The sequence below is a fragment of the Lysinibacillus sp. RC46 genome (assembly GCF_041262385.1).
Lineage (GTDB): Bacteria > Bacillota > Bacilli > Bacillales_A > Planococcaceae > Lysinibacillus.
Genome location: NZ_JBGCCF010000021.1, coordinates 1 through 90,865 on the forward strand (window position 1 = coordinate 1; position 90,865 = coordinate 90,865).

At 36.9% G+C, this 90,865-nt stretch carries 86 protein-coding genes, 16 tRNA genes, 3 riboswitches and 1 other annotated feature; of the genes, 70 read left to right on the top strand and 32 right to left on the bottom strand.

What is annotated here, in order from left to right; translation table 11 throughout:
* Positions 1-13 precede the first annotated feature (13 nt).
* The 17 genes from ABH966_RS17905 (at position 14) to ABH966_RS17985 (ending at position 2,879) form a co-directional block, all read left to right on the top strand.
* Positions 14-89: transfer RNA gene (locus ABH966_RS17905), tRNA-Asp, on the top strand.
* An 11-nt stretch (positions 90-100) separates the two neighbouring features.
* A tRNA-Thr gene (locus ABH966_RS17910) sits at positions 101-176 on the top strand.
* Between the two features lie 6 nt (positions 177-182).
* Positions 183-266: transfer RNA gene (locus ABH966_RS17915), tRNA-Tyr, on the top strand.
* Positions 267-271: 5 nt separating this feature from the next.
* Positions 272-345: transfer RNA gene (locus ABH966_RS17920), tRNA-Trp, on the top strand.
* A gap of 47 nt (positions 346-392) precedes the next feature.
* Positions 393-468 (top strand) — tRNA-His (locus ABH966_RS17925).
* Positions 469-476: 8 nt separating this feature from the next.
* Positions 477-551, top strand: a tRNA-Gln gene (locus tag ABH966_RS17930).
* 15 nt (positions 552-566) lie between these two features.
* Positions 567-639, top strand: a tRNA-Lys gene (locus ABH966_RS17935).
* Positions 640-654: 15 nt separating this feature from the next.
* Positions 655-731: transfer RNA gene (locus ABH966_RS17940), tRNA-Arg, on the top strand.
* A 17-nt stretch (positions 732-748) separates the two neighbouring features.
* Positions 749-825: transfer RNA gene (locus tag ABH966_RS17945), tRNA-Pro, on the top strand.
* Between the two features lie 13 nt (positions 826-838).
* Positions 839-914 (top strand) — tRNA-Ala (locus ABH966_RS17950).
* A 12-nt stretch (positions 915-926) separates the two neighbouring features.
* A tRNA-Ser gene (locus ABH966_RS17955) sits at positions 927-1,019 on the top strand.
* A 9-nt stretch (positions 1,020-1,028) separates the two neighbouring features.
* A tRNA-Phe gene (locus ABH966_RS17960) sits at positions 1,029-1,104 on the top strand.
* Positions 1,105-1,107: 3 nt separating this feature from the next.
* Positions 1,108-1,181, top strand: a tRNA-Gly gene (locus ABH966_RS17965).
* A gap of 7 nt (positions 1,182-1,188) precedes the next feature.
* Positions 1,189-1,265 (top strand) — tRNA-Ile (locus ABH966_RS17970).
* Positions 1,266-1,269: 4 nt separating this feature from the next.
* Positions 1,270-1,346 (top strand) — tRNA-Asn (locus ABH966_RS17975).
* 1 nt (position 1,347) lies between these two features.
* Positions 1,348-1,419 (top strand) — tRNA-Glu (locus ABH966_RS17980).
* Between the two features lie 413 nt (positions 1,420-1,832).
* Positions 1,833-2,879, top strand: a complete 1,047-nt coding sequence (locus tag ABH966_RS17985) for a nitric oxide synthase oxygenase (RefSeq protein ID WP_370080729.1) — start codon at positions 1,833-1,835, stop codon at positions 2,877-2,879.
* A 92-nt stretch (positions 2,880-2,971) separates the two neighbouring features.
* Here the strand turns inward: ABH966_RS17985 and ABH966_RS17990 are convergent, their stop codons facing one another.
* Positions 2,972-4,180 carry a CynX/NimT family MFS transporter gene (locus ABH966_RS17990; RefSeq protein WP_370080885.1) on the bottom strand — a complete coding sequence of 403 codons (1,209 nt, stop codon included), beginning with the start codon at positions 4,178-4,180 and terminating at the stop codon, positions 2,972-2,974.
* Positions 4,181-4,355: 175 nt separating this feature from the next.
* A riboswitch (Lysine riboswitch) is annotated at positions 4,356-4,532 on the top strand.
* Positions 4,533-4,619: 87 nt separating this feature from the next.
* Between ABH966_RS17990 and ABH966_RS17995 the strand changes: the two genes are divergently transcribed.
* Positions 4,620-6,083 carry an amino acid permease gene (locus tag ABH966_RS17995; RefSeq protein ID WP_370080731.1) on the top strand — a complete coding sequence of 488 codons (1,464 nt, stop codon included), beginning with the start codon at positions 4,620-4,622 and terminating at the stop codon, positions 6,081-6,083.
* Positions 6,084-6,636: 553 nt separating this feature from the next.
* Here ABH966_RS17995 and ABH966_RS18000 read toward each other — a convergent pair.
* The gene (locus ABH966_RS18000) at positions 6,637-6,858 is read right to left on the bottom strand and encodes a hypothetical protein (protein WP_370080733.1); all 222 of its coding nucleotides are present in this window, start codon (positions 6,856-6,858) and stop codon (positions 6,637-6,639) included.
* Between the two features lie 403 nt (positions 6,859-7,261).
* On the opposite strand from ABH966_RS18000, the gene ABH966_RS18005 reads away from it, so the two are divergent.
* The 4 genes from ABH966_RS18005 (at position 7,262) to ABH966_RS18020 (ending at position 10,636) form a co-directional block, all read left to right on the top strand.
* Positions 7,262-7,954: a response regulator transcription factor gene (locus ABH966_RS18005; protein WP_370080735.1), complete on the top strand. Its 693-nt coding sequence runs from the start codon at positions 7,262-7,264 to the stop codon at positions 7,952-7,954.
* 4 nt (positions 7,955-7,958) lie between these two features.
* Complete coding sequence (locus ABH966_RS18010; protein WP_370080737.1) at positions 7,959-8,894, top strand: sensor histidine kinase; 936 nt, start codon at positions 7,959-7,961, stop codon at positions 8,892-8,894.
* A 136-nt stretch (positions 8,895-9,030) separates the two neighbouring features.
* The gene (locus ABH966_RS18015; RefSeq protein ID WP_370080739.1) at positions 9,031-9,954 is read left to right on the top strand and encodes an ABC transporter ATP-binding protein; all 924 of its coding nucleotides are present in this window, start codon (positions 9,031-9,033) and stop codon (positions 9,952-9,954) included.
* Entirely contained in the window at positions 9,947-10,636 is a 690-nt protein-coding gene (locus ABH966_RS18020) for an ABC transporter permease (protein ID WP_370080741.1), read from the top strand. The genes ABH966_RS18015 and ABH966_RS18020 overlap by 8 nt, the downstream gene beginning before the upstream one ends.
* A 126-nt stretch (positions 10,637-10,762) precedes the next feature.
* Here ABH966_RS18020 and ABH966_RS18025 read toward each other — a convergent pair whose 3' ends face one another.
* On the bottom strand, positions 10,763-12,028 hold the full coding sequence (locus tag ABH966_RS18025) for an Nramp family divalent metal transporter (protein ID WP_370080743.1): 1,266 nt from the start codon (positions 12,026-12,028) through the stop codon (positions 10,763-10,765).
* A 616-nt stretch (positions 12,029-12,644) separates the two neighbouring features.
* Positions 12,645-12,796, top strand: a riboswitch (cyclic di-AMP (ydaO/yuaA leader).
* 176 nt (positions 12,797-12,972) lie between these two features.
* Here ABH966_RS18025 and ABH966_RS18030 point away from each other — a divergent pair.
* From ABH966_RS18030 to ABH966_RS18040, 3 genes are all read left to right on the top strand, one after another.
* Complete coding sequence (locus ABH966_RS18030; protein ID WP_370080744.1) at positions 12,973-14,796, top strand: APC family permease; 1,824 nt, start codon at positions 12,973-12,975, stop codon at positions 14,794-14,796.
* A 196-nt stretch (positions 14,797-14,992) separates the two neighbouring features.
* A riboswitch (purine riboswitch) is annotated at positions 14,993-15,094 on the top strand.
* Positions 15,095-15,283: 189 nt separating this feature from the next.
* Positions 15,284-15,868 carry a xanthine phosphoribosyltransferase gene (locus ABH966_RS18035; RefSeq protein WP_370080746.1) on the top strand — a complete coding sequence of 195 codons (585 nt, stop codon included), beginning with the start codon at positions 15,284-15,286 and terminating at the stop codon, positions 15,866-15,868.
* A complete protein-coding gene (locus ABH966_RS18040) occupies positions 15,868-17,166 on the top strand; it encodes a nucleobase:cation symporter-2 family protein (protein ID WP_370080748.1) in 1,299 nt (432 codons plus the stop codon). The genes ABH966_RS18035 and ABH966_RS18040 overlap by 1 nt, the downstream gene beginning before the upstream one ends.
* Before the next feature lie 156 nt (positions 17,167-17,322).
* Here ABH966_RS18040 and ABH966_RS18045 read toward each other — a convergent pair whose 3' ends face one another.
* On the bottom strand, positions 17,323-17,718 hold the full coding sequence (locus ABH966_RS18045) for a hypothetical protein (RefSeq protein ID WP_370080750.1): 396 nt from the start codon (positions 17,716-17,718) through the stop codon (positions 17,323-17,325).
* A 213-nt stretch (positions 17,719-17,931) separates the two neighbouring features.
* Between ABH966_RS18045 and ABH966_RS18050 the strand changes: the two genes are divergently transcribed.
* From ABH966_RS18050 to ABH966_RS18060, 3 genes are all read left to right on the top strand, one after another.
* Positions 17,932-18,090, top strand: a complete 159-nt coding sequence (locus ABH966_RS18050; protein WP_370080752.1) for a hypothetical protein — start codon at positions 17,932-17,934, stop codon at positions 18,088-18,090.
* Positions 18,091-18,394: 304 nt separating this feature from the next.
* The gene (locus ABH966_RS18055) at positions 18,395-18,916 is read left to right on the top strand and encodes a DUF2179 domain-containing protein (RefSeq protein ID WP_370080754.1); all 522 of its coding nucleotides are present in this window, start codon (positions 18,395-18,397) and stop codon (positions 18,914-18,916) included.
* Positions 18,917-19,319: 403 nt separating this feature from the next.
* The gene (locus tag ABH966_RS18060; RefSeq protein ID WP_370080756.1) at positions 19,320-19,889 is read left to right on the top strand and encodes a YitT family protein; all 570 of its coding nucleotides are present in this window, start codon (positions 19,320-19,322) and stop codon (positions 19,887-19,889) included.
* Between the two features lie 42 nt (positions 19,890-19,931).
* Here the strand turns inward: ABH966_RS18060 and ABH966_RS18065 are convergent, their stop codons facing one another.
* The 4 genes from ABH966_RS18065 to ABH966_RS18080 form a co-directional block, all read right to left on the bottom strand.
* Positions 19,932-20,813 carry a DMT family transporter gene (locus ABH966_RS18065; protein ID WP_370080758.1) on the bottom strand — a complete coding sequence of 294 codons (882 nt, stop codon included), beginning with the start codon at positions 20,811-20,813 and terminating at the stop codon, positions 19,932-19,934.
* Between the two features lie 102 nt (positions 20,814-20,915).
* Positions 20,916-22,076, bottom strand: coding sequence for a PucR family transcriptional regulator (locus tag ABH966_RS18070; RefSeq protein WP_370080760.1), 1,161 nt, complete (start codon positions 22,074-22,076; stop codon positions 20,916-20,918).
* A gap of 179 nt (positions 22,077-22,255) precedes the next feature.
* Positions 22,256-23,674 (bottom strand): amidase, encoded by a 1,419-nt coding sequence (locus ABH966_RS18075; RefSeq protein WP_370080761.1) that lies wholly within the window; start codon positions 23,672-23,674, stop codon positions 22,256-22,258.
* Entirely contained in the window at positions 23,664-23,849 is a 186-nt protein-coding gene (locus ABH966_RS18080) for a hypothetical protein (protein WP_249075639.1), read from the bottom strand. The genes ABH966_RS18075 and ABH966_RS18080 overlap by 11 nt, the downstream gene beginning before the upstream one ends.
* A gap of 490 nt (positions 23,850-24,339) precedes the next feature.
* Between ABH966_RS18080 and ABH966_RS18085 the strand changes: the two genes are divergently transcribed.
* From ABH966_RS18085 to ABH966_RS18095, 3 genes are all read left to right on the top strand, one after another.
* Positions 24,340-25,239 (top strand): EAL domain-containing protein, encoded by a 900-nt coding sequence (locus ABH966_RS18085; RefSeq protein WP_370080763.1) that lies wholly within the window; start codon positions 24,340-24,342, stop codon positions 25,237-25,239.
* Positions 25,199-26,155: a GGDEF domain-containing protein gene (locus ABH966_RS18090; RefSeq protein WP_370080765.1), complete on the top strand. Its 957-nt coding sequence runs from the start codon at positions 25,199-25,201 to the stop codon at positions 26,153-26,155. The genes ABH966_RS18085 and ABH966_RS18090 overlap by 41 nt, the downstream gene beginning before the upstream one ends.
* A gap of 311 nt (positions 26,156-26,466) precedes the next feature.
* Complete coding sequence (locus ABH966_RS18095; protein ID WP_370080887.1) at positions 26,467-27,795, top strand: L-cystine transporter; 1,329 nt, start codon at positions 26,467-26,469, stop codon at positions 27,793-27,795.
* A gap of 98 nt (positions 27,796-27,893) precedes the next feature.
* Here ABH966_RS18095 and ABH966_RS18100 read toward each other — a convergent pair whose 3' ends face one another.
* The 3 genes from ABH966_RS18100 to ABH966_RS18110 form a co-directional block, all read right to left on the bottom strand.
* On the bottom strand, positions 27,894-28,208 hold the full coding sequence (locus ABH966_RS18100) for a hypothetical protein (RefSeq protein WP_370080767.1): 315 nt from the start codon (positions 28,206-28,208) through the stop codon (positions 27,894-27,896).
* 322 nt (positions 28,209-28,530) lie between these two features.
* Complete coding sequence (locus tag ABH966_RS18105) at positions 28,531-29,085, bottom strand: SLOG family protein (protein WP_370080769.1); 555 nt, start codon at positions 29,083-29,085, stop codon at positions 28,531-28,533.
* Between the two features lie 204 nt (positions 29,086-29,289).
* Positions 29,290-30,465, bottom strand: a complete 1,176-nt coding sequence (locus ABH966_RS18110) for a DUF418 domain-containing protein (RefSeq protein WP_370080771.1) — start codon at positions 30,463-30,465, stop codon at positions 29,290-29,292.
* Between the two features lie 103 nt (positions 30,466-30,568).
* On the opposite strand from ABH966_RS18110, the gene ABH966_RS18115 reads away from it, so the two are divergent.
* The 12 genes from ABH966_RS18115 to cydS all read left to right on the top strand — a co-directional run bounded on the left by ABH966_RS18115 (position 30,569) and on the right by cydS (position 42,829).
* On the top strand, positions 30,569-31,270 hold the full coding sequence (locus ABH966_RS18115; protein WP_370080773.1) for a response regulator transcription factor: 702 nt from the start codon (positions 30,569-30,571) through the stop codon (positions 31,268-31,270).
* Entirely contained in the window at positions 31,267-32,910 is a 1,644-nt protein-coding gene (locus ABH966_RS18120) for a sensor histidine kinase (protein WP_370080775.1), read from the top strand. Before ABH966_RS18115 ends, ABH966_RS18120 begins: the two co-directional genes overlap by 4 nt.
* A gap of 559 nt (positions 32,911-33,469) precedes the next feature.
* The gene (locus tag ABH966_RS18125; protein ID WP_370080777.1) at positions 33,470-34,663 is read left to right on the top strand and encodes an NAD(P)/FAD-dependent oxidoreductase; all 1,194 of its coding nucleotides are present in this window, start codon (positions 33,470-33,472) and stop codon (positions 34,661-34,663) included.
* A gap of 25 nt (positions 34,664-34,688) precedes the next feature.
* Positions 34,689-35,252: a helical membrane plugin domain-containing protein gene (locus ABH966_RS18130; RefSeq protein WP_370080779.1), complete on the top strand. Its 564-nt coding sequence runs from the start codon at positions 34,689-34,691 to the stop codon at positions 35,250-35,252.
* Between the two features lie 21 nt (positions 35,253-35,273).
* Positions 35,274-36,680 (top strand): MBL fold metallo-hydrolase, encoded by a 1,407-nt coding sequence (locus ABH966_RS18135; protein WP_370080780.1) that lies wholly within the window; start codon positions 35,274-35,276, stop codon positions 36,678-36,680.
* Positions 36,681-36,890: 210 nt separating this feature from the next.
* Positions 36,891-37,229 carry a rhodanese-like domain-containing protein gene (locus ABH966_RS18140; RefSeq protein ID WP_370080782.1) on the top strand — a complete coding sequence of 113 codons (339 nt, stop codon included), beginning with the start codon at positions 36,891-36,893 and terminating at the stop codon, positions 37,227-37,229.
* Positions 37,230-37,318: 89 nt separating this feature from the next.
* Positions 37,319-38,356 (top strand): PAS domain-containing sensor histidine kinase, encoded by a 1,038-nt coding sequence (locus tag ABH966_RS18145; protein WP_370080784.1) that lies wholly within the window; start codon positions 37,319-37,321, stop codon positions 38,354-38,356.
* On the top strand, positions 38,353-38,985 hold the full coding sequence (locus ABH966_RS18150) for a response regulator (protein ID WP_370080786.1): 633 nt from the start codon (positions 38,353-38,355) through the stop codon (positions 38,983-38,985). The genes ABH966_RS18145 and ABH966_RS18150 overlap by 4 nt, the downstream gene beginning before the upstream one ends.
* Positions 38,986-39,444: 459 nt before the next feature.
* Complete coding sequence (locus ABH966_RS18155) at positions 39,445-40,221, top strand: sulfite exporter TauE/SafE family protein (RefSeq protein ID WP_370080788.1); 777 nt, start codon at positions 39,445-39,447, stop codon at positions 40,219-40,221.
* Positions 40,222-40,350: 129 nt separating this feature from the next.
* Entirely contained in the window at positions 40,351-41,694 is a 1,344-nt protein-coding gene (locus ABH966_RS18160) for a cytochrome ubiquinol oxidase subunit I (protein WP_370080790.1), read from the top strand.
* On the top strand, positions 41,691-42,719 hold the full coding sequence (locus ABH966_RS18165; protein ID WP_370080792.1) for a cytochrome d ubiquinol oxidase subunit II: 1,029 nt from the start codon (positions 41,691-41,693) through the stop codon (positions 42,717-42,719). The genes ABH966_RS18160 and ABH966_RS18165 overlap by 4 nt, the downstream gene beginning before the upstream one ends.
* Before the next feature lie 11 nt (positions 42,720-42,730).
* Positions 42,731-42,829: a cytochrome bd oxidase small subunit CydS family protein gene (cydS, locus tag ABH966_RS27080; protein ID WP_386846937.1), complete on the top strand. Its 99-nt coding sequence runs from the start codon at positions 42,731-42,733 to the stop codon at positions 42,827-42,829.
* 132 nt (positions 42,830-42,961) lie between these two features.
* Here cydS and ABH966_RS18170 read toward each other — a convergent pair whose 3' ends face one another.
* On the bottom strand, positions 42,962-43,867 hold the full coding sequence (locus tag ABH966_RS18170) for a TetR/AcrR family transcriptional regulator (protein WP_370080794.1): 906 nt from the start codon (positions 43,865-43,867) through the stop codon (positions 42,962-42,964).
* A 157-nt stretch (positions 43,868-44,024) separates the two neighbouring features.
* On the opposite strand from ABH966_RS18170, the gene ABH966_RS18175 reads away from it, so the two are divergent.
* The 3 genes from ABH966_RS18175 to ABH966_RS18185 all read left to right on the top strand — a co-directional run bounded on the left by ABH966_RS18175 (position 44,025) and on the right by ABH966_RS18185 (position 48,115).
* On the top strand, positions 44,025-45,539 hold the full coding sequence (locus ABH966_RS18175) for a DHA2 family efflux MFS transporter permease subunit (protein WP_370080796.1): 1,515 nt from the start codon (positions 44,025-44,027) through the stop codon (positions 45,537-45,539).
* Between the two features lie 912 nt (positions 45,540-46,451).
* Entirely contained in the window at positions 46,452-46,880 is a 429-nt protein-coding gene (locus ABH966_RS18180) for a helical membrane plugin domain-containing protein (RefSeq protein WP_079563022.1), read from the top strand.
* Between the two features lie 50 nt (positions 46,881-46,930).
* Positions 46,931-48,115, top strand: coding sequence for an NAD(P)/FAD-dependent oxidoreductase (locus ABH966_RS18185; protein WP_370080798.1), 1,185 nt, complete (start codon positions 46,931-46,933; stop codon positions 48,113-48,115).
* Between the two features lie 4 nt (positions 48,116-48,119).
* Here the strand turns inward: ABH966_RS18185 and ABH966_RS18190 are convergent, their stop codons facing one another.
* From ABH966_RS18190 to ABH966_RS18215, 6 genes are all read right to left on the bottom strand, one after another.
* Positions 48,120-48,350, bottom strand: a complete 231-nt coding sequence (locus tag ABH966_RS18190; RefSeq protein ID WP_370080800.1) for a hypothetical protein — start codon at positions 48,348-48,350, stop codon at positions 48,120-48,122.
* Positions 48,351-48,367: 17 nt separating this feature from the next.
* Complete coding sequence (locus ABH966_RS18195; protein ID WP_370080801.1) at positions 48,368-48,766, bottom strand: hypothetical protein; 399 nt, start codon at positions 48,764-48,766, stop codon at positions 48,368-48,370.
* A 17-nt stretch (positions 48,767-48,783) separates the two neighbouring features.
* Positions 48,784-49,143 (bottom strand): hypothetical protein, encoded by a 360-nt coding sequence (locus ABH966_RS18200; RefSeq protein WP_370080803.1) that lies wholly within the window; start codon positions 49,141-49,143, stop codon positions 48,784-48,786.
* Positions 49,144-49,263: 120 nt separating this feature from the next.
* On the bottom strand, positions 49,264-50,511 hold the full coding sequence (locus ABH966_RS18205) for an MFS transporter (protein WP_370080805.1): 1,248 nt from the start codon (positions 50,509-50,511) through the stop codon (positions 49,264-49,266).
* A 67-nt stretch (positions 50,512-50,578) separates the two neighbouring features.
* Positions 50,579-50,842: a binding site (T-box leader), on the bottom strand.
* Positions 50,843-50,925: 83 nt separating this feature from the next.
* On the bottom strand, positions 50,926-51,543 hold the full coding sequence (locus ABH966_RS18210; protein WP_370080807.1) for a hypothetical protein: 618 nt from the start codon (positions 51,541-51,543) through the stop codon (positions 50,926-50,928).
* A complete protein-coding gene (locus tag ABH966_RS18215; RefSeq protein WP_370080809.1) occupies positions 51,543-53,177 on the bottom strand; it encodes an ABC transporter substrate-binding protein in 1,635 nt (544 codons plus the stop codon). The genes ABH966_RS18210 and ABH966_RS18215 overlap by 1 nt, the downstream gene beginning before the upstream one ends.
* A 76-nt stretch (positions 53,178-53,253) precedes the next feature.
* Here ABH966_RS18215 and ABH966_RS18220 point away from each other — a divergent pair, with 76 nt between their 5' ends.
* From ABH966_RS18220 to ABH966_RS18230, 3 genes are all read left to right on the top strand, one after another.
* Complete coding sequence (locus ABH966_RS18220) at positions 53,254-54,222, top strand: quinone oxidoreductase family protein (RefSeq protein ID WP_370080811.1); 969 nt, start codon at positions 53,254-53,256, stop codon at positions 54,220-54,222.
* Positions 54,223-54,895: 673 nt separating this feature from the next.
* Positions 54,896-56,353 (top strand): MBOAT family O-acyltransferase, encoded by a 1,458-nt coding sequence (locus tag ABH966_RS18225; protein WP_370080813.1) that lies wholly within the window; start codon positions 54,896-54,898, stop codon positions 56,351-56,353.
* A gap of 18 nt (positions 56,354-56,371) precedes the next feature.
* A complete protein-coding gene (locus ABH966_RS18230) occupies positions 56,372-57,409 on the top strand; it encodes a hypothetical protein (RefSeq protein ID WP_370080815.1) in 1,038 nt (345 codons plus the stop codon).
* 113 nt (positions 57,410-57,522) lie between these two features.
* Here ABH966_RS18230 and pdxR read toward each other — a convergent pair whose 3' ends face one another.
* Entirely contained in the window at positions 57,523-58,899 is a 1,377-nt protein-coding gene (gene pdxR, locus ABH966_RS18235; protein WP_370080817.1) for a MocR-like pyridoxine biosynthesis transcription factor PdxR, read from the bottom strand.
* A 96-nt stretch (positions 58,900-58,995) separates the two neighbouring features.
* On the opposite strand from pdxR, the gene ABH966_RS18240 reads away from it, so the two are divergent.
* Complete coding sequence (locus ABH966_RS18240) at positions 58,996-59,592, top strand: GNAT family N-acetyltransferase (RefSeq protein ID WP_370080819.1); 597 nt, start codon at positions 58,996-58,998, stop codon at positions 59,590-59,592.
* A gap of 30 nt (positions 59,593-59,622) precedes the next feature.
* Here ABH966_RS18240 and ABH966_RS18245 read toward each other — a convergent pair whose 3' ends face one another.
* From ABH966_RS18245 to ABH966_RS18260, 4 genes are all read right to left on the bottom strand, one after another.
* On the bottom strand, positions 59,623-60,330 hold the full coding sequence (locus ABH966_RS18245; RefSeq protein ID WP_370080821.1) for an ABC transporter permease: 708 nt from the start codon (positions 60,328-60,330) through the stop codon (positions 59,623-59,625).
* Positions 60,327-61,175, bottom strand: coding sequence for an ABC transporter ATP-binding protein (locus ABH966_RS18250; RefSeq protein WP_370080823.1), 849 nt, complete (start codon positions 61,173-61,175; stop codon positions 60,327-60,329). Before ABH966_RS18250 ends, ABH966_RS18245 begins: the two co-directional genes overlap by 4 nt.
* A 148-nt stretch (positions 61,176-61,323) precedes the next feature.
* Complete coding sequence (locus ABH966_RS18255; protein ID WP_370080825.1) at positions 61,324-62,280, bottom strand: LytTR family transcriptional regulator DNA-binding domain-containing protein; 957 nt, start codon at positions 62,278-62,280, stop codon at positions 61,324-61,326.
* Positions 62,281-62,283: 3 nt separating this feature from the next.
* Complete coding sequence (locus tag ABH966_RS18260) at positions 62,284-62,871, bottom strand: dienelactone hydrolase family protein (RefSeq protein ID WP_370080827.1); 588 nt, start codon at positions 62,869-62,871, stop codon at positions 62,284-62,286.
* 229 nt (positions 62,872-63,100) lie between these two features.
* On the opposite strand from ABH966_RS18260, the gene ABH966_RS18265 reads away from it, so the two are divergent.
* The 5 genes from ABH966_RS18265 (at position 63,101) to ABH966_RS18285 (ending at position 67,385) form a co-directional block, all read left to right on the top strand.
* Positions 63,101-63,934 carry an alpha/beta fold hydrolase gene (locus ABH966_RS18265; protein WP_370080829.1) on the top strand — a complete coding sequence of 278 codons (834 nt, stop codon included), beginning with the start codon at positions 63,101-63,103 and terminating at the stop codon, positions 63,932-63,934.
* Between the two features lie 201 nt (positions 63,935-64,135).
* Positions 64,136-64,852, top strand: coding sequence for a carboxymuconolactone decarboxylase family protein (locus ABH966_RS18270; protein WP_370080831.1), 717 nt, complete (start codon positions 64,136-64,138; stop codon positions 64,850-64,852).
* 13 nt (positions 64,853-64,865) lie between these two features.
* Entirely contained in the window at positions 64,866-65,552 is a 687-nt protein-coding gene (locus ABH966_RS18275; protein ID WP_370080833.1) for a CoA transferase subunit A, read from the top strand.
* Positions 65,545-66,180, top strand: a complete 636-nt coding sequence (locus tag ABH966_RS18280; protein WP_370080835.1) for a 3-oxoacid CoA-transferase subunit B — start codon at positions 65,545-65,547, stop codon at positions 66,178-66,180. The genes ABH966_RS18275 and ABH966_RS18280 overlap by 8 nt, the downstream gene beginning before the upstream one ends.
* A gap of 11 nt (positions 66,181-66,191) precedes the next feature.
* The gene (locus ABH966_RS18285) at positions 66,192-67,385 is read left to right on the top strand and encodes a thiolase family protein (RefSeq protein ID WP_370080837.1); all 1,194 of its coding nucleotides are present in this window, start codon (positions 66,192-66,194) and stop codon (positions 67,383-67,385) included.
* Positions 67,386-67,433: 48 nt separating this feature from the next.
* Here ABH966_RS18285 and ABH966_RS18290 read toward each other — a convergent pair whose 3' ends face one another.
* Positions 67,434-67,748 carry a DUF3870 domain-containing protein gene (locus tag ABH966_RS18290; protein ID WP_370080839.1) on the bottom strand — a complete coding sequence of 105 codons (315 nt, stop codon included), beginning with the start codon at positions 67,746-67,748 and terminating at the stop codon, positions 67,434-67,436.
* Between the two features lie 106 nt (positions 67,749-67,854).
* Here ABH966_RS18290 and ABH966_RS18295 point away from each other — a divergent pair, with 106 nt between their 5' ends.
* The 5 genes from ABH966_RS18295 to ABH966_RS18315 all read left to right on the top strand — a co-directional run bounded on the left by ABH966_RS18295 (position 67,855) and on the right by ABH966_RS18315 (position 72,619).
* On the top strand, positions 67,855-69,186 hold the full coding sequence (locus ABH966_RS18295) for a short-chain fatty acid transporter (RefSeq protein WP_370080841.1): 1,332 nt from the start codon (positions 67,855-67,857) through the stop codon (positions 69,184-69,186).
* A 125-nt stretch (positions 69,187-69,311) separates the two neighbouring features.
* On the top strand, positions 69,312-69,944 hold the full coding sequence (locus tag ABH966_RS18300) for a carboxymuconolactone decarboxylase family protein (RefSeq protein WP_370080842.1): 633 nt from the start codon (positions 69,312-69,314) through the stop codon (positions 69,942-69,944).
* A gap of 15 nt (positions 69,945-69,959) precedes the next feature.
* The gene (locus ABH966_RS18305; protein ID WP_370080844.1) at positions 69,960-70,823 is read left to right on the top strand and encodes a 3-hydroxyacyl-CoA dehydrogenase NAD-binding domain-containing protein; all 864 of its coding nucleotides are present in this window, start codon (positions 69,960-69,962) and stop codon (positions 70,821-70,823) included.
* Positions 70,824-70,873: 50 nt separating this feature from the next.
* Positions 70,874-71,938, top strand: a complete 1,065-nt coding sequence (locus ABH966_RS18310; RefSeq protein WP_370080846.1) for a zinc-dependent alcohol dehydrogenase — start codon at positions 70,874-70,876, stop codon at positions 71,936-71,938.
* Positions 71,939-72,619, top strand: coding sequence for a cyclase family protein (locus ABH966_RS18315; RefSeq protein ID WP_370080848.1), 681 nt, complete (start codon positions 71,939-71,941; stop codon positions 72,617-72,619). It abuts the gene before it with no gap.
* Between the two features lie 105 nt (positions 72,620-72,724).
* Here the strand turns inward: ABH966_RS18315 and ABH966_RS18320 are convergent, their stop codons facing one another.
* Positions 72,725-73,549 (bottom strand): methyl-accepting chemotaxis protein, encoded by an 825-nt coding sequence (locus ABH966_RS18320; RefSeq protein ID WP_370080850.1) that lies wholly within the window; start codon positions 73,547-73,549, stop codon positions 72,725-72,727.
* A 332-nt stretch (positions 73,550-73,881) separates the two neighbouring features.
* A complete protein-coding gene (locus tag ABH966_RS18325) occupies positions 73,882-74,544 on the bottom strand; it encodes a hypothetical protein (protein ID WP_370080852.1) in 663 nt (220 codons plus the stop codon).
* Positions 74,545-75,255: 711 nt separating this feature from the next.
* Between ABH966_RS18325 and ABH966_RS18330 the strand changes: the two genes are divergently transcribed.
* On the top strand, positions 75,256-76,770 hold the full coding sequence (locus ABH966_RS18330; protein WP_370080854.1) for a DEAD/DEAH box helicase: 1,515 nt from the start codon (positions 75,256-75,258) through the stop codon (positions 76,768-76,770).
* A gap of 17 nt (positions 76,771-76,787) precedes the next feature.
* Positions 76,788-77,567 (top strand): YqhG family protein, encoded by a 780-nt coding sequence (locus ABH966_RS18335; protein ID WP_370080856.1) that lies wholly within the window; start codon positions 76,788-76,790, stop codon positions 77,565-77,567.
* 40 nt (positions 77,568-77,607) lie between these two features.
* Here ABH966_RS18335 and ABH966_RS18340 read toward each other — a convergent pair whose 3' ends face one another.
* On the bottom strand, positions 77,608-77,928 hold the full coding sequence (locus ABH966_RS18340) for an ArsR/SmtB family transcription factor (RefSeq protein WP_370080858.1): 321 nt from the start codon (positions 77,926-77,928) through the stop codon (positions 77,608-77,610).
* A complete protein-coding gene (locus tag ABH966_RS18345) occupies positions 77,925-78,350 on the bottom strand; it encodes an SRPBCC family protein (protein WP_370080860.1) in 426 nt (141 codons plus the stop codon). The genes ABH966_RS18340 and ABH966_RS18345 overlap by 4 nt, the downstream gene beginning before the upstream one ends.
* A 174-nt stretch (positions 78,351-78,524) precedes the next feature.
* Between ABH966_RS18345 and ABH966_RS18350 the strand changes: the two genes are divergently transcribed.
* Positions 78,525-79,163: a LysE family translocator gene (locus tag ABH966_RS18350; protein ID WP_370080862.1), complete on the top strand. Its 639-nt coding sequence runs from the start codon at positions 78,525-78,527 to the stop codon at positions 79,161-79,163.
* Between the two features lie 185 nt (positions 79,164-79,348).
* On the opposite strand, the gene ABH966_RS18355 is transcribed toward ABH966_RS18350, so the two are convergent.
* Positions 79,349-81,526, bottom strand: a complete 2,178-nt coding sequence (locus ABH966_RS18355) for an MMPL family transporter (protein WP_370080864.1) — start codon at positions 81,524-81,526, stop codon at positions 79,349-79,351.
* Positions 81,527-81,748: 222 nt separating this feature from the next.
* Here ABH966_RS18355 and ABH966_RS18360 point away from each other — a divergent pair, with 222 nt between their 5' ends.
* Complete coding sequence (locus tag ABH966_RS18360) at positions 81,749-82,285, top strand: TetR/AcrR family transcriptional regulator (protein ID WP_370080866.1); 537 nt, start codon at positions 81,749-81,751, stop codon at positions 82,283-82,285.
* A 113-nt stretch (positions 82,286-82,398) separates the two neighbouring features.
* On the opposite strand, the gene ABH966_RS18365 is transcribed toward ABH966_RS18360, so the two are convergent.
* Positions 82,399-83,712, bottom strand: a complete 1,314-nt coding sequence (locus tag ABH966_RS18365; protein ID WP_370080868.1) for a short-chain fatty acid transporter — start codon at positions 83,710-83,712, stop codon at positions 82,399-82,401.
* 297 nt (positions 83,713-84,009) lie between these two features.
* On the opposite strand from ABH966_RS18365, the gene ABH966_RS18370 reads away from it, so the two are divergent.
* From ABH966_RS18370 to ABH966_RS18385, 4 genes are all read left to right on the top strand, one after another.
* Positions 84,010-84,888 (top strand): LysR family transcriptional regulator, encoded by an 879-nt coding sequence (locus tag ABH966_RS18370; RefSeq protein ID WP_370080870.1) that lies wholly within the window; start codon positions 84,010-84,012, stop codon positions 84,886-84,888.
* A 107-nt stretch (positions 84,889-84,995) separates the two neighbouring features.
* On the top strand, positions 84,996-85,703 hold the full coding sequence (locus tag ABH966_RS18375; protein WP_370080872.1) for a CoA transferase subunit A: 708 nt from the start codon (positions 84,996-84,998) through the stop codon (positions 85,701-85,703).
* Entirely contained in the window at positions 85,703-86,344 is a 642-nt protein-coding gene (locus tag ABH966_RS18380) for a 3-oxoacid CoA-transferase subunit B (protein ID WP_370080874.1), read from the top strand. The genes ABH966_RS18375 and ABH966_RS18380 overlap by 1 nt, the downstream gene beginning before the upstream one ends.
* A 375-nt stretch (positions 86,345-86,719) precedes the next feature.
* Complete coding sequence (locus tag ABH966_RS18385) at positions 86,720-87,133, top strand: VOC family protein (protein ID WP_370080876.1); 414 nt, start codon at positions 86,720-86,722, stop codon at positions 87,131-87,133.
* A 167-nt stretch (positions 87,134-87,300) separates the two neighbouring features.
* Here ABH966_RS18385 and ABH966_RS18390 read toward each other — a convergent pair whose 3' ends face one another.
* Together ABH966_RS18390 and ABH966_RS18395 are read right to left on the bottom strand one after the other, a co-directional pair.
* On the bottom strand, positions 87,301-87,756 hold the full coding sequence (locus ABH966_RS18390; RefSeq protein ID WP_370080878.1) for a hypothetical protein: 456 nt from the start codon (positions 87,754-87,756) through the stop codon (positions 87,301-87,303).
* A gap of 149 nt (positions 87,757-87,905) precedes the next feature.
* On the bottom strand, positions 87,906-89,036 hold the full coding sequence (locus ABH966_RS18395) for a CamS family sex pheromone protein (protein ID WP_370080880.1): 1,131 nt from the start codon (positions 89,034-89,036) through the stop codon (positions 87,906-87,908).
* A gap of 433 nt (positions 89,037-89,469) precedes the next feature.
* On the opposite strand from ABH966_RS18395, the gene ABH966_RS18400 reads away from it, so the two are divergent.
* Positions 89,470-89,856 (top strand): hypothetical protein, encoded by a 387-nt coding sequence (locus ABH966_RS18400; protein ID WP_370080882.1) that lies wholly within the window; start codon positions 89,470-89,472, stop codon positions 89,854-89,856.
* A gap of 181 nt (positions 89,857-90,037) precedes the next feature.
* Positions 90,038-90,610: a tetratricopeptide repeat protein gene (locus ABH966_RS18405; protein ID WP_370080883.1), complete on the top strand. Its 573-nt coding sequence runs from the start codon at positions 90,038-90,040 to the stop codon at positions 90,608-90,610.
* Positions 90,611-90,865: the final 255 nt, after the last annotated feature.

Sequence of the window (90,865 nt, forward strand, 5' to 3'; positions counted from 1 at the left end):
CCGCAACCAAAATGGTCCCGTGGTGTAGCGGTTAACATGCCTGCCTGTCACGCAGGAGATCGCCGGTTCGATCCCGGTCGGGACCGCCATTTTTTTTTTTGCCGGTGTAGCTCAGTTGGTAGAGCAACTGACTTGTAATCAGTAGGTCGTGGGTTCGACTCCTATCGCCGGCACCATCCCTTGGAGGGGTAGCGAAGAGGCTAAACGCGGCGGACTGTAAATCCGCTCCTTAGGGTTCGGCGGTTCGAATCCGTCCCCCTCCACCATTTTTAGGGGCATAGTTCAACGGTAGAATAGAGGTCTCCAAAACCTTTGGTGTGGGTTCGATTCCTACTGCCCCTGCCAGGTTTCAAGGTACTCGTTATCAAAAACTACTGTGATTACATATAGTGGCGATTGTGGCGAAGTGGTTAACGCACCGGATTGTGGTTCCGGCATTCGTGGGTTCGATTCCCATCAGTCGCCCCATTTATAATTGGGGTATAGCCAAGCGGTAAGGCAACGGATTTTGATTCCGTCATGCCTAGGTTCGAATCCTAGTACCCCAGCCATTCATTTTTTAATATGAGCCATTAGCTCAGTTGGTAGAGCATCTGACTTTTAATCAGAGGGTCGAAGGTTCGAGTCCTTCATGGCTCATCAGTTTTTATAAATGCGCCCGTAGCTCAATTGGATAGAGCGTCTGACTACGGATCAGAAGGTTATGGGTTCGACTCCTGTCGGGCGCGCCAAAAAAGCCTAATAGTATCGGAATGTAGCTCAGCTTGGTAGAGCACTTGGTTTGGGACCAAGGGGTCGTAGGTTCGAATCCTGTCATTCCGACCATCTTTCCTAACATGGGGCCTTAGCTCAGCTGGGAGAGCGCCTGCCTTGCACGCAGGAGGTCAGCGGTTCGATCCCGCTAGGCTCCACCATTTATATATTTCGGAGGTATACCCAAGTCTGGCTGAAGGGATCGGTCTTGAAAACCGACAGGCGGGTAACACCGCGCGGGGGTTCGAATCCCTCTACCTCCTCCATATTTTTTCGGGTCAGTAGCTCAGTTGGTAGAGCATTAGATTGAAGCTCTAAGTGTCGGCGGTTCGATTCCGTCCTGACCCACCATCTGCGGGTGTAGTTTAATGGTAAAACCTCAGCCTTCCAAGCTGATGTCGTGAGTTCGATTCTCATCACCCGCTCCAAAATAATGGGCCTATAGCTCAGCTGGTTAGAGCGCACGCCTGATAAGCGTGAGGTCGATGGTTCGAGTCCATTTAGGCCCACCATTATTCCGAAGTAGCTCAGTTGGTAGTAGCACCTGACTGTTAATCAGGTTGTCGCAGGTTCGAGTCCTGCCTTCGGAGCCACGGCCCGTTGGTCAAGTGGTTAAGACACCGCCCTTTCACGGCGGTAACACGGGTTCGAATCCCGTACGGGTCATCAAGCATGTTGCACATTAGTGCGACATGCTTTTTTTTTGTATCTTTTGAAAACCCCTTGCTATGCGAGGGGTTCTAAAGAGCTTCTAGCTATGGACAAGAAAAAAACCCAGCCGTACAATGAAATCAGGTCTGGTCAACCGTGACTTCGTACGAAAGGGGATCAGCGTAAAAAAGCGGCAAATCCATGCTCAACAGTTATTCCCTCTGTAATTTCCCCTAATTTTAATAATGTCTACTCAAAATGGGCATCATAATCCATAAATAACTTTAGTTTTAGAAAAATAAAAGAGAGATGCTATAAAATATTGAACAAAGTATTTCATATATAAAATATGTATGTTTTCTGGCAGATTTTATCGTGGTGATTATAGTTCCATTCCTCTAATATGAGGGGAGATGGAGGAATTCAATATGAATTTACATGAAGTACAGCGGTTTTTAGAACTTTATCAAGTAGAACAAAATGAATCAAAAACATGGCTAGACAATAAATTACAGCAAATTAAAATAGCAGGCGAATATATACCGACAACGGAAGAATTAATCTTTGGTGCGCGAGTAGCATGGCGCAATAGTAATAAGTGTATTGGTCGATTGTTTTGGCAATCGCTGAATGTTGTTGATGCCCGTGATATTTCAAAAGAAGAGGATATTTTCAACGCATTGCTTGAACATATTCAATATGCAACAAATGATGGAAAGATTCGTCCAACAATAACGATTTTTGCACCGGGGCGTGTACGTATATGGAATCATCAGCTAATCCGTTATGCTGGCTATGAAACGGAATCTGGAATCGTTGGTGATCTGCATTCTGTTGAGTTTACAAAAGTATGTGAGTCACTCGGCTGGCAAGGTAAGAGAACAGCATTTGACGTGCTTCCACTCGTTGTACAGGTGGATGGAAGGGAACCACAAGTGGTTACTATCCCTGACGAATATGTACTAGAGGTACCTATTCGTCATCCGGAATCTGCTCAAGTAGAGAAGCTAGGATTAAAATGGTATGCAGTGCCGATTATTTCAAGCATGCGCTTTCAAATGGCAGGTATTGATTTTGAGGCGGCCCCATTCAATGGTTGGTATATGGGTACAGAAATTGGAGCACGTAATTTAGCAGATCATGAGCGTTACAATATGTTGCCCGCTATAGCAGAAATTTTCAATCTTGATACAACTAAACAGGCTTCTCTATGGCGTGATCGCGCATTAGTTGAGCTGAATATTGCCGTTCTGCATTCCTTTAAAGAAGACGGTGTCAGCATAGTAGATCATCATACAGCTGCACAGCAATTTAAATTGTTTGAGGAAACAGAAGCAGCAGCGGATCGAAAGGTTACTGGCAATTGGACGTGGTTGATTCCACCTCTCTCACCAGCTACGACTCATATTTTCCATAAACCTTATGTTAATGTTTACAATACACCAAATTACTTTTATCAGAAACCACCTTATTAGTAGAGAAAGGCAGCACACTTTAAGATTGTGCAAATACAAAGCGACCCATGATCAATTATGCCGAGGCATAATTTAATCATGAGCCGCCCTTTTTAATTCACATATTCATTTTTAGAAGCCCTAAATGAACATATAAAGAGAATAAATGTTACGACAACAAATAACCAGCCGGTGATATTCCAACCACCGAATAAATCATGTAAATAACCAAATAAGATTGGACCGATTGCGGCTAATAAATATCCTAGTGATTGCGCAAATCCTGATAAATCAGCTGCCTCAAAAGCTGTACGGGTACGTAGTGTAAAGAACATCATCGCTAATGCGAATGAAGCGCCTCCGGCTAAGCCTAGTAGCACCATCCACAGTACAGCGAGGGTCGTCCATTCCATGACTACTCCGATAAAGCCAACTAAGTAAAATACTGTAAACATTAATACGAGAGGACGTTGAGATGTCATTTTACTAGCGATAATAGGAACAGCTAAAGCCATTGGAACTTGTGAAAATTGCATGATGGAAAACATCCAGCCTGCGCGATCTGCAGCTAATCCTTGTGATATATATATTTCAGGAATCCAAGCGGCGGTTGTGTAGAATAATAATGACTGAAATCCCATAGCCCCTGCTACTGCCCAAGTAACAGGTGATTTCCATAATGGTGTACGTTCTTTCGTAGTCTTATTAGTCGGTTCAGGCTTATTAAATTTCAACTGTGGAATCCAAATTACAATAGTTAACACCACAAGAACAAGTGAAATGGCCAGTGCACCTTGCCAACCAAGTGATGAATTGGCAACAGGATAGCTAATGCCAGCACCGAGTCCAGCCGTCAAATTCATCGACATTGTGAAAAATGCCATAAGTAAACCTACGTGAAAGGGAAATTTCAATTTAAGTAATCCTGGAATTAGTACATTACCAAATGAAATGGCTATACCAATTAGCATCGTACCAAATACGAGTAAACTAGTTGTGCCAAGGGAGCGTAGTACAATCCCTCCCCCTAAAAGAATAGTTGATAAAAATAATGTTAATTCTAGTCCAAATTTACGTGCGACAATTGGAGCGAATGGTGAAATGATTGCAAATGCTAGCAATGGGATCGTTGTTAGAAAGCCTGCTAGTATATTGGATATGCCGAGGTCTTCACGGATAAAGGAAATGATAGGTCCAACAACTGTTAGCGGCATCCGTAATGTCGAGGCAATACAAATTATTCCGATAACGAGCAATAAGGTTGTACCTTTCCAGTTAATTTTCCTGCTAGGATAAGTATCGGTATGTTCATGAGTAGTCAGATAAATCCCCCCTTGTTAGAACAAACTTGATTGAATCACTATACCACTTTATCACAATAATAAAAATAGTGGAAAATTCACAAAATATAGAATATTAATCGAGTTATTGAAATGCCATAGGTCGTATGTTAAACTAATACCCATCATAAATTTAATATTTAATGCCTCATGTTTGTAGTGAGGTAGAGGTCGCGGTATTTAAGAGTATGTTAATGGAAATGACAAGCATTAGAGAAATTAGCTGAAAGGAAATACTGCCGAAGTGTGAGGGGACTTGAAAACCTCATGCTGGGGCTGTCTCCGAAAGGAACAGAACTGTCACGTTTGAACAACGTGTTGAGCTATCATTTTGAAGGAACAGAGGATTTACTTAGCCATCACAGCAACGTTCATGTGATGGCATTTTTTTCGCCTCTTAAAAAAGGAAGGAAGCTATATCGTGAGTGAAATAAAAGTCAATCAGCTCGGTCATAAAGCACCGAAGCTGAAAAAAGAATTAAAAAGCCGTCATATTACAATGATTTCATTAGGCGGTACAATCGGTACTGGATTGTTTTTAGCTAGTGGAGGTGCCATTGCGCAAGCAGGCCCTGGCGGTGCACTACTCGCCTATGCATTAATCGGTATCATGGTGTATTTTTTAATGACGAGCTTAGGGGAAATGGCAGCTTATATGCCATCATCGGGCTCATTTAGTACGTATGCTACAAAATTTGTAGACCCAGCTCTAGGCTTTGCGCTTGGCTGGAACTACTGGTACAACTGGGCAATTACAATTGCGGCAGAAATTTCTGCTGTCTCATTAATTATGAAATATTGGTTCCCAGATAGCTCATCAGCACTTTGGACTGTTTTATTTATTGCTGTCGTTTTAACGTTTAATCTATTATCTGTAAAAAGCTATGGTGAAAGTGAATATTGGTTTGCCATGATAAAGGTTGTAACTGTCATCATTTTTATTATTATCAGTTTCCTAATGATTTTTGGTATTTTAGGAGGAAACGCTCCGGTAGGCTTTACGAATTTCTTTATCAGTGATGGACCATTCCACGGTGGATTTCTTGCTACATTTGGTATTTTCTTAGCTGCTGGATTCTCGTTCCAAGGGACAGAGCTACTTGGAATAACAGCAGGTGAAACAGATGATCCTGGTAAAAATATTCCGAAAGCTGTTAAGTCTGTTTTCTGGAGAATTCTTTTATTCTATATTTTAGCGATCGGTGCAATTGGGCTGCTGATTCCATTTACAGACTCACGTTTGCTATCTGAAGATATCGCTGTTTCACCATTTACACTGGTGTTCGACCGTTTAGGAATTGCCTTTGCTGCTTCATTGATGAATGCTATCATTTTAACGGCAATGCTGTCAGCAGGGAATTCAGGGCTGTACGCATCTTCTCGTATGCTTTGGCAATTGGCAGTAGATGGACATGCACCGAAATTTTTCGCTAAACTAAGCCGTCGAGGTATTCCGATTTACGCATTACTGGCGACTTTAGCTGTAGGCTCCCTAGCATTTTTAGCTTCATTCTTTGGTGATGGTGTAGTCTATATGTGGCTTCTAAATGCCTCTGGGATGTCTGGCTTCATTGCTTGGCTAGGAATTGCATTTAGCCATTACCGTTTCCGTCGAGCATTCGAGGTACAGGGCTTAGATCCGAAATTGTTACCGTATAAAGCAAGGCTATTCCCATTCGGCCCGCTATTTGCCTTTACGGTTTGTATGATTGTTGTTATTGGACAAAACTACAATGCCTTTATGGGTAATACAATAGACTGGTATGGAGTCCTTGTCTCCTATATCGGTATTCCACTGTTCTTATTCTTATGGCTTGGCTATAAAATCAAGCATAAAACTAAAATGCTTCCATTAGAGCAATGTGATTTAAAAGTCGAACAATAAAAAATAAAACTGTCCTGTAAGTCATAGAAATTGACTTGCAGGGCAGTTTTTTTAGTTTAATAATAAATTTGTAATTCTAGACGTACAATCAAAATACTTCAAGTGAACGATTAATCTTTAAGGTTCAAAACCTCGTATCACCATAATTGCAATCATCGATCCGTAGATGACAAGAATAAGCAAAATGATGAGTAATCCTAAATATTTAGAAATACCTGTTTGTTTTGATCGAATTCCGGATATCCCAAAATAAACACTCATTATCCACAGTAGAGCACCTAAATAAAAGTAAATACCAAAAATGCTGTTTTCACTTAATGAACTAGCATAAAACAATAACAACCCAATAATACAAAATATAATAGAAAAAAACCGTAATTCCTTCTAAAAGTCATTTTTCCAGCCCTTTCTAAATTATTTTGATTATTGCTAACAATATACCAATCAATACAGTATGTTACAAATCTGCATTTTAGGCTTCAGATAAAATTACTGGAGAGAATAAAAAGGGGACTTTAGTTTCTCGAATCGTCCCCACTTTTGGTGCGCAACCTTAATATGGTAAAATGATAGATAAATAACACATCATCAAATTTTGGGTAGGACATTTGTTGAAACGTATACCATGCATATAAGTTGATTGGAGTGGAGGCTGGGCGACTCCTTGGGGATTAGCAATAGAGGAACGAAGGCTAAGAACATCACGTCCTGTGATAACGCCTTCGTGACCAACATCCTGCTGCTGACGCTTCGTTAGCACTACGCTTTCGCGCAAAAAACATCTGTTGCCCCAAGCGGCTCATCGGACGCCCCCAGGAAGCTCTGCTCTGCGCGAAAGCGAAGCGTCAGCGGCAAATGTTTTATCTGTGCGAAAGCGAAGCGACAGCAACAAATGTTTTATCTGTGCGAAAGCGAAGCGACAGCAACAAATGTTTTATCTGTGCGAAAGCGAAGCGACAGCAACAAATGTTTTATCTGTGCGAAAGCGAAGCGACAGCAACAAATGTTTTATCTGTGCGAAAGCGAAGCGACAGCAACAAATGTTTTATCTGTGCGAAAGCGAAGCGACAGCAACAAAGCGCCCAGCTGGAACGGAAATCAACCCCTCTTTGTGGTGATGATCATAGTAATGACAAGTCATATATATACTGCTTTATATTAGAAAGAGGTGCATGAAAGTGCAAAAGCATATTTTACTAGTAGAAGATGACGAAGCCATTCGTGAAATGGTAGAAAACTATTTAACGATGGAGGGGTTTCTTGTTACCTCTGCAGTAAATGGAGAAGAAGCATTACAAAACTGTTTAAACAACCCCTTTGATTTAGTGATCTTGGATATTATGATACCGAAACTTAATGGATTAGAAGTTTTAAAGATTATACGAGAGCAAGCATCACTTCCAATTATCATTATGTCAGCCAAAGATAGTGATGTTGATAAAGCATTAGGATTAGGGTTAGGGGCAGATGATTATATTGCCAAGCCATTTTCGATGCTGGAATTTTCGGCACGTGTTAAAGCCGTAATTCGTAGAGCTACAAAATACTCCAGTCAAGTAGAGGAGAAGAAAAATATTGTAGAGATAGACAAATTATCGATCGACCTTGTTAATTTTTCAGTTGAGAAGAATGGACAGCAAATAAAGCTCACATCAAAGGAATTTGGCATCTTAAAATTATTCGTGACAAATCGTAATCGAGTTTTTACAAAGCAGCAAATTTATCAATTGATTTGGAATGATGCTTACTATGGGGATGAAAATATTATTAATGTACATATAAGAAGATTACGCGAAAAAATTGAAGACGATCCATCCAATCCTCTATATATTAAAACACTTTGGGGAATCGGCTATAAATTTGAAGGATAAACTGATGATTATATTACTATTACTAATGATTGTGTTACTTTTAGGTATTATTATTTTTCAGGTGAGAGCAAAAAAACAACAAAACGCTATGATTCAATACATGCATCAAAAACTGCAAGCAATCATTAACGAACAATCGAGCGAAAAGATTTTAGTGTCGACGGCTAATCAAGAATTACAGCAGCTACTAATTGCGATGAATGCGTTGCTAGACCACAACCAAAAAGTACTGGCGACACATCGAAAAATGGAAAGCTCTATGAAAAAGATGTTGGCCAATATTTCTCATGATCTTAAAACGCCTTTAACAGTTGTACTAGGTTATACGGAAATGCTGAAGCTTCATCACTCACTTAGTGAAGAGGAGCAGAGACGATTGCTCACTGGCGTCCATTCGAAAACATTGGAAGTATTGAAAATAATCCATACATTTTTTGACCTGGCAAAATTGGAGGCAGGAGATACAGACTATCCAATGACGAAAATTAATGTAAGTGAAATTTGCCGAAAAAATATTTTATCATTTTACGATATGATCACATCTATGGGCCTAGAGATCGATATAGCAATACCAGAGATATCCGCATATGCACGTGGCAATGAAGAAGCGTTAGATAGGGTTTTGAATAATTTACTGTCCAATGCAGTTGCCTATGGAGCGGCAGGGAACATCATTGGGCTCACAGTAAGAAATGATGATACGAATATTTTTATTGATGTATGGGATCGTGGTAAGGGGATCGACGAATATCATATTGATAATGTTTTTGAAAGAATGTATACACTTGAGGATTCCAGAAATAAATCCTTCCAAGGGAGTGGCCTTGGCTTAACTATTACAAAACGCCTTGTAGAATTAATGGAGGGTTCCATCCAGCTTTCTAGTATCCCATATGAGAAGACCATTTTTACAGTTTCTTTAAAACGAATGACATACTGAGCAGCCATGCTTGTAGAGCTTTTTAAGTGCTTTACAAGCTTTTCTTCTGCGCTTAAGAAATTTGTAAGAATCAAGTAATAAATTAGAGAGTTTCATTTTTTATAATAAGGATAGCAAATTTAAAGGAGAGATCTACATGACATATATTGTGAAAACAAATCAGCTTACGAAGGTGTTTGAGGGGAAAGAAGTCGTTTCTGCTGTGACTATGCATGTGAAAAAGGGAGAGATATACGGTTTTTTAGGTCCTAATGGTGCCGGAAAAACGACAGTCATGAAAATGCTAACAAACCTTACAAAGCCAACGAGTGGAGATATTGAAATCTTTGGTGAAAAATTAATGGACCGCTCATTCGACGTGCTGAAAAGGATGGGAACGATTATTGAATACCCAATTTTTTATGAAGATTTAACTGCACAGGAGACGTTAGAGCTACATTGTGAATATATGGGCTATTATGACAAGAAAGAAATTTCCCATGTCCTAGATCTAGTGAAACTAACAAACACGGAGAAGAAACGTGTAAAAGACTTTTCTCTTGGGATGAAACAACGGTTGGGTATTGCGCGTGCAATTATTACTAAGCCGGAATTACTTATTTTAGACGAGCCGATTAATGGACTAGATCCAGTTGGCATTAAAGAGCTTCGAGAACTATTTAGGATGCTTTGTAAAGAGTATGGAATTACGATTATTATCTCTAGTCATATTTTGGGTGAAATTGAACAATTGGCAGATACAGTTGGGGTTATTAAAGATGGAAGATTAATTAAGGAAGTATCAATGGACGCTGTCAATCGTAGTCAAACAGATTATATTGAAGTGATTGTCAATGATGGGAAAAAAGCTGCCTTTATTATAGAAAGTAAATTAAATATTACTAATTTCAAACTAATGGATGACAATTGTATTCGAATTTATGATTCGACAGCTTCACAAAAGATGCTATCTAAAACATTGATTGAGCATGATATTGAAATTGAGGGCATCAGCAAAAAAACAAGCTCATTAGAGGATTATTTCTTGAAGTTAATCAATGGAGGTGTGGCTAGTGCTTAATTTAATGCGTCTAGAAATGAAAAAGTATCATATTGGTTCATATATAAAAAAAGCTGTTTTTGCAAATTTCATAATACTAGGTGTTATATTTATGCTTATATTTATTACTAAAATAGAAGGGGATCAAGATTTTAGAACTTATCAGACGGCATTTGGCCTTATAGATTCAGGCGTAAGGGCAGTATTTATTATTTTTGCTAGCGTGTTAATCGCCAAATTCATTATTGGAGAATTCAAATATAAGACCATCACAGTAGCATTTATGTATCCAATAAGTAGAAAAAAATTAATTGCTTCAAAGCTAGCCATTGTTGTTCTTTTTACCTTTAGTGCAATTATTTTATCGACTATTTTTGTAACAGCGATTTTTTGTGCTGTTAGCGAGAGTTTTCAGCTACTTCCAGAAACATTATCGTTCTCTTTCATAATACAACGAATTCCTGCCGTGATCATAAATGCAGTTTCAGCATCATGCATTGCATTAATACCATTGTATTTTGGCATGAGAAAATACTCCATTCCGGCAACTATTATATCATCTATAATAATTGTATCGGCCGTATCATCGAATTCAGGTAACTTCACCTTGTATGATATTATTTTCATACCCATCACTTTAGCTATTATCGGTATAAGCGTGGCCTATTTATCATTCCGAAACATTGAGAAGATAGATATTTAAGGGTAAATAAATAGCCAATCATAAAAAGTAGGGGATGATATTTGTTAAACCACGTTATGAAAAACCCCTTACATGTAAAAATGCCAGATACAAAGCCAAATAATGGTCTTTGTGTCTGGCATTTTATTAACCAAATACCGTTTGCCATAATAAATAAAGATTTAGAGCAACTACAATCACTACGACAATCCATCCTAATACAGTTGTAATACGATGATTGACGAGGCTTCCCATGATGTCACGTTTACTTGTAAACATAACAAGCGGTACAAGAGCAAATGCAATACCAAAGGATAAAATAACCTGACTTAGGACAAGCGCATATGTCGCATTAACGCCGGATGCAATGATCACCAGAGGAGGTATCATTGTAATAGCACGGCGTAAATAGAGCGGAATTTTCTTTTTAATAAAGCCCTGCATCACAATGTCACCTGCGAGTGTACCAACTGAAGAGCTAGCAAGACCTGCAATAAGAAGTCCAAGACCAAAGGACACTGCCGCCATCGGACCAAGCGCTTCTTTTAATCCGTTATAAGCGATATCTAAGTCTTCAACTACTACGCCCTGAGTATGGAATACTGCTGCAGCAATAACAAGCATACTCATATTGATAGCACCAGCGACAATCATCGCGATGATAATATCAATAAATTCAAAACGGAATATACGTTTTTTTTCAGCATCATTTCGGCCAACGATACGACTTTGAGTTAGTGAAGAATGTAAGTAAATAGCGTGTGGCATAACAGTTGCTCCTAAAATACCTGTTGCCAGTAGAATAGAATCTACACCATCAAAGCGTGGTGTTAACATGCCTATTGTTACCTCGCCCCAATTTGGCTGTGCTAAAAACGTCTGGAATGCAAATGCTAATACGACAATAACCACCATACCAGAAATGCCCGCTTCAAATGCTCTAAAGCCTCTGCGCTGTAATTCTAAAATAGCAAATGAGCCGACTGCTGTAATAAGCGCTGCAGGCAACATTGGAATGTTGAATAACAAGTACAGCCCTAGTGCAGCACCAATAAATTCTGCCAGGTCTGTTGCAATAATGACCAATTCAGCCTGTATCCATAAAAATATAGAAGTTTTTTTAGAAAAATTTTCACGTGCTATTTCGGGTAAATTTTTGCCTGTCGCAATACCAAGCTTTGCCGATAAGGATTGGATTAACACTGCCATTAAATTGGAAAAGGCGATTACCCACAGCAGTAAATATCCATATTGTGAACCTGCTGTAATATTTGTTGCGAAGTTGCCTGGATCAATATAGGCAACTGCTGCGATGAAGGCTGGGCCAAGAAACGGTAAGATTCGTCGCCAACCTTTTATATCTCCATCTAAAACCGCCTCCGCGGACGATTTATTCACTCGTTTGTAAACCATGTTGTTCCCTCATTTCAAAGAGTATCGCAAGTGAAATAAAGTTTCCTAGGGGAAAATGATATATTCTTATTTTATAGCTAGAAGAAGAAAATGTGAAGGAGTTTGCTCAATTTTTTTCTTAATACGAAATGTTTTTGATTTCGTAAATCAATTGCCATTAAAAGACTTTGATTTGGTTTGTGTATCATAATGTATTGAAGCATCATAGCAAAATATTCGATTCATTTTAAAATGATCCAAGGATTAATGTACTTAGCCATTTTAAAAGAGGGAATATACTTATAAGGTGGCCTTCTTAAATGATTTCTAATTTCGGTTATTCACATATTTTCTACCAATATTAAAGCGTTATTCTTCAAATAATAAAGAATTCTCGCCAAAGTTGAGGAATGATTAGAGTGAGGCTGGGCGACTCGGTGAGAGGTGACCTTAAACGCAAGCGAAGCGGCTTCCTAAGAAAGCGCCCAGTTGGAACGGAAATCAACCACACGTTATGGTAGTGGGACGTAATAAAAATATTCGAAATATCAAGTGAAAATTTTTTTTTGTAACCGTTCTTTTCATCTTTACTTTTTTTAAATACAGGCGTAATATGACATCATTATAAAAGTTTCAAATTTCTAAATCGCTGAAGCAATTAGACGCGGGGGACCCAATTTTTACGGATTACATAGGTATTCCTTGGGGTGAATCTCTTCATTTATTGAGGGGTAGGGCTACTCAGGCCCGAATCCGACAGCTAACCTCGTAAGCGTTAAGAGCAGAAAAGTGGAGCTTGGCAGACGAATGAACGTCTACAAGTCTTATTTAGTGATGACTTGTAGATTTTTTTATCTTCATTTTATAAAACAAGGCCCCGGTGAATGGCAAAAAAAACGATTATGCTAAAGTGTAATCGATTTAGAAATGCGAAACACATTCTATGAAACTAGAAGGTGTTGAATATGAGATCCTCATTAAAACGTTTTATTATCGGTAAACCATTAAGATCGGATGCGTTAGGGGAACAAAAGCTTAGTAAAACAAAAGCACTTGCCATACTATCGTCTGATGCGTTGTCATCAGTAGCGTATGGACCTGAGCAAATTTTAATTGTACTCATGACGGTAAGTACGGTTGCCTTTTGGTATTCTCTACCGATTGCTGCTGGGGTAGTTGTGTTACTGACAGCACTTATTTTCTCGTATCGCCAAGTTATTTATGCGTATCCACATGGTGGCGGAGCATATGTAGTTTCCCGAGAAAATTTAGGTGTCAATGCTGGTCTAGTCGCAGGTGGATCATTGCTTGTCGATTATATTTTAACAGTTGCGGTAAGTGTATCGGCTGGAACAGATGCCATTACTTCGGCATTTCCAAGTCTGCATCCTTATAACGTGGTAATCGCTGTGTTTTTTGTTATATGTTTAACGATTTTAAACCTACGTGGTGTCACAGAATCCGCATCCATTTTAGCGTATCCAGTTTATTTGTTTGTAATTGTGATGCTGATGTTAATCGGGGTAGGGGTTTATAACGTAGTAACAGGGCAAGTTCCTGCAGCGTTACATCCAAAGGTAGGTACACCTGTTGCAGGTATTAGTTTATTTATATTATTAAAAGCATTTGCATCAGGAAGCTCAGCTTTGACTGGTGTGGAAGCAATTTCAAATGCTATTCCTAATTTTAGAGATCCAGCACCAAAAAATGCGTCTAAAACATTATTGGCTATGGGCGGTATTTTAGCAGTGCTATTTATCGGTATTGTGAGTCTAGCATATTTTTATGGAGTTGCTCCAAATGCGAAAGAAACGGTTGTCTCACAAATTGCGGAGGTAAGTGTAGGTCGTAATATTTTTTACTATATAGTACAAGGAACAACAGCGATGATATTAGTACTTGCTGCGAATACAGGTTATTCGGCCTTTCCTTTACTGGCTGTCAATTTATCGAAAGACGGTTTTATCCCAAGAATATTCCAAATTCGTGGGGATCGACTTGGGTATTCAAATGGCATTATGATGCTTGGTTTAGCTGCCATTGTTTTAATCTTTTTATTTGATGGAACAACTGAGCATTTGATTCCACTTTATGCGGTAGGGGTGTTTATTCCGTTTACTTTAGCGCAGGCTGGAATGATGCGAAAATGGTGGCGAGAAAAGCCAAAAAGTTGGTTTGCTAAATTTACGATCAATACGGTTGGAGCGGTCATTTCCTTTGTTGTAGCCATGATGTTTTTCGTGACAAAATTGCCTCAAGTATGGCCAGTGTTTATCTTTTTACCAATTATTATTTGGACGTTCCATCGTATTAAACAGCATTATAAAACAGTTGGTGAACAGCTAAGATTAGATAATGTGGAATTACCGAATGTGGAGGGTAATGTTTTCATTGTCCCTGTTGCTGGTATTACGAAAGTAGTCGAAAACACTTTGCATTACGCGCAGACATTAAACGTTGATAAAATTATTGCCTTTTATGTGGCCTTCGATCAAGCGGACGCAAAAGCGTTTGAGGAGAAATGGAAAGCTTGGCAGCCGGATATACGGCTTGTAACATACTATTCACCATATCGAAGTATTACACAACCGTTGATGAAGTTTATTGATAAAGTTGAACATCAATGTACGAAATTGGGCTATCAAGTAACAGTTATCATCCCACAGTTTTTACCGAAAAAAGGATGGCACCATATGTTACACAATCAATCGAGTCTATTAATTCGCGCTTCGCTGTTATTTCACAGAAATATCGTCATTATGACAGTGCCCTTCCATTTATCAAAATAATGACTAGCAAGCTCGAAAATAGTCTGATATAATCATTACGTTGATTGTAAAACACGAACGTTTGCAATTGAAAGTTAGTAAAATAATAGTAAATTCCGAAAAAACAGACTTTATTCAGTGTGAGAAACAAGTACATACCGAATAAAGTGCCATTTTTGGAAATAACGCCAAGGTGTATTAATAAAAGGAAGTTCTTACAGCTTAATACTATTTCACTCATATAATAGCGAGAATATGGCTCGCAAGTTTCTACCGATTTACCGTAAATAAATCGACTATGGGTAGCAATGCTTTAGAAGACTTCATAAAAGATGTTTTCTATTCGTTTCGACGTTTTTACGCTGAATGCTTTGCTCCACTCGTAGATGATTGGAATCAAAGTATTCAGCGTTTTTTTATTACTTGCATTGCTTCTGGCGCTTGCCTGTAACGGAATGTAAGTTGCTCATTAAGAGTTATTACTATAAGAAAGAAGGCTATCAAGGAAATGAAGTTATTACACGACAAAATTACACAAGAGGGTAAAGTTTTATCTTCATCTGTATTAAAAGTAGATTCATTTTTAAATCATCAAATTGACCCAATGCTTATGAAAGAAATTGGTCATGAGTTTGCGACTCGATTCTCAGATCAAGTCATTACAAAAATATTAACGATCGAATCTTCAGGTATCGCACCATCTGTGATGCTAGGGCTTGAAATCGGTGCTCCTGTAGTGTTTGCACGTAAACGTAAATCATTAACACTATCAGATAATCTTTATAATTCAAAAGTACATTCTTTCACAAAAAATGAAACGAACGATATTTCAGTTTCACGTAGTTTCTTAAATGAAGATGATAACATTCTAATTGTTGACGATTTCTTAGCTAATGGGGAAGCTGTCAAAGGTTTGCTTGATATCGCAGCACAAGCTGGTGCAAATGTTGTAGGTGTAGGCATTGTTATTGAAAAAGGCTTCCAAGACGGTGGGAAATTATTACGCCAGCAAGGGGTTCGCGTAGAATCATTAGCAATTGTAGATTCTCTTGAGGATGGCAAAGTAACATTTGCTACGGAGGCTAATGCGTAATGAATACCGTTAAATCGACGACGCTAGCTATTCAACATTTACTTGCGATGTATGCAGGAGCCATTTTAGTACCACTGATTATCGGTGGGGCAATCGGCTTTGATTCAACACAAATGACGTATTTAGTAGCGATTGACATTATGATGTGTGGGATCGCAACGCTTTTACAAGTGTATTCAGGTAAAATGATCGGTATTGGTTTGCCAGTAGTACTAGGCTGTACATTTACAGCAGTTAGTCCAATTATTGCAATCGGTACAAATCCTGAACAAGGAATTACTGATATTTATGGATCTATTATTGCATCAGGTATAATCGTTATGATTATTGCAGGTTTTTTCGGTAAGTTAGTAAAATTCTTCCCACCAGTTGTTACAGGCTCGGTTGTGTCGATTATCGGTATCTCTTTACTACCAGTAGCTTTAAACAATATGGCAGGTGGACAAGATGCGGCAGATTTTGCATCTGGTTCTAATGTAACTTTAGCGTTTATTACATTGGTTATTATTTTAGTCGTTTATCGTTTTTCTACAGGTTTCATTCGTGCTATTTCCATTTTAATCGGATTAGTCGCAGGGTCAATCCTAGGAGTATTTATGGGGAAGGTTGATTTTAGCCCAGTATCAGATGCTGCCGTATTACACATGGTTCAGCCATTCTATTTTGGGGTCCCAACATTTAATTTATCTGCAATCATTACAATGACGCTTGTAGCAATGGTTTCTTTAGTAGAATCATCAGGGGTTTATTTTGCACTAAGTGATATTTGTAATAAAAAATTAGATTCAAAAGATTTATCACGTGGGTACCGTTCAGAAGGTCTAGCCTCTGTTATCGGCGGTATTTTCAACGCTTTCCCATATACAACATTCTCACAAAACGTGGGACTTACACGTATGTCAGGCGTAAAAAACCGTAAAGTCATTTACATCACAGGTGGTTTACTAGTAGCACTTGGCTTCTTACCAAAAATCGCGGCATTAACAACGATTATTCCAACACCAGTACTTGGTGCTGCAATGTTAGCGATGTTCGGTATGGTTATTACGCAAGGTATGGGCATGCTAGTACCTGTTATGAATGAATCAGCGGAAAACGCCATGATTGCAGCAATTGCAGTCAGCCTTGGTGTCGGTGTATCAGTTGTACCTGGAATTTTTGATGCACTGCCAGAGAGTGTATCTCTTCTAACATCTAACGGTATCGTCTGTGGTTCTGTCACTGCGATTATCCTTAATATTTTATTCAACATGATTGGGCCGCAACGTAAGGAAGACCCTATGCATGGAGAAGCTTAAAGGAAATCTATACAAAATGTCATCTACTTCCATAGTAGGTGACATTTTTTTATGCGGAAAGAGGGCTACCTAATAATTTTTCATCAATAAAGTTAAAAAGAATATTGCTATTTTTATTTGGGTTGCTTTGGGTAGGTTTATTCTTTTTTATCTTTATTACTGGGGAATATTAGCTTCTTTAAATGGAAGTCGTGGATTTTCGTCTTTATATATAGAATAAGTCCATCCGTAGTTTTCCATCTTCATACATTGCTTATTATTACAAGAAAACAAGTAGGTCTGTTCATCTGTACGAACACTGACATGAAAATAGTAGGGGAAGGCACCACCTTTATTTTTATTAATACTTGTATCAATAGCAATGACCTTCTCTTGTTCGGCCAACTTTTTATAATCTTCACTATCCACTGTTTTTTGAACCATTTCACTTAAAATAATCTTTTCTTCTGAAGTAGCTTCATACCATTGATCAATCAGAAACCACTTCCCAAATATATATAAATTTACGCTTAAGCTAACTATCAGTAGAATGAACACCATCGTATTTTTCAATATAATCACTCCCTTTAATCTCCCGTCATTGGAAAAGTCTATCAATACGGCAAAATCAGTATTAAACCTACAAATAATACCATCTTTCACTTTGTGTGTAATTTTACACTATTTTTGTTTTTGATGTCCATATATTTTTAAAAGGAGAAAATTAGGTATTGTAATCCAAATGGGTATGGAATATCATGAATCTTATGGAAAGGTTGGGTATAAATGAGTTTGAAAACTGCTAAAGAAGTTATTGAAGAGCTACAAGTAACTATGAATTCACATATGTGTCAAGAAGAAAGAATGAAATTAGAAGTTTGGTTAAAAGAGTATTACATAGACGAACTAATAAAAAATAAAGTACCGATGAATTCGGATTGCTAGTCATTTAAAAAAGTAGTTATGGGGCACTTCTTTTTGGAGGTGTCCTTTAAATACCCACCACTGCAAAGTACCCCACCCAATTAGTATTTGGCCAAAGCATCGGGAAGACTGAGACTTAAAGGATTTCTATAATATACACAATGTCATCTACTTCTATAGTAGGTGACATTTTTTTATGAAAAGTAGATGTTTAAATTTAAATTGTTAGGGAATCTAGAAAATAAATACATCTTAATAGAATGCAAGTCGATGTCTCAACATACATTTAAAATATATAAAACTACTTTTGAAAGGTCTCTTACAAATGCAAAGTATATTTCTGATTTTAATACTTCAATTAATTTATGTGCCTTTTTTAACGTTACGTACAATACTTTTAGTGAAGAATGTTACTTTCCTTGCCGCCATATTCGGTATGCTGGAGATGTTAGTGTATGTATTTGGCCTTTCACTCGTTTTTAGTGGGAAGCAAAGTATGTTAGCTATGGTTTTTTATGCAGTTGGCTTTGGGTTAGGTATATTTTTAGGGGCCAAAATTGAACGTAAATTAGCGATTGGCTATGTTTATACGACCATTAATACGCAAAATAAGAATGAGGAACTTGTGAAATTTCTTCGGAATGAAGGGTTTGCGGTCACGATTTACATTGGTGAGGGGCGAGATAGTAACCGCTATAAATATGAAATATTAACAAAGAGAAACCGTGAGCCGGAATTGTTCCAAATTGTTGAGCATTATGAACCGAATGCTTTTATTATTTCGTACGAGCCTAAATCATTTAAAGGTGGATTTTTGCTGGATCGAATGAAGGCCAAAAACAAATAGTTTTCCCCTAATATTGCCCTTCCGTTTATATACAGAAGGGCATTTTGGGGTTCTCACCAAAAGTTGTGGATGACTTTGTTAAAACGTCTATTATGTAAATAAGTTGATTGGAGTGGAGGCTGGGCGACTCCTTGGGGATTAGCGTCACAGATGAGACCCTGGAGCGAGCATCGCGAGTGAAGCGGCTCAACGGACGCCCCCAGGAAAGCGCCCAGTCGGAACGGAAATCAACCACACGTTTTGGTGATGATCCATTTTTTGTATTCACACAATTTATAGAGAAATTTAGCGACCAAGCTCGATAAAAAATATTACTACTATTATACCGACAGACGTGAACAATAACATGTTCAAATCGATTTTTTCATACTATAAAAACATGCAAGTCTCGGAGGGGTGTTGTATGTATTTTTTTACGAAAGGCTTGGTCATTCTTATAGGAAGTACCGCGTTAGCATTAGGGATAAACTTATTCTTAACACCCTATCAAATTTTAGATGGGGGCGTTGTAGGAATAGCGCTTATTTTACACTATATATATAAGCTTAAAATAGGTTTAATGATCATCATTATTAGTATTCCAATTTTCGTTATTTCTTGGTATAAATACAGAGCGTATTTTTACAATAGTATCCATGGATTATTCGCATATTCTCTTAGTATCGATTTACTAAAGCCCGTCCGGAATCTTATTCATGTAGATGCCATCTATAGCGCCATATTTGGAGGGGCACTTATGGGTTTTGGTGTTGGTTTGATGCTTAGATTTCAGACAAGCACTGGCGGTACAGATTTGATTGCCCAATTTTTAAGTGATAAAACCGGAATTAATGTCGGGATACTTATTTTTATGATAGATTCAATCGTCATTGTCATAGGGGGGCTGCTATTATCTTCTAGTACATTATTGCTTTCTATTATTACAATTTTGGTAGCAGGGATTACTACAAGTATCATGACTAGCCGTGTTTAATAAAAAATAGCTTCAGTAGGACTGAAACTATTTCGAAAATCGTTATCGAGAGCTCTTCATCATTCGCTTTTTAGGATGTGCAGGCTTCACTTCTGCAATTAATATGGCGAGTAAAATCAGTATTGCCCCTACAACCATACGACTTGTTAATACCTCATGTAAGAATATAACGGATAATACCATGCCGAAGAAGGATTCTGTAGACAGGATAATCGCAGCCTTTGTAGCAGACGTATATTGATTCGCAATATTTTGAAAAAGGTAGGCAAGGGTAGTTGAAAAAATGGCTAAATAAACGATTGAATAGATTGCTTCTTTTTCAAGAGTGGACGGGATATCGCCTTGACTGACTAAGACCAAGACACCTAAAAAAGATGCTGTGATAAATTGAATAATCGTCAGAGCAATGGCATCTTCCTTTTGGACAAAAAGGTTCGTACAAAAAATATCAAAAGCGAAGGCGACAGCGCATGCTAAGGAAAGCGTATCTCCGATGTTCATTGTTAGCGAGCCCTGCAAAGATAGAAAACCAATACCAACAATAGCTATAATCGAACCAATCATCTCATAGCCATCTATACGACGCTTGTAAACCGCAAAGGCAATTAGTGGAACAATAATGACATTTACAGCGGTTAAAAATGCATTTTTAGATGGTGTTGTATATTGTAGTCCTACTGTTTGAAGGGCAAAGGCGATATACAAAATGGTCCCTAACAAAATACCTTTCCAGATAACTGATTTTGAAGCTTTTTTTAATTTATATCCAAATAAGACTGTCAGTATAATTGAAGCTAATAAGAACCTACCTGCCATTACTTGATAGGCTGTTAAATATTCTAATGCAATAGCCGTTATGACAAAACCGCTACCCCAAACGATTGCAGTGACTAATAGCATACCATCAGCTATGTATTGTTTCATCATTCCTCCTCCTAACTTCAATAGAATAGCATGAGATGGGAGAAAATAGTTTGATTTTAATTCTAAAAATTCAGGCGTTTTTTTGTACTTATTCCAAAGCTGTCATTCAACATTCGTTTTGCTATGTAATAAGTACAATTTAACGGCTGCAGCTATACGCTCATAAAAAACATAATCATTTTCTAAAGGTGCTACTAGCTGACGTATTTTTGACATACGATAACGGATTGTGTTTGGATGGCAGAAATGAGCAACGGCTACTTCTTTAATATTTCCTTGTTTTACGACATAGGTGATGGCTGTTTGCATTAAGTCCGGATCAATCTTTTCCTCAAATAAGGGACCGAGATAGCTATTTACATAGTCCATAGCGAATGTAGCGTCCTTACGATGCAATTCAATTAATAACGAATCGGAAGCAAGGTTCTCATAATGGCATATAGGAGCCGTTTCAATTTCAGCCATGATGCGTGCGTAAAAGGCTTCACGAACAGCAATAGGGAGTTCGGTTAGTGTTACATGACAACGACTATAGCCAAAGGTCATTGATTCTGTTGAGATTGCATACATCGTCAACCATTCATTTAGAAGTTTTTCGAATTGTAATTGCTGTGATGGATGGGTCATTACAATAAAGAGGCTCTTTTTATAGCTACAAATCATACCAGATTTCAATAGAGGCTCTAATTGGAAAAGGGATTGCATCCATTGACTATTTGCATGATCTTGCATTTGAATATTAGCAACAAATACATATTTTTCAAAGGGCTTATTGATTTGTTGTAAAATAAACTTTATTTGTTCATCAGTTACTTCTTCCTCCATGATACGTCGCATAATCGTATCTAAAAAGAATGAATAATCCTGCGTTTTTGCATAGGCCATCGTTTCTAAAATAATCTTTTCAAAAAATTCATCTCCGCCAAATCGCAATATCGGGAAATTTTGTTCATCTGCATAGACGATCACTTCCTCAGGCAACTCCTCATAGATAACAGGTTTATAAGCTAGAGCACTTGCTCCTAGCTCAATAAGGCTTTTCACGGCATTCCATAAATATTCTGGTTTTTGCTTTGCGAATAATAAGCTGCTTAAAACAACACTATTCGGTGTGAAAATCGTTTCTCTCACAGTCTGAATATCGGGTGAAAATTCAAAGTCTAGAATTTCCACATTTTGAACGGGCTTATGTAAACCATTGCGACCAGCAACGACTGTAAAATCTTTTGTAATTGGCAGTTGTAAAAAGTTCTCTACGTTCATTAGGCTATCAAACAACCTTTCTTGTGATTGAGCTTCTATTACTTATTATAACTGATAAGCCCAGTGAAAAAGCTGATAAGGCAATTCGAATCGCTGATAAACCAACCAATTAAAAAGAATCTGCTGATGTTCTACAGACTAAGTCCGTAAAGCAAGCAGATTCTTCCACATTATTAAGTTTAGATATTAGCGAAAATATTAGGTTTTCTATTTTTCATTGGATTCGTTTGTTCAATGGCGTAACCAACGTTAAGAATACGACCTTCCTTAAAGGCTGGACCAATAATTTGGAGGCCAACTGGTAAATTACCTTTAAAGCCACAAGGAACGGAAAGGGCAGGTAACCCTGTTAGGTTACTTGGGCCTGTAAAACGAATGATATTATCAATTAAATCAACTTTTTCACCATTTAAATATGCAAAGTCATCACCAATAGTACTTGCCACTACAGGTAATGTAGGCGTAATAAGCACATCAACCTGATTAAAAATCTGTGTAAATTCTTGCTTGATTTGTCGTCGCACCTGTTGAGCCTGTAGGTAATCAACGGCAGATGGTATTTCACCTAGTTCAAATAACAGACGAATATCATCTCCGAAATCCTGTGGTCTTTTCTGTAAATCGGAATGATGGATTGCAGCTGCCTCCGAAAGGGAAGTAACGAGCTCTGCCCACTCTGCATATTGCAAGGATGGAATTCGAACGATTTCAACTTTTGCTCCTTGATCCACTAAGCTTTGAATACTTGCCCGAACAGCCTTCTCCACATCGGAATCTACTCTGTTAAAGAAATACTCTTCGTTGATGCCGATGACTAAATCCTTCACATTACCCGAAATTTGCTGTACATAATTCTCTGTTGGAACGTCTGTACAGGTAGGGTCTCTATGGTCAAATCCAGAAATAATCTCAAGTAAGCCGGCTGCGTCTTTTACTGTCTTTGTCATTGGACCAATATGGTCTAAGCTCCAAGCAAGAGGGTAGCAGCCATATTTACTTACGCGCCCATGAGTAGGCTTTAAGCCGACAATCCCACAGGCTGATGAAGGGATTCGAATAGAGCCAGCAGTATCTGTACCTAATGATGCGACGCTTGCCCCTGCTGCAACTGCTGCGCCAGAGCCTCCACTAGAACCACCAGGGATTTTATCTAAATCCCATGGATTTCGAACGGGTCCGTAATGAGGGTTATTATTCGTGATGCCCCATGCGTACTCATGCATGCTTAATTTACCTGTGAAAATAACACCGGCATTACGAAGCTTTTCTACAACCGTCGCATCATAATTTGAAACGAAGTCCTTATGAATCTTTGATGACATCGTTGTTATCTTATCTTTAAAGTACAAATTATCTTTTAATGCCATAGGAATCCCGTGATATATTCCTCGATACTGTCCATTCAAAATTTCTTTTTCTACCACTTGTGCTTGTGCTAGGGCTTCTTCACGATAAAAAGCCATGTATGAATTAATTTTAGGCTGACTTTCTTCAGCAAAATCTAAAATTGCTTTCGTCAACTCGACAGGAGAGAGTTTTTTAGTTTCAAGTAATGGTGCTAATTCTTCAACAGATTTTAAGTGTAAATCAGTTGTCAATGTGGTCACCTCCAGGGATGCTACGGATAGCGATATCAGCATCATCAATAGCGATGCCTTCTAAATTACCACGAAGGGATTGCATACCTTCCCACCGTGCTTTTAGAAGTTCAAGGTGTTCAGATTTTGGTGTAATTCCTTTATTCTCCAATAATTGTTGAATTGACAAACTCATTAACAGGATCCTCCCTTGAAAATAGTTTTTATCTAAATAGGCTTCCCTATAAAGAACAGATCTTCAATTATAAAAAATCATCGCCATAACATGAGGTATTTTTTGTTCCGACTAGGCACTTCGTTGGAGATGAGATTTGCGCATCGGGTTATCTGTGACGCTATGAGTGTTTTTACAATTAGCATCCTTAGTTTAAGGAGATGGGTTATTATTTTACTATAAAAATAATAAATTTCTATAAAAGGTAATAAAATACTATTATTACAAGCATACACTATTCACGATATATATCAATCAATTGATTGAATATATCATATATTATGAAAAATATACTACTCTATCAAGTTATTAAGATTACTTTGAATAGAGCAATGTCAACTATTGAAAAGGATTTCTAGTGCTAGAGACACTTGTTTTTACATAAAATTCACAGTGCTTTTACAATGAAAGCGTACAATAAATCTTAATAACCAATTTAAGAGGTGCGAGAATGGAGTCTATTGTGAGACAAAGCATAAAAACAAGTAATTTATTTTCTTATTTAAAGTATTTATACGGGCAGCATCAAAACAATACTCTCTATATAAAACGTTTAAAAGCATTGAAGCAAATTATTCAGGACAAGAGTTTACATACTTATTTTCAACCTATCGTCGATTTACAGACGAGGCAGACAGTTGGTTTTGAGGCACTGAATCGTCCAGAGCCTTCAGAATTGTTTCATAGTGTCGATCAGTTTTATGAATTTGTTGGGCAAATGGACTGCGTATTTTTATTTGAATGCTTTTGTCGTAATCTTTCATTACAGCGTTTCAAAGAACGACTACACGGGGAATGGATGGACAGAAATTTTTTAGTATTTGTCAATATACATCCTAATGTTTTACTAGATAAGAGTTACCATAGTGGTGAAACCTTGCAGCTATTAAAGGACCTTGGCATAAAACCACAGCAGGTAGTGTTTGAGCTAACCGAACGTAGTGCAGTGGTAGATTTTGTGGAGTTTGAACGTGTATTATCGCATTATCGATCACAGGGCTATCGAATTGCAGTGGATGATGTGGGTTCAGGCTATAATAGTTTGAAAACTCTTATTTACTTAAAGCCAGAGTTTATTAAACTAGACCGTTCTTTAATACAATTTATTGATAAAAACAGCGAGCAGCAGCAGCTCGTTACATTGCTGATGAGATACGCAGAGCAAGCTGAAACGAAAATTATTGCAGAAGGTATTGAACGCCAGGAAGAACTTGATTATTTACATACTATTGGAATCCACTACGCACAAGGCTATGCGGTAGGGAAACCCGCAAAGGAATTACATTTGGGGAAAATAAGGATGGGTGACCATGAAGATAGGGGAAGTCATAGAAAATGTTCCTTGTATTGATGAATTTGTGAAAAATATAGAGGTGGATTCACTTTTTACAAGTAATCCGTCTTTACGTAGTGTTGTCGTTGTTCGAGATGACAAACCAATTGGGCATATTACACGTACGCATTTCTATCAAAAAATTGGCACACGCTATGGCTATAATTTGTTTATGGGGCGACATAATCAGCTGATTATAAAAGAGAATCCTTTAATTGTAGATCGCAATATACCTATAACAGAGGTCAGTACATTAGCGATGTCTAGACCTTCAGAGGATCTATATGATGATGTGATTGTAACAAGGAATGACTTGTATTACGGTGTAGTAAGTATTCGGGAGCTACTGTTAAAGCTCGTAGACACACAAGTAGCTATTGCTAGCTTTTTAAATCCTTTAAGTAGTCTTCCTGGCAATAAATTAATAGATGAAAAACTAGAAGAGGCACTAAAGCTACCGCAATATAGTTTAATATATTTTGATTTAGACCATTTTAAATCTTACAATGATACGTATGGTTTTAATAAAGGGGATAAAATTTTACTGTATTTAACTGATATTTTGAAAAGAAATATAGTAGGTACAGAAGATTTTTTAGGACATATTGGTGGAGACGATTTCGTTGCGATTCTTCCGCATTATGAGGCTGCCATGATCTGTCAAAGAATTATTGATGAATTTGATGCATTTATTTTAAGCTTTTATGATGTAGAGGATTTAACATACTTACAAGTACAAAATAGAGCTGGTAAATTAGAGCCTCTATCTTGTACTACGCTATCCATTGCGGTTATTACTAATCAATATCAGCAATTTGAATCTGTTGACCGATTGTCAGATGCGGTGACACGTGTAAAAAAACAATGTAAAAAAATTTCGGGAAGTTGTTATCTCGTTAATGACAATGGGAAAGAAACCTACCTCGTTCATTAGACGAAGTAGGTCAGACTGTGGGCAAGCTCGCCCACAGTCTTTTTTTCATAACGGACGCTTTCCGCGAAGAAGCTCACATGTTCCGTAAGCATTTCTTATTAAATTTGGTTTTTAGGGCATAATCAAAAGAAATAAGCCGCTTTACTTTAGGAAATTATTAATCTAAATAAAACATACTTGAATTATAGGGATTATAGGTATATAATTCGATTACATTATAATTAAACTTCTTAGGAGGCTTTTCATTGTCTACATTACAAATTATTCTTAACGTTGCTGTCTTGCTCGTATTCGTTGGAATTTTATATTTTATGAATAAAAAGCACGTTAAGTTTTCAAATCGTGTATTTACGGCTCTAGGCTTAGGTATTGTACTTGGTCTTGGACTGCATTTAATTTATGGTATTGATTCAGATGTGTTAACTAAAACAACAAGTTGGTACAATATTATTGGTACTGGCTATGTTAAATTACTACAAATGGTTGCGATGCCATTAATTTTTATTTCTATCTTAATTGCCTTTACGAAAATGAAGGTTGGTAAAAACTTCGGAAGAATGGCAGCTCTTATTTTAGCCATTTTAATCGGTACAACTGCTGTATCAGCTGCTGTTGGTATTTTTTCAGCAACAGTATTCGATTTAGATGCTTCTCATATTATGCAAGGTGCTGCAGAAACTGAGCGTGGGGCGTATTTAGAGGAAAAAACTTCTGGATTAACTGCGCCGGATTTACCAACTCAAATTATTGAGTTATTCCCAGCAAATCCATTCTTAGATTTAACAGGTGCTCGTTCTACATCAACAATTGCTGTTGTAATTTTTTCAGCATTCTTAGGTTTTGCTTATTTACGTGTAGCACGTAAGGATGGAGATACTGCAGCTACTATTAAAAAGGGCTTGGATGCCATCTATGCATTAGTAATGGGCGTTGTAACGATTGTCTTACGTTTAACACCGTATGGTATTTTAGCAATTATGGCACGTACAGTTGCGACATCTGATTTCGGGGCAATCTATAACCTAGGTAAGTTTGTTGTAGCGTCTTATGTAGCGCTAATGATCGTGTTTATAGTACACTTACTAATTCTTACTTTAAGTGGTTTAAATCCATTTACGTACTTAAAGAAATCTGCGGAAACATTATTATTTGCCTTCACTTCACGTTCAAGTGCAGGTGCTTTACCAATGAACATTAAAACACAAACAGGTCGTCTTGGTGTACCTGAGGGTATTGCAAACTTCTCGGGCTCATTTGGTCTATCTATTGGTCAAAATGGCTGTGCTGGTGTTTATCCTGCAATGCTAGCGATTATGATTGCACCGACAGTTGGGATTAATCCACTTGATCCAGTGTTTATCATTACAGTTATTGCAGTTGTAGCAGTCAGCTCATTTGGTGTAGCTGGTGTCGGTGGTGGTGCGACATTCGCAGCAATTCTTGTATTATCAGCACTTGATTTACCGATTGCGCTTGCAGGTATATTAATCTCTGTTGAGCCGTTAATTGACATGGGCCGTACTGCACTTAATGTAAGTGGTTCAATGACTGCTGGTGTGACAACAGCACGTATTACAAAAGAATTGGACACTGAAATGTACAATAATAAAGAATTAGGTGCTCAAGTATCTGATTTATAAAAAGACAGAGCTACTCTCATATAGAGGGTAGCTCTTTTTTACGGACATAAAAGTGGGTTGTTATGTAAGAAACAACCCACTTTAATAATATGAAATTTTTATATTATTTTTACATAAAAATCTTTACCGTTTATAATCTCGGGCAGTTCAATGTTGTGATTTGTTTTATAGTAATTATAAATATTATGCGCTAACCCAGAGTGCCCATTTAAATATGTTCCTTTTTTAATCTCCCTACGTGGATTATGGAAATCAAAATACAAGCGAGAATCGTAGCACATTGCATCCAAAATTGCTTTAAACTCTTGTTCTTCAATATGAATCCCACGTGTATATCTGCACTCTCTGCGGTACGTATCATGAGAAACATTCACCGGCGACGACTCAAGAACCATTTCGATTTTTTTACTCAAATGTTAGCAGCTCCTTTTTTAAAATTAGCACCAAAGGGTAGAAAAAAGACTTGAATACTTTTAAAAGCATTGACCTAATTCTTAATATTTATCACCTAAAGTTAGGGATGATATATGATAAAAGGAATACCATTTTAATTTAAGTTGATTAGAGTGGAGACTGGTCGCCCCCAGGAAGCTTTGCTCTGTGCGAAAGCGAAGCGTCAGCAACAAAGCGCCCAGTCGGAACAGAGATCAACCACACGCTATTGTGATGAGCCATGAGTCTATGACTAATATAGTTCAAGTATATAATTATCAGAAAATTATATCAATATTTTCCCTACCAATCTTGTTGCTGTATTTCTTCTGCCACTACTTGTAAATCATAAGCGGTAATCATCAAAAGTGTATATTCGTGTGTTTCCATATATTTTTCTGCTAGACGTTTCATATATTTCGGGGAGCCTTCATTTTCTTCATCATAAATAAGCAGCAGACCATCTGTATTTTGAATTATGAATTTGTCTTTTTCGATAAATTGCCACGGAGCCTCGTATGGTTTTTTCGTTACACTCGTTACGAAGTCCGCTTGAGCTACTAATGCCTGATATTTTTCTTTTTTATGTTCCTGCCAATTTTTCTCCTGCTCTAAAAAAGGAGTGATAACAGAATATTTTAAATGAGGGAATTCCTTTCTTAACATAAGAATAACCTCAGCACCCCATGTTTCTACACCTTGCTGGCCACTAATAATGACCCATTCTAAACCTTCATCGATCAATATACGCAGACGGTTTTCGAGTGCTTTTTTTATGATGGCAATGCCCGGGTGCTTGTCATTAAAAATGCCTAATTCGTGTGGTCTATAGCCAGTAATAATAATTCGCTGTAGCAAAAAAACGCCCCCTAAGCTGTATAGTATGTGTAGTCATAGTATACAGTAGGGGGCGAATGAAAACGAATTCCGAGATATTGTTGTATAGTTGTTCCCAAGTAAAGTTGATTGTTATATTAAAAAGCAAATAGTGTTAAAACGGCAGCTACGGCAGTGCAGATTCCTAAAAACCACCATGTATCTGTAAAGTCCTCTTTGGCGTCACTATTCATGTAAAGTACTTCCTTTCTGTTTTATTTTGATCTGTCCATTCCAAGACCAATTCGTCCATACACGCAGTACAGATTCAAATGGTCCGCGTTTAAATTTCTTGAAGTAGGCAAGGCTGAAAACACATTGCAAGCTATACACGACGATTCCAAATAAAATACCGCCAAACACGCCTAACTTGCCGTATAAGCCTAGACCGTATCCATAAAATACTGTTGTACAAATAATGGTTTGCATTAGATAATTAGTTAATGATAGTTTACCGACACTCTCAAAGGCAGGAGCGAGACGTTGTACAGGGCGGGTTTTATATATTAAAGCTGCAAGGCAGACATAGCCAACTGCTAATAATTCAGACCCACCTGTTAACAGCATTCCGGAAAAATTGCTTTCTATAATAAAACTCAGACTCTTACAAGCTAGTCCTATTGGAACAAGCAGAGCGCCGAGCTTATACCATTTTTTTTCATCTTCCATATTCACAAAAGCTTGCTTTTTAGCAAGCCCCATGCCGAAAAGGGTCAATGCAGAGGTATACATTGGTGCAAGGAAAACTAATAAGAAAAAGACTAATCCTGCATCATCCATGCCCGGAGGTAGATCATTTGCACGGAATTTATAAATGTCTAAGTAGCTCCCGTTAGCGTATACATTGTCGGCTTTTTCTACATAGGTTGCTAACTCTTGCTGTTCTTTTTTAGTTTTTTCTGTGGAACTAAATGATAAGCTAGTAATAAGTAATAAGAAGATACCAGCCCAAATGAATAAAGTTTTCGGTTTACGATTAATAAATGGGATTAAAAACAATATCATAATGCCGTAGGCAAATAAAATATCGCCTTCCCATAAAAACATTGAATGTAGTAAACCTAAAGCAATTAGCCCTGTTGCGCGGCGAAAAATGGACCATCGACTCTTATCTTTTTTTCTACGAATAGATTCTATAAGTTTAATAAGAGAGAAGCCGAATAAAATGGTGAAAATCGGCATAAATGATCCTTCTATAAAGATTTTCACAAAATACCAGGCTCCATTATCGAGGGCGGATAGATCTTTTAGTTCATCTTTGCCATACATGCCAAATTGGAAAATCAACAGATTTGCCATTAAGATGCCAAATAAACTAAATCCACGGATTGTATCTATGAAAGTAACGCGGTTAGTCGTCATTGCAATTCATCTCCTCAATTGGTTATCTTATACATAGTGTAGTTGGTAAAGCTTATGATGAAATGATGACTACCTTAAAGAAATCTTAAAAGAAGGTGATAGCATGCAAGATGCGTCAATTTTAGTATTAGAGGATGAACGTGCAATTGCAGAAATGATAGAAATTATTTTAAGAAAAGAAGGGTTTTTAAACATTACACTTTGCGACACTGTTCAAGAAGCAAAAAAGAAAATAGAAATGAAGGTTTTTGATTTTTATCTATTAGATATTATGCTCCCAGATGGTAGCGGACTTGATATGGCGAATATGATTCGAGAGCAAAGTGAAGCACCTATATTCTTTTTAACTGCAAAAGCTAGTGATGCAGATAAGCTTCGTGGTTTTATGAACGGAGCAGACGATTATATTACGAAGCCGTTTAATCCACTTGAGCTTGTTGCGAGGGTGAAGGTCCAGCTTACAAGATATATAAAGAGAAAAGATGTACCCGAAAGTCATTTATTTTCATGCAGTCGATTTACATTCGATATCGATGCGGCAGAGGTGACTGTAAATGGCACAAAGGAAATTATTAGCGGTAGGCTATTTTATTTATTGAAATATTTATGTGAAAATGCAGGGCAAGTGTTATCGAAGGAGCAAATTTACGAGCGCGTATGGGGTGACTGTTTGTTTGATGATAATACTGTGATGGTGCATATTCGAAAACTGCGAGAAAAAATAGAAAAGAATCCAGGTAAGCCAACCTGCATTATTACTGTGAGGGGTATTGGTTATAAACTTGCTGGAGATGTTTCTTCATGAAGCCAGCTAGAAGATTAACGCTTCGTTTTGTATCTTATTTCATCATTTTTTATTTACTAATCATTACAGGCTTTATTATAAGTTTGGTGTTTTTTGCAATCTTTATCAATCGTCATGTTGGTGACGATATTCATATAATGAGTTCCTCTGAAATTAAAGATGATGCTGTCGTAGAAAAAGGGGAATCTATTAAGATTGCTGATTATTTAGTAAAGCGAGCAGGGGAGAACTTAGGGCAATTATATTTGTTCAATCAATCGATGGACATTGTTGATTACACGGGAGACACATGTGAACTATGTAGTATGACAGATAACGAAAAAATGGCTCTTAAACGGCCAGGAATGCACACGTGGGAGATTCCTAAATATCATTTGTTATTCCTCCCGGCTTTACCTGTTCAGCCGCTTTTTGAGGAAGTAGTTCGGGATTGGAAGGATAAAGGAGAGGTTTCTTTAGAACTGCTCCAGCGTTTACAGGATAAGAAGGCCTCGGTTGAAATCTATAATGAGCAGTGGGATCGTGTAGAAGTCATTGGTGAGCGCTATAAAAAGCTCCATAAGCCTCAATTGCTGGAAGAGAATTACGATATTTTTGAGTATAAAGAGCTTTCGCAAAATGCTTCTTTAGAGGATGGCTCGACACTAGTTGTACGGATGCCCAACCCATCATATAAGCCGTTTGACGAGCCGTTTAATAAAGCGATGGTTTTATTTGTTTCCGTCTTCTTTGGTGGACATATTATATTGTTAATAGGGATTATCTTTTTATCGGTTAGCATTTCCCGTCAATTTGTTCGCCCGCTTGTTTATGTAATATCTCGTATCGAGCTACTAGCTCAGTTCGACTACAGGAAAGTAAGAGATAAAAGTATCCATCATCGGAAGACAGGGAAGTTAAAGAGGAAATTTAAATTATTTCAGCCAGTCGATGAATCGATAAATAATTTATCAAAACGCCTTTCCTCCAATGAAAGGCAAATTAAGCATGCAGAGCAATTACGGGAGGAATGGATAACTGGCTTATCCCATGATTTAAAGACACCGCTAAGCTCTATTTATGGTTATTCCACAATGCTAGCTTCCGAGGACTATGAGTGGACAAAGGAAGAAATGCGCGTCTTTGCAACTACGATGCAGGAGAAGGCGACGTATATGGATGCTCTTATACAAGACTTAACATATACGTATCAATTAAAAAATAAAGCGATACAGCTTGAAAAAGTGCTGTTACCACTCAACGTATGGTTACCTCAATTTGCAGATGAGCAAGTGTCTGTAAAAGTTTATGGGGATGTCATGCTTGAAGCGGACGAGCTTTTATTAAAGCGTATTTTAGATAATCTAATAACCAATGCTAAAAAATATACTCCTGAAGGTACAAAGGTAAACGTAGAAGCGCAAAATATAGGCCAGGAGATTATGCTGACAATCGCCGACCAAGGTCCAGGAATTCCTCAAGAGGAGCTCGATAACCTCTTCGAGCGATATTATCGAGGTACTAATACTACGGACGATGCAACGGGTACAGGTCTGGGATTGGCTATTACTAAGCAGTTAATAGATTTACATGATGGTACCATTAGTGTCCAATCAGGAGCGGAAGGTACAGTCTTTGTAATAAAGTTTAAATGTAAGTAGTAGGTTTTTGCATATCATCAAAAATTGGGGGGCATTTGTGAAAATGAATGCCATGTATATAAGTTGATTGGAGTGGAGACTGGACGACTCCTTGGGGATCAGCGATAGAGGAACGAAGGCTAAAACCATCACATCCTGTGATAACGCCTTCGTGACCAGCATCGTGTTGGCCCGAGACCCTGGAGCGAAGCGGATGTTTTCTGTGCGAAAGCGTAGCGACAGCAACAACAAATGTTTTCTGTAGCGAAAGCAAAGCGTCAGCTACAATTGTTTTATCTGCGCGAAAGCGAAGCGTCAGCGGCAAAACGCCCAGTCGGAACGGAAATCAACTCCACGTTATGGCAATGGCTAGTTTTTTATTGAAGAAGTAAAGTAAAACACTGTTAATTTGGGCAGTACAAGTGATGAAACATTCACCTTGTACTGCCCTTTTTGTAATGTTGACCATTGAAGTGTAAGTTTTTAGGGGATTACCCCTATATGAACGGCTCTCTCTTAAAACTATTATTAAGGTGTAAAAGGTGTATACGAAAGACAGCATGATAAGGAGGATATACACATGAAGACTTCTTTTAAAGTAGTCATCGTTGGAGGAGGAACTGCTGGTATTTCAGTAGCGGCACGCTTACTTCGTCAATCTCATTCGCTTCAAGGGGAGATTGCCATCATAGATCCTGCAGAAAAACATTATTATCAACCACTCTGGACATTGGTGGGAGGTGGTGCAGCAAATAAATGGGACTCTGAACGTGAGATGCTTTCTGTTATCCCTGAAGGAGCTGTTTGGTTAAAAGAGGCTGTTAGTAGTTTTTACCCCAATCAAAACCAGGTAATAACACTAGATGGTACAACATACACGTATGATTTTTTAGTAGTCGCTGGTGGGATAGAAATAAACTGGGGAGCTATTAAAGGGCTGAAAGAGGCACTAGGAACTAAAAGTGTATGCAGTAATTATTCTTTTAAGCATGTGGATTATACGTGGGAAACGATCCGCAATTTTAAAGAGGGAACAGCGTTATTTACACATCCGAATTCGCCAGTAAAATGTGGTGGTGCTCCACAAAAAATTATGCATTTAGCAGAAGACCATTTTAATAGAGTCAATGTTCGCGACAATATTAACGTTATTTTTGGTTCGGCCAATCCAGCTATTTTCGATGTTTTGAAATATCGTGAAGCACTTGAAAAGGTAATAGAGCGGAAAAATATTGATACTCGATTCCGTCGTAATTTGATTGAAATTAAGGCTGATGAAAAAATAGCTATTTTTGAAAATTTAGATACTGGCACAGTAGAAGAAATTAAATACGACATGATTCATGTGACACCTTATATGTGTTCACCTGAGTTTATACGAACAAGTGCATTAGCAGACGAATGTGGCTGGGTAGATGTTGATAAATTTACTTTGCAGCATAAAAAGTTTGGCAATGTGTTTGGGATAGGTGACAATGCCAATCTACCAACATCAAAAACGGGTGCAGCTATTCGCAAGCAAGCTCCTATCGTTGCACAAAATCTTATTGCTTTAATGAGACAACAACCAATGGCGCAAATGTATGATGGCTACTCTTCTTGCCCAATTGTAACAGGCTACAACAAACTAATATTGGCGGAGTTTGATTACAATAAAGAGCCTGTCGAATCTATGCCTTTCAACCAGGCAGTGGAAAGATCCAGTATGTATTTCATGAAAAAGGATTTACTACCTGTTATGTACTGGGATGGGATGCTGAAAGGCACTATGTAATTACGAATGAAGGGAGGCGACAGGCGTGGCTAATGCAACGGTAAGTATGAGCGAGGAATTATATCAATTACTCGAAACGCTTGAAAAACCAGAAGTTCGACACTCTTTACAACGATTGTTGGAAAAATTACCGAATGTAGAGCAAACGATAGACTCAGCAGAAAATGTTGTGGATTTTGGGAAAGCAGTACTAACAGATGAAAAGACATTAAATCGATACGAGCAATTTGTCTCTACTTATAATGTAGGCTCAGAAACGATAACGGCTATTGTGCAGCTAATGGAAAAATTGCCAAAGCTTGTTCAAATCATTCATCAGTTAGAAAACATCGTTGATTTTGTTACAGCAGTACTTCAGGATAAACAAACGACAGACTATACAATGAATAATTTAAAGAGCTATGCCGATCCATATGTTGAAAAAGGAAAGACAGGTTTGGATTTCTTAAAAATGGTACAGCAAAGAGCAGAAGAAAAGCCTCAGCATATTAATGTTTTTTCAATTGTTAAATGGATGAAAGATCCTTCTGTTCAAAAATCACTTAATTATGTCCAATCTGCATTAGATATTTTAAAAGAAAAAAACTAAGTATAAAGGGGAGTTTTACACATGTTATTACGATATTTTTACGATGAAAAATTAGCGCACGCTTCTTATGTTGTGGGATGTCAGGCGAAGGGAGAAATGGTTATCGTTGATCCGATGCGTAACATTGAACCCTATCTTGCATTAGCAGAAAAAGAGAAGATGCAAATTGTTGGAGCGTTAGAAACGCATATCCATGCGGATTTTGTAGCAGGGTCTCGTGAGTTAGCAGACCGTGTTGGAACAAAGATGTATATTTCCGACGAAGGGGATGCTGATTGGAAGTATCAAAATCTAGAAGGTATTCCTCATCAATTATTAAAAGACGGTGATGAATTTACTATAGGTAATCTTATTTTTAAAGTCATGCATACACCAGGACATACGCCAGAAAGTATCTCCTTCTTATTAACGGATCGTGGCGGTGTAGCAGATAAGCCAATGGGGATTTTTACAGGTGACTTTGTCTTTGTAGGTGATATCGGACGCCCTGATTTGTTAGAAAAGGCTGCTGGTATTCAGGGTACATCACTATCTGGTGCAAAAGCGATGTTTTTATCATTAGAACGTTTTAAGGCTTTACCAGATTACATGCAAATATGGCCGGCTCATGGAGCAGGTAGTGCTTGTGGTAAAGCATTAGGAGCTGTACCATCTTCGACAGTTGGGTATGAGAAGCAATTCAGCTGGGCTATGCAATTTGATGATGAACAAAAATTTATTGACGCGTTACTAGATGGTCAACCGGAACCTCCTTATTATTTCGCTGTTATGAAGCGTGTCAATAAAGTAGGAATAGAGCTTATTAAGAACTTACCACCGGTGAAGCTCGTGTCAAGCTATGAAGAGATTACTCAACTTCTTGCAGATGGGAAGCAAGTGATTGATACTAGATCGGCGGAAGATTTCTCGCAAGGATTTATCGCAGGTACACTAAACATCCCTTACAATAATTCAATGACAAATTGGGCTGGTTGGCTAGTAGATTATACAAAGCCATTATATTTACTAATTAATCCTTCCCAACTAGATGATATTTTAATAGCATTACGTTCTATCGGTATCGACAATGTTGTTGGCTATGGAGATGTGACGAAAGTATTGGAAGAGGCTACTTCTCTAGATAGTTATGAAAATATAACTCCTTTAGAAGCAAAGCAGTTAATTGAAAGTGAAAAAGTCCATGTGCTTGATGTGCGTAATCAAACAGAATATGATGCAGGGCATATTGAAAATGCTCAACATATTATGGTTGGTACACTAGCTAGACGTTTAGATGAATTGCAAACAACTAAAAAAATTGTTGTTCAATGCCAAGGTGGTGCTCGTTCTGCAATTGCTGTAAGTGTACTAAAAGCAAATGGCATTCATGACATTGTAAATTTAACGGGTGGCTATATGGCTTGGCAACAAGAGGTAGTGACTAAATAAATGAGGTTGTTCTAAAAGAAAAATAGCATACTAGTAAGTCTAGTCTGCTATTTTTTTTCTTTGCTTAGTACTTCCGAGAGGCATCTTTTGAAGATGATGAGTGGAAATCGTCATTTTAAATCAAAGATTTTAGTAAGGCGTTGTGAGATTCGTCAATGGAAAGTTAAACGGATTTAGACAACCTTTTTTCTCGGTAAAAGGGGTTAAAAAATGATTATTGTAAGTTTGAGTATATTCCTTCTTTTTATTGGTAGAATTATTTATAAACGGCATATCCCGGTGCGGCAAATACAGGAGTGTTTACTACAAGAGTTGAAAGTGGGAATGGTGATAGTAGATGTACGTGATTATAATGATTCTTACAAATCACCTACACCAAATGCATTAAATTTACCAATTGCCTATTTAGTACGTCACATGCATGAACTACCCAAAAAGCCCCTTCATATTATTGCGTCAACACAGCTAGAAAAAAATATGAGTGTTCGTATCATTCGTAAAGCGGGGCATGAAGTGAAGAGTTATAGCATGATGGAAGAAAAAGTATAGGGCAAAGTATGCGGATTAGTAACAAGTAAACCTAAAGCCTCCGGACGTAATTATGCCGAGGTATAATTAATACTAGGAGTGTGTTTAGATTGGAGAAAGAACAGCTGAAAAATAAATATTTACAGCAAATATTTCAATATATTCAAGATGGTATCATCATAATGAATCACAACCGTGAAATTTTAATGATGAATCCCTCAGCGAAGCGGTTATCGGGATGGGAAATAGGAGATCGAGTGCCCTTTTGTTCATTTTGTGAAAATCGTCAAAAATCTCCAAAAGAACATACATGTTATTTAATAGAGCATAATGAGGTTCCCTATTTTTTATCGAAAATGCCGACGTATCATGGGAGTAAGATAGACGTTGAAATGAGCACGGCGCTGATGTATACAGATAGTAAAACAAACGAGCAAGAATTTCTTCTTGTATTGCGCGATCAGACCCTTCAGTTAAAGGAAGAAGAGGCTCGCATTTCAAAGCTAATTATAAAAAAGCTAATTGAGGCAAAAGAGGAAGAACATAAAAGGCTTGCGCAAGAATTACATGATGGCGTTGGTCAGTCATTGTATACAATATCTGTTGCATTGCAAGCGATAGAATCTTATGTCAAAGACAATGAAAAACTAAATACGTATATCGAAGAAGTACGCAATGAGCTAGAGCAAGTAATGAATGATATTAAATTGTATTCCTATCAGCTTCGCCCCCATAGCATAGATCAGTTAGGGATTTCACCTACATTAGACACCCTTGTCGATTCAGTGCAAAAGGTACATCCTGATATTGCTATATCGTTAGAAACAGATTTTGAAGAACGTTGTCATCCATCTGTAGAAATCAATATTTATCGCGTCGTGCAGGAGGCTTTACACAATATTATTAAATATGCAAAAGCTTCTAAAGTCGTCATTCGACTCGAAAAGAAAGCTACAAATTTATCACTCTATATAGAAGATAATGGCGTAGGGTTTGATCTGCAGTACTTGAAAAAAGAAGGGCTCGGTTTAAAGCATATGGAGGAGCGAATTACACTGTTAGGCGGATTTTTTAATATTACTTCGGCTCACAATAAAGGTACACAAATTAGCATTCAAGTACCTAATTGGAAGGATGACTTTAGATGATTCGTGTTTTAGTAGTAGATGATCATGTGCTAATCCGTAAAGGGATTGTTCTTTTATTGGAAAATTATATAGATATAGAGGTTGTAGGTGAAGCGAGTGATGGAGCGGAGGCAATCACTCAGGCAATTTCATTAAACCCAGATGTCATTTTAATGGACGTATCCATTCCGAATGGGTTAGATGGATTTACGGCTACTCAAGAAATTCATAAGCAAATGCCTAACGTGAAAATTATTATGTTAACAATGCACAATGAAGTTGCTTATATTCAAAAAGCGATTGCTGTTGAAGCCCATGGCTATATTTTAAAAAATAGTCAAGGTGGAATTCTCTACGAGGCTATCCATGCCGTATATAGTGGTCGCATATATTACAACGTTGGTATTCCTCAAGAGCAGATGGATAAATTATTTGAACATAAGGGGCATGAAGATCAATGCATTTTAACTGTGCGTGAGCAGGAGATAATGAGGTTAACAGTTCTAGGGTATACGAATATCCAAATTGCTGGGCAGCTATATATTAGTAGTAAAACGGTTGAAAATCATAAATCAAATATTATGCAAAAGCTCAATTTAAGTAATAAAGCTGAGCTTATTCAGTATGGGCTTGCAAATAACTATATGTAACAACTTGTTGCTGTGCAATATGTAATTGAAATATGGCTCTTCGGCAAAATGAAGGGTTGATTTATGTTCCGGCTAGGCGCTTTGTCGCTGCCGCTTTGCTTTCGCTACAAAAAACATTTGTCGCTGCCGCTTCGCTTTCGCGCAGATAAAACATTTGTCGCTGCCGCTTCGCTTTCGCACAGAGCAAAGCTTCCTGGGGGCGTCCGATGAGACCTTGGAGTGCAAGCAAAGCGACGACTAGAATTACGCCAAGGTGAAATTGATGGATACACATTTTTTATAATTATTCCTTTGCCGACAAGCTAAGATCACTTGAAATATGAGTGATCTTTTTTTATTTTTTAGAGATAATTTTTAATATTGTCACAGTGAGTAAGCTAATAGTGGAAAACCCCTATATGTCTGAAATTGCAGCAGGACTATACTGAAAGCACATGAATAAAAGGAGATGCAAGAACGATGGATATTACATTTATAATTGTGATTTTCCTGATTGGATTCGTTGGCTCATTTGTGTCCGGTATGTTGGGCATCGGCGGTTCAATCATTAAATACCCAATGCTACTATATATACCGCCACTTTTTGGTTTAGCAGCATTTTCAGCACATGAAGTTTCAGGAATCAGTGCAGTACAAGTGTTTTTTGCGTCGATTGCAGGCGTTTGGGCATATCGAAAAGGTGGTTACCTTAACAAGCCCCTCATTATTTATATGGGAGGAGCAATTTTAGCCGGTAGCTTTGTTGGGAGCTACGGATCACAGTTTTTATCTGAAAACGGTGTGAATGTCGTATACGGTATTTTAGCCTTGATTGCAGCTGTGATGATGTTTATTCCTAAGAAACAAATTGATGATAAGTCAATGAATGAAGTAACTTTCAACAAGCCTTTAGCTGCAATTTTAGCATTTATTGTTGGGATTGGTTCAGGGATCGTTGGTGCTGCAGGTGGTTTCTTGCTTGTACCGATAATGCTTGTAGTACTTGGGATTCCAACGCGCATGACGATTGCCACTAGCTTAGCTATTACGTTTATCTCATCGATTGGTGGAACAATCGGTAAGTTAATGACAGGACAAGTCGAGTACTATTCCGCAGGTATTATGATAGTGGCAAGTTTACTGGCGGCTCCTCTTGGGGCAAAAGTAGGTAAAAAAATGAATACGAAAATTTTGCAAAGTATTTTGGCCGTACTCATCTTAGCGACAGCGATTAAAATTTGGGTTGATCTATTATGATGAAAAAACAAAAAGTGGTTGCCTATAAGTCACATGAAAAAAAGCTAATAATTATAAGTTTTTTAGTAGCGGGGATAATGTTTCTTTCAATCATTGGAAGAATTTTTGGTACCTAGGAGATGAAATAAAATGAATGATTCAGCTGTAATGTGGAGTCGTGCCTTAACAGAGTTAACATTGTCATTCCATATCGTTTACGCAACAATTGGCGTCGGTATACCTTTAATGATCATGATTGCTCAATGGGTTGGATTAAAAAATAATGACGAGCACTATTTATTACTAGCAAGAAGATGGGCAAGAGGGTTTGTGATTACTGTGGCAATCGGGGTTGTCACTGGTACTGCGATAGGATTGCAGCTATCACTACTATGGCCAAGCTTTATGGAGTTGGCTGGACAGGTGATCGCATTACCATTGTTTATGGAAACATTTGCGTTCTTTGTTGAAGCGATTTTCTTAGGGCTTTATTTATATACATGGGACCGATTCAAAAATCCAAAGAGACATCTATTATTATTGGTCCCAGTAGCTATTGGTGCTTCTATGTCGGCCGTTTTTATTACGATTGTGAATGCCTTTATGAATGCACCGCAGGGCTTTGATCTTGTAGATGGAGAGCTTGTAAATATTCAACCAGTATTAGCAATGCTAAATCCTGCAATGCCAACGAAGGTAGCGCATGTATTAGTAACATCTTATATGACGTCAGCATTTTTATTAGCTTCTATTGCTGCTTATCGTATGCTACGAGGATCGAAGCATGTGTATCATAAAAAAGCATTACATCTTTTATTGAAACTTGGACTAGTATTTTCGCTAGCAGCACTGATTGTAGGTGACTTTTCTGGGAAGTATTTAGCGGAATATCAACCAGAAAAATTAGCTGCTGCTGAATGGCATTTTGAAACAAAAGAGGATGCTTCGCTTATGTTATTTGGAGTATTAGATGGAGAAGAGGTAAAATATGCTATCAAAATACCGTACGCATTGAGTGTATTGGCGCATAATAATCCTTTTGCAGAAGTAAAAGGTTTAGATCAATTTCCTGAGGACGAACAGCCGCCACTTTATATCCATTATTTGTTTGACGTCATGGTAGTTATCGGAACTTTACTAATTGTCGTTGCAGCTATTTATGTGCTAGGTAAGTTGCGAGGGTGGAAGTTTATTTCTTCAAAAAGTTTTAAGAGAATAGTAGTGGCAGGTGGTCCATTATCGCTTATTGCTGTTGAGGCAGGCTGGTGGTTTGCCGAAGTAGGGCGTCAGCCTTGGATACTTCGTGGTTATATGAAAACGGCGGAAGGTGCTACAACAAGTGGCCAAGTCGATACTATGCTAATACTATTTGCAGGGCTGTACATTGTATTAGCGGTAGGAAGTATCGTAGTACTTATTCGTATGTTCCGTAACAATCCGATTGAACGTGAAATTGAAGAACATCAACAAGTGGAAGGATGTGCAGGGCAATGAGCTTAGAGATATTAGGAATTTCGGTACTGTGGTTATTTCTATTCGGCTATGTCATTGTTGCGTCCATAGACTTTGGAGCGGGCTTCTTTAATGCTTATAGTGTCTTAATTGGTAAAGATCATATATTAGCAAATGTTATTAAGCGCTATTTATCTCCGGTGTGGGAAATTACAAATGTCTTCCTTGTATTTTTCTTTGTTGGAACGGTAGGCTTCTTTCCTCAAACGGCTTATTATTATGGCACAATTTTGCTAGTGCCAGTCAGTATCTCATTAATATTAATTGCAATTAGAGGGAGTTATTATGCATTTGAATCCTACGGTGGAAAAGGCGGACATATCGGATATACTATGATGTACGGAATTACTGGTTTATTTATACCTGCATCCCTATCTATTGTATTAACGATATCTGAGGGAGGGTTCGTAAAAATCGTAAACGAAGAACCTCATTTACAAATTGCTAAACTTTTCACCAGTCCGTTAACGTGGTCTATTGTGCTATTAAGTGTAGTGGCAGTTTTGTATATTTCAGCTGTTTTCCTAACATGGTATGGGAAAAGAGCGCGAGATGAACATGCTTCTAATTTAATGAGAAAGTATGCACTCGGTTGGTCTTTGCCGCTCATAATAAGTGTAATAGGGATTATGGTGGAGTTAAAGGGACATGTGCCTGAGCATTACGAAAATATGTTAGATCTGTGGTGGCTTTTCGCGGTTTCAGGTGTGCTATTTCTTATAACGCTAATTCTTTTATTTAAAAAGAAAAACTATGGCATAGCTGTCTTTTTAATGGTTGCCCAATTTGGATTTGCATTCTTCGGTTATGGTATTTCACATTATCCGTATTTACTGTATCCGTATATATCAGTCTATGATAGCTTTACAAATGAAACAATGGCAATTGCATTAGTGATAGCGTTTGTTGGAGGATTGGTTCTACTCATACCTTCACTTTATTTAGTAATGAAATGGTTTGTGTTTGATCGTGATTATGCTTGCGGTAAACATGATCACCATGCATAGGGGGAACTATAATGAATCAATTTATTATTTTGTACGCACCTTTTCTTGTAGTAGCTATTAGCATTGTGATTGGTTTTTGGATAGGACCGAAAGATCGTCAAGTTAAGTAATTGCAGACGCTAATCCTAAGGAGTCTGTTTTATCGTATTAATTAAATAGGATAGAAGCTCAAAAAAAGGGGCTATATGGAAAGTCGTGAGTGTTTGACTTTCTATATAGCTCCTTTTGTTTATGTGGTTAATTTACTTGATGCAACGCTCTGATGGTCGCTCAATTTTTACATAGCGCCATAAGCTATTAGCGATATCACGTGCCTCTTCTGCGTGTTCGGTTCCAACGAATGCTTTACGGAAAGGTGTAAGAAGTGATTCGATGATAAAGAGCTTTGGCTTTTCGCGCTGTAGTTCCTCTAATAAGAATTCCACATACTCTAAGCCTTCCGCTGTTTCATTCTTAGACAATCCTTTTTTAAAGCCTGTTAATTGCTCGATGACCGTTCCCTTATCTACAGTTTTATAGTTCGCGACGTTTTGTATCGTGTTGATCATTTCCGTACTAATGAGGATTTCTTTTGATTCAAGCATAACGGGTATAATTACGCTAATATTGCGTAATGCTACACGTACAATGGCTTCGCGATTTATATATTTATAATCAGCAATTAAGACAGCACGTATTGAAAGGTTAATCATACCAAGTGTTTGCACAGCACATTCGTAGCTAATTGGACTAACTTCTTCTCCGAAAACTTGAACAAGTCGATTGGCAAGCCACTCCAGTTCTTGTAAATGATAGTTTAAAATAATTTTTTTCAGTTCATTATCACGAGAATGGAAAACCGATTCAAAAATTTGAATTAAATTATGTTCTCGATTGACATACATGAGTACCGCAACTTGCTGTGTTAATACTTCCAAATCAGTAGGATCTTTGCCGTAAAGAAGTTCGTGGCGGCGATTACTTGCCTCCTCACGCCCTTCATCTAATATGGCGATTAAGCATTCATTTTTAGAAGAAAAATGATTATAAAATGTACCTTTTGAAATTTTAGCTGCACTGATGATGTCGTTAATCGACGCATCCACGAATCCTTTTTCAATAAAAAGAGCACGAGCAGCAGTAATGATTTGTCTTTTTCTTTTGTTCATAACCTCACCTTTTTTAAAATATTATACTCTTATTCTATAGATAAAACGCCTATATATCAATGTTTTTAAAAAATATAATCTTAATTCTTGAAAAAAGTAGACTGCGAGTATAAAATAAGTTTTATCGAAAAAAACAAGAAAGAATTGAGGGATATAAATGAATAGTGGTCAAACACTGCAAAAGCCCCCCTATGGCATGATTGGTATTTTATTTGTGGGTGCTTTTGTTGCTTTTCTTAATAACACATTGTTAAACGTTGCGTTACCAACAATCATGAAAGATTTTGACATAACGTATTCAAAGGTACAATGGCTAGCAACAGGTTATATGCTTGTAAGTGGTATTTTAGTACCTGCTTCAGCATTCTTCGTAACACGCTTTAAAAATAGACATTTATTTATTGTAGCGATGTCAGTCTTTACAATCGGTACAATTATGGCTGGCTTTGCACCTAACTTCGGTATGTTACTTGCAGGTCGTATGGTGCAAGCAGCAGGTGCCGCAAGTATGTCACCACTTCTAATGAATGTAATGTTAATTAGCTTCCCAAAAGAAAAACGTGGGGCAGCGATGGGGATTTTCGGTTTAGTTATGATTTCTGCACCAGCGATTGGTCCTACATTATCAGGATATATTGTTGAGCACCATGATTGGCGCATGCTATTCCAAATGATTATTCCGTTTGCGGTTATTAGTTTATTATTTGGTATTTGGAAATTAGAAAACGTGATGGAGACACGCAAAGTTCAGTTAGATTTCCCATCAGTACTATTATCAACAGTTGCGTTCGGTGGTATTCTATATGGTTTCAGTACTGCAGGGGATAAGGGCTGGTCAAGTCCTTGGGTATATGGCACAATTTCAGTTGGCCTTCTTGCTTTAATCATCTTCATATTTAAACAACTACGTATGGATCAGCCTTTACTAGAATTACGTATTTATAAATATCCAATGTTTGCATTGGGATCAGCTATCTCGGTTATCGTGTCAATGGCTATGTTCTCGGGTATGATTTTGACACCTGCTTATGTACAATCGATTCGAGGAATTGATCCATTTAAAGCAGGCTTAATGATGCTTCCTGGGGCACTTGTAATGGGGATTATGTCGCCGATTACAGGGAAACTTTTTGATAAATTTGGACCGCGTCTACTAGCGGTTATCGGTTTAACGATTACAACAATTGCGACATTCGGTTTAACAAAGTTAGAATTAGATTCAAGCTATACATTTATCGTGTCTATGTACACAATTCGTATGTTCGGTATGTCAATGGTTATGATGCCAATTATGACAAACGGTTTAAACCAATTACCACAAATGATGAACCCACATGGTACAGCTATTAATAATACTTTACAGCAAGTGGCAGGGGCGATTGGTAGTGCTGTGATGGTAACGTTCATGAATAACCGTACAAAAGCAACAGCCGAAGATTTAATTGCAGAAGCAAAAGCCAATGCAGCGCAATCAGGTGTTGCAGCAACGCCAGAACAAATGCAACAAATGCAGGATCAGATTACACAAACTGCTTTATTAGATGGTATTACACACTCATTCTTAATAGCAGCTTGTGTTACAGTCCTTGCGCTAGTGCTTGCCTTCTTCCTAAAACGTGTAAAAATTGAAAGCTCAGCGGCTTCTATGGATATGAAAAAACCAACTAAATAATTTTGATATATAGACCTGTTAGTAGAATTTTTCTTCTAACAGGTCTTTTATATGATTTATCGATAAATGAGGCAATTTGGGTGATAAATCGTAATTAGTAGTCAATAAACTTAAAAAGTTGGTCGATAAATCAAAAAATGTAGGCGATAAATTTTTACTTATTGCGTATTACATGCAGGATGAAGGGGAAGTTTAAACAGACCAAATAAAAATAAAGTGTTATACAGAGATATTTAAAATGGTGGATGACATTTGTTAAAAAGTACGCCTCATATAAGTTGATTGGGGTGGAGGTTGGGGATTAGCAATAGAGGAACGAAGGCTAAAACCAACACATCCTGTGATAACGCCTTCGTGACCAACATCGCTGCCGCTTCACTTTTGCGCAAAAACATCTGTTGGCCCGAGACCCTGGAGCGAAGCGGCTCATCCGATGCCCCCAGGAAGCTTTGCTCTGTGCGAAAGCGAAGCGTCAGCAACAACAAAGCGCCCAGTCGGAATGGAAATCAACCACACGTTATGGTAATGATCCTTCGAGCTCAAAAATATATATTATATTTTTAAACAGTAGGGACAAAAAGTAAACTTAACTACGATATATAGTTACAAATCAATGAATTTTGAAAAGATTGTCGAAATTGTGATTTAGCTCATTGAAATAATGTACAAACAACCTTATAATGGAGGTTGTAACGTCACCAAGACAAGATAAGGATGGAATTATGATGCACTTTTTGCGAAATAAAGTTAACATTGTAATAACAAATTATACAAATTGCTATCCAGCTCTTGAGACTGGTGATTTGTAAGATATACGCGCTGTAACGACTGTTAAGAAGTGCCTTAATGGTCTTTTTTACATGGAAGCAATAAAATTAAAATAGTGATAGTGATGGCAAAGGAGAGTTCAAAATGTCAGAAACGAATAACCAAACACAGTCTGAACAATTAACTGTGAGTCAAGAACAATTGGATGTGCTAGATCAATTATTAAAGCCTGAGGTTCAGGAATCACTTACAACTTTAGTTGAACAATTACCTAAGTTAACTGAAATGATGACGTTATTAACAAAATCATATGAGTTTGCTCAAGCTGTTGCAACTGACGAAGTACTGAAAAATGATACTGTTGGTGCGGTAACGGAAATGGCAGGCCCAGTAGTAGGCTCAGCTAAAAACCTTGCAGCTACTGCAATTGAAGCGAAAGACCGTGCGTCTGAAAGCCAAGAAGTAATTGGTTTATTCGGTCTTATGAAAATGTTAAAAGACCCACAAGTTCAAGGTGTTTTCCGTTTTGTTAATGCTTTCTTACAAGTAAGCGCTGAACGTAAAGCTAAATAAGACTCGACTTTAGATATATTCAAAACGTAAGGACGGAGGATTAATTAATCATGTCAAAAGAAATCGTCATCTTAGGTGCTGGTTACGCTGGCGTTTTAACTGCATTAACTGCACGCAAGTATTTATCAGCTGATGAAGCTAAAATTACTGTTGTAAACCAATTCCCAACACACCAAATCATCACTGAACTTCACCGTTTAGCTGGTGGTACTATTGCTGAAGGTGCTGTTGCTTTACCACTTAAAAAAATCTTTAAAGGTTTAGATATTGATTTACAAATTGCTAAAGTAACAAAATTTAATGTAGACACTAAAAAAGTGGACCTAGACAATGGTTATACTTTAAATTACGATACTTTAGTAGTATCTTTAGGTAGCCAAACTGGATTCTTCGGTATCCCTGGATTAGAAGAAAACTCAATGGTACTTAAATCAGTGAACGAAGCAAACAAAATTAACAAACATATCGAAGACCGTATTAAAGCATATGCACAAACAAAAGACGAAGCAGATGCAACGATCGTTATCGGTGGTGGCGGTTTAACAGGTGTAGAGCTTGTTGGTGAAATCGTGGACAACTTCCCGAAAATCGCAGCAAAACACGGTGTTAACTTTGCTGACCTTAAAATCAAGCTTGTTGAAGCTGGTCCAAAAATCTTACCAGTACTTCCAGATGTACTTATCCAACGTGCTACTGAAAGCTTAACAAAACGTGGTGTTGAATTCATCACTGGTACTCCTGTAACAGGTGTTGATGGTAACGTCATCTCTCTTAAAGATCGCGAATCAATCGTTGCCAATACACTTATTTGGACAGGTGGGGTAGCTCCGCTTCCAATCGTAGGTGAGTCGGGCCTTGCTGCTGACCGCGGTAAAGCTACGATTAACGAGTTTTTACAATCTACATCTCATAATGATGTATTCGTAATCGGTGATGCATCTGTAGCATTACCAGCTGATGGCGGACGTCCGCTATACGCACCAACTGCTCAAGTTGCATGGCAAATGGGTGAGTGCGCTGGTTACAACCTATTCGCACAATACAAAAACCAAGAGATGAAACCTTTCTCTGCAATTAATTCGGGTACACTTGCAAGCTTAGGCCGTAAAGACGCTGTTGCGACTATCGGTGCTAGCAACACACAACTTAAAGGTCTTCCAGCAACACTTATGAAAGAAGCGTCTAACATTCGCTATCTTACACACATTAAAGCGCTATTCGGCTTAGCGTATTAATATTTTAAGGGCATGAATCAATAGTAATATTGAATTCATGCCCTTTTTTTGTTTTATTAGGGTAGCTAGAGCGGCAGAAAGAAGAGCCGGAGAGACGGAAAGAAGAGTCAGAGAGACGGAAAGTAGAGCCGGAGTGACGGAAAGACCAGTCAAAGCGGTGGATAGCAGAGCTAGAGCGACGGTAAGAAATCAGAGCGACGGAAAGAAGAGCCGAAGTGACGGAAAGACCAGTCAAAGCGACGGATAGCAGAGTTAGAGCGACGGAAAGGAATCAAAGCGACGGAAAGAAGAGCCAGAGCGACGGAAAGAAGAGCCGGAGTGACGGAAAGACCAGTCAGAGCGACGGAAAGAAGAGTCGAAGTGACGGATAGAATCGTCAAAGTCGTGGATAGAGCGGCCAAAGTCGTGGATAGAACCATCGAAATCGTGGATAGAACAGCCAAAATCGTGGATAGCCCCGACAGAGTGGCGGAAAGAAGAGCCAAAGTGACGGAAAGACCAGTCAAAGCGACGGAAAGCAGAGCCGGAGTGACGGAAAGAAATCAGAGCGATGGAAAGAAGAGCTGAAGTGACGGAAAGAAGAGCCAGAGCGACGGAAAGCGGAGTCAGAGTGACGGAAAGCAGAGCCAGAGCGACGGAAAGCGGAGTCAAAGTGACGGATAGCAGAGCTAGAGCGACGGAAAGAAATCAGAGCGACGGAAAGAAGAGCCGAAGCGACGGATAGCAGAGTTAGAGCGACGGAAAGAAGAGCCGGAGTGACGGATAGCAGAGCTAAAGCGACGGAAAGAAATCAGAGTGACGGATAGAATCGTCAAAGTCGTGGATAGAACCATCGAAATCGTGGATAGCCCCGACAGAGTGGCGGAAAGAAGAGCCAAAGTGACGGAAAGAAGAGCTAGAGCGACGGAAAGAAGAGCTAGAGCGACGGAAAGAAGAGCCAGAGCGACGGATAGCAGAGCTAAAGCGACGGAAAGATCAGTCAAAGCGTTGGAAAGAAGAGCCGAAGCGACGAACATAGCAATCGGCACGACAGCAGAATACCATTATGTCTTATCCCAACATTTATGTAGCACCTCTTATAATAGGAGGTGCTACTATTTTTATATCGCTATTACTTCGAAAGTGAAGCGACGGCATCAAACCTTCTTCTAGTCATTGAGTTCTGAAATATTGCTATAAAATCTGGCCTTCGAAGGTTGAACATTAAAAATTAACAGTATCGTTGCTACTACAAACATGATGATGGCTGCAGATACAACAACATATCGAATAGATATGATTTCAGCTGCAACTCCAAAGATGGCAGTTATGATAATAATGAACAAGGCTTCTACAAAGCCGTAAATACTTCCTATTCTCCCCATACTATCGACAGGAATATTGTTTTGATAAAAGGTATGGAAGCCCGTATTGGCAAAGGCTGTTGCAAAGGATATAATAAAAAATCCTAAAGAAGCTATAAGAAATGTATAAGAGGATGTAGAAATTAAATAGCCTAAAGCTGTTATAAGTGATCCCAAACCTATAAGCCAAGCAGTTGGTATTTTTCCAACGATTGCTGTATTCATTAAAGAACCAACTAATATACCAGCACCTCCTACGCTTACTAAAACACCGTATTCACCTTCGGATAATGAAAGTACTTGAGTAGCGAAGGCAACCTCTAAAGAATCCGTTGCTGTCATCATGACAAGTATCGCACTAAATAAAAAGTAGATCATCATAATATAAGGATTTTTAAGGCTAAATCTTATAACAAGCTTCCAATCGTTGAATAATACCTTGTAGGAAATTTCCTCATCTGCTTTACTAGCCAGCTGTTGATTGGCTTCGACATTAGGCATACCTAATGTAATACAGGCTGAAATAAATAAAGCAATCGCATTCAAGTAAATCGCCATATTAGGCGTTCCAATCGTAAACAGCAGTCCTGCAATGGCTGGACCGGTTATGAATGCGCCAGAATCAAGTAAGCTGCGAAGGGCGTTAAAACGTTTTCTTTGTTCAATTGGTATTAATTTCGTAATGTAGGTCATGGAAGTTGGATGATACATAGAACTAGCCATTGTGATCACAAAGACCATGAAATATATCCAAGTCAGCGTAGAGAAGAAAGGTAGTATGACAATTAGTAAAGATTCGAAAAGGTTGAGACCAATCATGAGATATTTTTTATTTAAACGATCTACCAAACTACCTGACCAAAAGCTGGCAAAAAGTGTAGATGACGCTCTAACGATATACAAACCGGACACAGCTATAGCTGACCCTGTGAGGTTGAAGACGATAAGATTTAAAGCTATAAAATAGATCCAGCTTCCAACGCTGGAAACACCAATACTAAACAATAATATAGCAGGATAACGCCACGCTTCTAAAAATTTTTTCATACTCATATAAATTCCTCCTTGTAGTTATGACAAGTAACTAAAACAAAAAAATCCCACCCCCAAGACGATTTGTCTTAGGGACGAGATTGTGGAATTTATACTCACGTGGTGCCACCCTAGTTCGCTATTATGTCGCCATAATAGCCTTTTCAGTACGGCATAAACACTTATGCTTATACTGTTACTCTGTAACGGGAGTTCCCGTCGCACCATCATTCAAGCAGAATCCAATGCGCTACTCCGAGGCTTGTTTCAATAATTCGTTCTTACTCGTTTTCAGCAACCCGAGCTCTCTGGGAAGAACAGCCTTATTTACTCTTCTCTTCAATGTATTTTTGATAGTGTAGCATATGTTTGTAATTTTGGTAAAGACCGAATTTTAAAAATATTACGATAAACTTTGAAAAGGTTCCGATATTCTTATTGAAGATAAGCTTTAAGCCCCGTTAATAGTGACTGACAAAGAATCATCGACTCAACTGTATGATTTGCTATTTCAAGAGAATGGTCAGCATTTTCTACAATAGCAAGCTTATGTGAAGAAAGTTGTTCTAAACTTTCTTTAGAGTAATGAGGGTCAGCTGTACCGATTGCTAGAAATGCCTGCTTTCCAAGCAAATTTTTCATAACATACTCAAGTGACAGTAGGGGTGTTAAAAGTACATAACGAGAAGGAATAGGTGGAGACTGCTGCATATAAAAATCTGTGATAGGCAATGTTCCGAGTGATTTTCCGATGTATACAGCTTCGGTATAAGATTTTGTACTTAAAACATTTTCCACAACAGGATTCGCGGCATTATAAACCATTGCTGAAATAGCTTCTGGTTCCTGCTCAAATTGCTTTTGGGCAAATACATAGCATACTTGTACTACATCATAGCCAAGCTCTAGCATCAGCTGAGTGGAATAATAAAGAAGTGGTTTTTCAAACGTATAGCCTGTGCCAGAGAACATAAAGCATACTTTGTTACTTTTTAAATCAAAGTAATTGTATGTAACATCATTGTATTGTTCTTTTCGCGGTTTGATTTTCATCATAATTCCTCCTTGTCATACCAAATTGTTGAAAGGTCGATGTGCCCTAAGTGGTTGAAGTCCAATTTTAAAATATCGTGGGCAAATGGTATATCATCGAGATGTGTAAATAATGGTATCAAAATAGCTTCTTCAATTAAATAGTTGTTTAAAGAATCGAAAAGTAACGGCCATTCTGCCATCGTGGCTAATTTAAATTTTTCAAAGATATTTATAAAATATTCATCTTCTTTGCATACTTTATAAATTGGAGAAACGGGGTTGAACACGGCATGCAATTTGTGAAAAGCACTATTTACAGTTGTGACATTCGTATAAACAAATGCATCGTACTTAAGAGGTTGGATACTATCTTTAATATATTGAGATAGTGTTAATGTTTCTATTTGAGGGAGATAACCATACTTTATTAAAGATGAAATTAAGCATTGGTTTAGATTGATTTTCCCTTTAGGCGCACCGATTTTTAAAATCTCTTTTTTACATAGTGGTGAGATGGTATTACCAAAACTACTTAAATGATTTTGTAATGAAGAATCCTTTTGAATAGCTTTATATAAATACTTATGTATTATGTTTTTAATATGTTGCCTTTGCGCTTTAGTTGAACAAGCCTCTTCGTTTTTATTTAAAATTATTGCACAAACCCCGTTTTGGATATTTATTTTTTTACGATTAATGTCATTTGATAAATTAGTTTGATAAAACGAATTGGATCCTTTTGGAAGTATGTTTAATTCTACCGTATGCAATAATGCTCGCATGCCAAAATAATTGTCATATGCTTCTAAAACAATTTGATGGGGTGTATGTTTTGATATTGCAAATGAACCTGTTCCGAAAACTACATTATCTTTAATTTTATAGATACTCGCTTGTATATCTGTTAGTAAGTGTAGTGAGTATGTGCAAGACTCCGAAAAAATAAAATCAATTGTCCACATATCAACAATGATAATTTCTCGAATAGGCTGCCATAAAGGAAGATGTAGTAGTTGGCGCAAACACCAAGCTACATCATGTGCTGTTAGTAAATCGCCATTATGGAAGGCAACGTTTTTTCGTAAATAAAGACGCAATGTTTTGTCATTAACTTTCCAATGGTGCGCAAGAGAAGGAATAATATTACCATTCGCATCTGCTTCAACTAAACGATTTGTTAAATTGGATAAAAGTGCAGCACTATAAACATCGTTTACTTGATTAGGCTGTAAAGTATAAATAGGGTGGTAGATAGGTACAATCAAACGCTCATTATATAGGATATTGTTTTTTATATTTTGTTGATAAAGATGCTTTAAGTTCATTGCTAAAGAATCCGTTAGATTAGGAAATGCAAATAATTCCCCCCAATCCATCATAGTCATTGTAGAGAGATGGGATTTAAGCTGATCTACAATAATTTGTTCAATATCTCCATGCCATTGAATTTTGGACAAGTGTCCTCGCCCATTCCCAGCTTTATAAAGTAGCCAATTGTGTTTCTGAAATAATTTAAGATAACGATTCAATTGTTTAGGACTTATTTTTAATAAGGTAGCTAATTGCTGTAGATGAAAGGTGCCGCCATTCTGTTGACAATAGAGTGAAAGTAAATAAAATAGCGTTTTATTTTTTGAAAGAAAGGTGGACATGTAATATCTCCTTTTGTCTCTTTTTATGGAAATTATTCTATTTTATACTTTTACTATAACAAGGAGGGGGAAATTTATGAAGGCTGTGATCATTAATGAGTTTGGCACTTCTGATGATTTAAAGTATGTGGAATGTCCAAAGCCTACCATTTCAAAGGGGGAAGTATTAATACGTACGACATATACGAGTGTGAATTTTGCTGATATTAAAAATAGAACAGGTAATAAAGCAAAAGCAAATTTTCCGATGATACTCGGTTTAGATGTAGCTGGTGTAGTTGAAGAGGTTTTTGAGGGGAACAGTAATTTTAAAAGGGGAGACCAAGTTATTGCATTCCCGAAAAATGGAGCCTATGCAGAATATGTGGTGGCCAAAGAGCAGCTCGTCTTTAAAGTTCCGAATGATGTCCCTTTGGAAAAGGCGGCCGCTGTGCCAACGGTTTTGTTTCTATCCTACCTTTTGACACATCAAATCGCTCCAATTAGCTCAGATGATAGCGTATTAATTCATGCTGCATCTGGTGGGGCAGGGACAATGTTGATTCAAATGGCGAAAAAGCTAGGCGCCAAGAAGATTATTGGTACAGTTGGTGATATGAAGAAAGCGACAATTGCCCTTGAACTAGGTGCACATCATGTACTGACATACGATAATTTTAGTGCGCAAGTTAATGAATATACGGATGGTCATGGTGTTAACATTATTTTTGACTCCATTGCCGGGAATATTACGGAAGAGAGTTTTAACTGTTTAGCTCCGTATGGTACGCTAGTGCAATTTGGAAATAGCGGTGGTAAAGCTGGGAATATAAAAACATCTGATTTACATAGTAGCTGTCGCAATGTGAAAGGCTTTAGCCTTGGAACGACTCGAGCTTCCAAGCCTGAAATGCTACAACAAGTTGCACCGGAGATGTTTGCTTTGTTGAAGGATGAAAGTTTCCAAGTACCAATTGCTAATATCTTTGCATTAGAAGATATGCAGAAAGCCCATGATTTGATGGAAAGTCGTCAGCATCAAGGGAAGATTTTAATTAAAATATAAAATGAACAACCTCTGTATAGTGATCAACACGCTATAGAGAGGTTACTTTTATTTTAGAGCCTGTAACTCGAAAACAGGGTTGTTGTGAGTGGATGGTCTAAAATCAAACCAACCCACCAATAGAATAAAAGCAAACTATTAAAAATCCTATTATTTTTTCTAAGAATCACCATATTATTTGTAGGTATAATCCTAGCTAAAACTCCTTTTATTTTTCGACAATAAACAGGAATTTCCTTTAAAGAATTGTTAAAATGAGGTATTATTATATAGGTTTTTGTCTTTCTCTACCTTATTTTGATATTGTTATTTGTTTTAGGTTAACTTTTTAGTATAATATTATATTTGGTCTCTTTAAATACATAATGAATCTAACTGTGGTATTTATTTCATTTAGATTTTACGAGTGTATCAATGTTAAAGTGTTATATGGCTAATTTAAGTGATGTAAATATAATATTAAAACATTAAATTTAATAGGCTCTTCACTAAATATTTTGTTAAACGTATGCCGTGTTTTTAGGTTGATTGTAGGGCATTTGGAAACGTCAAAGATGAGATCCCTGGAGCGCAAGCGAACGCCTTCAGGTAAGCGTCAAGTCGGAACGGAAATGTTGTGGTGAGGAGTCTTAAATTTTGAATATAAAGGAATGGCTATTAGGGGAGTGGTGCAATGCTTTTTAATTCCTTTGAATTTATTTTCTTGTTTTTACCTATAACATTTATTATCTATTTTTTATTAAATCGTTTCAGAAACCAGCAATATGCGATTTATTGGTTGGTACTGAGCTCTTTGGTTTTTTACGGCTATTTTAAGTTATCTTATTTAGCAATCATCACAATCTCAATAGTTGTGAACTTTGCTTTAAGTCGGGTGATTAGTAATACCAATAGTCGTTGGAGAAAAACGTATATGATAATTGGAGTCGTCTTCAATATTATCATTCTCTGTTACTATAAATATACAGATTTCTTTATTGGCAATTTAAATAGTTTATTTGGTACAAATTTTGCACTGTTGCATTTATTGCTACCGTTAGGACTTAGTTTTATTACATTTCAACAAATTGCTTTTATTGTTGATAGTTATCGTGATGGAACAGCTCATTATAAATTTAGTCATTATGCGCTGTTCATTTTGTTTTTCCCGCAGTTAATTGCAGGACCAATTGTTCAGCATGATGAAATGCTTCCGCAGTATGATACGAAGGAAAATCGTAAAATTATTCCTGAACATGTTGCACGAGGTTTATTTATTTTTGCAATTGGTTTAGTTAAGAAGGTTGTTATTGCTGATACGGTGGGCATATGGGCGAATGAAGGCTTTGCCAATTATAGTAACTTAAGTTTTATAGAAGCTTGGATTACCTCATTATCGTATACAGTGCAACTTTATTATGATTTTAGTGGATATTCTGATATGGCGATTGGTTTAGCATTAATATTTAATATTAAACTGCCAGTAAATTTCTATTCTCCTTATAAAGCACGTAATATTCAGGAGTTTTGGAAAAAGTGGCATATGACGTTGAACCGGTTTTTAACTACATATGTCTATTTTCCATTAGGTGGTAGTCGTAAAGGGGCATTTAGAACCTATATTAATATATTAATTATTTTCTTCATCAGTGGATTTTGGCATGGTGCAGGATGGAATTTTATTTTATGGGGACTTCTGCATGGCTTTGCGTCTGTTGTTGTGAGACTTTTTAGTAAAACAGGTATTAAGCTTCCGTATTTACTTTCATGGTTTATGACTTTCCAATTTGTTAATATCGCTTGGGTATATTTCCGTGCAACAAGTCTTGAGCAAGCGAATACGATTATAGCCAAAATGTTTACGCCAAACATGACAGCTATAACTAATTTCTTTACGGAGCCGCACACTAATTTTGCTCAAGCGGAAGCCTTTAATATTTTGGGACTATCATTCAGTGATCCGATAGTGATTGTTGTAGGACTCTTAATCACACTTGTTATTGCATTTACAGCATTAAATTCTATTCAATTAATGGATAAGATGAAATTTAATTGGGGAGCAATCATTTATACGCAATTTATGATTGCACTAGTGCTAGTATCGATTTACTATATGCAAAAAAATAGTATATTCTTATATTTTAATTTCTAAATAAAGGTGTGAATGAACTTGGATCCGAAAAAATGGTTAGTAAAATTATTTGCCACATCTTTCATAGTAATAGGATTGCCTGTTTTCGGAATTATGGGTTTCAATTATTATATTGACCCTCTTTGGAATTACACACATGCGAATGACTTTAACGACTATCAGCTTGGCTTTGATGAAAGACAATTAAAAACTAATTATATCAATAGCCATGATTTTAACTATGATAGTTTGTTAATGGGAACGAGCAGGATTACGTATCTCGATGAGAGGGCTTTTACAAAAGAAAATGTTTATAACTATTCATTAAGTGGACTGCATATTACAGAATATTTGCCTTACATGAAATATGCTGAAAAGAAAAATGGTAAGCCGTTTAAGAGAATTTTTATTGAGTTATATTTTGATTCAGCGAATGCTGGCAAACCTAGTACATCGAATCCGCCGCAAACTTATATCGAGTCATCGGAGGCACCTTTTTATGCAATAAAGTCCTTATTTTCAGCAAGCACGATGCATTATGCTCTTTTTAATTATGATATTTCAAAAGCAAATCATTACGACGGTGCTCGCAGTTACACACGTAATAATATTGCACAAACTACGTATTCAAATGATGATATGGAGCAAGGATGGCAAAAATTCCAGAAGAATTTTAAAGCAGAGGCAGCCAAGCCTTTTATGTACGATACCGACTATCGAAAAAGGCTTCAAGCTATAAAAGATGCATTCCCAAATACAGAACTAGTGGTCTTTACAGAATTAATGCCTGCTAAACGGCTTCAGACAATTTTGCATAATGAAAATCGTTACGAGGCTTATAGTAGATGGATGAATGATATGGTAGATGTGTTTGGTACTGTGTATAGCTTCCATGGTGTGAATGAAGTAACGACGAATGAGAACAACTTTTTCGACTGGTTGCATTACTATCCAAACGTTGGGGATTTAGTCATTAAAGCTTTAGAGAACAGGGAAGAACAGTCAACTATTATGCAGACTGTAGATAAAGGGAATCTTGATGAGTACCTTAAAAATGTAGTGGTAGATATAAAGTGAAATTACGGCCCGTTAATGCGGGATGAATATTGACTAAGTGATGAAAAGATGACTCTGATATGTACTGTCGGAGTCATCTTTTTTGTCTATTAAAAGGTTTTTAAAACTTGAAATTATGCTGGCATGGATGATTGCCAAACTGTTGCAAGTAACGCGATGCCTTCATTGATTTGCTCAAGGGTTAGCCCACCGTAGCCCATAATGATCATAGTATGTTTAGAGCCTTGCTGATAGGAGGTTGAGCATGGATAAACTTCGATTCCTACCTCTTGGGCAAGCCTAATCGCATCCTGCTCAGAAAGCCTTTTTGGTAACTTCATAACGATGTGTAGCCCAGATTTTTCACCAATTACTTCGAATTCCTCAGAAAAATGGGTGTTAATAGCTGCTAGTAACGTCTGTTGCTTTTTACGATAAATAGTGCGCATTTTGGCTAAATGCTTATCGAATGAACCTTGAGCAATAAAATCAGCTAATACAAGCTGGTCTATTTTTGAGACAACAGATTTTTGCTCCTGATTAAATAGCATAAATTCTTCGACTAACGATTTAGGCAAAATCATATAACTAATGCGCAACGATGGGATAAGTGTTTTAGAAAAGGTTCCGAAATAAATAACACGTTGAAGCTGATCCATCTTTGCTAAAGAGGGAATAGGGAGCCCCTTATAACGAAATTCTGAGTCATAGTCATCCTCAATAATATATGCCTTCTCAGAGGTAGCCCATTGTAGAAGTTCTGCGCGCCGTTCAACAGGTATGACCATCCCAAGCGGAAACTGGTGTGCGGGTGTTGTGTATAACATGTGGATGGATTCTTTCGGTATTGTTACCCCTAAGTTATCAACAGGAATAGCATGAGTCGTTAATCCACATTGTTGCAATGTTGCACGTACTCTTTTAAAGCCAGGCTCCTCTATGCCAGCATGTACTTTTTGGCCAAAAAAGTGACATAGGGCTTGAAGCTGACTTTGAGTACCACTATAAACAAACACCTGTGAAGCTTCACAAGTAACTCCTCTTGATCGTTCAACATAGCGAGCGATTTCCGTCCGCAATATAGCTTCTCCTGGCCAAGAACTTGTTGTTAAATTATCCACATTAAAGTGCTTTTTCAACAGCTTATGCCACATCGAAAATGGAAAAGCTTCCTTATCCACATGTCCGTTATTAAAATCGAATTTTATAGTATATGTAGTTGATGTTATAGCTGTGGATATGTGCTGATTTTGCTGCTGTTCCCATTCAAATTCAAAAGGTGCTATAAAATAGCCAGAACGTTCCTTACTATAGATGTAGCCTTCAGCTAGTAATTGTTCATAAGCTTCCTTAATCGTATGGACACTAACATCAAGCGTTTTAGCAAGTATTCGTTTAGAAGGCAATTGCTCATGGGCCAGTAGTTTCTTGCTTAAAATTGTATGTTTTAATTCCTCGTAGATTTGCACGTATTTCGATGTATCTCCAGTAAATGAGATTGATAACTCCAAAACATTGCACCTCCTGGTACGGTGTGTTTTTTGAAAATTGGTTCTATCTATCGTATCAAAAATACCGTTAAATAGTAAAAAAAGGAGTGAAGCAACATGAATTTTAAAGCATTAGAAAATGAGGTAGTATTACTGAAGCCGTTAGAACAAGTGGATGCGCAAGGATTATTGGATGCAGGTAGTTATCCAGAGATTTGGTCACATATGTCCACAACAGTTGAAAAAATGGTCGATGTGAATAACTTTGTGGAAAAGGCATTAGCAACAAAACGTGAAAAAACTGAGTTCCCATTTGTAATTGTGGATAAAAAATCCGGACAAATCATCGGCTCGACTCGGTTTATGGATCTTGATGAAACGAATAAACGGCTTGAAATAGGTACTACATGGATTACACCTGCTTTTTGGCGTACGGCCATTAATACAAATTGTAAATATTTATTATTACAATATTGCTTTGAGGTACTCAATTTACAGCGTGTTCAAATTAAAACAGACCACGAAAATTTACGTTCTCAAAAAGCGATTGAACGTTTAGGGGCAACTAAGGAGGGGATCTTACGTAATCATATGGTGCGTAAGGATGGCACAATTCGTCATACAGTGATGTACAGCATTACTCTACAGGAGTGGCCACAAGTGAAAAACCATTTGCAGCAGTTGCTAGTTGATGCTACAGAGAAATTGGGATAAAGAAATTATTATACAAAAAAAGAATGGTCATTAGTCGACCATTCTTTTTTTATAAATAAATCCTACTACAATCCAAGTAACTAGTGCCCATACGGTGATTGTAGCCATTGGAATAATGATGTCCATAGTTGTATATGTGCCTTCTAGAGACTCTGCTAATAGCACCAATTGAGAACTTGGTAACCACTCTGCAATTTTTAAAATAGGAAAGGCAGACGATAATGCTAGGGCAAAAGAGCCAAACCCGAAAATAAGGATAACAGGTAGAATGATAAGAGATCCTTCCATAACTGTTTTGGCGAATAATCCACACAATGTTCCTATTGCAATATAGAACACAGTCGAAAGTATTAAAGCAATAGCTAAGATGAACAGATTAGCTGGGCTATAGCCAGCAATGAAAATAGTCAATGCTACAATTACCATTGTAAGGATAAAGACAAACAAGCTTTTACCAATTAATATATCGCCAAGTGAAGCAGGGGAAAGCATGAGACTACGAAGCGTATTTTTTTCTTTTTCCTCTGCAATTAGACAGCATTGTACGTAGGCAGTCACCATAGAAAATGCCATATTTACTGTAATGATATAGCTGTTGATATTATTTCCACCTGTTTTATTAATAAAAAATGCCATAATAAGTGGCATAAGTATCATAACGGATACCGCATAGTTACGTGAAAATTCCTTATAATCCTTCATTAAAATAGCCTGAATACGTGTCATTGAAATGTTCATACTAAATCACTCCCTGTTATTTGCATAAAAATATTACCTAGTGTTGGCTCGTTTGTATAAATGCGAGAAACTTCGTTAGATTGCATCCATTGAAACAGTTTTTCAGCATCCTGTTCTCCATTTTGAATGACTTCGCAAGCACCATTTTTTAATTCAACTGTAATAGATTCATCGCCAAACTCTTTTTTCAAATCCTTTGGCGCACCAATTGCTCGAATCTTCCCTTTATGTAAGAAGGCTACACGATCACAAAGTATTTCGGCTTCACTCATATCATGTGTTGTTAAAAATATTGTCGTACCCATCTCGTTTAATTTACGCAAGCCATTATAAATATGCTGTGTATTAACAGGATCGAGTGCAGAAGTTGGTTCATCTAAAAATAATAATTCTGGTTTATGCATGATGGCGCGTGCAAGTGTAACACGTTGCATCATTCCTTTAGAAAGCTGACTAATTTTCTTTTTGCGATCACCGTATAAGTTAACAAAATCCAACGCTTCTTTTACGGCTGATTTAGGTAATTGATATAAGTTACTGTATAGTAATAAATTTTCCTCGATTGAAAGTCGCGTATATAGTCCGCTATTATCTGTTAAAATACCGAAGCGTTTACGATTGTTACTTTGCTTCATCTCATTTGCTGGACGGCCAAACAATAAAACATCGCCAGCAGTTTTTTCAGTTTGTGCTGTTAATATTTTAATAGTAGTAGTCTTTCCGGAACCACTAGGTCCAAGAAAGCCGAATATTTCTCCTTTTTGAATGGTAAATGAAACATCCTGTAATGCTGCTTCCTTATTAAATGTTTTTTTCAAATGCTGAACATCGATCACTGCGTTCATTTGAAAACCTCCCTGTGTTGTTGTTGATATCTACACTATAAGGGACAATAAGGGTCTCAACATTAAATTACAGGTGAAAGGCAGTAAAATGACCATTAGTGGAGAAATATTTCAGCTGACAGGAGTCGTTTATTTCCTGGGAAATCTACTAAATTCCGAGTATTTCCTTTAAATCTGCGAGTTTATTTTTCGACAAAGGTACTACGGTCTTTTCAGTGCTATTCAGGGCTAAGCTGTAGCTATTGCGAGTCCACGTAATGATTTCCCGTACCTTTTGTAAGTTAACGATATAAGAGCGATGACTTCTAAAGAAGCCGAACGGTGTCAATTTTTGCTCAAGATCATTTAATGATAATGTACATGGATAGGCTTCACCTGCAACATATAGTGAAACAACACCCTCAACACTTTCGATAAAATCAATTTCAGGGGGATTAAATAAAATGATCTTATCATTTTTCTTTGTAGGGATTTTATCAAGTCGAATCGGTACGTTTTCTTGAGAGGGGGAAGCCGTTTCTGTTTCATCCTCTTTAACATCTAATGCATGTATGCCCATTGTATCTAGTCTATGTACTTCTGTACTCGAAATAATTAAATCCTCAAGATTGTTAGATAATAAAATGACTGTTTTATTCTGTTTTTGAAGGATATCCAGTAATTGAATGACTGTTTGCTTGGAAAACTCATCTAGATTTTGGAATGGTTCTTCTAAAACTTGTATCTGTGCCTGATTAAGATATGTATGAATTAATTTTAAGCGTTGCTTTTCGCTATTTGAGAGCTTGCTGATTTTAATGTTTTTTTGCTCCGTTAAAGCGAACAATGATAATAGATCCTCCATCTTTTCAGAAGAAGCATTGAAAAGCTTTAAGCAAAATTTGATATACTCTCGAACCGTCAGTCGTTCATACAAGGCATTTTCACGAAAATGTGTATACGTATTGCTTCGCTTCGAAAACCACTGTATTAATGTATGTATTTTTGACACGTCTGTATGGATACCAATAATAATGCCAGGCTGCATAGATAGGTGAAAGTTAGGATAAATTACATTTCCTCCTTCTATATAAGGGTCAATAATTATGCTTTCGGTTTGGTTCATTCCTTAGTCCTCCTTGACTTTCTTAATTTCGAAAAATTGCGAGATTTCAGCCTGAGATTGTAAATAACTTCCATGATTGTAGTTTGAATTGTTGAAGTCCATAAAACCATGCTGACCTAGATATTGCCTCGTGTGAACAGCTGGTAATGTATCGAGTGTTTCCATTAATTCATGGACATTAAAGCTTTTCTCATGACTTGGTATAATAACGAGTGTCGGACAGGAGGGGATTGCATCCAAGTATTGACGAATGCGTGAACCATAAACGCAAACGATACCTTGTAATGGTAGCGTTGATAGTCTCCAAGCTAATGTTGCACCTACACTAAATCCGATTAACAGCACTTCATCAAAATATGTTCTAGCTTCCAATAACTTTTTGGTTAATTTTTCGAGAGGAGCATCAAAGCCAACTTCATTTATGAAATATTCATAGGCTTCCTGTTCTTGTTCATATGGAAATATTCTATCGTCTGAATATAAAGAAATGCACTCAACAGTAGTGTTGGCGTTACTGTATGCTTCAGCTTGCACTTTTATAAAATCATTGACGCCATAAATTTCATGTAGAATGAATATTTTCTTTTTCATGTTGACCTCATTTTCGCTTTTTCAATAGTGTACCAAAAAGTAATTACATAGTATATTTTTGTATTTATAGGAATTTTATTATTATATTTAAATAATTAATTTGGTGATGTAAACCTAATTTTTGATCCTGTAAATCAAGTGTTTTAAAACTAGAAATAAAAATTTTTTTTGACTTTTTTAAGCTTTAGGTGTAAAACTAGCTTTAACTTTTACAAGGAGGGTGATGGAAATGAAATACCAATCAGTCGAAGTGAATGATAGTCTATTATATTTTGCAGATTATCCAGGTGAGAAAGGCACTATTATAGCGGTTCATGGTTTAACTGGTAACCATATGCAATTACATTATTACGAAGAGCTATTAAAGGGCCAATATCGTTTTATATCAGTTGATTTAAAAGGTCGTGGCAATAGTGCGCCTGCTTCAGAGAATACTAGTATAGAGTCCCATACACTAGATGTTTTAGCTTTGATTGATCAGTTGAACATCGAACAGCCGATTTTACTGGGCTATTCAATGGGCGCATTTATTATGGCGAACGTCGCTAGTAAACTCAGTGATATCAAAGGAGTAATTTTACTTGATGGTGCAGCAACCTGTACGGATCACCAACGTCAAATCGTCGAGCCTTCACTTGGCCGAATAAGTAAACATTACGAAACACCGGAAGCATATATCCAGGAAATTAAAGAAATCTATGGGCGCCTTGGTGTTGAGTGGACTGACCACCTAGCCAGTGTAGGATGCTATGAAATTGTAGAAAAAGATGGTCATTGGGAAAATAAATCTGACGAAGAAAGAATACGTCAAGATTTCCAGAGCTTTTATGAATATAGGCCAGAAGAAGTTTTCAAAGATGTAATGTGTCCTATTCTATTAATTCATTCAACTAAAGAAATTGGAGCGATGCCTCCATTATTTTTAGTTGAATCTTATATTGATACACTAAAAAACGCCAAAAATATTTGGAAATATACTTCTGATAGCAATCACTACACATTGGTTTTTGAAGAAAGAAAAGATGAAAACCTAGTAATTCAGCGTTTTTTAGAAAACTTATAAAAAATAGTTGCATATTTTGAAATTTTGTGTGAATAATGAATTAACAAATTAATTGCCTATCGAGCAGCCGTAGAAAAATGGCCTTTTTCTACTTCCCTGCTTGACTGTTGGCTACATTTTTTCTGAATGTACGGTAATTTCCGTGCTTTAGGGAAAGTGTGGCCTTTTTTTATTCAAATAAATATAAGGGGGATTTACTAGATGGTAAAAGGCTTAGAGTATTTCAAAAAAGTTTATGATGTTGTACCGGGATGGGTACAAAAAATGCACGATTATAATCCTGCAATGCTAGAACATTATACAGCATTGCGAGGTATAGCCATGGCACAAGGAGTCCTTTCTGTGAAGGAAAAGGATATTTTGCTAGTCGGCATGAATGCAGCAAGACAATATGTACGCAGCATGGTGTATCACACTAAAGGAGCTATTGATGGTGGCGCTTCACTAGAAGAAATAATTGAATACTTACTTGTAGCATTTAACTACGGAGGAGAAAGGGCATTGCAAACTGGCTTGCAGTCCTTTGAATATGCATTAGAACTAACGAATACTGGTTCTGATAAGCTTTCCCATGAATCGTCAGCAATTGATATTGTGCGTTATTACAGTACATTTACATCGACAGAGAAGAGTAAAGCGTATTTTTCAAAATTACTAGATCTTTTTGCTGCAAAAGATGAAAACGCTTTAAAATCTGAGCTACTTAACAGCAATGTAGTATCGACAAAAATGAAATACATCCTTATGACAGGTATTTATACTACTGTTTTAAAAAATGAGGAAACAGATTACTGGGCGAAAAAATCACGGAATGTAGGTGTAGTAGAAGAGGAATTAGCAGAACTCGGCTACATTTGTCTATTAACCGCAGGCATTCCTGCTTGGTTTGAAATAAGTGACGCCCTGATTCAAAAATAATGGAGTGAGTACAATGAAAATTTATGATTCGGTAAAGCAAGCATTATCATGCGTAGAAAGTGGACAAACAATTATGGTGGGCGGATTTGGTTTAGTAGGCGGTCCATTAACTTTAATCGATGCACTTGTTGAACTAGATGTAAATAATTTAACGATTATTAGTAATAACCTAGGGGAAAAAGGAGAAGGTCTTGGTAAATTACTAGAACAAAAGAAGGTAAAAAAAGCGATTGGATCTTACTTTACTGGTAATCGAGATGTCGGTGATGCATTCCAACGTGGGGAAATTGAGATTGACCTATTGCCTCAAGGTACTTTAGCTGAATCGATTCGTGCGGGTGGTGCAGGAATCGGTGGTTACTATACAAAGACATCTGTAGGCACAGATTTAGCGAAGGGCAAGGAAACAAAAATCATTAACGGCGAGGAATATGTATTTGAAAAGGCACTGAAGGCTGATGTGGCCATTATTCGCGCGCATAAAGCCGATACATTAGGAAACTTGGTTTATTACAAAACCGCTCGTAACTTTAATCCTTTAATGGCGACTGCTGCGGAAACGGTAATTGTTGAGGTGGATGAAATTGTAGAAGCTGGTCAATTAAGCAGTGATGAAATTATTACCCCACATCTATTTATTAATCGAATTATTGTAGCGAAGAAGGTTTTAACGAAGGAGGGTGTAGTAGAGCATGGTTAATGCAATTCAGGAGCAAATAGCGAAAAGAGCTGCGAAAGAAGTACAAGATGGACAGATTATAAATTTAGGAATTGGTATTCCGACATTAGTAGCAAAGTACGTCGACAATGATAATGTCTACTTCCATACAGAAAATGGCATGCTCGGTGTTGTAAGTGTTGATGAGGAGGATACTGATCCAAATGTAGTGAATGCAGGGAAGATACCAGTCGGGGAAGCCATTGGGTCATCCTTTTTCAATAGTGCAGAGTCATTTGGAATGATCCGTGGTGGACATGTTGATGTAGCAATATTAGGTGTACTTCAAGTTGATGAGCATGCACGTATCGCAAACTGGGCGGTTCCAGGGAAAAATATTATTGGTGTTGGTGGAGCAATGGATTTATTAATTGGAGCTAAAAAGGTAATTGTCACAATGTCACATACTTCAAAGGATGGAAAGAGCAAGATTTTAAAGGATTGCGCATTCCCGATAACATCAACTCGAAGTGTGGATACGATTATTACAGAGCTAGCCGTGTTTAATTACTTCGATGAACAATTACATTTAGTTGAATTAATGCCAGGGGCTACATTAGAGAGAGTAGAGGCAAATACGGAAGCAAGTTTCGTTATAGCGTTGAAATAGGAGGAGAAATCATGAGAGAAGTTGTTATTGTAGATGGTGTTCGTACTGCGATTGGTAAATTGGGTGGTTCATTAATAAATGAGACGGCAGATCTTCTTGGAGAGAAAGTCATCCGCACACTTCTAGAACGAACAAAGTTAGATTCAACACTAGTTGATGAGGTGATTTTAGGACAAGCAAAACAAAGTGCCGATCAATCGAACGTTGCACGTCTCGCTTCATTACGAGCAGAATTACCGATTACAGTGCCAGGTTATACGGTACATCGTCAATGTGGCTCTGGTCTACAAGCTGTTAATAATGCTGCTCAACAGATAGCCCTTGGCTATAGCGATATTATTATCGCTGGTGGAACAGAATCTATGAGTACATCTCCTTATTATTTACGAAATGCTCGTTATGGCTATGGTGTTGGAAATGCATCTATTTTAGATCCAAATACAGAAAGTCAGCCAGGGTCTCAACCATTTGAAGTATATGGAATTTCAACAATGGGAGAGACTGCAGAAAATTTGGTAGAAAAATATTCGATTTCGCGTGAAGAGCAGGATTCATTTGCACATCGAAGTCAAGAGCGCGCAGCTCATGCAATACAAGAGGGATATTTTGCACAACAAATTGTCCCCTATGAAGTGAAAAAAGGAAAAACAGTGGACGTTTTTAAAATAGATGAGCATCCATTTTTAACGAGTGAGGAGAAGCTAGCAACATTAAAGCCTGTTTTCCGTAAAGGTGGTTCAGTCACAGCAGGGAATAGTAGTGGTCGTAATGACGGTGCATCCGCATTGTTACTAATGTCAAAGGAAAAGGCAGAAGAGTTAGGTTACAGACCGAAGACAAAAATACTTGCACAGGCGGCAGCAGGGATAGATCCGTCCATTATGGGAATTGGTCCAGTGCCTGCTACATTAAAAGCTTTAAAGCAGGCAAATTTAACAATTGATGATATTGATGTAATTGAGCTAAATGAAGCATTTGCAGCACAATCGATTGCGGTAATTAAGGAGCTTAATTTAGACATTAACCGAGTGAATCCTAATGGAGGCGCTATTGCAATGGGGCATCCTATTGGAGCAACAGGCGCCATTTTAATGACAAAGCTTATGCATGAGCTAGAACGAACAGGTAAGCGTTATGGCCTAGTAACTTTATGTATTGCAGGAGGACTTGGTATTACTACTATTGTTGAAAACTGTCATGCATAAATTTACACCGAGTAGTTTTAACTCGGTGCTAGACATTTTATGATCCTTTTAGATTTTTTCTAAATATCGTTTTTGTGCAGATTTTAAAGCAACTGCGACGGAGCCACTTGAAGGCGCATAATAGTGTTCATCGATACGCTGGATTAATTCATCTAGGTTGGCTGTAAGATCAAAGCCAATAAGCATACGTTTAAAAAAATCCTGTGCAAGGCCTGTAATAAATGTGAATTCTGCATCAATAATTTGATGAGTTTCTTTATCTATTTCTAAAACAATGCCAGCATGTTTGTACACCTCGTACATGGACGTGCCCTGGGGTGCTTTAGCATAAGCAGTCACTAATATACTAGTTAATTTTTGCAAGGAAATGACCTCCAAAATGTATAGTTGTGATTATATTTTACCATGTTTTATCGTTTAGAGGCACTTCCCGAAAATTACTTATAGTACACATCGAGGGGGAAGTAGTATGGAAAAGTTAACGAATTTTTTCACAGAAATCATGAGAAAGTATTTGCCAGATCCATTTGTATTTGCAATTGGACTTACATTATTAACATTTGTTTTGGCACTAGTCATTGAAGATATTAGCTTTGTAGATTTAACTTCGGCTTGGGGTAGCGGTTTCTGGGATTTACTAGCATTTACAACACAAATGGCTGTTATCCTTGCAATGGGTTATGTACTAGCAACAGCACCCATTACTGATAAATTTTTAAATAAAATTACGAGTATGGTTCATACACCGAAAATGGCAGTAATTGTGGCAACGCTTGTTGGTGGTATTGGTAGTTATTTAAACTGGGGTTTTGGTTTAGTAATCGGTGGGATTATTGCAAAAAAATTAGCTTTAAAGGTTAAAGGGGTTCACTATCCGTTAATTATTGCAGCAGCTTATTCTGGTTTTACTCTCTATGGTTTAGGTTTGTCAGCATCTATTCCGATTTTAATTTCAACACCTGGTCACTTTTTAGAGGATTCAATGGGCCTGATTTCTCTTTCTGAAACAATCTTTAGTGTGCCAATGATTTTAACGTCAATAGTGCTTTTAATTACATTGCCTTTATTTAATGCGATGTTACATCCAAAAAATCCGAGTAATGTGATTGAAATTGATCCTGCATTATATGCAGATCAGCCGAAAGCAAAATTAAACTTACTAGAAGAAAATACATTAGCAAATAAATTAAACAATAGCCGTATTCTAGCATACGCAATTGGTGCAATTGGTTTAGTTTACATTGTTATCTATTTCGCGAATGGTAATTCGTTAAACTTAAATATTTTAAACTTTATTATTTTATTCTTAGGAATTATTTTATTAGGAACACCTGCACGCTATGTTGAGCATTTAGCAGATGGTATTAAAACTATTTCAGGGATTTTGCTTCAATTTCCGTTCTACGCAGGTATTATGGCGATTATGGCTGCATCTGGTTTAGTGGATACAATTGCTAAAATCTTTGTAGATTTATCGACGGAACATTCTTTACCGTTTTGGGGATTAATAAGTTCCTTCTTTATTAATTTCTTTGCTCCTTCAGCTGGTGGACACTGGACAGTTCAAGGGCCATTTATGATAGAGGCAGCAAAGGAGTTGGGAACATCATTATCAGAAACATCCATGTCCGTTATGTTAGGGAATGCATGGAATGATTTAGTTCAACCGTTTTGGATTTTACCAGCATTGGCATTATCTCGATTAAAGCTAAAAGATATTATGGGCTTCCTTGTTGTGATTATGTTCTTTGTAGGAATTATTTTCATTATCGCTACTTTAGCTTGGTCATATTTATTTTAACTTCTAAACATCCGCTGAAAGAAGTTAAAGGTCACGGAATTATGCCGAGGCATAATTGATTAGTTTGAAGGTTGCCTATTGGGTTCCTTATTAAACGGCTCTAGCTAGTGTAGAGGAGGATATGAATGTCCATCATATATCAAGCTTTATTGAAAGAAGGAAAATTAACAAGAAAAGAAAAATCATTATTATTGGTTGGTATATTTGCAGCGAGACGTGAAGAAAGGGAGATGTTGTATTTCGTTGAGCATGCCGTTAAGGAGGGTAATAGCGTAGCTGAAATTGCTGAATTGATTACATCAGCTATTATTTCTAGAGGTATTCCAACCTGGTTATCGGGGAATGAAGCTATATCCTATGCTATTAATCTTTCAAATGAAGAAATAATTCCTAAAATGCCGGAAGAAAAAGTAATGATATTTTCCTCGCAACAGGAATGTATAAACTATTATCAATCTGAGTTTGATACTCTACCGACCTGGATTCAGAATTTAATTGATTATGCACCGGATACATTATTAAAGTATAGCAATCTTCGCACAACTTCTTTACGCAATGGAGCGGTTTCACGATTGCTAAAAGAATTGCTATTATATGCGATTAATGTGTGTGATTCCTATGAAAAAGGCATTGCAATCCATAAATCAAATGCCTTATCGCTAGGGGCAAATACTGTAATTTTAGAAGAAGTTAAAGCTCTGTGTATTTATGTGGTAGGTATAAAAGTAATTTGGAGTGATACAGAAGGCAAAGCTTAAGGTGGGGGTTTTATTATGCAAAAGATACTTATCGTTGGCGGGGGATTTATGGGCTCTGCGATAGCTAAATATTTAATGCAATATAATGTAAGCGTATTCTTATATGAGCCTAATGTGGATAGGGTACAACAGCTAAAGGAACAATCAGAATTGAAAAGTGTTACTTTTTTACAACAGCTTACAAAAATTGAGGACTTAACATATGTCATTGAAGCGATAATTGAAAATTTACAAGCCAAACAAAATTTATTTGAACAATTAGATTTAGTTTTTGCTGAAGATGTAATGTTTTGTACCAATACTTCAGGCTATCTTGTTAGTGATGTTGCTGAAAAAATGGTACATAAGGAACGTTTAATTGGGACGCATTTCTTTTCACCAGCAAATATAACACCTTTAGTAGAAGTTGTTCCTAGTCCATTTACGTCGAAAGAAAAAGCAAAAGCTGTTATGCAATTTTTACAAAGTATTAAAAAGAAACCTGTGTTACTAAAGCGAGAGATTAAGGGCTTTGTAGCAAACCGTTTACAAAGTGCACTTGCTCGGGAGGCAATGTCCTTAGTGGAGAAGGGCATCGTCACCGCTGAGGAACTGGACTTTATTGCAAAAATGAGCCTAGGGGTTCGGTTAGCAGATACTGGACCGCTTGAGCAGCGAGACATAAATGGATTAGATACACATTTTGCAATTGTTAATTATGTATATCCAACATTGGAGAATAGCACGAAACCACTTTCTATTCATTATGAAAAAATAAGTGCTAAAGAATTAGGCATGAAGTCTAATCGTGGCTTTTATGATTGGTCGTCGATTGATAAACAACAATATTTAGCGCAAAAGGAAAAGACATTAATAGACATTATTAAGTTAATTAAGTAGAAACACCTGTTACTAAGTGTTTAAAAATAGAGCAGGAGATGATTAAAGCTATGGAATATCAAGCATTAGTAAAGTGCTCATCAAAGAAAAAAGATGTCCAATTTAAAACATATACTGTTCCCAAATTGAAAAATTATGAGTGTTTGTTAAAGGTAAATGCAATTGGAATATGCGGTAGTGATCTTCATATGTATGATGGTCATGGTGGCTATGATTGGGTTCATTACCCACTCGTACTAGGTCATGAAGTAACAGGGAAGGTTATTGATATGGGTGCTGAAGTGGATCAAACATTAATAAATAAAAGAGTAGTTATCAACCCATATAAAAGCTGTGGAGTCTGTGATTTTTGTAAGCGTGGCGAAACAAATTGCTGTGATTTCAATGATTATAAGTTTATTAAAACACCTACTGAGGCATTACGCTATGGATTCCGTGAGGCTGGTGGTATGGCAGAGTATATGGTAGTAGATAGCAAAAACATTATTACAATAGATGATGCTGTTTCAGATGAGGTCGCAGCTATTTCAGAGGCTTTAGCAGTAAGCTATACAGCGGTGTTGAAAATTCATGAATATAAGAAAAAATCCATTTTAGTAATTGGTCCGGGGCCGATTGGATTAGGAGTTGCAGCTATATTAGTCGGAGCGGGTAATAAAGAAACTCATATGTTAGGTGTACCGCAGGATGAAAATCGTCTAAGGCTTGCAAAAGATATAGGTGTACAAGCAACGTTCACCTCATCAAAGGACTTAATTCATAAGGAGTTTTCAGGCTATGATGCTATTATTGACTGCTCTGGTCATCCTTCAATCCCAAATGAGGCAATTAGTTTACTAAAGCGAGGTGGTCAGCTTGTTCTTGTAGGTATTAATTCAGCCGAATTTTCCGTGCCAATGGATCAAATTGTACGTGGTGAAATTATGATAAAAGGAAGCTATGGTATTACTCAAGCGAATTATGAGGCAGTATTACAAATGGCAGCAAATACAAACCATCCTTTTCGTCAGTTAGTTGCACAGACGGTACCATTTAGCGAAAGCTTGCAGGGCTTTGAAAGTGCATTAAATAAAGTGAGTGGAAAAGTTGTAATTGATTTAAAGGGGGAAATGTAGATGAAAATTATCGATTTAACATTAGAAATATATGATGGATTAGTTTCCTATACATCACATCCGCCAATTGCTATTCAAGAGGAATCAACTTTTGAAAATTCAGGTCATCGCTATGTGGCACCGTGTGAAGGATTTGAATCTCGCTTTTTACGTATGTCTGATCATAGTGGAACCCATATTGATGCGCCAATACACTTTATCCGAGGTGGGGAATCTACCGCTGAAATGGATTTAACAAAAACATATGGTGAGGCAGTATTGTTAGATGTCTCCTCTTTTAAAGATCCATATGAACCAGTAACAGCAGAGATGCTAAAAAATGCCGAGCAAAGACAAGGGATAACTGTACAACGGGGCGATATAGTACTCGTAAGAACAAGAACTGCTAATTGGGGTGAAGGAGACTTTTTTGCAGAGTACGCCTTTGCTACTTGTGCGGGTGACTGGTTACTTGAGAAGCAGGTAAAATGCATTGGCCTTGATTTAGCAAATATTGATGTACATGACAGTATGAAACGAGAGGTGCATTTAAAGCTTTTAAGTGTTCCTATTTATATAGTAGAAAACCTGGTAAATCTCGAGCAATTACCTTTAAGTGGACGGTTTACATTTATGGCATTACCTCTAAAATTGAAAAATTCAACAGCTTCCCCAGTAAGAGCTATAGCATTTATAGAATAGGTGAATGTTTTAGTGCTTTGAAGTAACGCTTAGGAAGACGCTTAAATACCACAAAAATAAAAGCTGTTCAGGTCCAAAAATATGCGTTGAACAGCTTTTTAAAGTTTATTTCATTACGTTAGACATAAAACCCTTCATTTCCATACTAAGCATATTAAGCTCATCAATGATTTCACTAAAGTCCTGAACAAGTTGAGCCTGTTCGTTTGTGGCACCATTTATTTGAGTCATGTTTTGCTTTAAATTTTCAAGATTATGATTGATGCTTCGAAGTGAGGATTCAATGTTATCAGTAGCGGTAGTTGTTTCAGTAGAAAGCTTGCGAACTTCTTGTGCAACTATATTAAATCCGGCACCATGCTGACCTGCACGTGCTGCCTCAATCGATGCATTTAGTCCGAGTAAATTGGTTTGACGAGAAATATTTTTTATCAAATCCGTAATACCATTTGTTTTTTCAGCATCCTCTAAAGCAAATTGTGTCTGCTTATTAATTTCTTCACTAGTTGCAGCTAGCTCCTCCGAATGAGAGGCAATTGTATGTACTTTATCCTGTAGGTTTTGAATAATATCATTCATAGTAACAATATATTTATCCATTTGGAGAGCGTGGTCAATAGGTAATCCAAAGGCTAGCGCACCTACGATATGCCCATTTTCACGAACAGGAAAAGAAAATGCGTTAAAGTCCACGCCGTAAACCTCTTTTGGTACAGGTTCATCAGTACTTTTTCCTTTAAGTGGAAGATGTAAAATTGCATCATCTGGATGAATTTTTTGTCCATTTTTATACCCAGCATCTAAGCGTTTACCAGGTAAATAAGTAATAATGCTCTCACTCTCTTTTTCTACTACCGCCATCATGGCCTCGCCCTTCATAGCTAAATGAATGTAAGGCATTGACATTGATAATGCTTCAAGAATATTCATAGTAACCTCCTCGGTATATGTAAGTCCTATTAAATCGGGGCATAATCCCTTTTTTAAAAACGTAATTTTTTGGAAAAGTGATACTTCTTTAATTGTATGAAAAAAGGAAGGAAATAAAAAGACTATCTTAATACCATTATCCTTTTAAATTGTAAGAGGTCTTATATTTAGGCTGTTTTCGTATAGATTGTTGCTTATACGAATTTGATAAATGTCGAATATAATGCAGATTCAAGGAAGCGTTTGATATTGTAGAGATATGTTTATGAAGTGGTTATGGAAATAAAGAATGCAGACCAAAAAACCTTATTTAAGACACTAGAACAAGGTCTCTATCTAAAAGAAGTAATTAAAAAGTCGAAGTGCAGATATAAAAAAAGTAACGGCTGAAATATCATACCAATACCGATCATCATCAACGTCTTATTATTCTCTCTTAAATCACCCGATTCTTTTTTCATCGCTTTGTAATATTTTGTCGTCATAAACACGCCGCACATCAATAAAAAGGCGCCAACAATAAACGAAACGTTGTACGCTCCTAAGTCTTTACTCGTTTGGAAAGCCGCTACTGCATTAAAATATATAAAGGCTGCAAGCAAATAAGGGGCTCTTTCTTTCCTATCTAATTTTCTACTTTTCTTATTCGCCACTTTATACCGATGCATCAGATCTTCTTGCGACACATACTGCGTAACAAAGGCTTCCACTTGTTTTGCATATTTTTTTTGAACTTTGACCGTATAAAAAAGCTCGTATACTTCAGACGACGGCTTTAAAACGGCTTCGATACCTGCTTCAAATGGGACATTGCTTTTCTCTAAGTATTCGATAATTGTCTGGACAGTATCTTCAAACGGAATGTTACTTGTCTCTAAGTGTTCGATCATTGCCTGGGCGGTATCTTCTGACGGAACGTTCCCTTTTTCTCTGTGTTCAATAATTGCCTGGGCAGTATCTTCTGAATGTCCAATCAATATTTTCTTTTTAAACATACTAAGCACCTCTTACGAAATAAGTTAAATAACGCTTAATTATACTATTTCATTCGACCTTTCTTGCAATCCAAAATATAACATACTCTTTTAAATATGGGCCCCTCGTTCGATTAACAACATTCTTTGAGAAAACAGCCTATATTTAAGTTTTAAACAGGGATTGGATTTGTAAGTTATAAATTTTGCATGCGCGGTAATCATGGAGTATATGCAATAGAACTTTGCAGAAAATAATACGGTATTAGATAATATGAATTTTTTCCTTTAGCTGTATTTAAAAAAGAGAAAGTTTATCACGGAAAGGTTGAAATGTCATTTTGAAATGTAAGTAATGTGAATAAGTTGATTGGAGTGAAGGCTGGGCGACTCCTTGGGGATCAGGAGCGTCCCAGAAGAGACCCTGCAGCGAAGCGTCAGCAACAAATGTTTTATCTTGTGCGAAAGCGAAGCGTCAGCAACAAATGTTTTATCTGTGCGAAAGCGAAGCGACAGCAACAAATGTTTTATCTGTGCGAAAGCGAAGCGTCAGCAACAAATGTTTTATCTGTGCGAAAGCGAAGCGTCAGCAACAAAGCGCCTAGCCGGAACGGAAATCAACTACTCGCCTAGCCGGAGCATTGTTTACTTTCTAGTGATTCTTTCGCAAAACCTTGACATAGCTTTTTCTTTTTTGGACAACCTAAACTTTAGAAATAATGGTATGAGGTGATGATCATGAAAATTGAAAGGTCGTCCGAATGGGAAGAAGGCTTTATCAATAAACTAAATGAACTTGAAAAATGGGATAGTTGGACATTGTACAAGATGAATTATGACATTGTGAAAATGAAGCTAATTCCTGATTTCACAGGTTTACAGGCGACAAAGTATTTACCAAATTTAAAGCCGCTTAAGCACCAGTTGGAAGCAGCAGAGACAGTCATTGAACGTATGAATGGTAAAGCGATTTTAGCTGATGAAGTAGGTCTTGGTAAAACAATTGAAGCAGGTTTAGTTTTAAAGGAATATTTGATTCGAGGCCTCGTTAAAAAAGCATTAGTATTAGCTCCAGCATCTCTTATTAATCAATGGGTCGAAGAGTTAAATATAAAGTTCCACATTCCGGCAGTAGCTTATAAGAAAAATGTTCAGATTGAGCGCCATGATGTCCTTATTATGAGTATGGATACGGCAAAGAAGACTCCTCACAAAGAGCGCATTTATGAGCAGGATTACGATATGATAATTATCGACGAGGCTCATAAACTAAAAAATCATAAAACACAAATTTATGAATTCGTACAAAGCTTAAAGAAAAAGTTTTGCTTATTATTAACGGCTACACCGATTCAAAACGATGTCTTTGAATTATTTTATCTTATTTCCTTACTTAAGCCTGGTCATCTTGGCAATTATGATACATTTCAAACTGCATTCTCAGCAAGTAAGCATGATTTAGAGCATGATGATTATTTAAAGGAATTAGTGAATCAGGTGATGGTGAGGAATAGGAGAGAGGACACGGGTATTGAATGGACAAATCGCCGTGTTCAAATTATTCCGATCCAATTTACGAAGGAAGAAGAGGAAGTTTATAATCTGCTCGGAAAGCTTCAAAATACAGCCTCATTTTCAATGATTACATTGCAGAAGGAAATGTGTAGTAGCAAGGAAGCAACAGGTTTAACATTATCTAAAATGCTTGAAGACAATGAGCAACCACAAGAAATTGAAGAAATACTAGAAAAATTAATGGCCTTAGAAGTGAATTCAAAGGCGAAAAAGACACTTGAAATAGTCGAACAGGCCAAGGATAAAGTGATTATTTTTACAGAGTATAGAGCTACTCAAATTTACTTGCAATGGTATTTACATTCTCATGGTATAACGAGTGTCCTATTCAACGGTAAATATAATAAAAGTAAACGTGATTATATGAAGCATCTTTTTAAGGAAAGGGCACAGGTTCTAATCGCGACAGAGGCAGGTGGCGAAGGGATTAACCTTCAATTTTGCCATCATGTCATTAACTATGATTTGCCCTGGAACCCTATGAAGCTAGAGCAACGAATAGGGCGTGTACATCGATTAGGGCAAGAGCATGATGTTCATATTTATAATCTGGCTATTGCCAATACGATTGAAGAGAACATATTAGCATTACTTCATACGAAAATTGATGTGTTCGAAAAGGTAGTAGGCGATTTAGATGCGATTCTATCTAACTTTAAAGAATCTGTATAGTGTAAGGGAGAAGGACCATGTATCCACAGCAAGTTCATAGTTATTTACGCCAATTTTTTAATGAAAATGATTGCCCTATATTAGGAGAAGATCAGCATTATCTTACTGTACAATTAACCGTTGATATTGATAAAAGAATAATGAATCGCCCTTTTTATTGGCAATACGTAGAAGCTACAAACAGTGAGGCAAATCCAGCTCAAGTAACTTTCATTACAAATCAAACAGCATCAACTGGGAGCCTTTATGGCGAAGCTATTCATTTTGGTTCTCCGAGAATGAACCAGCTTTTTCAAGCAACAAGGGAGCTAGGAGCTTATGTTCAGCTTTTTGAAAAGGTGGATAATGAAATAGGGCAAGTTATTTTAACTCCTTGGCTTGGTGTTAATTTTAAAGTGTCGTATTGCTGCGATCGAACGAAAGAAACGCTTTATTCATTTGGCATAAACTTGCTAACTGGGATCATAAAAGAGGATTTTCAAGAGACGATATGTACATCTGAATTTGACGCTGTTCCAGCAGACAATGCTTTTCATGTACAATATATCATTAAGCCTCTTAGAGCACTCGAAAGATTACATGCTACTATTGAAAAGATGATTGAACGTGATGACCATTCATGGGCTACTGAAGCAAAAAAACGATGGCAGCATGATCAGCGAGTACTTGATTATTTTTATGAGGAAGAAGAAGATAAGCCGGAATGCTATGACATTGAAAAGAAGGCATTAGAGGAACAATACGATACAAAAATCAAAATAGAAATTATTAATGGTGGGTTATTTTATCTTTATTAAACGAGGAGCTGTCCTAATAGTAGGGACAGCTCCTTTACATTTAATTTTCTTCAAAAATACTTTGTAATTGTGCCAATTTATTGTCCCAAAATAAATCAAAGTACTGTAACCAGTCTTCAATTTCTTTTAGTTTGTCAGCATGTAATGTGTATATTTTTTCTCTTCCTTTTTTCTGAGCAGACACTAGCTCAGCCTGTTCTAAAATTTTCAAATGCTTCACAACAGCAGTTCGGCTTATAGAAAAATTCTCAGAAATAAGTGAGATCGGTTTATCACTTGAGGCAAGTAGCTGTAGGACATGACGTCTTGTCGGATCAGCGATTGCTTGAAAAACATCATACTTTACAGCCAGCTGTGTCATTGTGATTCCACAACTTCTTTTAATTTTTTGCCGACAAGCATTGTCCAGCCGCCCTCCATTGTTGTACGAATGGCCTCAGCAGGCATGTTGGCTTTAGGAATGATATGTGAAGCTTCTTTCCAGCCACCATGTGTTAACGTGAATTCAGTTTGCTCACCAATTTCTTTCAGTTCAAAAGTGACAAACCAGCCATCTGTATCCCATGCAAAACGAACAAAATGTGGAGCATCTACTTGTTCTACTCGACATGGTGAAGGACCAAATGGTGATTGTATTGTAAATTCATGACCTTCAACTGGCTTAAAATCATTTGGCATAAGCCAAGAAGCAATCTTTTCAGCGTCCGTTACTGTTTCCCATACTTTTTCAATTGGTGCATTGAGTGTAACGCTTTTAACAATATTCTCTAGTTTTTCAGTCATTTAAAATGAACTCCTTTGCAAAAATGTAACCTTAAGGTGTTATGAATATATAACACCTTAAGGTTATATGTCAATTATAAATACATTGGATAAATTTTCACCATGTCTTTTTGTGTAGCCTCACTTATGTTAAGATTATTTTTATAATTTTCTGACTAAAAGGAGGTCGTTAAAGTGGTGAACATATCTGTTTTTTTATTAATGTGCATTTTATTAATTATTTTGCCTGGCCCGGATACGGCAATCGCAACAAAAAATACACTTACCGTAAGCAGAAAGGGAGGCTTACAGACTTTACTCGGCTCGTGCTGTGGATTATTGATTCATACTTTTGCAGCGGTTATTGGACTTTCCGCGATTATTGTAAAGTCAGCATATGTATTTACCATTTTAAAATACGTCGGCGCAGTCTATTTATGCTATTTAGGTGTCAAAACCTTATGGGCGTTACGAGCAATACGTACACAGCCTCCTGTTGTGCAAGATGAAACCCAAATTGATCATAAATATTCGGAGCAATCATGCTTTAAACAAGGCTTCTTAACGAACGTAACAAACCCAAAGGTAGCTGTATTTTTTCTAACATTTTTACCTCAGTTTGTAGATGGCAAAAGCGGTACATTTATGCCGTTTCTTATAATGGGGCTTATTTATACGGCATTAACAGGATTTTGGTTTGTGTTCTATGTTTACTTGTTAGATAAAATTAGTGCATTTATGAAAAAGCCAACGACGAAAACTGTTATCGAAGGATTGACGGGTACAGTGTTAATTGGCTTTGGTATTAAGCTAGCATTAGAGAGAGCCCACTAAGATTAAAATGCTTTTTGCTTTAGAATAAAGTACAAGAGAGCATGTTTTGAAAAAAGATTGATTAAAACATGCTTTTATTTAATTAACCGATGTACTTTTTTATAAATTCATTTTTGTAATTAAAAGGACTGAAGAATATTAAGAGTCGATTTTCTTCAGTCCATGCAGTTAAAAATATTTATGCATTATTCATTTTTTCTTTTTATTTCTTTCATAAAGAATTCGCCTTCTATATCTAAATTTGGTAGTAATTTATCTAACCACTTTGGCAAGTACCAAGAAGCTTTTCCCATTAAGATCATTACTGCTGGTACAATAGCCATTCTTACTACAAAAGCATCAAATATAACGCCAAATGTGAGTGAAAAGCCCATCGCTTTAATGATTGGATCTGGAGCTAACATGAATCCAGTAAATACTGAAATCATAATCAACCCTGCAGCTGTTACTACTCCACCACTATCTTTCATTCCGACTAAAACAGCTTTGCGTGCATCCCCGGTATGTGTAAATACTTCACGCATTCTACTAACTAGAAAAACCTCATAGTCCATTGCTAATCCAAATAAAATTCCAATCACAATGACTGGTAAGAAGCTTAATACAGGATTGGCAATAGGAAACCCAAATATATCAATTAAATTTCCATCTTGAATAACAAATACAGTGAATCCTAATGTTGCACCTAAAGATAGTAAAAATCCTAGTACTGCCTTTAATGGAACTAGAATAGACCTGAATACTAGTACTAATAAGATGAATGAAAATCCAATAATTAATAAAGCGAATATAGGCAATGCTTCACTCAATTTTTGTGATATATCAATGTTTACCGCAGTAGTACCTGTAACCATTAATTTTATATGATTGGATTTTTCCAAGGTCTTTGCCTTTTCTCTAATATCGTTTACAAGATCTTTTGTTTCTGAATCGGCAGCTCCTGTCTCTGGAGTTATAGAAATAAGATACAATTCTCCTGAAGGTCCAGGAATTGCTGGACTAACATTTTTTACATTTGATAACCCACTTAACTCTTCTATAGTATCACTTAATGCTACTTGTGGATTGGTTGTTTCGCTTGAGGTTTTAGCCGCTACAATTAATGTTGAAAGATGACCAGGGCCATAGGCTTTGGTAAGTAAGTCATAAGCTCTTCTTTCTGTTGTCTCTTCACTTTTCGAACCGTTATCTGGTAATGCGAGTTCCATATGGAAAATAGGGATAGCAATTATAGATAGAAGTGCAATTCCAATAATTGCTACCTTCCACGGGCGTTTTGCTACGAAATTTCCCCATCTTTCGGAAGTAGTTTGTTTTTTATCACGTTTAATAATTTTGCTTAAAAAACTATTCTTTCTATCTGGTCCCACTTTATGTCCCATCAGACCTAAAAAAGCTGGAACCACAATTATTGCAATAAATATTGCGAATAATACGCAAAGGGCAGCAGATAGACCCATCATTGTTAAAAATGGTATTTTTGCAACAGATAAACCTAAGAGCGCAATGATGACTGTTATACCAGCAAACACTACAGCACTACCGGCTGTTCCATTTGAAATTGCTACAGACTCTTGGACAGAATATCCTTCTTTCCTTTGTTGTCTAAAACGAGTCATAATAAAGAGAGCATAATCAATGCCTACTGCCAGTCCCAACATTGCTGCTAACGTTATTGAAACTGAGGTAATATCCAAATAATTTGTTCCAATCATAATTAAAAAAATTCCTGTAGCTAGTCCAATAACCGCCGTAATAATTGGCAACCCAGCCGCTAATAAGGAAATAAAAGTAATTGCCAATATAACGAAAGCAACAACTACCCCAATTACTTCTGTTATTCCTCCAATTTCCATTTCAGAAAATGAAACATCACCAGAAAGTTCTGTTTGAATACCAGCATCACGTATGTTTTCGATGTTTTCTATAATATTTTCCTTTGATTTTTCCGATACCTTGTCTGCTGCTACATTATAAGTAACAATTGCATAACCAATATTCTTATCTTTATTTATATTCCCTAACTCTAATGGGCTTGCTACAGAAACAATATAACTATCTTTTTCTTTTATCACTTTCAATGTATCTGTAATTACATTATTAATCTCTTCAGAATCTAGGGTTTTATTTTCAGGTGCATTAAATACTAACTGTACTTGACCTGTATTAGAGGGGAATTCCTTTTGAATGAGGTGAAGGGCTTTTTCTGATTCTGATCCAGGTATAGACATATCCTCAGAAAAATTTGATCCCATGTTCATTGCAATAATTGCAAGCACAAAGAGAACAGTTACTGAGCCCCCAATTATTTTTTTACTATTGTTTGCCGCCAATTTTCCTAATTTATAAAGATACTTTGCCATTAACAGCTTCCTTTCATCCTAATATTACAGACAGCACATTAAAACAACTAGTTATTAATCGTACACTCTGTTGATTTAATGGCGTAGACAAAGTATATTAAAGCTAATTGAAGGTAACAATAAGCAAAATGAAGACATGTGTTATTAAATAATCATTTATTAATATTTTGTCTGTTTAAAAACATATTGAAGTGATTTGCTTAATAACCAGGAGGGAAAAACGTGGTTGGTACACCAGGAAACAGAAGAACACTGTATAGTAAAAAGGTAATAATAGAGGCTTTTTTACTGCTGCTACAAGAAAAAAACTTAAATAAAATTACTGTTACGGATATTTGCAAAATAGCAGATATTAATAGGGGAACTTTTTATTCTTATTATAATGATCCCTTTGATTTAATGAGAAGTATTGAAGAAGAATTGATCGAGAAAATGATGAGTACAATTAATATTTCAGAAGAACAAAATATACTAAATGAACTTTTAAATTTGATACTTATAAATAAGGATCTCTGTAAAATTATTTTTAATGAAAAAAATGGTTCTCATGTACTTAATACAGTTTTGAATTCTGCTCATGATATAACAATTGCAGAAATACAAAAAAAGTTACCAAATGCTAATGAGACTCAGTTAGAATATTTTTTCACCTATTCAACAGGAGGGATCATTGAAGTAATCCGAAAATGGATAAATGATGATATGAAAATTCCGACTGAAGAAGTTGTCCAAATCTTAGAAAGTATGAACGTCACCTAATCTCCACTCCAATAAACTTACATATGGCAAAAACTTTTAAAAGGTACAAAAAAAGCTTCACGAAAATGTTTGGTCATATACATCTTCGTGAAGTTCAAACACTCTATATTCGGTTAGAAGAAAAGGAGGCCGATACTAATAATAATGCCCGTAAAGATTAAAACGAATAAACAGAAGCCCATTATATCTTTAGCCTTTAAGCCAGCGATTGCAAGGGCTGGTAGTGCCCAGAATGGTTGAATCATATTCGTCCAAGCATCACCCCACGCGATAGCCATAGCGGTTTTAGCGTAGTCGGCACCTAAAGTGGTTGCAGCATCTAGCATAATAGGAGCTTGCACCGCCCATTGTCCACCGCCTGACGGTATAAAGAAGTTAACGAGTCCCGCTGAGAAAAATGTAAACAAATAGAATGTATGTTCATTGGAAATATTAACGAACCATTTTGAAAATACGGCAGCTAAACCAGAAGCGGTCATCATACCCATAATCCCTGCATAAAACGGGAATTGAAAAACGATGCCTGTAGTTGTTTTAATGGCATCTTGTGCAGCAGCGAGGAAACGCTGTGGTGTCCCGTGGAAAATGATCCCTAACACAATAAAAATCGTATTAATCACATTTAAATCAAGAACAAAGCCTTTCGTCATAAAATGATGAACTAAATAAACAAGTCCGATAATAGCAATTAAAATCGTTAAAATATAACTTCGTTCAGAGCGACTGGCAAAGTTGTTTTCAGGCTTAGGTAACTCTGTTTTTTCTTCTACTAATAAAGTGGGGTCAACCTCAACCGTATCTTCTTCCTTTGGCATCATCCAACGGTTAAACAACGGTAAAGTGAAGACGATAACAATGACTATAAATAAGTTATATGTTGAAAAAAGTGTAACATTTGTTGGGATGATACCCATAATGTCAGCAAACTTATGACCTTCCGTCGCAATGGATAACGGAATGGAGCCAGCTAATCCGCCATGCCAAATTACAAAGCCTGAGTAGGCACTAGCGATTAATAAGCGATAATCTACCTTTTTAACATGACGAGCAATTTCCTTTGCAAAGAGAGCACCAATGACAAGCCCGAATCCCCAGTTAATCCAGCAAGCTATTAGTGATACGAATGTAATAACGATAATTGCCATGCCTGGTGTTTTTATTTTACTTGCAATGGCTGCTAATCCTTTCTTGAACACAGGACTATTCGCTAAAATGTGACCTGCAGCTAAGACAATCACCATTTGCATTGTAAATTCTAATAGTTCCCAAAAACCATCTCCCCAATAGATCACCATATCGAGCGGAGAAGAATCTGTTAATGCAACCCCTAATAATAACGTTAATACAGTGAGGATAGTGACAAATATGTATGGATCAGGTAAATATTTTTCCATAATAGCATTTGAAATTCTTGTTAACGTTTTCATGTTAGAAATCCCCCTTCCTTTTCTGCCATCCCTTATTGCTAATTGTACATAGAAAAACGAATTAAGGAAGATAAAAATGGTATTAAGCACAATAAGCGGGATGTAATGTAGAAATGAAATCATGATCGTTATTGTCCGATTAAATACTATTGAAATCATAGCAAAGCCTTAGTTCTATTGTATTTATCTACTTATTTTTAAGAAGAAGGATTAGTAGAAAATGAGGAGAATTTATTACTAAATAGGGGTTTTAGGAATATTATTTATAACAATTTAGAATAAATAGGGGGAATGTATATGGAGTTGCGAGATTTAAAAGCATTTATGACTGTTGTTGAACATGGGAGCTTTACAAAGGCAGCTAATGAATCCTTTGTATCACAACCTTCATTAAGCAAAAGCATTAGAAAGTTGGAGAATGCTCTTCATGTAGAGTTATTAAACCGCTCTACACGCAATATAGAGTTAACAGACGCTGGTAGTATCGTCTATAAACAAGGACAAAAAATAATACGTTCTGTACATGATTTACATATATTATTGGGTGATTTATCGAACATCGAGACAGGTACGATTAAATTAGGGATACCCCCATTAATTGGCACACTATTTTTCCCTGAAATCGCGCGAAAGTTTCATAAGCAATATCCAAAGGTGCATTTAGAGCTTGTGGAACGTGGAGCTAAAATGATCGGAACATTAGTAGAAAATGGCGATGTTGATATGGGGATTGTTGTCATACCTACAGATGAAAGAAAATTTACGGTCCAATCATTTGTGGAAGACCAATTTTTTGTCTTTATTAATGAGTCCCATCCATTGGCTCAGCAAGAACATATTCTATTACAAGATTTAAAAGATGAATCATTCATTATCTTCACAGAGGAATTCACACTGCATGATTATGTTATTAAATCATGTAAAAGCGCAGGATTTACACCAATAATCGGCTATAAAAGCTCGCAATGGGATTTAATAGTGGAGCTAGTTTCCTCGAATTTAGGGGTGACACTTTTACCATATTCAATAGCCGCAAAGCAGACGAATAAAAATGTCAAAATTATTCCGTTACTTAATTTTGACATGCCATGGCGTTTAGGTGTTATTACGAAGAAGAATACATATCAATCTTTTGCCTTAAAGCAGCTACTTAATACAATACGTTCAGAAAATTGATTTATGCACTTTTAGAATAAATAGTATTCTAATTTATTCCTTTACTTATAAAATAGTGTTGAGGTAGAATTTTTCTTAATAACTGAGCAATTTTAGGGGGTTTCGATATGGAGAAGGGGAAAGTGTGGAATTCGTTTGAGGAAGCCGTCGCCGACATTAAAGATGGAGATACATTAGCTGTAGGGGGCTTCGGGCTATGTGGTATCCCGGAAAAATCAATTGCGGCACTAGTCCAAAGGGGAACAAAGGATTTAACAGTTGTAAGTAATAACTGTGGTGTGGATGATTGGGGTTTAGGGCTTTTATTAGCAAATAAACAAATCAAAAAAATGATCGCATCCTACGTAGGTGAAAATAAAATTTTTGAGCAGCAGTTTTTAAGTGGGGAGCTTGAAGTAGAATTGACACCACAAGGTACGTTGGCAGAACGTATGCGAGCTGGAGGAGCTGGAATTCCGGGCTTTTACACAGCTACTGGGGTTGGAACACCCATTGCTGAGGGAAAAGAAGTAAAGGTTTTTGATGGCAAGGAATATATTTTAGAAAAAGGTGTTGTTGCAGATTTTGCTCTTGTCAAAGCATGGAAGGCAGACAAGCTAGGAAATTTAGTTTTCAGAAAAACATCACGTAACTTTAATCCTCTCGCTGCAATGGCAGGAAAAATTACGATTGCAGAAGTAGAGGAAATTGTTGAAGTAGGAGAGTTAGATCCAGATCATATTCATACTCCGGGAGTGTTCGTGCAACGCGTTTTACTAGGTGGCAATTATGAGAAGCGTATCGAGCGTTTGACAGTGAAAAAGGGGGATGCGTGATGGCTGATACAAGACAAAGAATCGTAAATAGAGCGGTAAAAGAAATACAGAACGGCATGAACGTCAATTTAGGTATTGGTATCCCAACGCTAGTGGCCAATGCAATTCCGTCTGATTATGACGTTCTTTTACAATCAGAAAACGGACTTCTTGGCATTGGACCATACCCAGTAGAAGACGCAGTCGATCCTGATTTAATTAATGCAGGTAAAGAAACGGTTACAGTTGTTCCCGGCGCTTCCTTCTTTGATAGTGCCGAATCATTTGCCATGATTCGTGGCGGTCATATTGATCTTGCTATTTTAGGTGGCATGGAAGTATCTGAAACGGGTGACCTTGCGAACTGGATGATCCCAGGGAAAATGGTGAAAGGTATGGGAGGCGCCATGGATCTTGTAGTCGGGGCAAAAAGAGTAGTCGTCGTGATGGAGCATGTCAATAAAAACGGCGAGTCCAAAATAAAAAAACAATGTGAGCTACCGTTAACTGGAAAGGGAGTTGTGCATAGATTAATTACAGATTTGGCTGTTTTCGATTTTACCGATGAAGGGATGCAGCTTATAGAATTAACAGAGGGTGTAACTTTAGAAGAAGTAAAAGAGAAGACAGCTGCTTCTTTTAGTGTCGCCTTAACAGTATAAAGTGGAACTTTAATCAGTGGGGATTTTCTTCATCCCCACTGATTATTAGTCTTCACCAATCGGGCGTTTACGGGCAGTTAAACCTCCTATAACTTTTTTGCTTCTGATTAATCTCCAGGTTGTACCCGACGCTTCTCTTTCGGTACACGATTACTGGTCGTTAATGCGAGGTAAAGTGATTGAATGTAACCAGTTCTTTGAATAGGGCTGGTTATTTTTCATTCGGAATGTCAATCAAAGGATAAATATGCGATTTTTTGTCACTTCGCGGGTATTTCTGAAGAGCATTAAAGTTGATTGCGATTTTTCAGACTATTGGCTGTTCCTTAGCTCTATTTTGCGATTGTACAATGGTTGAAAAGGAGAAAAATAACAATGAGACAACAATGGTCAGATGAATTACAGGTAGCGCAGGTACGTGTTGCACGGCCGACTGATAAAATAAAGGAAATTGAAAAATTTTACTGTGAAGGCGTAGGGTTAGAAAAAATCGGTTCGTTTTCAGGACATCGGGGCTACATTGGTATCATGATTGGTCTTCCGAATGCTGGTTATCATTTAGAGTTTACAGAGCATATTGAAGGAAGCCCGTGCCCAGCACCAACAAAAGATAATTTGCTCGTATTGTATATCCCGAAGCGTTCAACTATACAGTGTATTGCTGAACGCTTATTGCAAATGGGCTACCCTGAAGTGGAACCAGAAAATCAATATTGGGCCGTAAAAGGTGTCACAATTGAAGATCCTGATGGCTGGCGTCTCGTATTGATGAATACAGAGGGAATTTAAATCGGTAGGAGCCTATAATTTTATACCCTGAGCGGTATATGATTGCGACCTTTAATATCGAAAGATGGAAAAGGTATCTGGCAAAAAAAATTGTCTGAAGCAATTAGTAAAAAGAAAAAAGATACCTCTTCGTTATACACGGAGGGGTATCTTGTTGTTAGAATATTCTATTGTCCTAAAGAAGCACTTTGATGATAATGAGTAGCAATGGATTCAATATCTAGCTGGGTATAGTTTGCCCAATTAGCCTTTCTAAAATCTTCTTCACTAAAATAAATATTCAATAGCTCCGTCATAGATTTATCCCCCTTAGGGTCCGTTAAAGGTGCATACCAACTAATAGCTGGAGTTTTAACACTTTGAAGCTTAGACAGCTCTGCAAATATTTTTGTGGAATCCTTCAGCATTTGGCTTTTCATACCTTTTCTCACATCGGTATCCTGTATAGAGATTGATACGATACCATTCTTTTCTTCAACAGTGAATTTGTTTTTAATGATTGCTCCTACTATATCTTCAACGGAAGTATTTTTATCGACTGCAACTTCCTTTGGAGCGGTATTTTTCCCGCAAGCGGATAATAGTAGTGTGGCTAGTAAAAACAAATAAAATAACTTCTTCAATGTAATAACCTCCCTTGTTACTACCATATATGCGCAAAATGGAGGTGAATTATACAAAAAGAAGGGAGGTAATAAAAAAATCAATTATGCCCCAGCATAATTGCCGCTGACGCTATGTTTTCGCGCAGTTAACAATGTAAGAAGTTAAATTATAATGGAGCTGCATAAATCTGTTTTTCAGTTGGATCCCAGAGGACAATCCCGATATCTTGGTTTTGATCTTTAATACGAATAGAAATAGGAATATAATCAAATAAAATAGTATTCAATTTAGTACTAGTTAACTGTAAAAGACCTATCAATTCAGTATCATTTATTAAAGGCGCATTAACCTCTATTTTTAACTCGGTTAAATTCCCGTTTTCATATCGAAGTTTACCAACTATTTTAGGATTTATATGTTTAAAGCCTTCTTGGATATCTTCTTTGAAAATTAATAATTTACTATAAGTTTCTTTGTCTAAGCTATAAAGTGAATCTGAAGGGAATGTATAATTTTTTATATCTATACCAGCCCATTTATCTATTTTATCTTCGCCTTCAGGAATAAATGTTTGAGCTAAAAATATTCCGGGAATTATATCGTTTTTATTGGATTCTTGATATAAAGTTAAATAAATAGGGACATTGGGTATTTTATTATTTTCTCTTATATTTTTTATTATAGTTCCGGCTATTTCCTTACCGTATTTTTCTACGTCATTAACCTCATCTTCGTTCGTATCGACTTTAACTTGATCTGTATAAGTTAAGCCTTTATCATCATGTACTCTAATGTCATAAAATTCATTTAAGGATATGGCTAAAGACATTCCTTCTACTTTTCCGTTTTCTTTGTTAATAAAATTTTGTTCTAAGACATGAGATAATATTTTAGGATTATTTTTTTCATCCTCTAAAACATCTCCAGTACTTTTTTTAATGGGTGGGTTTAAACCAAAACCTTCTTTTGATTTTCTATCTAACCATTTATTTATAATCTCACCATCTAGATATTGACCTTCCTGCATATAAAATTTCTTTGTAGGAAAGTAATCGCCTGATAAATCCATTAATCCTTCTTCAATTTCACTGACGTTTAATGAATTGTTCATATTACTAAGTATCAACCCTCTTGAAACATTAGATTTTGCAGGTTGTTTAATTTCATATATCTCCTTTTGTTGAATTGATGATGCATACATTTTCTCATTATTTTTAATAACTGGATCATCATCACTACAAGAAGCTAATAGAAATAGTGGTGATATAAAAAACAACATACTCTTCTTTATTTTCATTTAAAATACTCCTTACTGATTCTTATGTAATTAATCGCGTATCAAAAGGTACGCTAATTTCAGTTTGGCTAATCAAACCTGAAATTGTTCCGATAAATCTTCAAAGTATTCCTATAAAAATGAATTCATCACAATAACGTGGAGTTGATTTCGTTCCACTTTGCGTATCCTATGAGCCACTTCGCTCCAGGATGTCTCCTCAAACTTTTGGTAATATAACAGTATATTTACATTTTAAGTTTGATTCTGGTAAAAGTATATAATAAAAAAATTGATATCTATTTCGTACGTCATAAAATCAAAATCCGCCTTACATCATCGCTTTAATTTTGGCTGTTTTCGTAAAGATTGTTGCTCTTCAACTAACGAAGCAGGTGAGTTGAATAAGATAAGGTATAAGGTTTGAATATAATAGTGTAAAGAGGGTGGAAAAATGAAAAGACCTTTAGGAGTATCTTTAATTAGTTATTTTTACATTTTCGGTGCAGTTGTATTGATTATCACAGCCATATTTTTTAATCAAGATGCAAATGAATTTGGCATAGCAGATAGGTTTGGTTTACCAAACTTTCCAGAACAGCTATTTAGGATTATATTAGCAGTTGTTTCCCTTATCATCATATATGGTTATTTACGTTTAAAAAGATGGGGATTTTGGTTGATGATTTTATATTCATTAGGATTTGGGCTAATAAGCTATATTCTATTATTTTCATATAATCAACAGCCGTTTATTGGGAATTTTATTTGGTCAGTAATCGTTTTAATTTATACATTTTATGTCAGAAAATCCTTTTTCAGGGTAGGGAAAAGTGTATAACTCACTGATATGCTAAACTGGTGAAAATTCAAACCAATAATTAAGGACTTTGTGAAGTATTGTACTTAAAATAACGGGGTGCTTAAGTTAAAGAAGATAGCCAAACGTGAAGCAACAATCTTTGAGAAAACAGCCTTAATTTTTTAATAATTAATTAAAAACTATTGGAGGCATTGATAAAATGAATTTTCCGGAGTTTAAAAACTATCTTTTGACAATAAGCGAAATAATTTATTTTGATAGCAATGAGTATCTTCGCGAAAAAACTTCTAATCCTTTTAGATTAAAAGAAATGATAGACATTGCTGAAAATTTACTAGCGAATATAATTAATGAAGATGAGAAATATTTTCTAAAGGGAACGCTTGGGGATTTATATAGAATTTACGGGGAACCACAAAAAGCCGTTAACATTTTAACTGAATGCTTTAATTTTGCTAGCAATCAGAATAACAGCAATCGAGAAATCGTTTCATTAATACGTCTTGGAGAGGCAATAAAATATAACGGTAATCCAATGAAAGCATTAGGGATCTTCAACGAAGTTTTGGATAAATGTAAGGCAAATAATAATTTGGCATATTTGGACTTTGCCATACAACATAAAGGCAAGTGTTTGTTAGAATTAGGGGAAATTGCTGAGGCGGAAAAATGCTTTAAGGAAGCATTAAAGTTAAGGGAACTTAAAGGTGATGTATCACTTATTGAATCGACCCAACAAGGATTAAATTTTATAAAGAAATTGAAATGCTAATGAATAATCATAAAAAATTTTCGTAGGTGATGGGTGGTTTAAAAGTCACTTAGGTTATTGATTATTGGTATTAATTCGACAGATTTAAGGACATGATTCTTATCAGTTCATTTAAATCAGTAAAATTTGAATAAAGAATACAAAAACTTGTAGCAAGCAGAGAGGCTGGGACAAAACCCATCTCTAAACTAAAAAGCCGGCGAAATTTTACGATCAGTAAAATTTCACCGGCTTTCAATTTTTTTCATAAAAAAT

What these genes read in the sequence shown, in the direction of transcription:
- ABH966_RS17985 (WP_370080729.1), top strand. Translation starts at nt 1,833, where the DNA reads ATGAATTTACATGAAGTACAGCGGTTTTTAGAACTTTATCAAGTAGAA.
- ABH966_RS18010 (WP_370080737.1), top strand. Translation starts at nt 7,959, where the DNA reads ATGATTATATTACTATTACTAATGATTGTGTTACTTTTAGGTATTATT.
- ABH966_RS18015 (WP_370080739.1), top strand. Translation starts at nt 9,031, where the DNA reads ATGACATATATTGTGAAAACAAATCAGCTTACGAAGGTGTTTGAGGGG.
- ABH966_RS18025 (WP_370080743.1), bottom strand. Translation starts at nt 12,028, where the DNA reads ATGGTTTACAAACGAGTGAATAAATCGTCCGCGGAGGCGGTTTTAGAT.
- ABH966_RS18030 (WP_370080744.1), top strand. Translation starts at nt 12,973, where the DNA reads ATGAGATCCTCATTAAAACGTTTTATTATCGGTAAACCATTAAGATCG.
- ABH966_RS18035 (WP_370080746.1), top strand. Translation starts at nt 15,284, where the DNA reads ATGAAGTTATTACACGACAAAATTACACAAGAGGGTAAAGTTTTATCT.
- ABH966_RS18040 (WP_370080748.1), top strand. Translation starts at nt 15,868, where the DNA reads ATGAATACCGTTAAATCGACGACGCTAGCTATTCAACATTTACTTGCG.
- ABH966_RS18050 (WP_370080752.1), top strand. Translation starts at nt 17,932, where the DNA reads ATGAGTTTGAAAACTGCTAAAGAAGTTATTGAAGAGCTACAAGTAACT.
- ABH966_RS18055 (WP_370080754.1), top strand. Translation starts at nt 18,395, where the DNA reads ATGCAAAGTATATTTCTGATTTTAATACTTCAATTAATTTATGTGCCT.
- ABH966_RS18060 (WP_370080756.1), top strand. Translation starts at nt 19,320, where the DNA reads ATGTATTTTTTTACGAAAGGCTTGGTCATTCTTATAGGAAGTACCGCG.
- ABH966_RS18065 (WP_370080758.1), bottom strand. Translation starts at nt 20,813, where the DNA reads ATGAAACAATACATAGCTGATGGTATGCTATTAGTCACTGCAATCGTT.
- ABH966_RS18070 (WP_370080760.1), bottom strand. Translation starts at nt 22,076, where the DNA reads ATGAACGTAGAGAACTTTTTACAACTGCCAATTACAAAAGATTTTACA.
- ABH966_RS18080 (WP_249075639.1), bottom strand. Translation starts at nt 23,849, where the DNA reads ATGAGTTTGTCAATTCAACAATTATTGGAGAATAAAGGAATTACACCA.
- ABH966_RS18085 (WP_370080763.1), top strand. Translation starts at nt 24,340, where the DNA reads ATGGAGTCTATTGTGAGACAAAGCATAAAAACAAGTAATTTATTTTCT.
- ABH966_RS18090 (WP_370080765.1), top strand. Translation starts at nt 25,199, where the DNA reads ATGAAGATAGGGGAAGTCATAGAAAATGTTCCTTGTATTGATGAATTT.
- ABH966_RS18095 (WP_370080887.1), top strand. Translation starts at nt 26,467, where the DNA reads ATGAATAAAAAGCACGTTAAGTTTTCAAATCGTGTATTTACGGCTCTA.
- ABH966_RS18110 (WP_370080771.1), bottom strand. Translation starts at nt 30,465, where the DNA reads ATGACGACTAACCGCGTTACTTTCATAGATACAATCCGTGGATTTAGT.
- ABH966_RS18115 (WP_370080773.1), top strand. Translation starts at nt 30,569, where the DNA reads ATGCAAGATGCGTCAATTTTAGTATTAGAGGATGAACGTGCAATTGCA.
- ABH966_RS18120 (WP_370080775.1), top strand. Translation starts at nt 31,267, where the DNA reads ATGAAGCCAGCTAGAAGATTAACGCTTCGTTTTGTATCTTATTTCATC.
- ABH966_RS18125 (WP_370080777.1), top strand. Translation starts at nt 33,470, where the DNA reads ATGAAGACTTCTTTTAAAGTAGTCATCGTTGGAGGAGGAACTGCTGGT.
- ABH966_RS18135 (WP_370080780.1), top strand. Translation starts at nt 35,274, where the DNA reads ATGTTATTACGATATTTTTACGATGAAAAATTAGCGCACGCTTCTTAT.
- ABH966_RS18140 (WP_370080782.1), top strand. Translation starts at nt 36,891, where the DNA reads ATGATTATTGTAAGTTTGAGTATATTCCTTCTTTTTATTGGTAGAATT.
- ABH966_RS18150 (WP_370080786.1), top strand. Translation starts at nt 38,353, where the DNA reads ATGATTCGTGTTTTAGTAGTAGATGATCATGTGCTAATCCGTAAAGGG.
- ABH966_RS18155 (WP_370080788.1), top strand. Translation starts at nt 39,445, where the DNA reads ATGGATATTACATTTATAATTGTGATTTTCCTGATTGGATTCGTTGGC.
- ABH966_RS18160 (WP_370080790.1), top strand. Translation starts at nt 40,351, where the DNA reads ATGAATGATTCAGCTGTAATGTGGAGTCGTGCCTTAACAGAGTTAACA.
- ABH966_RS18165 (WP_370080792.1), top strand. Translation starts at nt 41,691, where the DNA reads ATGAGCTTAGAGATATTAGGAATTTCGGTACTGTGGTTATTTCTATTC.
- cydS (WP_386846937.1), top strand. Translation starts at nt 42,731, where the DNA reads ATGAATCAATTTATTATTTTGTACGCACCTTTTCTTGTAGTAGCTATT.
- ABH966_RS18170 (WP_370080794.1), bottom strand. Translation starts at nt 43,867, where the DNA reads ATGAACAAAAGAAAAAGACAAATCATTACTGCTGCTCGTGCTCTTTTT.
- ABH966_RS18175 (WP_370080796.1), top strand. Translation starts at nt 44,025, where the DNA reads ATGAATAGTGGTCAAACACTGCAAAAGCCCCCCTATGGCATGATTGGT.
- ABH966_RS18180 (WP_079563022.1), top strand. Translation starts at nt 46,452, where the DNA reads ATGTCAGAAACGAATAACCAAACACAGTCTGAACAATTAACTGTGAGT.
- ABH966_RS18185 (WP_370080798.1), top strand. Translation starts at nt 46,931, where the DNA reads ATGTCAAAAGAAATCGTCATCTTAGGTGCTGGTTACGCTGGCGTTTTA.
- ABH966_RS18205 (WP_370080805.1), bottom strand. Translation starts at nt 50,511, where the DNA reads ATGAGTATGAAAAAATTTTTAGAAGCGTGGCGTTATCCTGCTATATTA.
- ABH966_RS18210 (WP_370080807.1), bottom strand. Translation starts at nt 51,543, where the DNA reads ATGAAAATCAAACCGCGAAAAGAACAATACAATGATGTTACATACAAT.
- ABH966_RS18215 (WP_370080809.1), bottom strand. Translation starts at nt 53,177, where the DNA reads ATGTCCACCTTTCTTTCAAAAAATAAAACGCTATTTTATTTACTTTCA.
- ABH966_RS18220 (WP_370080811.1), top strand. Translation starts at nt 53,254, where the DNA reads ATGAAGGCTGTGATCATTAATGAGTTTGGCACTTCTGATGATTTAAAG.
- ABH966_RS18225 (WP_370080813.1), top strand. Translation starts at nt 54,896, where the DNA reads ATGCTTTTTAATTCCTTTGAATTTATTTTCTTGTTTTTACCTATAACA.
- ABH966_RS18240 (WP_370080819.1), top strand. Translation starts at nt 58,996, where the DNA reads ATGAATTTTAAAGCATTAGAAAATGAGGTAGTATTACTGAAGCCGTTA.
- ABH966_RS18245 (WP_370080821.1), bottom strand. Translation starts at nt 60,330, where the DNA reads ATGAACATTTCAATGACACGTATTCAGGCTATTTTAATGAAGGATTAT.
- ABH966_RS18250 (WP_370080823.1), bottom strand. Translation starts at nt 61,175, where the DNA reads ATGAACGCAGTGATCGATGTTCAGCATTTGAAAAAAACATTTAATAAG.
- ABH966_RS18255 (WP_370080825.1), bottom strand. Translation starts at nt 62,280, where the DNA reads ATGAACCAAACCGAAAGCATAATTATTGACCCTTATATAGAAGGAGGA.
- ABH966_RS18260 (WP_370080827.1), bottom strand. Translation starts at nt 62,871, where the DNA reads ATGAAAAAGAAAATATTCATTCTACATGAAATTTATGGCGTCAATGAT.
- ABH966_RS18265 (WP_370080829.1), top strand. Translation starts at nt 63,101, where the DNA reads ATGAAATACCAATCAGTCGAAGTGAATGATAGTCTATTATATTTTGCA.
- ABH966_RS18270 (WP_370080831.1), top strand. Translation starts at nt 64,136, where the DNA reads ATGGTAAAAGGCTTAGAGTATTTCAAAAAAGTTTATGATGTTGTACCG.
- ABH966_RS18275 (WP_370080833.1), top strand. Translation starts at nt 64,866, where the DNA reads ATGAAAATTTATGATTCGGTAAAGCAAGCATTATCATGCGTAGAAAGT.
- ABH966_RS18280 (WP_370080835.1), top strand. Translation starts at nt 65,545, where the DNA reads ATGGTTAATGCAATTCAGGAGCAAATAGCGAAAAGAGCTGCGAAAGAA.
- ABH966_RS18285 (WP_370080837.1), top strand. Translation starts at nt 66,192, where the DNA reads ATGAGAGAAGTTGTTATTGTAGATGGTGTTCGTACTGCGATTGGTAAA.
- ABH966_RS18295 (WP_370080841.1), top strand. Translation starts at nt 67,855, where the DNA reads ATGGAAAAGTTAACGAATTTTTTCACAGAAATCATGAGAAAGTATTTG.
- ABH966_RS18300 (WP_370080842.1), top strand. Translation starts at nt 69,312, where the DNA reads ATGTCCATCATATATCAAGCTTTATTGAAAGAAGGAAAATTAACAAGA.
- ABH966_RS18305 (WP_370080844.1), top strand. Translation starts at nt 69,960, where the DNA reads ATGCAAAAGATACTTATCGTTGGCGGGGGATTTATGGGCTCTGCGATA.
- ABH966_RS18310 (WP_370080846.1), top strand. Translation starts at nt 70,874, where the DNA reads ATGGAATATCAAGCATTAGTAAAGTGCTCATCAAAGAAAAAAGATGTC.
- ABH966_RS18315 (WP_370080848.1), top strand. Translation starts at nt 71,939, where the DNA reads ATGAAAATTATCGATTTAACATTAGAAATATATGATGGATTAGTTTCC.
- ABH966_RS18320 (WP_370080850.1), bottom strand. Translation starts at nt 73,549, where the DNA reads ATGAATATTCTTGAAGCATTATCAATGTCAATGCCTTACATTCATTTA.
- ABH966_RS18325 (WP_370080852.1), bottom strand. Translation starts at nt 74,544, where the DNA reads ATGTTTAAAAAGAAAATATTGATTGGACATTCAGAAGATACTGCCCAG.
- ABH966_RS18330 (WP_370080854.1), top strand. Translation starts at nt 75,256, where the DNA reads ATGATCATGAAAATTGAAAGGTCGTCCGAATGGGAAGAAGGCTTTATC.
- ABH966_RS18335 (WP_370080856.1), top strand. Translation starts at nt 76,788, where the DNA reads ATGTATCCACAGCAAGTTCATAGTTATTTACGCCAATTTTTTAATGAA.
- ABH966_RS18340 (WP_370080858.1), bottom strand. Translation starts at nt 77,928, where the DNA reads ATGACACAGCTGGCTGTAAAGTATGATGTTTTTCAAGCAATCGCTGAT.
- ABH966_RS18345 (WP_370080860.1), bottom strand. Translation starts at nt 78,350, where the DNA reads ATGACTGAAAAACTAGAGAATATTGTTAAAAGCGTTACACTCAATGCA.
- ABH966_RS18355 (WP_370080864.1), bottom strand. Translation starts at nt 81,526, where the DNA reads ATGGCAAAGTATCTTTATAAATTAGGAAAATTGGCGGCAAACAATAGT.
- ABH966_RS18365 (WP_370080868.1), bottom strand. Translation starts at nt 83,712, where the DNA reads ATGAAAACGTTAACAAGAATTTCAAATGCTATTATGGAAAAATATTTA.
- ABH966_RS18370 (WP_370080870.1), top strand. Translation starts at nt 84,010, where the DNA reads ATGGAGTTGCGAGATTTAAAAGCATTTATGACTGTTGTTGAACATGGG.
- ABH966_RS18375 (WP_370080872.1), top strand. Translation starts at nt 84,996, where the DNA reads ATGGAGAAGGGGAAAGTGTGGAATTCGTTTGAGGAAGCCGTCGCCGAC.
- ABH966_RS18380 (WP_370080874.1), top strand. Translation starts at nt 85,703, where the DNA reads ATGGCTGATACAAGACAAAGAATCGTAAATAGAGCGGTAAAAGAAATA.
- ABH966_RS18385 (WP_370080876.1), top strand. Translation starts at nt 86,720, where the DNA reads ATGAGACAACAATGGTCAGATGAATTACAGGTAGCGCAGGTACGTGTT.
- ABH966_RS18395 (WP_370080880.1), bottom strand. Translation starts at nt 89,036, where the DNA reads ATGAAAATAAAGAAGAGTATGTTGTTTTTTATATCACCACTATTTCTA.
- ABH966_RS18400 (WP_370080882.1), top strand. Translation starts at nt 89,470, where the DNA reads ATGAAAAGACCTTTAGGAGTATCTTTAATTAGTTATTTTTACATTTTC.
- ABH966_RS18405 (WP_370080883.1), top strand. Translation starts at nt 90,038, where the DNA reads ATGAATTTTCCGGAGTTTAAAAACTATCTTTTGACAATAAGCGAAATA.